The 115,343-nt window shown below is 54.6% G+C and carries 101 protein-coding genes (1 of these 101 cut by a window edge); 41 read left to right on the top strand and 60 right to left on the bottom strand.

Going from position 1 to position 115,343, the window contains the following annotated elements; genetic code table 11:
- From rnhB to rpsB, 15 genes are all read right to left on the bottom strand, one after another.
- Positions 1-262: the 5' end (the start) of a ribonuclease HII gene (gene rnhB / locus L2Y28_RS04065; RefSeq protein ID WP_022647112.1), read on the bottom strand. Its footprint begins 335 nt before the window's first position; the window shows 262 of its 597 coding nt (coding positions 1-262); it begins with the start codon at positions 260-262; its stop codon lies beyond the left edge, outside the window.
- Positions 259-1,407, bottom strand: coding sequence for a lipid-A-disaccharide synthase (lpxB, locus tag L2Y28_RS04060; protein WP_022647111.1), 1,149 nt, complete (start codon positions 1,405-1,407; stop codon positions 259-261). The genes rnhB and lpxB overlap by 4 nt, the downstream gene beginning before the upstream one ends.
- Positions 1,407-2,195, bottom strand: a complete 789-nt coding sequence (lpxA, locus tag L2Y28_RS04055) for an acyl-ACP--UDP-N-acetylglucosamine O-acyltransferase (protein ID WP_003856164.1) — start codon at positions 2,193-2,195, stop codon at positions 1,407-1,409. Before lpxA ends, lpxB begins: the two co-directional genes overlap by 1 nt.
- Before the next feature lie 3 nt (positions 2,196-2,198).
- Complete coding sequence (gene fabZ / locus L2Y28_RS04050; RefSeq protein ID WP_003856165.1) at positions 2,199-2,654, bottom strand: 3-hydroxyacyl-ACP dehydratase FabZ; 456 nt, start codon at positions 2,652-2,654, stop codon at positions 2,199-2,201.
- A 104-nt stretch (positions 2,655-2,758) separates the two neighbouring features.
- Complete coding sequence (gene lpxD, locus L2Y28_RS04045) at positions 2,759-3,784, bottom strand: UDP-3-O-(3-hydroxymyristoyl)glucosamine N-acyltransferase (protein WP_022647110.1); 1,026 nt, start codon at positions 3,782-3,784, stop codon at positions 2,759-2,761.
- Positions 3,785-3,787: 3 nt separating this feature from the next.
- On the bottom strand, positions 3,788-4,282 hold the full coding sequence (skp, locus tag L2Y28_RS04040) for a molecular chaperone Skp (protein WP_006810039.1): 495 nt from the start codon (positions 4,280-4,282) through the stop codon (positions 3,788-3,790).
- 123 nt (positions 4,283-4,405) lie between these two features.
- Positions 4,406-6,823 carry an outer membrane protein assembly factor BamA gene (gene bamA, locus L2Y28_RS04035; RefSeq protein ID WP_022647109.1) on the bottom strand — a complete coding sequence of 806 codons (2,418 nt, stop codon included), beginning with the start codon at positions 6,821-6,823 and terminating at the stop codon, positions 4,406-4,408.
- Between the two features lie 31 nt (positions 6,824-6,854).
- Positions 6,855-8,207, bottom strand: coding sequence for a sigma E protease regulator RseP (rseP, locus tag L2Y28_RS04030; protein WP_022647108.1), 1,353 nt, complete (start codon positions 8,205-8,207; stop codon positions 6,855-6,857).
- An 11-nt stretch (positions 8,208-8,218) separates the two neighbouring features.
- Positions 8,219-9,076 carry a phosphatidate cytidylyltransferase gene (cdsA, locus tag L2Y28_RS04025; RefSeq protein WP_003856175.1) on the bottom strand — a complete coding sequence of 286 codons (858 nt, stop codon included), beginning with the start codon at positions 9,074-9,076 and terminating at the stop codon, positions 8,219-8,221.
- Between the two features lie 12 nt (positions 9,077-9,088).
- Positions 9,089-9,847 carry a (2E,6E)-farnesyl-diphosphate-specific ditrans,polycis-undecaprenyl-diphosphate synthase gene (ispU, locus tag L2Y28_RS04020; protein WP_003856176.1) on the bottom strand — a complete coding sequence of 253 codons (759 nt, stop codon included), beginning with the start codon at positions 9,845-9,847 and terminating at the stop codon, positions 9,089-9,091.
- A 185-nt stretch (positions 9,848-10,032) separates the two neighbouring features.
- Positions 10,033-11,232, bottom strand: a complete 1,200-nt coding sequence (gene ispC, locus L2Y28_RS04015; protein ID WP_022647106.1) for a 1-deoxy-D-xylulose-5-phosphate reductoisomerase — start codon at positions 11,230-11,232, stop codon at positions 10,033-10,035.
- 92 nt (positions 11,233-11,324) lie between these two features.
- Entirely contained in the window at positions 11,325-11,882 is a 558-nt protein-coding gene (gene frr / locus L2Y28_RS04010; protein ID WP_003856180.1) for a ribosome recycling factor, read from the bottom strand.
- Between the two features lie 167 nt (positions 11,883-12,049).
- Positions 12,050-12,775: a UMP kinase gene (gene pyrH / locus L2Y28_RS04005; RefSeq protein WP_008501910.1), complete on the bottom strand. Its 726-nt coding sequence runs from the start codon at positions 12,773-12,775 to the stop codon at positions 12,050-12,052.
- A gap of 149 nt (positions 12,776-12,924) precedes the next feature.
- Positions 12,925-13,776 (bottom strand): translation elongation factor Ts, encoded by an 852-nt coding sequence (gene tsf, locus L2Y28_RS04000; protein ID WP_015572722.1) that lies wholly within the window; start codon positions 13,774-13,776, stop codon positions 12,925-12,927.
- Between the two features lie 117 nt (positions 13,777-13,893).
- A complete protein-coding gene (rpsB, locus tag L2Y28_RS03995) occupies positions 13,894-14,619 on the bottom strand; it encodes a 30S ribosomal protein S2 (RefSeq protein ID WP_022647105.1) in 726 nt (241 codons plus the stop codon).
- 321 nt (positions 14,620-14,940) lie between these two features.
- Between rpsB and map the strand changes: the two genes are divergently transcribed.
- From map to L2Y28_RS03975, 4 genes are all read left to right on the top strand, one after another.
- Positions 14,941-15,735 carry a type I methionyl aminopeptidase gene (gene map, locus L2Y28_RS03990; RefSeq protein ID WP_022647104.1) on the top strand — a complete coding sequence of 265 codons (795 nt, stop codon included), beginning with the start codon at positions 14,941-14,943 and terminating at the stop codon, positions 15,733-15,735.
- Positions 15,736-15,797: 62 nt separating this feature from the next.
- Complete coding sequence (glnD, locus tag L2Y28_RS03985; RefSeq protein WP_022647103.1) at positions 15,798-18,473, top strand: bifunctional uridylyltransferase/uridylyl-removing protein GlnD; 2,676 nt, start codon at positions 15,798-15,800, stop codon at positions 18,471-18,473.
- 32 nt (positions 18,474-18,505) lie between these two features.
- Positions 18,506-19,330 (top strand): 2,3,4,5-tetrahydropyridine-2,6-dicarboxylate N-succinyltransferase, encoded by an 825-nt coding sequence (gene dapD / locus L2Y28_RS03980; RefSeq protein WP_003856214.1) that lies wholly within the window; start codon positions 18,506-18,508, stop codon positions 19,328-19,330.
- Positions 19,331-19,441: 111 nt separating this feature from the next.
- Positions 19,442-19,831, top strand: coding sequence for a DUF3461 family protein (locus L2Y28_RS03975; protein ID WP_022647102.1), 390 nt, complete (start codon positions 19,442-19,444; stop codon positions 19,829-19,831).
- A gap of 89 nt (positions 19,832-19,920) precedes the next feature.
- Here the strand turns inward: L2Y28_RS03975 and L2Y28_RS03970 are convergent, their stop codons facing one another.
- The 3 genes from L2Y28_RS03970 to dgt all read right to left on the bottom strand — a co-directional run bounded on the left by L2Y28_RS03970 (position 19,921) and on the right by dgt (position 24,305).
- On the bottom strand, positions 19,921-21,078 hold the full coding sequence (locus L2Y28_RS03970) for a CdaR family transcriptional regulator (protein WP_003856217.1): 1,158 nt from the start codon (positions 21,076-21,078) through the stop codon (positions 19,921-19,923).
- Positions 21,079-21,224: 146 nt separating this feature from the next.
- Positions 21,225-22,658 (bottom strand): serine endoprotease DegP, encoded by a 1,434-nt coding sequence (degP, locus tag L2Y28_RS03965; RefSeq protein WP_022647101.1) that lies wholly within the window; start codon positions 22,656-22,658, stop codon positions 21,225-21,227.
- Positions 22,659-22,790: 132 nt separating this feature from the next.
- A complete protein-coding gene (dgt, locus tag L2Y28_RS03960) occupies positions 22,791-24,305 on the bottom strand; it encodes a dGTPase (RefSeq protein WP_022647100.1) in 1,515 nt (504 codons plus the stop codon).
- 82 nt (positions 24,306-24,387) lie between these two features.
- On the opposite strand from dgt, the gene mtnN reads away from it, so the two are divergent.
- From mtnN to L2Y28_RS03945, 3 genes are read left to right on the top strand one after another with little or no spacing between them, the layout of a single operon-like run.
- Positions 24,388-25,086, top strand: coding sequence for a 5'-methylthioadenosine/S-adenosylhomocysteine nucleosidase (mtnN, locus tag L2Y28_RS03955; protein WP_003856223.1), 699 nt, complete (start codon positions 24,388-24,390; stop codon positions 25,084-25,086).
- On the top strand, positions 25,079-25,888 hold the full coding sequence (gene btuF / locus L2Y28_RS03950; protein ID WP_022647099.1) for a vitamin B12 ABC transporter substrate-binding protein BtuF: 810 nt from the start codon (positions 25,079-25,081) through the stop codon (positions 25,886-25,888). Before mtnN ends, btuF begins: the two co-directional genes overlap by 8 nt.
- A gap of 23 nt (positions 25,889-25,911) precedes the next feature.
- Positions 25,912-26,535 carry a TRIC cation channel family protein gene (locus tag L2Y28_RS03945; protein WP_003856227.1) on the top strand — a complete coding sequence of 208 codons (624 nt, stop codon included), beginning with the start codon at positions 25,912-25,914 and terminating at the stop codon, positions 26,533-26,535.
- Between the two features lie 57 nt (positions 26,536-26,592).
- On the opposite strand, the gene erpA is transcribed toward L2Y28_RS03945, so the two are convergent.
- Both erpA and clcA read right to left on the bottom strand, forming a co-directional pair.
- Positions 26,593-26,937, bottom strand: a complete 345-nt coding sequence (erpA, locus tag L2Y28_RS03940) for an iron-sulfur cluster insertion protein ErpA (RefSeq protein WP_022647098.1) — start codon at positions 26,935-26,937, stop codon at positions 26,593-26,595.
- An 85-nt stretch (positions 26,938-27,022) separates the two neighbouring features.
- A complete protein-coding gene (gene clcA / locus L2Y28_RS03935) occupies positions 27,023-28,423 on the bottom strand; it encodes a H(+)/Cl(-) exchange transporter ClcA (protein ID WP_022647097.1) in 1,401 nt (466 codons plus the stop codon).
- A 177-nt stretch (positions 28,424-28,600) separates the two neighbouring features.
- On the opposite strand from clcA, the gene hemL reads away from it, so the two are divergent.
- Positions 28,601-29,881 (top strand): glutamate-1-semialdehyde 2,1-aminomutase, encoded by a 1,281-nt coding sequence (hemL, locus tag L2Y28_RS03930; protein WP_022647096.1) that lies wholly within the window; start codon positions 28,601-28,603, stop codon positions 29,879-29,881.
- A 93-nt stretch (positions 29,882-29,974) separates the two neighbouring features.
- On the opposite strand, the gene fhuB is transcribed toward hemL, so the two are convergent.
- The 6 genes from fhuB to hrpB all read right to left on the bottom strand — a co-directional run bounded on the left by fhuB (position 29,975) and on the right by hrpB (position 41,331).
- The gene (gene fhuB / locus L2Y28_RS03925; RefSeq protein ID WP_022647095.1) at positions 29,975-31,957 is read right to left on the bottom strand and encodes a Fe(3+)-hydroxamate ABC transporter permease FhuB; all 1,983 of its coding nucleotides are present in this window, start codon (positions 31,955-31,957) and stop codon (positions 29,975-29,977) included.
- Entirely contained in the window at positions 31,954-32,844 is an 891-nt protein-coding gene (gene fhuD / locus L2Y28_RS03920) for a Fe(3+)-hydroxamate ABC transporter substrate-binding protein FhuD (protein WP_022647094.1), read from the bottom strand. Before fhuD ends, fhuB begins: the two co-directional genes overlap by 4 nt.
- Complete coding sequence (gene fhuC, locus L2Y28_RS03915) at positions 32,844-33,641, bottom strand: Fe3+-hydroxamate ABC transporter ATP-binding protein FhuC (RefSeq protein WP_022647093.1); 798 nt, start codon at positions 33,639-33,641, stop codon at positions 32,844-32,846. The genes fhuD and fhuC overlap by 1 nt, the downstream gene beginning before the upstream one ends.
- Positions 33,642-33,691: 50 nt before the next feature.
- Complete coding sequence (fhuA, locus tag L2Y28_RS03910; RefSeq protein WP_022647092.1) at positions 33,692-35,941, bottom strand: ferrichrome porin FhuA; 2,250 nt, start codon at positions 35,939-35,941, stop codon at positions 33,692-33,694.
- Between the two features lie 237 nt (positions 35,942-36,178).
- A complete protein-coding gene (gene mrcB / locus L2Y28_RS03905; RefSeq protein WP_022647091.1) occupies positions 36,179-38,704 on the bottom strand; it encodes a bifunctional glycosyl transferase/transpeptidase in 2,526 nt (841 codons plus the stop codon).
- A gap of 197 nt (positions 38,705-38,901) precedes the next feature.
- Complete coding sequence (gene hrpB, locus L2Y28_RS03900) at positions 38,902-41,331, bottom strand: ATP-dependent helicase HrpB (RefSeq protein ID WP_022647090.1); 2,430 nt, start codon at positions 41,329-41,331, stop codon at positions 38,902-38,904.
- Between the two features lie 73 nt (positions 41,332-41,404).
- On the opposite strand from hrpB, the gene thpR reads away from it, so the two are divergent.
- From thpR to L2Y28_RS03820, 16 genes are all read left to right on the top strand, one after another.
- Positions 41,405-41,959: an RNA 2',3'-cyclic phosphodiesterase gene (gene thpR, locus L2Y28_RS03895; RefSeq protein WP_003856249.1), complete on the top strand. Its 555-nt coding sequence runs from the start codon at positions 41,405-41,407 to the stop codon at positions 41,957-41,959.
- Entirely contained in the window at positions 41,949-42,653 is a 705-nt protein-coding gene (gene sfsA, locus L2Y28_RS03890; protein WP_023330113.1) for a DNA/RNA nuclease SfsA, read from the top strand. The genes thpR and sfsA overlap by 11 nt, the downstream gene beginning before the upstream one ends.
- 176 nt (positions 42,654-42,829) lie before the next feature.
- Entirely contained in the window at positions 42,830-43,285 is a 456-nt protein-coding gene (gene dksA / locus L2Y28_RS03885) for an RNA polymerase-binding protein DksA (protein WP_001155232.1), read from the top strand.
- Positions 43,286-43,344: 59 nt separating this feature from the next.
- Complete coding sequence (gluQRS, locus tag L2Y28_RS03880; protein ID WP_022647088.1) at positions 43,345-44,235, top strand: tRNA glutamyl-Q(34) synthetase GluQRS; 891 nt, start codon at positions 43,345-43,347, stop codon at positions 44,233-44,235.
- A 42-nt stretch (positions 44,236-44,277) separates the two neighbouring features.
- Positions 44,278-45,675, top strand: coding sequence for a polynucleotide adenylyltransferase PcnB (pcnB, locus tag L2Y28_RS03875; RefSeq protein ID WP_071785222.1), 1,398 nt, complete (start codon positions 44,278-44,280; stop codon positions 45,673-45,675).
- Positions 45,672-46,151 (top strand): 2-amino-4-hydroxy-6-hydroxymethyldihydropteridine diphosphokinase, encoded by a 480-nt coding sequence (folK, locus tag L2Y28_RS03870; protein ID WP_022647087.1) that lies wholly within the window; start codon positions 45,672-45,674, stop codon positions 46,149-46,151. The genes pcnB and folK overlap by 4 nt, the downstream gene beginning before the upstream one ends.
- A 123-nt stretch (positions 46,152-46,274) precedes the next feature.
- Complete coding sequence (gene panB / locus L2Y28_RS03865; RefSeq protein WP_022647086.1) at positions 46,275-47,066, top strand: 3-methyl-2-oxobutanoate hydroxymethyltransferase; 792 nt, start codon at positions 46,275-46,277, stop codon at positions 47,064-47,066.
- An 11-nt stretch (positions 47,067-47,077) separates the two neighbouring features.
- Positions 47,078-47,929, top strand: a complete 852-nt coding sequence (panC, locus tag L2Y28_RS03860) for a pantoate--beta-alanine ligase (RefSeq protein ID WP_022647085.1) — start codon at positions 47,078-47,080, stop codon at positions 47,927-47,929.
- 31 nt (positions 47,930-47,960) lie between these two features.
- Complete coding sequence (gene panD, locus L2Y28_RS03855; protein WP_022647084.1) at positions 47,961-48,341, top strand: aspartate 1-decarboxylase; 381 nt, start codon at positions 47,961-47,963, stop codon at positions 48,339-48,341.
- A 324-nt stretch (positions 48,342-48,665) separates the two neighbouring features.
- Entirely contained in the window at positions 48,666-49,277 is a 612-nt protein-coding gene (locus L2Y28_RS03850) for a fimbrial protein (RefSeq protein WP_022647083.1), read from the top strand.
- A gap of 85 nt (positions 49,278-49,362) precedes the next feature.
- On the top strand, positions 49,363-50,106 hold the full coding sequence (locus L2Y28_RS03845; RefSeq protein ID WP_022647082.1) for a fimbrial chaperone: 744 nt from the start codon (positions 49,363-49,365) through the stop codon (positions 50,104-50,106).
- Between the two features lie 81 nt (positions 50,107-50,187).
- Positions 50,188-52,782, top strand: a complete 2,595-nt coding sequence (locus L2Y28_RS03840) for an outer membrane usher protein (RefSeq protein ID WP_022647081.1) — start codon at positions 50,188-50,190, stop codon at positions 52,780-52,782.
- 38 nt (positions 52,783-52,820) lie between these two features.
- Positions 52,821-53,390 carry a fimbrial protein gene (locus tag L2Y28_RS03835; RefSeq protein WP_032621761.1) on the top strand — a complete coding sequence of 190 codons (570 nt, stop codon included), beginning with the start codon at positions 52,821-52,823 and terminating at the stop codon, positions 53,388-53,390.
- 26 nt (positions 53,391-53,416) lie between these two features.
- The gene (locus L2Y28_RS03830; protein WP_022647079.1) at positions 53,417-53,980 is read left to right on the top strand and encodes a hypothetical protein; all 564 of its coding nucleotides are present in this window, start codon (positions 53,417-53,419) and stop codon (positions 53,978-53,980) included.
- A gap of 14 nt (positions 53,981-53,994) precedes the next feature.
- Positions 53,995-54,597 (top strand): fimbrial-like protein, encoded by a 603-nt coding sequence (locus L2Y28_RS03825; RefSeq protein ID WP_022647078.1) that lies wholly within the window; start codon positions 53,995-53,997, stop codon positions 54,595-54,597.
- Between the two features lie 20 nt (positions 54,598-54,617).
- The gene (locus tag L2Y28_RS03820; protein ID WP_050483641.1) at positions 54,618-55,703 is read left to right on the top strand and encodes a fimbrial protein; all 1,086 of its coding nucleotides are present in this window, start codon (positions 54,618-54,620) and stop codon (positions 55,701-55,703) included.
- A 3-nt stretch (positions 55,704-55,706) separates the two neighbouring features.
- Here L2Y28_RS03820 and L2Y28_RS03815 read toward each other — a convergent pair whose 3' ends face one another.
- The 4 genes from L2Y28_RS03815 to L2Y28_RS03800 form a co-directional block, all read right to left on the bottom strand.
- Complete coding sequence (locus tag L2Y28_RS03815; protein WP_032621335.1) at positions 55,707-56,954, bottom strand: polysaccharide deacetylase family protein; 1,248 nt, start codon at positions 56,952-56,954, stop codon at positions 55,707-55,709.
- A 63-nt stretch (positions 56,955-57,017) separates the two neighbouring features.
- On the bottom strand, positions 57,018-57,458 hold the full coding sequence (locus L2Y28_RS03810) for a PTS sugar transporter subunit IIA (RefSeq protein ID WP_022647075.1): 441 nt from the start codon (positions 57,456-57,458) through the stop codon (positions 57,018-57,020).
- A gap of 105 nt (positions 57,459-57,563) precedes the next feature.
- On the bottom strand, positions 57,564-58,334 hold the full coding sequence (locus tag L2Y28_RS03805) for an ABC transporter permease (protein ID WP_022647074.1): 771 nt from the start codon (positions 58,332-58,334) through the stop codon (positions 57,564-57,566).
- Positions 58,331-59,257, bottom strand: coding sequence for an ABC transporter ATP-binding protein (locus L2Y28_RS03800; protein WP_003856300.1), 927 nt, complete (start codon positions 59,255-59,257; stop codon positions 58,331-58,333). The genes L2Y28_RS03805 and L2Y28_RS03800 overlap by 4 nt, the downstream gene beginning before the upstream one ends.
- A 107-nt stretch (positions 59,258-59,364) precedes the next feature.
- Here L2Y28_RS03800 and can point away from each other — a divergent pair, with 107 nt between their 5' ends.
- Positions 59,365-60,027: a carbonate dehydratase gene (gene can, locus L2Y28_RS03795; RefSeq protein ID WP_003856301.1), complete on the top strand. Its 663-nt coding sequence runs from the start codon at positions 59,365-59,367 to the stop codon at positions 60,025-60,027.
- Positions 60,028-60,091: 64 nt separating this feature from the next.
- Here the strand turns inward: can and hpt are convergent, their stop codons facing one another.
- Complete coding sequence (gene hpt / locus L2Y28_RS03790; protein WP_003856303.1) at positions 60,092-60,628, bottom strand: hypoxanthine phosphoribosyltransferase; 537 nt, start codon at positions 60,626-60,628, stop codon at positions 60,092-60,094.
- 206 nt (positions 60,629-60,834) lie between these two features.
- On the opposite strand from hpt, the gene L2Y28_RS03785 reads away from it, so the two are divergent.
- Entirely contained in the window at positions 60,835-63,225 is a 2,391-nt protein-coding gene (locus L2Y28_RS03785; protein WP_022647073.1) for a glucose/quinate/shikimate family membrane-bound PQQ-dependent dehydrogenase, read from the top strand.
- A gap of 86 nt (positions 63,226-63,311) precedes the next feature.
- Here the strand turns inward: L2Y28_RS03785 and cueO are convergent, their stop codons facing one another.
- Positions 63,312-64,871, bottom strand: coding sequence for a multicopper oxidase CueO (cueO, locus tag L2Y28_RS03780; RefSeq protein WP_032623368.1), 1,560 nt, complete (start codon positions 64,869-64,871; stop codon positions 63,312-63,314).
- Positions 64,872-65,016: 145 nt separating this feature from the next.
- Here cueO and L2Y28_RS03775 point away from each other — a divergent pair, with 145 nt between their 5' ends.
- The 3 genes from L2Y28_RS03775 to speD all read left to right on the top strand — a co-directional run bounded on the left by L2Y28_RS03775 (position 65,017) and on the right by speD (position 67,130).
- Positions 65,017-65,364, top strand: a complete 348-nt coding sequence (locus tag L2Y28_RS03775; RefSeq protein WP_003856306.1) for a YacC family pilotin-like protein — start codon at positions 65,017-65,019, stop codon at positions 65,362-65,364.
- Positions 65,365-65,465: 101 nt separating this feature from the next.
- Positions 65,466-66,335, top strand: coding sequence for a polyamine aminopropyltransferase (gene speE / locus L2Y28_RS03770; protein ID WP_022647071.1), 870 nt, complete (start codon positions 65,466-65,468; stop codon positions 66,333-66,335).
- A complete protein-coding gene (gene speD / locus L2Y28_RS03765) occupies positions 66,336-67,130 on the top strand; it encodes an adenosylmethionine decarboxylase (protein ID WP_022647070.1) in 795 nt (264 codons plus the stop codon).
- Between the two features lie 31 nt (positions 67,131-67,161).
- Here speD and yacL read toward each other — a convergent pair whose 3' ends face one another.
- Positions 67,162-67,524, bottom strand: coding sequence for a protein YacL (gene yacL, locus L2Y28_RS03760; RefSeq protein ID WP_022647069.1), 363 nt, complete (start codon positions 67,522-67,524; stop codon positions 67,162-67,164).
- Positions 67,525-67,707: 183 nt separating this feature from the next.
- Complete coding sequence (gene acnB, locus L2Y28_RS03755) at positions 67,708-70,305, bottom strand: bifunctional aconitate hydratase 2/2-methylisocitrate dehydratase (protein ID WP_022647068.1); 2,598 nt, start codon at positions 70,303-70,305, stop codon at positions 67,708-67,710.
- Between the two features lie 387 nt (positions 70,306-70,692).
- Between acnB and L2Y28_RS03750 the strand changes: the two genes are divergently transcribed.
- Complete coding sequence (locus L2Y28_RS03750) at positions 70,693-72,210, top strand: DUF3300 domain-containing protein (RefSeq protein ID WP_022647067.1); 1,518 nt, start codon at positions 70,693-70,695, stop codon at positions 72,208-72,210.
- A 10-nt stretch (positions 72,211-72,220) separates the two neighbouring features.
- On the top strand, positions 72,221-73,012 hold the full coding sequence (locus L2Y28_RS03745; protein ID WP_022647066.1) for a DUF2950 family protein: 792 nt from the start codon (positions 72,221-72,223) through the stop codon (positions 73,010-73,012).
- Between the two features lie 52 nt (positions 73,013-73,064).
- On the opposite strand, the gene lpdA is transcribed toward L2Y28_RS03745, so the two are convergent.
- From lpdA to pdhR, 4 genes are all read right to left on the bottom strand, one after another.
- Positions 73,065-74,489 carry a dihydrolipoyl dehydrogenase gene (gene lpdA, locus L2Y28_RS03740; RefSeq protein ID WP_236919594.1) on the bottom strand — a complete coding sequence of 475 codons (1,425 nt, stop codon included), beginning with the start codon at positions 74,487-74,489 and terminating at the stop codon, positions 73,065-73,067.
- Positions 74,490-74,664: 175 nt separating this feature from the next.
- A complete protein-coding gene (gene aceF, locus L2Y28_RS03735) occupies positions 74,665-76,560 on the bottom strand; it encodes a pyruvate dehydrogenase complex dihydrolipoyllysine-residue acetyltransferase (protein WP_022647065.1) in 1,896 nt (631 codons plus the stop codon).
- Positions 76,561-76,574: 14 nt separating this feature from the next.
- The gene (gene aceE, locus L2Y28_RS03730; RefSeq protein WP_022647064.1) at positions 76,575-79,238 is read right to left on the bottom strand and encodes a pyruvate dehydrogenase (acetyl-transferring), homodimeric type; all 2,664 of its coding nucleotides are present in this window, start codon (positions 79,236-79,238) and stop codon (positions 76,575-76,577) included.
- A gap of 123 nt (positions 79,239-79,361) precedes the next feature.
- Positions 79,362-80,126, bottom strand: coding sequence for a pyruvate dehydrogenase complex transcriptional repressor PdhR (gene pdhR, locus L2Y28_RS03725; protein WP_006173806.1), 765 nt, complete (start codon positions 80,124-80,126; stop codon positions 79,362-79,364).
- Between the two features lie 537 nt (positions 80,127-80,663).
- On the opposite strand from pdhR, the gene aroP reads away from it, so the two are divergent.
- From aroP to L2Y28_RS03710, 3 genes are all read left to right on the top strand, one after another.
- Complete coding sequence (gene aroP / locus L2Y28_RS03720; RefSeq protein ID WP_022647063.1) at positions 80,664-82,034, top strand: aromatic amino acid transporter AroP; 1,371 nt, start codon at positions 80,664-80,666, stop codon at positions 82,032-82,034.
- A gap of 164 nt (positions 82,035-82,198) precedes the next feature.
- Entirely contained in the window at positions 82,199-83,596 is a 1,398-nt protein-coding gene (locus L2Y28_RS03715) for a glycoside-pentoside-hexuronide (GPH):cation symporter (protein ID WP_022647062.1), read from the top strand.
- 10 nt (positions 83,597-83,606) lie between these two features.
- Entirely contained in the window at positions 83,607-84,557 is a 951-nt protein-coding gene (locus L2Y28_RS03710; protein WP_022647061.1) for a family 43 glycosylhydrolase, read from the top strand.
- Positions 84,558-84,575: 18 nt separating this feature from the next.
- Here L2Y28_RS03710 and ampE read toward each other — a convergent pair whose 3' ends face one another.
- Complete coding sequence (gene ampE / locus L2Y28_RS03705) at positions 84,576-85,430, bottom strand: beta-lactamase regulator AmpE (protein WP_022647060.1); 855 nt, start codon at positions 85,428-85,430, stop codon at positions 84,576-84,578.
- Entirely contained in the window at positions 85,427-85,990 is a 564-nt protein-coding gene (gene ampD / locus L2Y28_RS03700) for a 1,6-anhydro-N-acetylmuramyl-L-alanine amidase AmpD (protein ID WP_022647059.1), read from the bottom strand. Before ampD ends, ampE begins: the two co-directional genes overlap by 4 nt.
- Positions 85,991-86,077: 87 nt before the next feature.
- On the opposite strand from ampD, the gene nadC reads away from it, so the two are divergent.
- The 4 genes from nadC to hofC all read left to right on the top strand — a co-directional run bounded on the left by nadC (position 86,078) and on the right by hofC (position 90,149).
- Positions 86,078-86,971: a carboxylating nicotinate-nucleotide diphosphorylase gene (gene nadC / locus L2Y28_RS03695; protein WP_022647058.1), complete on the top strand. Its 894-nt coding sequence runs from the start codon at positions 86,078-86,080 to the stop codon at positions 86,969-86,971.
- A 174-nt stretch (positions 86,972-87,145) separates the two neighbouring features.
- The gene (gene ppdD, locus L2Y28_RS03690) at positions 87,146-87,583 is read left to right on the top strand and encodes a prepilin peptidase-dependent pilin (RefSeq protein WP_022647057.1); all 438 of its coding nucleotides are present in this window, start codon (positions 87,146-87,148) and stop codon (positions 87,581-87,583) included.
- A gap of 12 nt (positions 87,584-87,595) precedes the next feature.
- Complete coding sequence (gene gspE / locus L2Y28_RS03685; RefSeq protein ID WP_022647056.1) at positions 87,596-88,975, top strand: type II secretion system protein GspE; 1,380 nt, start codon at positions 87,596-87,598, stop codon at positions 88,973-88,975.
- Entirely contained in the window at positions 88,965-90,149 is a 1,185-nt protein-coding gene (hofC, locus tag L2Y28_RS03680) for a protein transport protein HofC (protein ID WP_022647055.1), read from the top strand. Before gspE ends, hofC begins: the two co-directional genes overlap by 11 nt.
- Positions 90,150-90,182: 33 nt before the next feature.
- Here the strand turns inward: hofC and L2Y28_RS03675 are convergent, their stop codons facing one another.
- Positions 90,183-91,226 carry a GMP reductase gene (locus tag L2Y28_RS03675; protein ID WP_022647054.1) on the bottom strand — a complete coding sequence of 348 codons (1,044 nt, stop codon included), beginning with the start codon at positions 91,224-91,226 and terminating at the stop codon, positions 90,183-90,185.
- Positions 91,227-91,454: 228 nt separating this feature from the next.
- Between L2Y28_RS03675 and coaE the strand changes: the two genes are divergently transcribed.
- The 3 genes from coaE to yacG are packed head-to-tail and all read left to right on the top strand — an operon-like array spanning position 91,455 to position 93,022.
- Positions 91,455-92,075 (top strand): dephospho-CoA kinase, encoded by a 621-nt coding sequence (coaE, locus tag L2Y28_RS03670; RefSeq protein ID WP_022647053.1) that lies wholly within the window; start codon positions 91,455-91,457, stop codon positions 92,073-92,075.
- Positions 92,075-92,818, top strand: a complete 744-nt coding sequence (gene zapD, locus L2Y28_RS03665; protein WP_022647052.1) for a cell division protein ZapD — start codon at positions 92,075-92,077, stop codon at positions 92,816-92,818. The genes coaE and zapD overlap by 1 nt, the downstream gene beginning before the upstream one ends.
- A gap of 9 nt (positions 92,819-92,827) precedes the next feature.
- Positions 92,828-93,022 carry a DNA gyrase inhibitor YacG gene (gene yacG, locus L2Y28_RS03660; RefSeq protein ID WP_003856332.1) on the top strand — a complete coding sequence of 65 codons (195 nt, stop codon included), beginning with the start codon at positions 92,828-92,830 and terminating at the stop codon, positions 93,020-93,022.
- Positions 93,023-93,056: 34 nt separating this feature from the next.
- Here the strand turns inward: yacG and mutT are convergent, their stop codons facing one another.
- From mutT to mraZ, 19 genes are all read right to left on the bottom strand, one after another.
- Positions 93,057-93,449 carry an 8-oxo-dGTP diphosphatase MutT gene (mutT, locus tag L2Y28_RS03655; protein ID WP_032621758.1) on the bottom strand — a complete coding sequence of 131 codons (393 nt, stop codon included), beginning with the start codon at positions 93,447-93,449 and terminating at the stop codon, positions 93,057-93,059.
- Between the two features lie 57 nt (positions 93,450-93,506).
- Positions 93,507-96,212 (bottom strand): preprotein translocase subunit SecA, encoded by a 2,706-nt coding sequence (secA, locus tag L2Y28_RS03650; protein WP_022647050.1) that lies wholly within the window; start codon positions 96,210-96,212, stop codon positions 93,507-93,509.
- A 59-nt stretch (positions 96,213-96,271) separates the two neighbouring features.
- Positions 96,272-96,775: a secA translation cis-regulator SecM gene (gene secM, locus L2Y28_RS03645; protein ID WP_032621757.1), complete on the bottom strand. Its 504-nt coding sequence runs from the start codon at positions 96,773-96,775 to the stop codon at positions 96,272-96,274.
- A gap of 280 nt (positions 96,776-97,055) precedes the next feature.
- Positions 97,056-97,973, bottom strand: a complete 918-nt coding sequence (gene lpxC, locus L2Y28_RS03640; protein WP_003856337.1) for a UDP-3-O-acyl-N-acetylglucosamine deacetylase — start codon at positions 97,971-97,973, stop codon at positions 97,056-97,058.
- A 101-nt stretch (positions 97,974-98,074) separates the two neighbouring features.
- Positions 98,075-99,226 (bottom strand): cell division protein FtsZ, encoded by a 1,152-nt coding sequence (gene ftsZ, locus L2Y28_RS03635; RefSeq protein WP_022647048.1) that lies wholly within the window; start codon positions 99,224-99,226, stop codon positions 98,075-98,077.
- 62 nt (positions 99,227-99,288) lie between these two features.
- Positions 99,289-100,545 (bottom strand): cell division protein FtsA, encoded by a 1,257-nt coding sequence (ftsA, locus tag L2Y28_RS03630; RefSeq protein WP_003856340.1) that lies wholly within the window; start codon positions 100,543-100,545, stop codon positions 99,289-99,291.
- On the bottom strand, positions 100,542-101,384 hold the full coding sequence (ftsQ, locus tag L2Y28_RS03625) for a cell division protein FtsQ (protein ID WP_003856342.1): 843 nt from the start codon (positions 101,382-101,384) through the stop codon (positions 100,542-100,544). Before ftsQ ends, ftsA begins: the two co-directional genes overlap by 4 nt.
- A 1-nt stretch (position 101,385) precedes the next feature.
- Entirely contained in the window at positions 101,386-102,306 is a 921-nt protein-coding gene (locus L2Y28_RS03620) for a D-alanine--D-alanine ligase (RefSeq protein ID WP_023330111.1), read from the bottom strand.
- On the bottom strand, positions 102,299-103,774 hold the full coding sequence (gene murC / locus L2Y28_RS03615) for a UDP-N-acetylmuramate--L-alanine ligase (protein ID WP_022647046.1): 1,476 nt from the start codon (positions 103,772-103,774) through the stop codon (positions 102,299-102,301). The genes L2Y28_RS03620 and murC overlap by 8 nt, the downstream gene beginning before the upstream one ends.
- A 59-nt stretch (positions 103,775-103,833) precedes the next feature.
- The gene (murG, locus tag L2Y28_RS03610) at positions 103,834-104,898 is read right to left on the bottom strand and encodes an undecaprenyldiphospho-muramoylpentapeptide beta-N-acetylglucosaminyltransferase (protein WP_022647045.1); all 1,065 of its coding nucleotides are present in this window, start codon (positions 104,896-104,898) and stop codon (positions 103,834-103,836) included.
- The gene (gene ftsW, locus L2Y28_RS03605; RefSeq protein ID WP_022647044.1) at positions 104,895-106,139 is read right to left on the bottom strand and encodes a cell division protein FtsW; all 1,245 of its coding nucleotides are present in this window, start codon (positions 106,137-106,139) and stop codon (positions 104,895-104,897) included. The genes murG and ftsW overlap by 4 nt, the downstream gene beginning before the upstream one ends.
- Entirely contained in the window at positions 106,139-107,455 is a 1,317-nt protein-coding gene (murD, locus tag L2Y28_RS03600; RefSeq protein WP_022647043.1) for a UDP-N-acetylmuramoyl-L-alanine--D-glutamate ligase, read from the bottom strand. Before murD ends, ftsW begins: the two co-directional genes overlap by 1 nt.
- A 2-nt stretch (positions 107,456-107,457) precedes the next feature.
- Positions 107,458-108,540 (bottom strand): phospho-N-acetylmuramoyl-pentapeptide-transferase, encoded by a 1,083-nt coding sequence (gene mraY, locus L2Y28_RS03595; protein WP_003856353.1) that lies wholly within the window; start codon positions 108,538-108,540, stop codon positions 107,458-107,460.
- Positions 108,534-109,892: a UDP-N-acetylmuramoyl-tripeptide--D-alanyl-D-alanine ligase gene (murF, locus tag L2Y28_RS03590; protein WP_022647042.1), complete on the bottom strand. Its 1,359-nt coding sequence runs from the start codon at positions 109,890-109,892 to the stop codon at positions 108,534-108,536. Before murF ends, mraY begins: the two co-directional genes overlap by 7 nt.
- The gene (gene murE, locus L2Y28_RS03585; RefSeq protein WP_022647041.1) at positions 109,889-111,376 is read right to left on the bottom strand and encodes a UDP-N-acetylmuramoyl-L-alanyl-D-glutamate--2,6-diaminopimelate ligase; all 1,488 of its coding nucleotides are present in this window, start codon (positions 111,374-111,376) and stop codon (positions 109,889-109,891) included. Before murE ends, murF begins: the two co-directional genes overlap by 4 nt.
- On the bottom strand, positions 111,363-113,129 hold the full coding sequence (gene ftsI / locus L2Y28_RS03580) for a peptidoglycan glycosyltransferase FtsI (RefSeq protein ID WP_022647040.1): 1,767 nt from the start codon (positions 113,127-113,129) through the stop codon (positions 111,363-111,365). Before ftsI ends, murE begins: the two co-directional genes overlap by 14 nt.
- A 15-nt stretch (positions 113,130-113,144) precedes the next feature.
- Positions 113,145-113,510 (bottom strand): cell division protein FtsL, encoded by a 366-nt coding sequence (ftsL, locus tag L2Y28_RS03575; RefSeq protein WP_003856363.1) that lies wholly within the window; start codon positions 113,508-113,510, stop codon positions 113,145-113,147.
- Positions 113,507-114,448 carry a 16S rRNA (cytosine(1402)-N(4))-methyltransferase RsmH gene (gene rsmH, locus L2Y28_RS03570; RefSeq protein WP_003856366.1) on the bottom strand — a complete coding sequence of 314 codons (942 nt, stop codon included), beginning with the start codon at positions 114,446-114,448 and terminating at the stop codon, positions 113,507-113,509. The genes ftsL and rsmH overlap by 4 nt, the downstream gene beginning before the upstream one ends.
- 2 nt (positions 114,449-114,450) lie before the next feature.
- The gene (gene mraZ / locus L2Y28_RS03565) at positions 114,451-114,909 is read right to left on the bottom strand and encodes a division/cell wall cluster transcriptional repressor MraZ (RefSeq protein WP_014830641.1); all 459 of its coding nucleotides are present in this window, start codon (positions 114,907-114,909) and stop codon (positions 114,451-114,453) included.
- Positions 114,910-115,343: the final 434 nt, after the last annotated feature.

The following is a 115,343-nucleotide window of genomic DNA, read 5'->3' as shown; positions in this document are numbered from 1 at the left end:
TGGTGGCGTGCAGAATGTTCAGATCGTCGATCTCATCCGGCTCTGCGCGCCCGAGACTCCAGGCCAGCGCCTTCTCTTTAATTTCATCGAACAGCGCCAGGCGGCGCTTTTCGCTCAGTTTTTTCGAGTCGTTCAGGCCAGGGATCGGGCGGGCTGGATCGAGGATCACCGCCGCGGTCACAACGGCACCCACTAACGGACCACGACCGACTTCATCCACACCGGCAACGAGGTGGGTATGGGGATAAATAAATTCCATCATTGTGCTAACTCCAGCACCGCATCGGCCGCCTGCTCATCAGCATTACAGCGGATCAGTTGATGCAGTTCACGGAAAGTATCATGCATCTGGTGGCTGGTTTTACCGTTGGCCAGCAGCGGCAGTAATGCATCAGCCAGTGCCTGCGGCTGGCATTCATCCTGCAAGAGTTCTTTCACCAGCTCGCGACCTGCAAGCAGGTTTGGCAGGGATACGTAGTCTGTTTTTACCAGACGTTTTGCCAGCCAGAAGGTAAACGGTTTCATGCGATAACCGACCACCATTGGGCATTTTGCCAGCATACACTCCAGCGCAGCCGTGCCGGAAGCCAGCAGTGCGGCATCGCTCGCATACATGGCTTGCCGCCCTTTCCCGTCCAGCAGGCGGACGTGAAGATCCGGGGCAACCTCGGCTTTGATACGCTCAAACTGCTCGCGGCGTTTGGCATTCACCAGCGGCACGACCACTTCAAGGTCTGGGTACGTCTTGCGGAGAATTTGCGCCGTTTTCAGGAAATCGGCACTGAGCATTTCAACTTCCGCACCCCGGCTCCCTGGCAGCAGCGCCAGACAGTGCACATCATGCGGGATGCCCAGTTCGTCACGCGCCGCATTTTTATCAGGGTCCAGCGGCATGGCATCCGCCATGGTATGACCGATAAAACGGCACGGGACATTAAACCTGTCGTAAAACGCTTTTTCGAAAGGCAGAAAAGCCAGCACCAGATTGGTGGACCGTCCGATTTTGAAAACGCGTTTCTGTCGCCACGCCCACACGGACGGGCTGACGTAATGGATAGTTTTGATCCCCTGCTTTTTCAGGTTCCCTTCAAGGGTAATATTGAAATCAGGTGCATCAATGCCGACAAAGACATCGGGCTTGAGGTCGGTAAAGCGGCGGGTAAGATCGGCGCGAATATGCAGCAGGCGACGCAGGCGGCCCAGCACCTCGACGATGCCCATCACAGCCAGCTCTTCCATTTCATACCAGGCTTCACAGCCTTCGGCCTGCATCAGCGGCCCAGCCACGCCCACAAAGCGGGCATTGGGTACACGGGCTTTAAGCGCGCGGATAAGACCTGCACCAAGAATATCGCCGGAGGTTTCTCCGGCGACCAGGGCGATAGTAAGCGGACGACTGTCGACCATTAACGAATCAGACCACGGGTTGAACGTTCAAAGAATTCCATGAACGTTTTCACTTCAGGGTGCTTATTCGCCAGCTCGGCAATTTCCGGCTTCGCCTCTTCCAGCGTTTTACCGCTACGGTACAGCAATTTGTACGCGTTGCGGATCGCGGTAATCGCTTCGCGGCTAAAGCCACGACGCTTAAGGCCTTCAATGTTCACGCCAAACGGCGTGGCATGGTTGCCCTGCGCAATCACAAACGGTGGGACGTCCTGCGCCACACCGGAGCACCCGCCGACCATCACGTGTGCACCGATGATGCAGAACTGATGGACTGCGGTCATGCCGCCAATAATTGCGAAATCATCGACCGATACGTGCCCCGCCAGCGTTGCGTTGTTGGCGAGAATACAGCGGCTACCCACGGTACAGTCGTGCGCAATATGCGCATTAACCATAAACAGGTTGTCGCTGCCCACCTTCGTCAATCCACCGCCTTGCGTTGTACCACGATGAATGGTGACGCTTTCGCGAATGCGGTTACGATCGCCGATTTCCACGCGGGTCGGTTCGCCAGCATACTTAAGATCCTGGTTAACTTCGCCGATGGAGGCGAACTGATAGATCTCATTGTTGCAGCCAATGGTGGTATGACCATTCACGACAACGTGAGATTTCAGTACTGTACCCTCACCAATTTCGACATGGGGTCCAACAATACAAAACGGGCCAATGTGGACGTTTGCGCCAATGATGGCACCCGTTTCCACAATGGCGGTAGGATGAATAAAGGCGGATTTATCAATCACGTATCAGGCCTCCCGGCTACGCGCACACATCATTGTCGCTTCGCAAACAACTTTGCCGTCAACCATAGCTACGCCTTTGAAGCGAGTCAGGCCGCGACGCGTTTTTTCAAAAGTGACTTCCATGATCATTTGATCACCAGGCACGACCGGACGCTTGAAGCGCGCTTCATCGATACCCGCGAAGTAATAGAGTTCACCCGGCTCCAGTTTACCTACGCTTTTAAACGCCAGAATACCGGTAGCCTGTGCCATCGCTTCCAGGATCAACACACCCGGGAAGATAGGTTTACCAGGGAAGTGCCCCTGGAAGAATGGCTCGTTAACGGAGACATTTTTCACTGCGCGCAGAAAACGACCTTCTTCAAAATCCAGCACACGGTCTACCAGTAAAAACGGGTAGCGGTGCGGCAGAAGTTCTAAAATCTCTTCAATATGCAGAGTATGAGTGTCAGTAGTCAAAATACTCTTCCTGTCAAATGTACTAAGTAGCAATAATAACACGGCCTGCCGGTTTATAAACAAAGCCGACAGGCCGGGAAATTTAGCGTTAAACGGATGAACGCTTAGTCTTGTTGATCGATTTTGCGCTCAATCGCTTTGAGTCGCTTGCTCATATCATCAATATTCATCACCAGTGCAGCTGTTTTACGCCATACCTTGTTCGGTTGCAGCGGGATACCGGAGGAATAAACGCCGGGCTCAGTGATGGGACGCATCACCATACCCATCCCCGTCACCGTGACTTTGTCGCATATTTCCATATGGCCATTGATCACGCTGGCACCGCCTATCATGCAGTAACGGCCTATTTTCAGGCTGCCTGCCATGATAACACCACCCGCAACTGCGGTATTGTCGCCAATCACAACGTTATGTGCAATCTGGCACTGGTTGTCTATGATAACACCGTTACCAATAATGGTGTCGTCAAGTGCACCACGGTCAATGGTTGTGCAAGCGCCGATCTCAACGCGATCGCCGATAATCACGCGACCCAGCTGCGGGATCTTAACCCAGTTACCCCGATCGTTGGCGTAACCGAATCCGTCAGAACCAATCACCGTGCTGGACTGTACGAGGCAATTCTCGCCAATCTCAACCTCATGGTAGACAGAAACATTGGCCCACAGACGAGTCCCTGCGCCAATTTTCGTATTTTTTCCAACAAAGCAGCCTGGCCCAATCACCACGTTATCACCCAGCACAACGCCGGATTCGATAACGGCGTTTGCGCCGACTGCCACGTTGTTACCCAGCTGAGCCGTTGGATCAATCGCAGCGCTGGCTGCAATGTTCTGCGCCGGCTGCGGCGTGGTATCAAGAATTTGGGCCATGCGTGCATAGGTCAGGTAGGGATTTTTCACTACCAGTGCAGCGTTAGTGGCAAACGGAAGATCGTCCTGCGTCAGAACAACGGCAGACGCCTGGCACTGAGCCAGGTGTTCACGGTACTTAGGGCTTACCATGAAGGTAATAGTGCCTGCTTTAGCAGATTGCATGGACGCAACAGCGGTGATGACGATATCGCCATCACCGTGTAATTCTGCATCCAACTGCTGAGCTAAATCAGCCAGTCGAATTGAAGGCATTACTTATTTAACCTGTTTCAGAACATCAGCGGTGATGTCTTTAACATCGCTGCTGTTGAATGCAACGGCGTTCGCATCAACAACCAGATCGATGCTCTGATCGGCTGCTACTGCTTTAACGGCAGACTGAATACGCGTCACCAGCTTGCCACGCTCTTCGTTAGAACGACGCTGACGATCCTGCTCGAAAGCCTGCGCTTTCTGAGAGAAGGTCTGGCGCTGAGACATGACGTCTTTTTCCAGTTTGCTGCGCTCGCTCGCTTTCATGGTAGAACCATCACGCTGTAAACGCTGCATCTTGGACTGAAGATCACCTTCCATACGTTGCAGTTCGCTCGCACGGCCTTTGAATTCGTTTTCCAGCGTTGCAGAAACGCCCGTTTTCTGTGCAACCTGCTGGAACAAATTACCCATGTTGACGATTGCAATTTTGTCCGCTGCCTGAGCAGAAGTTGCCATCGCTAAACCGAGACCTGCAGCTAATAACCACTTTTTCACAATTAACTCCTTACCATCCCATTGGCACCCGAGGGGTGCCGTTCTTTGCGTGGCAAGGCGACCGTTTTACCGATCGCCGGTTGTCAGCGCTACACTGCCAACGCATTCCATTGCAGCGGATTATTACCAGGTTTTACCAATGTTAAACTGGAACTGCTCCGCTTTGTCTCCATCGTATTTCTTGAACGGCTGGGCGTAGGAGAAGACCAACGGCCCCAGCGGTGACATCCATTGTAATGCGATACCTGCGGACATGCGAATGTTGCCCGGATCGCTGTAGTCCGGAACGCCCGCTGCACGCATCTGGGCGGTATTCTCCCAGTTGGTATCCCACACCGTACCTGCATCCATAAAGAAGGAGGTACGGACAGAGTTCGCGTACTTATCACTGATAAACGGCGTCGGCGTGATGAACTCGAGGCTCGCCACAGCCATGGCGTTACCGCCTACCGCATCATCAGAGCTACAGACTTGTTTTGAATCGCGGCTTGCGCAGTTATCTTCGTCATTACCGCCGTAGTAAACCGCTTTCGGACCAATGTTATTGGACTGGAAGCCACGAACGGTGCTTGAACCACCGGCGTAGAAGTTCTCATAGAACGGCAGCTCTTTGCTTCCGATACCGTCACCATAGCCCCAGCGGGTACGACCCAGTACGACCCACTTGTGGTCGTCATCAATTGGGAAGTAGGACGCCGTATCCAGCGTGACCTTGTAGAACTCGTTATCCGAGCCCGGGATCGTCACCTTACCGTTCAGGTTAACGCGTGAACCTTCCGTCGGGAAGTAGCCACGGTCAAGACGGTTGTAGGTCCAACCGTAGTTGAAGGTGAAGTCATCCGCGGCGAAACCGTTGTCATCGCTGGACGTACTTGCAGACTGACCGATGGAGTCCAGGTAACGCCACATCGCCACCTGCGGTTGCATGTTAGACAGGTCGTTATGCACGTACCCTAAACCTGCACGCAGGGTGTTGTATTCGTTAACCGGGAAGCCGAGCGTACCATCCAGACCGTAACTCTTGTTGGTATACGAGGAGAGGTCCGCGTCGTCTGCTTTAAAGTCGTTATAGAAGATACGACCACCCAGGCTTACACCGTCCACGGTGAAGTATGGGTTGGTAACGGAGAACTCAGAGTAGGTCTGGTAGTCGTTTTTCGTCCCGTTGATACCGACAGAGTAACCCGTACCCAGCCAGTTATCCTGCTGAACGCCGACCTGGAAGCTCACGCCACTTTCAGTACCGTAACCAATACCGAAGTTGAAACTACCGGTATTACGTTCTTTAACTTTATAAACAACATCCACCTGATCCGGACGACCTGGTACACGCTGAGTATCGGTATCGACCGTTTCGAAGTAGCCCAGACGGTTCAGACGCTCTTTACCCTGGTCGACCAGATCGCTTCCCAGCCATGCCCCTTCCATCTGGCGCATTTCACGGCGCAGAACGGAGTCTTTAGAGGTATCGTTACCTTCGAAGCGGATTTTACGCACGTAGAAACGGTTGCCCGCATCAACGTTAACGTGAAGCTTAACAGTCTTATCCGCGTCGTTAATTTCCGGCTGCGTTTGCACACGCGGATACGCATAACCATAACGGCCGAGCAGCTTCTTAATGCTGTCTTCCATTTTGGTGACTTTAGATCCGCTATACAGATCGCCCGGCTGAATTTTGGTCAGAGATTCAATTTCAGCAGAATGTCCTGCCAGGTTGCCGCTGACTTCAACACCTGAAAGCGTGTATTTATCGCCTTCTGTGATGTTAACGGTAATGTAGATACCTTTCTTGTCCGGAGTCAGACTCACCTGAGTTGAATCGATGTTGAAACGGGCGTAACCGCGATCCAGATAGTAGCTGCGCAGGGTTTCAAGGTCACCCGCCAGTTTCTGTTTCTGGTATTTACGATCGCCTACCACGTTCCACCACGGCACTTCGTCACGCAGCTGGAAGTTGGAGATCAATTCGTCGGTGCTGAACGCGTGGTTACCCACGATGTTGATCTGCTGGATCTTCGCAGAAACACCTTCCTGGAAGACCAGTTTCAGGTCAACACGGTTACGTGGCAGCGGTGTAACAACCGCTTTAACGCTCGCGCTGTATTTACCGACGCTGTAATAGAAATCTTCCAGACCTTTTTCAATGTCTGCAAGGGTTGTGCGGTCCAGAGATTCCCCCACACGAACACCCGATGCCTCAAGGTTCTGCTTAAGCATGTCATCTTTCACCGACTTGTTGCCGGAGAAAGTGATGCTGGCAATCGTTGGACGTTCTTTTACCTGAACCACCAGCGTATCACCATCGCGCAGGACGCGGACGTCCTCAAAGTTGCCAGTGGCAAACAGAGCACGGATGGTGTTACTGATATCTTCATCATTAACCGTATCGCCGGGGCGCACAGGCATACTGAGGAGGGCCGCACCAACGGCGACACGCTGAAGGCCTTCGAAATGAATATCTTTCACTACGAACCCGTCAGCACCGTATACGGTCGCGCTGCTAAACAGCAGCGACGCTATGAGCAACTTTTTCATCGCCATCGTTATTATGCGTTCTTCCTAACTAACTCTCTTACAACCGAGAGAAATCATTGAAAAGTGCAAGCCCCATTAACAGCACCAGCAAAATCGAGCCAATGCGATAACTAAAGTCTTGAACTCGCTCGGATACCGGTCCGCCTTTTAGCTTTTCAATCGCTAAAAACAGCAGATGGCCCCCATCTAATACGGGAAGCGGGAACAGGTTGATTATCCCCAGGTTCACGCTAATCAGCGCAAGGAACATGAGATAGTAAATCACCCCGAACTCCGCTGACATCCCAGCCCCCTGAGCAATCGAAATTGGCCCACTGAGGTTGTTCAGTTTCACATCACCGGTTATCAATTTCCCCAACATGTTGACCGTAAGCTTCATCAGCTGCCATGTTTTATCCGTGGCCTCAACGATGGCGCTAAACGGCCCATACTGGCGTATTGTCTTGTACTCATCTGGCAGTGGGATCACTTTCGGCACAACGCCGGCAAACCCTTCCGCCTTACCGCCGCCCGATTTGGTATCCGGGGTGAGGGTCAGTGAGAGCGAACTCCCCTGCCTTTCCACTTCCAGCGCGAGCGGCTTGCCTGGATTATCGCGCACCAGAGTAACAAAGGTCATCCATTGTGTTAATGGCTGACCATCGACTTTAACGATCCTGTCACCCGCTTGTAAACCTGCTTTACTCGCTGCCGAATTAGACTGTACTTCGGCTAACACCGGCTCGATCTGCGCGCTGCGCGGGCGAATCCCCAGTGTAGCGACTGGATCCTCTTTGTCTGGCTCAAAGCGCCAGTGGCGTAAATCCAGCACTTTTTCCTGCCGCTGGTCGGAACCAAAAGGCGATACGCTGACGGTTGTCTGCTCATCACCGATTTTCGCAACCAGTTGTAACCTCACGGCATCCCAATCAGGGGTTTCGATACCATCAATCGCTTTAAGTTCCATTCCCGGTGTAATTTGCGCCGTTGCCGCAATGGAACCCGTGGTGATTTCACCCACAACCGGGCGTACGCCAGGCACGCCGATAATAAACACCAGCCAGTAGGCGAAGATAGCGAAGATGAAATTGGCTACCGGTCCGGCAGCGATGATGGCAGCACGTTGGCCAACAGTTTTATTGTTGAACGCGCTATGTCGAAGTTCCGGGGCGACAGGCTCAACGCGTTCGTCGAGCATTTTGACATAGCCGCCCAAGGGGATCAGAGCAATGACAAACTCGGTGCCATGCTTATCGGTGCGCTTCCAGAGCGATTTGCCAAAGCCAATCGAGAATCGCTCTACTCGCACACCACAGCGCCGGGCAACCCAGAAATGGCCAAATTCATGCACGGTAATCAGTACACCCAATGCAACAATGAACGCCGCCAGATTCCAGAGAATGCTCAGCATAAAACCTTCCGTTATATCGTCCCAAACACCAGTAAAAGCAGGCAAGCAAATACGGGAACAGCCGCGGTAAGGCTGTCAATGCGATCCAGTATTCCGCCATGTCCTGGAATCAGGTGACCACTGTCCTTAATCCCTGCTTCACGCTTAAACATGCTCTCGGTTAAATCACCCAGTACCGATGCCAGCGCCGCGAAAATCGAACATACCAGCAGCGTGGAGGGGGCAACCTCAAGATTCGCCCAGACGCCATAGCCCCAGGAGATAATCGCTGCCGTAAACAGGCCGCCGATGAAACCTTGCCAGGTTTTGCCCGGAGAAACCTTTGGCGCCAGTTTATGTTTGCCAAACAGTTTACCAAACATATAGGCTCCGGAGTCAGCCCCCCAGACGAGAATCATCACATAAAGCAGCCATATTGCCCCGCTGTAGTGGTTTTCGTCATAGTGCCAGGCGCGCAGCGCAACCATACCCCAGAAGAACGGAACAATCGTGAGCAGACCAAAAATAAGGCGCAACACTTTAGAGTTACGCCAGATCGCCGCAGAGCCCGGGTAGAAAAGCACTAAAACAAGCGCAGCAATCCACCAGGCCAGCGATATCCATAAGGATCCGGCAACCAGCGGCTGGTGAACATCGTGATGATATTCAGGCAAGGTATACAGCATCAGGGCCAGTAAAAAACCACAGAGTACCGCCAGCCATACCCGCTGAGTGCGCGAGGTAAAGCCGCTAAGCTGCCCCCATTCCCACGCGGCGAGCATACACACCACCAACGTAACAATAGCGAATCCCACCGGAGGCAGTAAAAACAGCGCTGCGATAACGACGGGTATTAATACAAAAGCGGAAATCAGGCGATACTTCAGCAAAAGCTACCCCCATCAGGCGTTATCGCCACCAGGCTCGGTGCCGCCGAAACGACGCTCTCGATTGGCAAAGGCATGCAGCGCACCTTCAAAGTCTTGTTCATCAAAATCTGGCCAAAGAACATCCGTAAAGTAAAGTTCAGCGTAGGCAATTTGCCACAGCAAAAAGTTACTTATGCGATGCTCCCCCCCTGTCCTTATAACCAAATCCACGGGAGCCAGTTCATTCATGCAGATTTGCTGACTCAGCGCCTCTTCATCAATCTGGTCGGGTCTTAACAGCCCTTCCTGAACCTGCTCAGCCAAATGCCGAACCCCCTGGATAATATCCCAGCGTCCGCCGTAATTCGCCGCGATATTGAGCGTCAGGCCGGTATTATTTTCCGTCAGCGCTTCAGCTTTGCGAATCCGTTCCTGCAAACGTGAGTTAAAACGACTGGTTTCGCCAATAATACGCAAGCGGACGTTGTGGCGGTGCAGGCTTTTTACTTCACTATCGAGCGCCCACACGAACAGTTCCATCAACGCAGTCACTTCTTGCGCAGGTCGATTCCAGTTTTCACTGCTAAAAGCATAGAGCGTTAACGCATCAATGCCGTTATTGGCGGCAAAAGAAACGGCGCGGCGAACAGATTTCGCCCCGGCTTTATGCCCAAAGGCTCGTATCTTCCCTTGTCTTTTCGCCCAGCGGCCATTGCCATCCATGATGATTGCAACATGGCGACAGCCATGTGCTGGCAAGTTTTCGCTTATTGGTTGATTCGCAGACAACATAACGCGTTTTTAGTCCCTGAAAGGATTTAACGGTACACAGGAATACTGAAGCCTATACATAAAAAAGCCGTGTCATACCACGGCTTACCTGACCACTTAAAGCCAAATACCTGCGATCAGGTGGCGCAGACTATATCACTGAAGCCCAACGCTAACAAATAGCACGACGACTAGTGCTTGCTTTATCACCAGCTTGCGAGACGTGTCACCTGTTTACGCGCAACAATACGTGCCTGTTCATCCACGGCCAGCACCTCTTCCACACTCTGCGGCTCACGCAAATCCATCATCTCCAGCACGGATAAATTCAACGCGGCGATATCAGTAAAGCGGATCTGCTGATTCAGGAATGCTTCAACGGTCACTTCATTGGCTGCATTAAGCGCCGTTGTCGCCGCCTGCCCCTGATCGAAGGCCGTCATCGCCAGTTTCAGGCAGGGATAACGGTCGTAATCAGGCTCGCTAAACGTCAGTGAACTCAGCTTGCAAAAATCGAGAGGCTTAACGCCCGATTTTACGCGGTTTGGCCACGCCATCGTATGAGCAATAGGCGTACGCATATCCGGCTCGCCCAACTGGGCCAGCACGCTGCCGTCCTGATAGCGCACCATCGAGTGAATCACCGACTGCGGGTGGATCAGCACTTCCATCTGTTTCGCCGACGCATTGAACAGCCAGCGAGCTTCAATGTATTCCAGACCTTTGTTCATCATGGTGGCCGAATCGACGGAGATCTTACGCCCCATTGACCAATTCGGATGACGACACGCCTGATCCGGCGTCATTGCGCTCAATTCAGACAGTGGCGTTTCACGGAACGGGCCACCAGACCCGGTAAGCAGAATCGACACAACGCCATTCTGCTCCAGGTCAGCGTACCCCAGGTTTTGTTGAAAAGGTTGGGGTAAACTCTGAAAAATCGCGTTGTGCTCGCTATCGACCGGCAAAAGACGCGCCCCACGCTGTTTTACCGCCTCCATAAAGAGGCGTCCGCAGGTGACCAGCGACTCTTTATTTGCAAGCAGAACATCTTTTCCCGAATCAATAGCGGCAAGCGTCGGCAGAAGACCCGCCGCCCCGACGATTGCCGCCATTACCTGATCAACTTCATCAAGCGAGGCCATATCGCAAGCCGCCTGTTGCCCGCTGAGCACTTCGGTACGACAGCCCTTCTCCTGCAACAGCGCTTTCACCTGGCGGGCGCTCTCTTCATCATCCATCACCGCAAAACGAGGGGTAAACTCCATGCACTGTTCGACCATTCGCTGCACGTTTTTTCCGGCCACAAGTGCGGTCACGGTGTAGCTGTCGGGATTATGACGTACGACGTCGAGAGTGCTGCAACCGATAGAGCCGGTCGAGCCGAGGAGAGTGAGATGCTTCATGAGATGCCCAAAAGTTAGACCAGATAAAAGCAAAACGCCGCCAGCAAGACTCAATGTCCTTCTGAACGGCGTTTATCAGTGTATAGCGAAAATCAGAACTGCATCAGTTCCGCTTCTTTTTCTGCCAGCGCCGCATCAATTTTCTTGATCGCCGCGTCGGTCATTTTCTGAATGTCGTCCTGAGAGCGACGATCGTCGTCTTCGCTGATCTCTTTTTCTTTCAGCAGGGCTTTCACTTTATCGTTCGCATCGCGACGCACGTTACGCACGGAAACGCGACCCTGCTCTGCTTCACCACGTACGACTTTGATCAGGTCTTTACGACGCTCTTCCGTCAGCGGAGGCAGTGGAACGCGAATATCCGCGCCCGCTGAGCTTGGGTTCAGGCCCAGGTCTGATGCCATGATCGCTTTTTCAACGGCCGGGCTCATTGAGCGATCGAACACGTTGATTTTCAGGGTACGGGTATCTTCTACCGTCACGCTCGCCAGCTGACGCAGTGGCGTAGGCGTACCGTAGTATTCTACGATGATGCCATCCAGCAGGCTTGGGGAAGCACGGCCAGTACGGATTTTGCTGATTTGGTTTTTGAACGCTTCTACGCATTTGTCCATGCGTACTTCAGCATCTTTTCTGATGTCGTTAATCACGATACGAATCCTTGAAAACTTGTCTCAGGCAGACTATCCGCCAGCACAGCGCTACAGGTGTGCTAAGTATAGTCGCGTTTAATTCATGACAGCGCCAAAGGCGCGTCCAGGTAAGATACCACTACAAAGTAAAGCGGAATCTTACCTGTATTTATCGCCGACGGAAATTATTCCGTGATCAAAGTGCCTTCTTTTTCGCCCATCACGACGCGACGCAGCGCGCCAGGCTTGTTCATGTTGAAAACACGGATCGGCAGTTTATGGTCGCGAGCCAGCGTGAAGGCGGCAAGATCCATCACTTTCAGCTCTTTATCCAGCACTTCGCTGTAGCTCAGCTGATCGTACATGGTCGCGGAAGGATCTTTTGCCGGGTCGGCAGTAAACACGCCATCTACTTTGGTCGCTTTCAGCACCACATCGGCTTCGATTTCGATACCGCGCAGGCAGGCTGCGGAATCGGTGGTAAAGAACGGGTTACCCGTACCGGCGGAGAGGATCACCACGCGGTTGTTGCGCAGCAGGCTGATAGCCTCTGCCCAGCTGTAGTTATCGCATACGCCATTCAAAGGAATAGCGGACATCAGGCGAGCGTTCACATAGGCGCGATGAAGCGCATCACGCATCGCCAGGCCATTCATCACGGTTGCCAGCATCCCCATGTGGTCGCCCACTACGCGGTTCATCCCCGCTTTCGCCAGACCAGCACCACGGAAAAGGTTGCCACCGCCAATGACCACGCCAACCTGAATACCCAGTTCGACCAGTTCTTTGATTTCCTGTGCCATGCGATCAAGGATGCTTGCGTCAATACCGAAGCCTTCCGATCCTTGCAGCGCTTCGCCACTCAGCTTAAGCAGAATGCGTTTGTACACGGGTTTTGCATTGGTAGCCATGTTTCTTTCCTGAGACTGTCAACGATTAAGATGGGGTTAATTCTGGCGACATGATATGTCGCAAATCAGCACAGCGATACTGGAGCCTGTCTGATTTCGTGAGACGGGTGACAAAAAGAAGCCGCCCTCAGGCGGCTCCTTTTCAATCATTAAGACTGCTTGGACATGGCAGCAACTTCTGCTGCGAAGTCAGTCTCAACTTTCTCGATGCCTTCGCCCACTTCGAAGCGGATGAAGCCAGTCACGTCAGCGTTGTGCTCTTTCAGCAGCTGAGCAACAGACTTGCTTGGATCCATTACGAAAGGCTGGCCAGTCAGAGAAACTTCGCCGGTGAATTTCTTCATGCGGCCTTCAACCATTTTCTCTGCGATTTCTTTTGGCTTACCAGACTGCATCGCGATGTCCAGCTGAACCTGGTACTCTTTCTCTACCACTTCAGCAGACACGTCTTCTGGCTTAACGAATTCTGGTTTGCTTGCAGCGATGTGCATTGCCAGCTGTTTAACCAGCTCTTCGTCAGCGCCTTTAGCCGCAACCAGAACACCGATACGCGCGCCGTGCTGGTAAGAGCCCAGAACATCGCCTTCCAGGGAAGATACGCGACGGATGTTGATGTTCTCACCGATTTTAGCAACCAGCGCAACACGCTCTTCTTCGAACTGTGCTTTCAGCACTTCAACGTCAGTGATTTTGCCTGCAACCGCTGCGTCCAGAACTTTGTTAGCAAATGCCTGGAAACCAGCATCTTTAGCAACGAAGTCAGTCTGGCAGTTAACTTCCAGAATGATGCCGTAGTTGCCGTCGATTTTGGTGATGATCACGCCGTCAGCAGCAACGTTGCCTGCTTTCTTAGCTGCTTTGATCGCACCGGATTTACGCATGTTTTCGATTGCCAGCTCGATGTCGCCGTTCGCTTCGGTCAGCGCTTTTTTGCAATCCATCATGCCTGCGCCAGTACGCTCACGCAGCTCTTTTACCAGGGATGCGGTAATTTCAGCCATTCTTAAATCCTCGGGAGATGTGAACTGCCCGGCCGGGAGCCAAACAGTATAAATTGAAAAAAGGGGCCGATAATGGGCCCCTATTCATACACGGTACTAATAAGGGGTAAAACCTTATTATTCAGCTTCTACGAAGCTTTCTTCCGCCTGAGAAGCCAGATCCTGGGAACGGCCTTCACGAACGGTAGCAGCTACAGCGCTCAGGTACAGGCTAACAGCACGGATTGCGTCGTCGTTACCCGGGATAACGAAGTCAACACCGTCCGGATCGGAGTTGGTATCAACGATAGCGAATACCGGGATACCCAGGTTGTTAGCTTCTTTGATTGCGATGTGCTCGTGGTCTGCATCGATTACGAACAGCGCGTCTGGCAGGCCGCCCATATCTTTGATACCGCCCAGGCTGTTTTCCAGCTTGTCCAGTTCACGAGTGCGCATCAGCGCTTCTTTTTTAGTCAGCTTATCGAAAGTACCGTCCTGAGACTGGGTTTCCAGATCTTTCAGGCGCTTGATGGACTGACGAACAGTTTTCCAGTTGGTCAGCATGCCGCCCAACCAGCGATGGTTCACGAAGAACTGGTCGCAGCTGTTAGCAGCATCTTTCACAGCTTCGCTTGCAGCGCGCTTAGTACCAACGAACAGAATCTTACCTTTACGGGAAGAGATCTTGCTCAGCTCAGCCAGGGCTTCGTTGAACATTGGTACAGTCTTCTCAAGGTTGATGATGTGAACTTTGTTACGTGCGCCGAAGATGAAAGGCTTCATTTTCGGGTTCCAGTAACGGGTCTGGTGACCGAAGTGAACACCAGCCTTGAGCATGTCGCGCATGGAAACAGTTGCCATGTTTAAAACCTCTATATTGAAAGTTGGGGTTATGCCTCCACGTATCCCATATTACCGACCCCGAAGGGCACCCCGGAATATGTGCCGATACGTGTGTGTTGTTACACAAAGTGAGATTTGTCGCTCCCGTCCAGCCTGTGTATCTGAGATGGATCGGAAGTCCGGCGCGCTTTATATCACAAAACACGGCCAGAAACCAATAATTGTTGGCGGAGTGTGCTGTTAATGATTCTCAATTTGGCACGGGGTGCGCCTGACTGATACCATTGACAACACTTACACTAGTATTGTCGAAAAAATCGACACCGATGGACAGATTACATGGCTATCTCTATTAAGACACCTGAAGAAATTGAAAAGATGCGCGTCGCCGGTCGTCTGGCCGCTGACGTGCTGGAAATGATCGAACCGTTTGTGAAACCGGGCGTCAGCACTGGCGAACTGGATCGCATCTGTAACGACTATATCGTCAACGAGCAGCACGCGGTCTCCGCCTGCCTTGGCTATCACGGTTTTCCAAAATCCGTCTGCATCTCTATTAATGAAGTGGTTTGCCACGGCATTCCGGATGATGAGAAGCTGCTGAAAGATGGCGATATCGTCAACATCGACGTGACCGTCATTAAAGACGACTACCACGGTGACACCTCTAAGATGTTCATCGTTGGCAAGCCAACGATTCTGGGCGAGCGCCTGTGTAAAGTCACCCAGGACAGCCTCTACCTGGCGCTGAAAATGGTGAAGCCAGGCATCCGCCTGCGCACCATCGGCGCCGCAATCCAGAAGTTTGTGGAAGCGGAAGGTTTCTCCGTGGTGCGTGAATATTGCGGTCACGGTATTGGTCGTGTGTTCCATGAAGAACCGCAAGTTCTGCACTATGATGCAGACGACGGTGGCGTAGTGCTGCAAAAGGGCATGACCTTCACTATTGAGCCAATGGTCAACGCGGGCGATTACCGCATCCGTACCATGAAAGATGGCTGGACGGTAAAAACCAAAGACAGAAGCTTGTCTGCCCAGTACGAGCATACTATTGTGGTTACAGACAACGGCTGCGAAATTATGACGTTGCGCAAGGATGACACCATCCCGGCGATACTGACGAACATTGAGTGATAAGAAGCCGGCGAATGCCGGCTTTTTTAATGGCGATAGCTTTTTCTTATGGGTGGCGCACGATGAGTAATCTCTTACCCGAACAGTATGCTAACACAGCACTTCCCACCCTCCACGACCAGCCTGATAACCCGGGCGTCTGGCCACCGCATGAGCTGACCTGCGCGCATATCAAATCCCATATGGCGGTTTTCCATCGCTGGCTGGGTAGCGCATTTGATGCAGGCGTCTCAGCCGAACAGCTCATTGAAGCGCGCACCGAATTTATCGATCAGCTCCTGCAACGTCTGTGGATCGACTACGGTTTCGGGCAGGTGAGCGACGTCGCGCTGGTTGCTGTCGGCGGATATGGCCGGGGTGAACTGCATCCGCTCTCTGATATCGACCTGCTAATCTTAAGCCGTAAAAAACTGCCGGACGATCGGGCGCAGAAAATCGGTGAGCTGTTGACCCTGCTCTGGGACGTGAAGCTGGAAGTGGGTCACAGCGTGCGCACGCTGGAAGAGTGTCTGCTGGAAGGGTTATCTGACCTGACCGTCGCCACCAATTTAATTGAAACCCGCCTGCTGATTGGCGACGTGGCGCTGTTCCTCGAACTGCAAAAGCACATCTTTAGCGACGGCTTCTGGCCTTCAGAAAAATTCTTCGCCGCGAAAGTCGAAGAACAAAACCAGCGCCACCAGCGCTATCACGGCACCAGCTATAATCTCGAACCAGATATTAAAAGCAGCCCCGGTGGCCTGCGCGATATCCACACGCTGCAATGGGTCGCCCGTCGCCATTTTGGGGCCACCTCGCTGGACGAAATGGTCGGTTTTGGTTTTCTGACCGAAGCCGAACGTAACGAACTCAACGAGTGCCTGCATCTGCTCTGGCGCATCCGTTTTGCGCTGCACCTGGAAGTCACCCGCTACGATAACCGCCTGCTGTTTGACCGACAGCTCAGCGTGGCGCAGCGCCTGAATTACCAGGGCGAGGGCAACGAGCCGGTCGAGCAAATGATGAAGGATTTCTTCCGCGTCACCCGCCGCGTCTCTGAGCTAAACCAGATGCTGTTACAGCTGTTCGATGAGGCGATCCTCGCGCTGACGGCAGACGAAAAACCGCGTCCGATTGATGACGAATTTCAGCTGCGCGGCACGCTTATCGATCTGCGCGACGAAACGTTGTTCATTCGCGAACCGGAAGCGATCCTGCGAATGTTCTACACCATGGTGCGCAACAGCACGATCACCGGGATCTACTCCACCACCCTGCGTCATCTGCGCCATGCACGACGCCATCTGAAGCAGCCGCTGTGTTACATCCCGGAGGCGCGCTCGCTGTTCCTGAGCATGCTTCGTCATCCGGGCGCCGTCAGCCGCGGTCTGCTGCCGATGCACCGTCACAGCGTATTGTGGGCCTATATGCCCCAGTGGTCGCATATTGTCGGGCAGATGCAGTTCGACCTGTTTCACGCCTATACGGTAGATGAGCACACAATCCGCGTCATGCTGAAGCTGGAAAGCTTCGCTAAAGAAGAGACGCGATCCCGCCATCCGCTGTGCGTTGATCTGTGGCCACGTCTGGCGCACCCGGAGCTGATCCTGATCGCCGCCCTGTTCCATGATATCGCCAAAGGTCGCGGCGGCGACCACTCCGTACTCGGTGCCCAGGACGTGCTGAAATTTGCCGAGCTGCACGGCCTGAACTCACGTGAGACGCAGCTTATTGCCTGGCTGGTTCGCCATCATCTGCTGATGTCGGTTACCGCTCAGCGTCGTGATATTCAGGATCCGGAAGTGATCAAACAGTTCGCCGAGGAAGTGCAAACGGAGAACCGCCTGCGCTACCTGGTCTGCCTGACGGTAGCCGATATCTGCGCTACCAACGAAACCCTGTGGAACAGCTGGAAGCAGAGCCTGCTGCGCGAACTGTACTTCGCCACCGAAAAACAGCTGCGTCGCGGGATGCAGAACACCCCGGATATGCGCGAGCGCGTGCGCCACCACCAGTTGCAGGCGCTTGCCCTGTTGCGCATGGATAACATTAACGAAGAGGCACTACATCAGATTTGGGCGCGCTGTCGCGCCAACTACTTTGTGCGCCACAGCCCAAACCAGCTTGCCTGGCACGCCCGGCATCTGCTGAAGCACGACCTGACGAAACCAATGATTCTGCTCAGCCCGCAGGCCACGCGTGGCGGAACGGAGATCTTTATCTGGAGCCCGGACCGGCCTTATTTGTTTGCGGCGGTCTGCGCCGAACTGGACAGGCGTAACCTGAGCGTTCACGACGCGCAGATTTTTACCACCCGCGACGGCATGGCGATGGACACCTTTATTGTACTGGAGCCGGATGGCAGCCCGCTGTCGTCGGACAGGCATGAGGGGATACGCTTTGGCCTCGAGCAGGCGATTACGCAGCGCAGCTGGCAACCTCCGCAGCCGCGACGTCAGCCAGCAAAACTGCGCCACTTTACCGTCGATACCGAGGTCAATTTCCTGCCGACCCATACCGACCGTAAATCGTTCCTTGAGCTGATTGCGCTCGACCAGCCAGGGCTGCTAGCCCGCGTCGGTCAGGTTTTTGCCGATCTGGGAATTTCGCTTCACGGCGCCCGAATTACAACCATTGGCGAACGAGTAGAAGATTTATTTATAATCGCGACGGCCGACCGGCGTGCCCTTAATAATGACCTGCAACTTGAAGTGCAACAACGGTTGACAGCAGCCCTCAATCCAAACGATAAAAGGTGACGTGTTTTTTAGTGAAAAGGAAAGAGTAAACAATGCAGCAGTTACAGAACGTTATTGAGTCCGCTTTTGAGCGTCGCGCCGACATCACTCCGGCAAATGTGGATACCGTGACCCGTGAAGCGGTAAACCAGGTTATTTCCCTGCTGGATTCCGGCGCGCTGCGCGTGGCAGAAAAAATCGACGGTCAGTGGGTTACTCATCAATGGCTGAAGAAAGCTGTGCTGCTCTCTTTCCGTATCAACGATAACCAGGTTATCGACGGAGCAGAAAGCCGCTACTTCGATAAAGTGCCAATGAAATTTGCGGATTACGACGAAGCGCGCTTCCAGAAAGAGGGCTTCCGCGTAGTACCACCCGCGGCCGTTCGTCAGGGTGCCTTCATCGCACGCAACACCGTGCTGATGCCATCCTACGTGAACATCGGCGCCTACGTTGACGAAGGCACCATGGTGGACACCTGGGCTACCGTCGGCTCCTGCGCGCAGATCGGTAAAAACGTTCACCTGTCCGGCGGTGTGGGCATCGGTGGCGTTCTGGAGCCACTTCAGGCTAACCCAACCATCATCGAAGACAACTGCTTCATCGGCGCACGTTCCGAAGTGGTTGAAGGCGTGATCGTCGAAGAAGGTTCTGTGATCTCCATGGGCGTTTATATTGGCCAGAGCACCCGTATTTACGATCGCGAAACCGGTGAAATTCACTACGGCCGCGTTCCAGCTGGTTCCGTTGTGGTTTCCGGCAACCTGCCGTCTAAAGATGGCAAATACAGCCTGTATTGCGCGGTCATCGTGAAAAAAGTGGACGCGAAAACGCGCGGTAAAGTGGGCATCAATGAACTGCTGCGCACCATCGATTAATCGGGTATAACAAAAAGCGGGGGCAACCCCGCTTTTTTTATATCCGAAGGTGGCGAAAATAGATTTTTTCGTTAATTATTCATAGGTTATGTTGAGATCAAGGGTACCGCTATGTACGATAATCTGAAAAGTCTGGGCATTACCAATCCTGATGAAATTGATCGTTATAGTCTCCGCCAGGAAGCCAATAACGATATTTTGAAAATCTATTTTCACAAGGACAAAGGAGAGTTCTTCGCCAAAAGCGTGAAGTTTAAATACCCTCGCCAGCGTAAGACCGTTGTCGCTGACGGTATCGGTCAGGGATATAAAGAAGTACAGGAAATCAGCCCTAACCTGCGCTACGTTATCGACGAACTCGATCAAATCTGCCAGCGCGATCGCAGCGAAGTCGATCTGAAACGTAAGATCCTTGACGACCTGCGTCACCTGGAAAGTGTTGTTACCCATAAGATCAGCGAAATTGAAGCTGATCTTGAGAAATTGACGCGTAACAAATGAGCCGTTTTATTGCCCGGTGGCGCTTCGCTTACCGGGCCTACGAACGCATGTAGGCCGGGTAAAGCGAAGCCGCCACCCGGCAAAAAGCATCATCTTTGTTCATCCAGCTGCAACGCCACATACAGCAGTAGCCGGTCGTCAAAATTCCCTAAATCCAGCCCCGTCAGTTCCGAGATCCGGTTTAGCCTATACTCCAGCGTATTACGGTGAATAAACAGCGCTTTTGACGTTGCCAGCGGCTGCACGTTATGCCGGAACCACGCCTGCAACGTGCGGCGCAGCAGCCCGTTGTTGTCCATCGCTTTCAGACGCACCAGCGGGCGCGCCAGCTCGTTGGCCTGCCAGCCACCGCGCAGGCTGTCGAGCAGAACCGGCAGCATCAGATCCTGATAGAAATAACTGCGGCTCTCCGGCATGCGCTGTTTACCCACCATCATGGTAGTGCGCGCCGTTCGCCATGAACGGGCGATACTTCCCGGCCCGGTAAAGTAATTTCCCAGCGCGACGCGAAAACGGAGCTGTCCGTTCTCCTTCATGCGCTCGATGAGCAGCTCAACGCGGCGACGATGATCTTCCGCGTCCCAGCGGCCAAACTGATTAAGCGCAGGCTTGAGCACCACCATTTCCGTCAAAGAGACGATTGCCACCAGGTTGTTACGCTCCGGCGTCGCCAGCATATTTTGCAGCTGCTGTAGCTCCACCATGGCGCTGTCCACACCAAGCTGGCCGCTATCCACCTCAATAACGGCGACCACGCGCGGCTGATTCAGGTCGATACCCAGACGCTGCGCCCACTCGCTCAGGGCAGGCGTGTGCTCCTCCGCCTGGATCAAATTCATCACCAGCTCTTCACGCAGGCGGCTGTCCTGGGCGAGCAGGTGCATCAGACGCGACTGCTCCAGCATCATCTCCGCCGTCATGCAGACCAGCTCGCCGTATTTACGCAGCGATTCAGGATCGCCGGTCAGACCGATAACGCCAACAATCTCTCCTTCCAGACGCAGCGGCAGGTTGATCCCCTGACGGACCCCGTGCAGATGTTTCGCCACGGCGTCATCAATGTCGACCACGCGCCCCTGAGAGAGCACCAGCAACGCCCCTTCGTGCAATTCACCAATACGCTCACGATCGCCGCTGCCGATAATGCGCCCTCGGGCGTCCATTACGTTGATATTGGTATCGATGATTCGCATGGTGCGCGCCACGATATCCTGCGCCATTTTGGTATCAAGATGCCAGCCAGCCATATAACCCTCCCGTGAGCAGAGCTCAAGCATAGGGAAGTTCAGCTAAGGCTGCATTGTGCAGATGCCCAAAGGCAGAGAGAGATGTATGGAGTTGTGGGAAAGGTCACAGAAAAGAGAAAGCCCCTGCGAACAGGGGCTTAAGAAGATTACTGCATCAGGAGATAAATAGAGGTATCACCACGCTGAATATTCAGTGCCAGCACGGACGGCTTGCTGTCGAGAATTTTGCGCAGTTCAGCGATGTTTTTCACCGGCTGCTGGTTAGCGCCCATGATCACATCACCTTTTTTCAGGCCGATACGGGCAGCAGGTGAGTTCGCTTTCACGTTGTTCACCACCACGCCTTTATCTGCCCCTTTGTTGCTCATCTCAGCACCTTCAATACCGCTGAAGATGGTGCTGGAATCCACCTGATTCTGACTGCTCTGTTGCAGTTCCAGGCTCACGTTAACTGGCTTACCTTCACGCAGCAGGCCGAGGGTCACTTTACTGCCGATTGGCATAGAACCCACTTCCGCACGCAGGGCGGCAAAGCTGCTGATCGGTTTACCGTTCAGAGAGGTGATCACGTCACCCGCTTTAATGCCGGCTTTCGCCGCTGAAGAGTTCGGCATGACCTGGCTCACGAATGCGCCGCGCTGAGCGTCCACTTTCATCGCTTTCGCCAGCTCGGAGTTCAGCTCGGTCCCCATGATACCCAGCTCACCGCGTTTCACCTGTCCATATTGCACCATCTGCGCAGTCAGGTTTTTCACCATGTTGCTCGGGATAGCAAAGCCGATACCGATGTTGCCACCGTCCGGTGCCAGGATAGCGGTGTTGATACCGATCAGTTCACCGTTCAGGTTAACCAGCGCACCGCCGGAGTTACCGCGGTTAATGGCCGCATCCGTCTGGATGAAGTTTTCATAGTTTTCCGCATTCAGGCCGCTACGTCCCAGCGCGGAGACGATACCCGAGGTCACGGTTTCGCCCAGACCAAACGGGTTACCGATGGCGACAGTGTAGTCACCCACGCGCAGCGCGTCAGAGTCGGCAAGCTTAATCGCCGTCAGGTTCTTCGGATCCTGAATTTGAATCAGTGCGATATCGGAGCGCGGGTCTTTACCGACCACTTTGGCATCGAATTTACGGCCATCGCTCATCTGAACCTTAATGGTGTTAGCATTATCTACCACGTGGTTATTGGTCACCACGTAGCCTTTCGCTGCATCAATAATAACGCCCGAGCCGAGTGCCATGAATTTCTGCTGCTGGCCGCCGCCCTGACCGTCATCCCCTGCGCCGCCGCCCTGACAGAACGGGGAGCTCTGGAATGGCGAACCGTCCTGGCAGAATGGCGAATTGTCGCCGAAGAACTGCTGGAAATTACGCGGCATACGCGGCGTATTGACGGTTGTGCTGCCCTCAACGTTAATACTCACCACCGATGGCATCACTTTTTCGAGCATCGGGGCCAGGCTTGGCATCTGCTGCGCAGTCGCTGCCGAGGAAGCTGTCTCGGCCGCCGTCGCCAGAGGGGACAACGCTAAACCTAAACTCAGAGCCAGTGCACTCATTGCTAATGTGGTTTTTTTCATGTTTCTCAATCTCGATTTACCAGATAACGCAAAATTGCTGTGTAACTCAGATTCGTTTTATACCGCTTAGTTCCGGGATTAAGTTTATGGAAAAAGTAAAAATTTATTGGTCGTCTTTACAAAACTCATGGCTTATTCAACGGCCATAAGCTTGCGGTATTCATCCCAGGCATACAAATCTGTCATCCCGCTGATATAGTCCTGGATAAGACGACAGCGATAATAATATTCCATGACTGGCCATTGGGAAGAATGACGATCTATTTTACTGACGGCCTCAATGTATGCCAGCCGGTGACGGGTTGAAAGCTTCTGATAGAGACGAGATTCAATCGGCAGGCGGCGAACACGTTCATTTTCGACCAGCTCGCAAAACTCATCGACCGTCAGCTGGAGCAGCGGGCCATAAATTTCCAGCAAACCGCTGATAACCCGGTATCCTTGCAGCTCCAGCTGTTCGACATCCGGGTGGCTGAAAACATGGCGAACAGCCACGTTTTTATATAATTCAAGCAGCTGACTAAAACTGCTCTCATCTTCCAGCAGGGCGTGATTAAATTCCCCGCTAAATATCATCGGCAAATTATCAATGAAACGGGCGGCCGCATACGGCACCAGTTTATTCAGCGTATTGACCCGCAAATACATAAAGAACTGATCTTCGGTACTGCGGCTCAGCGAATTTGAACGCGATTTATCCCAGGCATTCTCGACGACCTGTGCAAACAGAGAACCTTTTTCATGCTCTCCCCAGGCATCGTGAAGATGCTGATACAGCTCCTCGACGCTGAATATTCTTTTTTCCACTGCGTCTTCCAGATCGGCCACGCAATAAGAAATGTCATCAGCCGCTTCCATAATCCACGTCAATGGAAAACGGCCATTCGGCTTTAGCGAAAGTTCTTTACGCAACCGTTCAATGTACGCTTCTTCCGACAGGTAATAGCCCGGTTTTTTCATCAGGTAGCTATGGGTGGCAGGCGTTTCCCCCATCCACCACGCGGGACGCGTGTATTTAAGAATACAGCCCACCTGCGCCCAGGTCAGATTCATGCGCATCAGGGAGTGCACCAGACGGATCCCCTGCGCGTTACCTTCGAAATGACACAGATCCTGACGCACCTTGCGGCGCAGATCGTTCAGGCTATCTTCGCCCTCACGCAGGCGTAAATCGCGTACCACACAGCGGTCATCGCTGAGCGGCTGGCTTATGGCGTCAGAGGGAAAAAGCCGCTGTTTAAACCAGTCATTGATGGCGGCCTCGCCGAAATGACCAAAGGGAGGATTGCCGATATCGTGCATCAGGCAGGCCATCTCAACGATGCTTTCGAACGGCCCGGTCAGTTCATCCAGCCCGTAGGTTTCCAGCAGACGTTGCTCTTTAAGACGGCTGAGGATCTCTTTTGCAATGTAGCGCCCCACCTGCTGCACTTCCATGGAGTGCGTTAACCGCGTACGCACCGCGGCGTTACGCTCCAGCGGGAACACCTGGGTTTTTTGCTGTAACCGGCGGATGGCGGGCGAATTGATGATGCGTCCGCGATCGCTTTCAAAAATGCGCAGGATCTCATGTTCGCTCTTATCGCCCTGTGGCGAACGGAAACGTCGGTGCCAGTTAATTTTGGTGCGAAAATCGATTGGTGCCATGTGCTCCCCCGCGTGAGAATGCGTTTCCCCTTAACCGCATGATAGACTATGCATCTTAACAAGGCACATCGCGAGTAAATCTATGAAAATCGGCATTATTGGTGCAATGGAAGAAGAAGTTACGCTACTGCGTGACAAAATTGAGAACCGTCAGACCCTCTCCCTTGGTGGCTGTGAGATCTACACCGGCCAGCTGAACGGCGTTGACGTGGCTCTGCTGAAATCAGGCATCGGTAAAGTTGCAGCGGCACTGGGCGCGACCCTGCTGCTTGAGCGCTGCAAGCCTGACGTTATCATTAATACAGGTTCGGCGGGCGGTCTGGCGCCGACGCTGAAAGTGGGCGATATCGTGGTTTCCGACGAAGCGCGTTACCACGATGCAGATGTCACCGCATTCGGCTACGAATATGGTCAGCTTCCGGGCTGCCCGGCCGGGTTTAAAGCGGATGATAAGCTGATTGCCGCCGCTGAAAGCTGCATTAACGAGCTGAACCTCAATGCGGTGCGTGGCCTGATCGTCAGCGGCGATGCCTTTATCAACGGCTCTGTTGGTCTGGCGAAAATCCGTCATAACTTCCCGCAGGCTGTGGCCGTTGAGATGGAAGCCACGGCCATTGCGCACGTGTGCCATAACTTCAGCGTGCCGTTCGTGGTTGTTCGCGCGATCTCTGACGTGGCGGACCAGCAGTCCCACATCAGCTTCGACGAGTTCCTGGCCGTTGCGGCCAAACAGTCCACCGTGATGGTGGAAACCCTGGTGCAGAAACTGGCGCGTGGGTAAGGTGTCATTCAGGGCGCTGGTCGCCCTGCTTCTGCTCGCCCCGGCCTGGCTCATCGCCGCGCCGCGGGTGATCACACTCTCCCCTGCCAATACGGAACTGGCGTTTGCCGCCGGGATTACGCCCGTTGCGGTGAGCAGCTTTTCCGATTATCCACCGCAGGCCGCCCAAATCGAACAGGTTGCCACCTGGCAGGGAATGAACCTGGAACGCATCGTGGCGCTGAAGCCCGATCTGGTTCTTGCCTGGCGCGGTGGTAATGCCGAACGACAGGTGAACCAGCTCTCTTCGCTGGGAATAACGGTAAAATGGGTAGATGCGGTGAGCATCGAACAGGTGGCGCAAACCCTCCGGGACCTCGCGCCCTTCAGCCCTACCCCCCAACGCGCCGAGCACGCTGCACAGCAGATGCTCAACGACTATGCTGCGCTAAAAACCCGATACGGCACGCAACCGAAACAACGCGTTTTTCTGCAATTTGGCAGCCAGCCGCTGTTCACTACCGGGAAAGGTTCGATCCAGAACCAGGTGCTTGAGATCTGTGGAGGTGAAAATATCTTTGCCGAAAGCCGGGTCCCCTGGCCGCAGGTCAGTCGTGAGCAGGTTCTGGCGCGACAACCGCAGGCCATTGTGGTGGTCGGAAATGCGAGCGAGATTCCTAAAATAGAACAATTCTGGCATCGGCAGCTTAAAATTCCGGTCATCGCACTCAACAGCGACTGGTTTGAACGCGCCAGCCCGCGTATTATCCTCGCCGCAAAACAACTCTGCGCCGAACTGGCAGAGAGTCACTCAAACAGATAAATACCCTATTCGAGGATTTAACGATGCTCGTGTATTGGCTGGATATTCTTGGCACAGCCGTTTTTGCTATCTCCGGCGTTTTGCTTGCCGGAAAACTACGCATGGATCCTTTTGGCGTACTGGTGCTCGGCGTCGTTACGGCGGTAGGCGGCGGAACGATTCGCGATATGGCGCTGGCAAACGGCCCGGTATTCTGGGTAAAAGATCCAACGGATCTGGTGGTGGCGATGGTCACCTGCCTGTTAACCATCGTGCTGGTTCGTCAGCCTCGCAGACTACCAAAATGGATATTGCCAGTGCTGGATGCCGTCGGTCTGGCGGTCTTTGTGGGAATAGGCGTGAATAAAGCCTTTATTGCCGGGACTGGCCCGCTGGTGGCGATCTGTATGGGCGTGTTGACCGGCGTGGGCGGAGGGATTATTCGCGACATTCTGGCGCGAGAAGTCCCGATGATCCTGCGAACGGAAATCTACGCGACGGCCTGTATCATCGGGGGGATTGTTCACGCCACGGCGTATTATACCTTTGCTGTCCCGCTGGAAAACGCGGCGATGCTGGGGATGGTGGTAACGCTGGTGATCCGTTTAGCGGCGATACGCTGGCACCTGAAGCTGCCGACGTTTGCACTGGATGAAAATTCAAGATAGGTGTCGTTTATAAGCCCGGTGGCGCTTCGCTTACCGGGCCTACAATTTGCATTCAGGTTAAATACTGAATGAAGAACCACACCCGCAGGTGCTGGTCGCATTCGGGTTAGTCACCACAAAGCGCGAACCTTCCAGACCTTCAGTGTAGTCCACTGAACCGCCCACCAGATATTGCAGGCTCATCGGATCAACCACCAGCGCGACGCCCTGTTTCTCGATAGTCATATCACCATCGTTAACCTGGTCGTCAAAGGTAAAACCATACTGGAAGCCACTACAGCCGCCGCCGGTAATATAAACACGCAGTTTCAGATCCGGATTGTCCTCGTCGGCAATCAGGGTTTTCACTTTTTTCGCTGCTGCTTCGGTAAATTCCAGCGGCAACGCTACGTCATCAATCATCTTATGCTCCCATGAATACTGCGACTGCTATTGGGTAAAAATCACCCAATTCTTTTTGTCATTATCTAATACCCTGGTAATTCATTCAAGTATTCTGCTTCAGGGCCTGTTCAGCTTCCTGTTTCGCCAGGGTACGGGCAAGAATGGTGGAGTATAGCGGTTTTCCACCCAGGAATTGGGCTAATAGTGTCGCGCCGAGGCAGGTAATGATCATTGGCAAAATGAGCTGGTAATTGTCGGTCATTTCCAGCACCAGCACGATCCCGGTCAGCGGCGCACGCAGGGAGGCCGCCAGCAGCGCCCCCATTCCCGCAACCGCAAACGTTCCCGCATCCAGATGGTAGGCCGGGAAGCCTGCCGCCGCCGCCATCCCGAACGCCGTACCCAGCAGCGTTCCCAGCGCCAGCATCGGGGCGAAAATGCCGCCCGGGGCACCAGAGGAGAAGCACAATACCGTGGTGATGACGCGTGAAATAAACATAAACAGCAGCAGGCCTACGCTGAAATTCCCCGCCGCGGCAATGGGAATCAGACCGAAACCGCCGCCCGCCGCATTCGGTTCGATAAAACCGAGGATCCCGCACACGCCACCAAGCAGGCCCCCCACCAGCACCCATTTCGTGGTATTTCCGCCATGGATGCGCTGAAACATATCCTGCGCCCGTAAAATCAGGGTGTTAAAAAGCGGGCCAACGACGCCAAAAATCATCCCAAGAATCAGATACAGCCACAAAGTATTGACCGGCGCATTAGTTAGCTTGCCAACTTCAATCACCGCCCCTTCGCCGTTAAAGACGCGAAAGACAATGCTCGACATAATCACGCCGGTAAACACCGCTTTAATGGAGATCAGGTTGTAGCGGAACTGGGCGCGCATCTCTTCAATGATAAACAGGATACCTGCCAGCGGCGCGTTAAACGCGGCAGACAGCCCGGCCGCCGCCCCCGTTGCCAGCAGCGTATGGCGCGCTTCGGCGCTGCGCATACGGAACAGATCGCCGACCATGCGCCCGACGTTACCGCCCAGCTGTACCGTTGGTCCTTCCCGACCGAGCACCATGCCCGCTCCGAGCGTTCCCATCCCGCCGATAAATTTCACAGGAAGTACCCGCCACCAGCGAACCGGGCGTAGCTCTTCCAGCGCCCCCTCAATTTCAGGGATCCCCGAGCCGCCTGCTTCAGGTGCGAATTTACGCACCAGAAAATAGCCCACCATGGCAAACAGGGCCGAAAGGCCAAAGGCCCACACCCAGACCAGCCATTCACGATCCGCGAAGCTGGCGACGGTACCTATGCGCCAGTTGAGCACCGCATTGACGGCTTTCTCAAACGCGACGCCTACCAGCCCGGCCAGCGTGCCCACAACGGCGGCTGCCACCAGAATGGCTAACGGGGTTTTGTCACGGTTGAGCAGCCGCCGGATACTGACCCGGTGCTTCGCGCGCGTAAACTGTTGTTGTTCAAAAGAAGGCGTGTTCTCGTTCATTACCTGTTCTGTTTCGTCATACAAAAGGCCGCAGGGATTCTACCAGAGACAATCCCCTCGTCCCCTGAAAAATACTTAACAATTGTTAAGCCTTCTATGGGGCAAAAATTTTATAACCTCTTCCGAATCACTTAGAATAGTTGCCTTAACTCATTTCTACGAACCAGGAACGACGCCATGAGCAAGTCTGAAAACCTCTACAGCGCAGCCCGCGAGCTAATCCCAGGCGGCGTGAACTCACCCGTGCGCGCCTTTACCGGCGTGGGTGGCACCCCGCTGTTTATCGAACGTGCGGATGGTGCATATCTGTATGATGTGGATGGTAAAGCCTATGTCGATTACGTCGGCTCCTGGGGCCCGATGGTACTGGGGCATAACCACCCGGCGATCCGCAACGCGGTGATTGAAGCCGCTCAGCGCGGCCTGAGCTTCGGTGCGCCAACCGAGATGGAAGTCAAAATGGCGGAGCTGGTCACCGAACTGGTGCCAACGATGGACATGGTGCGTATGGTGAACTCCGGTACCGAAGCGACCATGAGCGCTATCCGTCTGGCGCGCGGTTTTACCGGCCGTGACAAGATCATCAAGTTCGAAGGTTGTTATCACGGCCATGCCGACTGTCTGCTGGTGAAAGCCGGTTCCGGCGCGCTGACCCTCGGCCAGCCGAACTCCCCGGGGGTGCCGGCTGATTTCGCGAAACACACGTTGACCTGCACCTATAACGACCTGAGCACCGTTCGCGCCGCTTTCGAGCAGTATCCGCAGGAGATCGCCTGCATCATCGTTGAGCCAGTTGCGGGCAACATGAACTGTATCCCACCGCAGCCTGACTTCCTGCCGGGCCTGCGCGCCCTGTGTGATGAGTTCGGCGCGCTGCTGATCATCGACGAAGTGATGACCGGCTTCCGCGTGGCGCTGGCGGGTGCCCAGTCTTATTATGGCGTGGAGCCGGATCTGACCTGCCTCGGCAAAATCATTGGCGGCGGCATGCCTGTCGGCGCGTTCGGTGGACGTAAGGACGTCATGGACGCGCTGGCGCCAACCGGTCCGGTTTACCAGGCGGGTACGCTCTCCGGTAACCCGATTGCGATGGCGGCGGGCTTTGCCTGTCTGACCGAAGTGGCGCAGCCGGGTATCCACGAAACCTTGACGGACCGGACGACGCAACTGGCAAACGGTTTGCTGGAAGCCGCAGAAGATGCGGGTATTCCACTGGTGGTGAACCACGTGGGCGGGATGTTCGGGATTTTCTTCACCGATGCGAAAACCGTGACCTGCTATCAGGACGTGGTGAAATGCGACGTGGAACGCTTCAAACGCTTCTTCCACCTGATGCTGGAAGAAGGCGTGTATCTTGCCCCGTCAGCGTTTGAAGCGGGCTTTATGTCCGTGGCGCACAGCGAAGAAGATATCAATAACACCATCGACGCAGCGCGTAAGGTATTTGCGAAGCTGTAAAATGTGCGGCTTGATGCCCTCACCCCAACCCTCTCCCACAGGGAGAGGGAGCAAACACTAAAACGGCAATCTAAGGATTGCCGTTTACTTTTATTACCGACTCTGCTTTCTCAACAGATAAATAAAGTAAGGCGCGCCGATAAAGGTCGACAGGAGGCCCGCCGGGATCTGATACGGGAACAGCACCATCCTTCCGCACCAGTCAGCAAAGACCAGGATCGCCCCGCCCGTCAGCGCAGAGATCACGATATGCGGCAAAGTCCTGCGGAAACCCATCATACGGGCGATATGCGGCGCCATTAATCCGACAAAACTGAGCGGGCCGATAGTCATGGTGGCCGTCGCCGTCAGGCACGCGGCCAGCAGCAACAGCGCAATGCGCGTTGGCGTCAGCGCCACCCCGACCGCGCGGGCGGTATCCCCACCCAGCGGCAGAATGGTCATCCAGCGGCGGCACAGCGGCACAATCGCCAGCAGCACGATCATCACAATCCCGGTATGCACCACCTGACTGCCGGTGGCGTTGTATGTTGAACCGGAAATCCATGTCAGGATCTGCGCCATGCGCGGATCGCCGCTCGCCTGCAACATCATCAGCAGCATAGTAAACGCGGTGCTGAGCGCCATCCCGGCCAGCAGCATGCGGTGAGGTGAGAAACCACCTCGCCCGGAGGCGATCAGGATAATCATCAGCGTGACTGCCGCACCGATACTCCCGGCAGGCATCAGCCAGCCGAACGCATTTCCCGGTACGAGGAACAACATCAACACTACGCCAAACGCGGCCCCGGAGCTGATCCCTAATACTTCCGGGCTTGCCATCGGGTTGCCGGTGAGACGCTGGATAATACAGCCCGCCACCGCCAGCATGACGCCCGCAATCAGCGCGGAGAAAATCCGCGGCCAGCGCCACTGCATGAGTTCATGCAGCAAATCCCCCGTTGCCCAGTGCCAGCCCGTGGCGTCGCGTCCCAGCGAGAGTGCGGCAAACGAGGCGATAACCAGCACTGCCAGCCCGGCAAGGCTGAACCACACCACCGACTGACGCTCGGCATGCACTTTATCGCCGGCATCCATCGCCGGAGCGCTAATGCTGCGCAGGCGCGGCAGCAGCCACAGCAGCAGCGGCGCGCCGATCAGGGCCGTCACCGAGCCCGTGGAAACTTCCATCCAGACGCGCGCCAGCCAGAGAATGAGCTGATCGGAAAGCCAGAGTATCAGCGCACCAATCAGCGGCGCCAACATCAGACGCGCCAGCAGACGGCGCGCGCCGAGCATTTTTGCCAGCAATGGCGCAAACAGGCCGATAAACCCGATGATGCCGACGGCGTTAACCAGTAACGCGCTCAGCACAATCGCCAGGGTCAGGGCCGCCAGACGGGCCAGCGACAGCGCCAGCCCGAGATTGCGCGCCACGCCGTCATCGAGGCCCATCAGCGTGAGCGGACGCAGCAGCAGCAGCGTCAGCACCACGCCGCCAAACAGCTGCGGCCACATGCGCTGGACGATACTCCAGTCGGTCTGGGTGAGCGTGCCGGTACTCCACATAAACATGCTTTGCAGCTGATCGTGGTGAAACAGCACCAGCAGCTGGTTGATCGCCCCACAGTAGAGGCTGACGACCAGCCCCGCGAGGATCAGCGTGACCGGCGAGAGACGTTTTCCCCAGGCTACGCCAAAGACCAGCGCACCGACCACGCATGCGCCTGCCAGCGCGGCAAACTGCGAGGTTAACGCTCCCGGCAGGGTCCAGAGCGTGGTGATGGTGATCCCCAGCTGAGCCCCCGTCGCCACGCCCAGCGTGGTTGGCTCCGCCAGCGGGTTACGTAGCACCTGCTGAAACAGTACGCCCACCAGTCCCAGTCCCGCCCCGACCAGCAGGGAGATAGCCAGACGCGGCAGCAGGCTGTAGTGGAACAGCATTTGCTGAATATTGTCGATATCCGGTGCGGCAAACGCGGCTGCCCACTGATCGCGCGGTAACGCCGTGGTCAGGTTAAAGTCGGTTAATGCCAGGGCAGCCAGAAAAATGAGCGCTAACAGTAACATCGGGAAACGGACCATACGCGTGCTCATGCCTTGCCTCCCAGTGCATTGTCCAGCACGCGGGCAAAATGCATGGCCGACAGCGTCGCGCCGTAGAACCATACCGCTGGCGCGCGCAGGAAGCGCTGCTCGCGGACGAACGGCATTGCCTGCCAGAGCGGAGTCGCCATCAGGGTTTGCATTTCGCGCTCATTGCCGTGGTCAAAGCACAGCACGTCCACATCACGAAACGCCGCCAGACGGTCAATCCCCACGGCGGTACTGCCCCAGAACGTCATCTCGCCTTCCCAGGCATTGCGAATGCCAAAGCTGTCGAGCACTTCCTGGAACAGACAGTTATTTCCAAAGACCAGCATATGGCGGGCATCCAGCAGGGTCACCATCAGCAAAGGCCGATCGCCACGGTGGGCAAAGCGCGGCTTAAGGGAATCAATCAGCGCATCAAATTCATCGAGATGTTTTTTCGCCTCAGCCTCACGGTTGAGGAACTGCGCCATCTCGTGGATGGAATTTTTTGCCATGGTCAGCGGCTTTTTACCGTCGCTAAAGGAAAAGCCCCGTCCGGGCGCAATCTTCGCCATGGTCTCTTCCGACGGGCCATACCCCGCAGACCAGAATAAATAAGACGGTTTCATCTGGGTGAGAAGCTCGAGGTTCGGCTCCGTACGCAGACCGATGTCGATGACGGAGTCCGGCAGTTTTGGCTCATTCACCCACAGGGTGTAGTTAGGAATATCGGCCACGCCGTAAGGCGTCACGCCCAGCGCCATCATCAGTTCGACGGGCAACCACTCCAGCGCTACGATGCGGTGCGGATCGACTGCGGCAGCGCGGGCCGGGCCCATCTTTAACAGCAGCGGTGAGAGTGCCATGGCCGTTAGCAGGCGACGGCGGCTAATTAATGTTGGATCCAGCATCAGTAGACAAAGCTCACGGGTGCAGCCCCGGCCGGGTGAGGCAGAATGCCCATAGGAATACCGTAGATATGTTCCAGCGTTTCGCTGCGCATCAGTTCGGCAGGCGTACCCTGAGCGATCATTTCACCGCCGCGCAGCGCTACCAGATAGTCGCAGTAGCGTGCCGCCATGTTGATATCATGCAGAACGGCAATCACCGTCAGGCCGCGCTGCTGGCTTAAGCGATGCACCAGCGCCAGGACGTCAACCTGATGAGCAATATCCAGCGCTGAAGTGGGTTCGTCGAGCAGCAGGCAGCGGCTGTCCTGCGCTACCAGCATCGCGATCCATGCGCGCTGACGCTCGCCACCGGACAGGCTATCCACCAGACGGTGCGCCAGCGGTTTTAACCCAACCAGCGCGATAGCCTCTTCCACTTTTTCTCTGTCAGCAACGCCAAAACGCCCGAGCGCACCGTGCCACGGATAACGTCCAATCGCCACCAGCTCGCGCACCGTCATCCCCTCCGCCTGCGGCAACTGCTGCGGCAGATAGGCCACCTTGCGGGCAAAGGCCTTACTGCTCCAGCTCGCCAGCGGCTGGTCATCCAGCAGAATGTCGCCCTCGGACGGCGGCTGATGACGGCCCAGCATCTTCAGCAGCGTCGATTTACCGGAACCATTGTGCCCGATTAAACCGGTCACTTTACCTGCGGGAAACGTCAAAGAGAGCGGATGTAGCAAGGTGCGCCCGGGTACGCGAAAGGAGAGATTGTTGAGCGTGAAGGTGGAGTCGGATTGCGTTTTAGTATCCTGCATGTCAGCCAACTTAAATAAAAAGGGCACGGCGAACCGTGCCCATAAAGAGGTTAGAAGCGGAAGGTCGCCGTGGCAACAACCTGGCGTTCAGCACCCCAGAAGCAACCGTAGGTGTTGAAGCAGCTTGCAACGTACTCACGATCGAACAGGTTGTTCACGTGAAGCGCGACGTTTGAGCCGGCCATGCCTACACGCGCCAGATCGTATCTGACCAGTGCATCAACCAGCGTATAGCTTCCAACAGTGAAGCTATTCGCCGGGTCACCTTTGCTGGAGCTGGTGTAACGCACACCAGTACCCAGCGTCAGGCCAGACAGCGGGCCATCAAACATCGTGTAATCCCCCCACACGGATGCCATATGTTTTGGCACCTGCGCCGGTGTGTTGCCTTTGTAGTTAGTGTCGGTGGTGTATTCAGCATCGGTATAGGTATAAGAACCTACAACGTTAACGCTTGCAGAGAGCGCCGCTTTCGCTTCCAGCTCTACGCCACGGGCGCGGATCTCACCGCCTTCAACGGAGAAGAATGAGCCCGCCGGGTCAGCCATCAGGTTGTTGGTTTTGGTCAGCTGATACACTGCACCGGTGATCACGATCGGACGATCGTTCGGCACGTATTTCACGCCCGCTTCGTACTGCTTGCCTTTAGACGGTGAGAACAGTTTACCCTGAGCATCGGTCTGTGAAGCCGGTTCAAAGGATTCGCTGTAGCTGAAGTAAGGGGTTACGCCGTTATCGAACAGATAGTTAACGCCGCCACGCCAGGTAAACTGGGTATCATCACGTTTGGAGGTGGTATTCAATACACGGTTGTAGGACTCCTGATCGGCCCAGTCGTAACGGCCGCCTAGAGTAACCAGTACTTTATCCCACTGCGCCTGATCCTGAACATACAAACCGGTCTGTTTCTGACGGTTGAGGATCTGATATGCACCGGAGGTTGCAGGATCTTTTGAGCCAAAATCGAAATCGCTGCTTACCGGATTGTAGAGATCCAGCAACGGTACCGAGTCGTCATAGCCAAACCAGGAGTTGATATCATTGCGCATACGCATAAAGTCAACACCAGTCAGCAGGATATGGTCTACCTGCCCGGTCGCAAATTTGCTCTGCAACTGAGTATCAACGGTGAAGTTTTGCAGTTTTTCATTATCAACAACATATTTACGTGCCAGATAATGACCTTTATCGGCAGGAGCTAACGCAGCACACTGTTTGCTGCCGCTATTTGCCGGATCGGTACATACACCGTAGCCGTAAACGCTGTTTTGCGAGGTTTTATTCTCGGCAAAACGCAGGTTCTGACGCACGGTATAGGTGTCGTTAAATTCGTGGTCGAAGCTATACCCAACCATTTTCTGGTTACGGGAATAGGTATTGTTCTTCGCGCCTTCGTTGAAGTCCGTCGACAGACGATCACCGTTTGGCAGCGGATCGACCGTTCCCTCTTTTGGCAGCCAGCCGTAATAGCCTGTTTCAGGCTCGTTCTGGAAGTAGGAAAGGAAAGTGAAAGTCGTTTTATCATCCGGACGCCAGGAGAAAGATGGCGCGATGGCATAACGCTGCTCGCCTTTATTTTCCTGCTGTGCGTTGTTAGAACGCGCAACCCCCGTCAGGCGGTAGGAGTAAACGCCGTCATCGTCGATGGCATCGCTGAAGTCAAAGCCGGTCTGGAACAGGCTGTCAGTACCAGCTTTAAACTGGATCTCTTTCAGCGGCTCTGTTGTTGGACGCTTACTCACCATGTTCAGCAGGCCACCAGGGCTGCTTTTTCCGTACAGAACGGAAACCGGACCGCGCATGATTTCAGCGCGCTCCAGCATATAAGGATCAATCACCGCGTCGTTATAGAAGTTGCCCTGCATCTTCATACCGTCGAGGTAGTTGTTCTGGCTCTGACCATCGGCCGCGAAACCGCGAATAACCAGGTAGTCGTAAGTATTAGAAGCACCACGGGTGCCTACCGCAACGCCCGGGGTATAGCTCAGAGCTTCTTTAACGGAACGTGGCTGATGCAACGCCATCTCTTCGGAAGTTACCACAGAAATAGACTGTGGAACCTTTTGAATTGGCGTGTCTGTTTTGGTTCCAGTCGCAGAATGGCGAGCAGCGATAGTCGCAGCAGGACCCCAGGCACTTTCCTGTGCAGCCGGTGCGGCAGTCACGGTGATGGTTTCTTCTTTCTTGGGGGTTTCAGCGGCCTGTGCATAAGCAGACATGCCGGCAACCGCTGTGGCTACGACGGCTGCGATTTTACGCAGCGACGTGTTAATTGGCTGAGCAGTATTGGAAAGCGCCATGATGGATCTCTGATGAAAAAGGTGAATGATAACGTAAACGAGAATTATTATTATGACCGCAGAATAATATGCGAAACGCTGACGGCATAGCAAGCGATATGCGGCCCTACAAGAATTGAGGGTTTAAGAAATAATCAACGGAAAACGGGTCGTTAATAAGGATTGAAAATAGGGTTAAGGAAATGAGTTGCTGAGGTGAAAAAATACCCCCTTCCAGGGAAGGGGGTGTCATAAGGGCTAGTTGCCGCCGAACATATCCTTGATCCAGCCGGCGACGCCGTCGCTGTCTTTCTTCTCGTTCTGCTGCTGCGGCTGTTGCTGCTGCGGCTGCTGAGGTTGAGAAGACTGATCGAACGGGTTACCTGTCGGTTCTTCTGGCTGGCTTTGCTGGCACAGCGCATCCGGGTTGGTCGTCCAGACCGGCAGCGAACGCACGCCGCCGCCACAGATGAAGTTACCCGAGCTGTCCACGCCCATATCGACGATATCTTCCGGGGCAACGAGGTTCAGCGGCACCGGAGACTGATTGGCCAGATAACGCTGGTAAATCGACATCGCGCCGCTCGCACCATACAGTTTGGTCGGCTGGTTGTTATCGCGGCCCACCCAGGTGATCACCACTTCACGGCCATCAATACCGGCGAACCAGGTATCGACGTTGTTGTTGGTAGTCCCGGTTTTACCCGCCAGATGCAGACCAGGATACTTCGCCCCCAGCTGACGCCCGGTACCGCGCTGGACCACCTGCTGCATGGTCCACAGCGTCATATAGGCCGCCTGCGCCGGAACAGCGCGCTCCGCCTGCGGGAAGCTCTGATACAGCACGGAGCCATCTTCGGCAATCACCGAACGCAGGGCGGAAAGCGGCGCTCGGTTACCGCCGCTGGCGATGGTCTGGAACGCCTGGGCCACTTCGATTGGCGTCAGGTTAAGCGCCCCCAGGATCATCGCTGGCACAGGGTGCAGCTGATCTTTCGGTACGCCCAGCTTCTGCCAGGTGTCGGTGATGGCGGGGAGGCCCAGCGCCATGCCGAGGTTAACAGTCGGCACGTTCATCGAGCGGGTTAACGCATCCACCAGCATCACCTGGCCGCTGAACTGCTTATCATCGTTCTGCGGAGACCACACCTGGCCGTTAGGCTGGCGCAGGGAGATTGGCGCATCGGCAATCCAGGTGTTCAGTCGATAGAGATTCGGCTGGCTCAGCGCGGTCAGATAGGTCGCCGGTTTTGCCAGTGAACCAATCGAACGACGCGCCTGCATCGCGCGGTTATAGCCCGCATACTGCGGCTCGGCGCCGCCCACCATGGCGCGAACTTCGCCGGTGTTGCGATCAACTACCACCATCGCGGTTTCCAGATCGCTCAGCTTACGCTGCTTCTTCAGAACCGGAATACCTTCAACCGCCGCTTTTTCTGCCGCATCCTGCGCCACGGAGTCAAAGGTGGTGAAGATCTTCACCCCGGAGAGATCTTTCACTTTATCTCCGAGCTTAGACTGCAACTCCTGACGTACCATCTGCATAAAGGCAGGCTGCGGAGAGATCACCCCACCGCGCGGCTGAACGCCCAGCGGACGCGCGCTCAGCATGTCGTACAGCTCCTGGTCAATCACCTGCTGTTGTTGCAGCAGACGCAGAACCAGGTTACGACGCTCCAGCGCCAGTTTCGGGTTACGCCACGGGTTGTAGATCGACGCGCCTTTTACCATGCCCACCAGCAGCGCCTGCTGGTCAAGGCTCAGCTCTTCTACCGGACGGCCAAAGTAGTACAGGCTCGCCAGCGGGAAGCCGCGGATCTCGTTATCGCCGCTCTGACCGAGGTACACCTCGTTCATGTACAGCTCAAGAATACGATCCTTGCTGTAGCGCGCATCCATCAGCACGGCCATGTACGCTTCGTTGGCTTTACGCCAGTAAGAGCGCTCGCTGGAGAGGAACAGGTTTTTCACCAGCTGCTGGGTCAGGGTACTCGCCCCCTGCACCGTACGCCCCGCGGTCAGGTTCGCCAGTACCGCACGACCAATGGAGTAAAGGCTAATCCCGTCGTGCTCGTAGAAGTGGCGGTCTTCGGTTGCCAGCAGGGTATCCACCAGCAGATCCGGGAAGCCGTTACGCGCCACGAACAGGCGCTGTTCGCCGTTTGCGGACGACAGCATGGTGATGAGACGCGGATCGAGACGGAAGAAACCGAACTGGCGATCGTTATCCATGTTCTCAATGGTTTCCAGGCGATCGCCGTCAAAGGTCAGACGCGCGCGCACCTGCCCCTCTTTACTGTCCGGGAAGTCGAACGGACGGCGGATCATCTCAATGCTTTTCGCCTGGACGGTAAATTCACCCGGACGGGTCATTTTCGTGACCTGACGATACTGCGTGGCTTGCAGCAGCTTCACCATCTCATTCTTGCTGATGGACATGTCCGGCTCAAGGTTCACCATGCGGCCGTACACTGCCGCAGGCAATTGCCAGACTTTCCCGTCGATACGGCTGCGGATCTTCTGATCCAGATAAACGCCGTAAATCGCGATCAGGACAACAAAAACAATAAACAGCTTCAGCAGCAGCCAGAACCAGCCGCGCTTACCACGAGGCTTACGCCCTTTGCCTTTCCCTTTACGCGGCATCGGTTCTTCATCCTCATAATCGTCTTCATAGTCATCGTCATACTCCTCATCTCTGAGGCGACGACGGCTTACCTTTTCTTTCGCCGGACGCGTCGGCTTTCCCTTACGTCCTATTGGCTCGCGGTCATTCCCCGCCATGCTTTTTCTCCGCAACATTCAGGCGCAAAGGCCAGATTTTCTTATCTTGCACAGGTCAGTGAAAGAAGAAATCTCTCAAAATAAACAGCAAGACTTTCCTGACAGGAAAGTCTTTAGTGTTTTCTCCCTCTCCCTGTGGGAGAGGGCCGGGGTGAGGGCATCAGGCCGCACTTTACCTTTCAGGCCGCACTCCCCCATTACGAATATTTCTTCGTGCGCCGTGTCGGCGCGGTATTCGCCGGATCGTCCGGCCAGACGTGTTTGGGATATCGCCCCTTCATCTCTTTCTGCACTTCACGATAGCTCCCCGCCCAGAACGCACCCAGATCGCGGGTGATCTGCAAGGGACGATGCGCAGGCGAAAGCAGCTCAAGCACTAACGGCACGCGCCCTTCAGCGATGGACGGCGTGGTGGCCTCACCAAACATCTCCTGCATCCGAACCGCCAGCGCTGGCGGATTATCCTCATGATAACGAATGGCAATCCGACTCCCGGTTGGCACAGTGTAATGCCCAGGCAGTTCACTATCCAGACGTTGACGTAACGACCAGTCCAGTAAATTCTGTAACGCTGCCTTAACATCAAGCGCCTTAAGGGCGCGCAGGGAGTGTACGCCGCTCATCTGCGGCAACAACCACTGTTCAAGCGTCGCGAGCAGCGTCTCATCATCCACCGCTGGCCACCCCTGTTCCGGCAGCCACTTCGCGGCGCAGTGCAGACGTATACGATATTGTTCAGCCTCAGGCGTCCAGTTCAATACGCTCAGCCCTTTTTCCCGAATGCCGTTCAGCATCGCCTGGTGTAACTCTTCCTCCGACGGCTTCGCCAGCGGTTTTGTCCCGAGCGTCAGTTTGCCAATCTGGCTACGACGGAACGCCTTCAGCGTGCCCTGGGCATCATGCCATTCGACAATGTCAGATTGTTGAAGCAGCTGCGGGCAGGCACGCGTCAGGGCGTCAATATCTACGGCAACCGCCTGCAAGATGCGCGCATCCGGGGAGTGACTGCCCTGGAGTAAGAGCGGCGCGATCAGCCATTCATGACGCGTCAGAGCATCATCGCTGTCCAGCATCGCGCCCATCCCATTTGCCAGTTGATAACGACCATCCAGCCCGCGACGGCGCGCGATTCTGTCCGGGAAGGCCTGGGCCAGCAGAGGGATAACTTTATCGCTGTCAGGCGATCCTCCCCGGCTCTTCAGGCGGTGACACAACTGCTGCGCGCGCTGTTGCCAGTTTCCCTGCTGGCGTGAAAAGGCCTGTCCCAGATCGCTGCTGCCACCGCGCGGCGGCTCCTCAAGAATAGCCGCCAGTTTTGCCGCCGTGGCAATTTCATCGTCGCCCTGTGCTGCCACCAGCATCGCTGCCAGACGCGGATCGTTGCCCAGCGCCGCCATTTTCTGGCCGCGCGCCGTCAGTCGCTCGCCTTCCAGCGCGCCAAGCTGGGTCAGCAGGCTGCGCGCGGCGGAAAGGTTCACAACAGGCGGAGGATTAAGCCAGGTGAGCTGGTCAGGGTCCGGGCAGCCCCACTGCATCAGATCCATTACCAGCCCGGAGAGATCGCTTTGTAAAATCTCAGGCGTACTCTGCAATGCCGCACGCTCCGCCTGCTCGGCGCTGGTTAAATGCAGGCAAATACCCGGCTCAAGACGCCCTGCTCGGCCTGCGCGCTGCACCATTGAGGCCTGGCTGATGCGCTGCGTCAGTAGCCTGGTCAGCCCGGTACGCGGATCAAAACTGGCCACCCTCTCCTGCGTACTGTCCACCACCAGGCGAATGCCTTCGATGGTCAAACTGGTTTCGGCGATATTGGTCGCCATTACCACTTTGCGCTGCCCCGCCGGTGCGGGAAGGATCGCCTTGCGCTGGTCAGCCAAATGCAGCGCGCCGTAGAGCGGGCACAGCATAACGTCACTGCTCACCCGGGATGCCAGCTGCTCCTGTACGCGCTGGATTTCGCCTACGCCGGGTAAAAACAGCAGCAGCGAGCCGGGTTCCTGACGGAGCAATTCGGCGGTGGCGATGGCAACGGCTTCGTCAAAACGCTGATGGGCAGGCAGCGGCTGAAAGCGGCGCTCGACCGGGAACGCACGCCCTTCAGAGGAGATCATCGGCGCGTCAGGGAGCGTCTGCCGGAGCCGCTCGTTATCCAGCGTCGCCGACATAATCAGCAGCCGAAGGTCGTCGCGCAGCCCCTGCTGAACGTCGAGCAGCAGCGCAAGGGCCAGATCGGCCTGGAGGCTGCGCTCGTGAAATTCATCAAGGATCACCAGCCCGACGCCGCTCAGCTCCGGATCGTTTTGCAGCATACGGGTAAGAATGCCTTCAGTGACCACCTCCAGCCGCGTAGACGGGCCAATGCAGGTTTCGGCGCGCATCCGGTACCCTACCGTCTCGCCCGGTTTTTCATTCAGCAGTTCCGCCAGGCGCTGCGCCACATTGCGCGCCGCCAGCCTGCGCGGTTCCAGCAGGATAATTTTCCCGCTGATGCTCCCCTCGCGCAGAATTTGCAGGGGCAGCCAGGTGGATTTACCCGCTCCGGTAGGCGCGCTGAGCAAAACCTGTGGCGCATGTTCTAAGGCTGCGAGAAGCTCAGGAAGGACGACGGCGACGGGCAAAGAGGACACTTACGGCTCCAGAGGGTTAACATTAATCGGCGTACATTGTAGCATCGGCGCATATCATTACCGAGTCTTGCGCATGTCTGAGTCAAAACGGCTATTCTTCGCCATTGAATTACCCACCACGCTTCAACGGCAAATTGTTCGCTGGCGCGCCAGCCACTTCCCCGCGGAAGCGGGCCGCCCTGTCGTCGCCGCCAATATGCACCTGACGTTAGCTTTTCTTGGCGAGGTGAGCGCAGAAAAGCAGCGCGCGTTAAGCGCAATGGCCGGACGCATTTCTCAGCCGGGTTTTACGCTGCATCTTGACGATGCCGGGCAATGGCTGCGCTCTCGGGTGGTCTGGCTGGGGACGCGGCAGCCCCCTCGCGGACTGCTCCAGCTCGCAAATATGCTGCGGGCACAGGCCGCGCGCAGCGGCTGTTATCAGAGCCCGCAGCCGTTTCATCCCCACATTACCCTGCTGCGCGATGCGGGTCAGGCTGTTGCCATCCCGCCACCGGGCTTTCACTGGTCCTTTCAGGTGAATGAATTTGCGCTGTACGAATCTGCCTTTGTACAAGGACGCACCCGCTATACTCCGCTCCAGCGCTGGACGCTGGGCGATACGTTAAGGAATCCTGATGAAGTTTAGCCCTGCACTCCAGCCCGCCACGCTGATCCAGCGTTACAAACGCTTTCTCGCTGACGTGATCACGCCTGAGGGCGAAACGCTCACGCTGCATTGTCCTAACACCGGCGCCATGACCGGTTGCGCCACACCGGGTGACACGGTCTGGTATTCCACATCAGAAAATACTAAACGCAAATATCCTCATACCTGGGAAATGACCGAGACGCAAAGCGGGGCATTTATTTGCGTTAATACCCTGCGCGCAAATCAGCTGGTTAAGGAAGCCCTGACAAATGGAATCCTTCCTGAACTGGTGGGTTACGGCACGCAAAAAAGCGAAGTGAAATATGGCGATGAAAGCAGCAGAATTGATTTTATGTTACAGGCGGAAGACCGCCCTGAGTGCTATATTGAAGTGAAATCAGTGACGTTAGCGGAAGAGGAAAACGGCTTCTTTCCGGATGCGGTAACGCTACGTGGCCAGAAGCATCTGCGGGAGCTAATGAGTGTAGCGGCGGCGGGCAAGCGCGCCGTGTTGCTGTTTGCGGTTCTGCATTCAGCCATTGAACGGTTTTCCCCGGCCCGTCATATTGATCCTAAATACGCGCAATTGTTGAATGAGGCACAAAAGCAGGGGGTAGAGATTTTCGCTTATAAAGCGGAACTTTCTGCCGATAATATGACTCTGAGATCCTCTCTTCCCACTGTCCTATAAGGGATTAGACGATTGACTAATAAGTGTTCTGGCCGCGTGCGCAAATACGCTTTTCCTCACAGGGTTGTCAAGTGTTACGTTTAGATAATTGCCATACGGAAAAGCATCTGCTATTTATAGCGACCTGATTTTTCCCCCAACACGGGGATCGATAGTGCGTGTTAAGGAGAAGCAACATGCAAGAAGGGCAAAACCGTAAAACATCGTCCCTGAGTATTCTCGCCATCGCTGGGGTGGAGCCGTATCAAGAGAAGCCGGGCGAAGAGTATATGAACGAAGCCCAGCTGTCGCACTTCAAGCGTATTCTTGAAGCATGGCGTAATCAACTCAGGGATGAAGTCGATCGCACCGTTACACATATGCAGGATGAAGCTGCTAACTTCCCGGATCCGGTCGACCGTGCCGCTCAGGAAGAAGAGTTCAGCCTCGAACTGCGTAACCGTGACCGCGAGCGCAAACTGATCAAAAAGATCGAGAAAACGCTGAAAAAGGTCGAGGACGAAGATTTTGGCTACTGCGAATCCTGCGGTGTTGAAATCGGTATTCGTCGTCTGGAAGCGCGTCCAACAGCCGATCTGTGCATCGACTGTAAAACGCTGGCAGAAATCCGCGAAAAACAGATGGCTGGCTAACGCCTTCCCTCTCACTACTCTGCTAAGGCGGGAGTTTCTCCCGCCTTGTTACCGTTGATATGTCTGAATCTCACTATATCGGGCGCTTTGCGCCATCTCCCTCCGGTGAATTACACTTCGGCTCATTAATTGCCGCGCTCGGCAGCTACCTACAGGCTCGCGCCCGTCAGGGTAAATGGCTGGTTCGCATTGAAGATATCGATCCTCCGCGTGAAGTTCCCGGTGCGGCAGAAACTATTCTGCGTCAGCTGGAACATTACGGTCTTCACTGGGACGGCGACGTACTCTGGCAGTCTCAACGCCATGATGCCTACCGTGAACGTCTGGCGTGGCTTGCTGAACAGGGCCTTTCCTATAACTGCACCTGCACGCGTGCGCGAATTCAGAGCGTGGGTGGCGTTTACGACGGCCACTGCCGTACGCGGCACAACGGCCCTGAGAATGCCGCCGTACGGCTGATACAGCGCGCTCCGGTGACGCAGTTTACCGATGTCCTCTCAGGAACCATTCAGGCGGATGATCGTCTGGCGCGTGAAGATTTTATTATTCACCGTCGCGATGGCTTGTTTGCCTATAACCTGGCGGTGGTTGTCGATGACCATTTCCAGGGCGTCACGGAAATCGTGCGTGGGGCGGATTTGGTTGAGCCTACCGTGCGGCAAATATCGCTTTACCAGCAGTTTGGCTGGACGGTGCCGGATTACATCCATCTGCCGCTGGCGGTCAATGAACAGGGGAGTAAGCTGTCAAAACAGAATCATGCCCCGGCGCTGCCTGACGGCGATCCGCGCCCGGTATTGATCGACGCGCTGCGATTTCTCAACCAGAATGTAACGCAGGAATGGCAGGATCTGAGTCTGGATGAATTGCTGAAAACGGCCATTGCTGACTGGACGCTTATGGCCGTGCCAAAAATCCAGCATTCTCAAATGCGTTGCGCTGAGCTATGATTAGCCGCTTTTTTGATAACAAAACACACTACGAGGTGTACTATTTTTACCCGAGTCGCTAATTTTTGCCGTAAAGTGCTGAGCCGCGAAGAGAGCATGGCGAATGATGCTATTGCACAGCCACACATGTCGGTCATTCCGCGTGAGCAGCACAATATTTCCCGCAAAGATATCAGTGAAAATGCCCTCAAGGTGCTCTATCGTCTGAATAAAGCAGGCTACGAGGCCTATCTCGTCGGCGGCGGGGTGCGCGATTTACTGCTGGGCAAAAAACCAAAAGATTTCGACGTGACGACCAGCGCCACGCCTGAACAGGTGCGTAAATTATTCCGCAACTGCCGTCTGGTTGGTCGCCGTTTCCGTCTGGCGCACGTGATGTTTGGACCGGAAATTATTGAAGTGGCGACCTTCCGCGGTCACCACGAAGCGGGCGTCAACGATCGCACAACTTCCCAGCGCGGCCAAAACGGCATGCTGCTGCGCGACAACATCTTCGGCTCTATTGAAGAAGATGCTCAGCGTCGCGATTTCACCATCAACAGCCTTTACTACAGCGTGGCGGATTTTACCGTGCGCGATTACGTCGGCGGTATGCAGGATCTGAAAGACGGCCTGATTCGCCTGATCGGCACGCCGGAAACGCGCTATCGCGAAGATCCGGTCCGAATGCTGCGCGCCGTGCGTTTCGCCGCCAAGCTAAACATGCGTATCAGCCCGGAAACCGCAGAGCCGATCCCGCGCCTGGCGACGCTGATTAACGACGTCCCCCCTGCCCGTCTGTTTGAGGAGTCGTTAAAGCTGCTCCAGGCAGGCTACGGGTTTGAAACCTACAATTTGCTGCGTGAATACAACCTGTTCCAGCCGCTGTTCCCGACCATTACCCGCTACTTCACCGAAAACGGTGACAGCGCAATGGAGCGGATGATTGCACAGGTGCTGAAGAACACGGATACCCGTATTCATAACGATATGCGCGTGAATCCGGCGTTCCTGTTCGCGGCCATGTTCTGGTATCCGCTGCTGGAAACGGCGCAGCGCATTACCCAGGAGAGCGGCCTCGCCTATTATGATGCGTTCGCGCTGGCGGCAAACGACGTGCTGGACGAAGGCTGTCGCACGCTGGCGATCCCGAAACGTATTACCACGCTGGTGCGTGATATCTGGCAGCTTCAGCTGCGTATGTCCCGCCGTCAGGGTAAACGTGCCTGGAAACTGATGGAGCATCCTAAGTTCCGCGCCGCGTTCGATTTGCTCTCTCTGCGTGCTGAAGTCGAAAGAAACCAGGAGCTACAGCGCCTGGCGCAGTGGTGGGGAGAATTTCAGGTCTCTGCACCACCGGAGCAAAAAGATATGCTCACGGATCTCGATGACGAGCCGGCACCCCGCCGTCGTCACCGTCGCCCGCGCAAGCGCGCGCCGCGTCGTGAAGGCACAGCATGACCCTTGCGTATATTGCCATCGGCAGCAATCTGGCCTCTCCGCTTGAGCAGGTTAACGCTGCCGTTCAGGCGCTGGGGGAGATCCCGCAAAGCCATATCGTGGCAGTCTCCTCCTTTTACCGTACGCCCCCGCTCGGCCCGCAGGATCAGCCTGATTATCTGAACGCCGCCGTGGTGCTGGAAACAGGCCTTGACGCAGAAACGCTGCTGGATAATACCCAGCGTATTGAGCTACAGCAGGGTCGCGTACGTAAAGCCGAACGCTGGGGACCGCGCACGCTCGACCTCGATATTATGCTTTTCGGCCACAAGGTGATTAACACCGAGCGCCTCACCGTTCCGCACTATGACATGAAAAACCGTGGGTTTATGCTCTGGCCGCTGTTTGAAGTCGCCCCCGATCTCACCTTCCCTGACGGCACCTCGCTGAACGCCGTTCTGCTAAGCCTCAACGCGGAAAAACCGGTCCGCTGGTAATCCCGTGTCACCCCCGATTAGCCATGTGTTAAATATGGTTAATCGATTGCCTAAAATCATTGTTCCCTCGAATGTTACTGTTAGAATGCGCAAAGATCCGCTTTTGGGCCATCAGGAAACAGTATGAAACCAACTACCATCTCCTTATTGCAGAAATGCAAACAGGAAAAGAAACGCTTCGCCACTATCACCGCGTATGACTACAGCTTCGCAAAACTGTTTGCCGAAGAAGGGATCAACGTCATGCTGGTCGGAGACTCGTTAGGGATGACGGTACAAGGACATGATTCTACTCTGCCGGTCACGGTCGAGGATATTGCTTACCATACCCGCGCCGTGCGCCGGGGTGCGCCCGCCTGCCTGCTACTTTCCGATCTGCCGTTTATGGCGTATGCCACCCCGGAACAGGCCTTTGAAAATGCGGCAACTGTGATGCGCGCCGGCGCCAATATGGTCAAAATCGAAGGCGGCGACTGGCTGGTCGATACGGTGAAAATGCTCACCGAACGGGCCGTGCCAGTTTGCGGGCACTTAGGGCTGACGCCGCAATCCGTGAATATCTTTGGCGGTTATAAAGTTCAGGGGCGTGGCGATGCGGCGCAGACGCTGTTTGATGATGCCCTGGCGCTGGAAGCCGCTGGTGCACAGCTGCTGGTGCTGGAGTGTGTGCCGGTTGAGCTGGCTAAGCGTATCACTGAGGCGCTGTCGATTCCGGTGATCGGCATCGGCGCGGGCAACGTCACCGATGGCCAGATTCTGGTCATGCACGACGCCTTCGGGATCACCGGCGGTCACATTCCAAAATTTGCTAAAAATTTCCTGACAGAAGCAGGCGACATGCGTGCTGCTGTGCGGCAGTATATTGCCGAGGTTGAGTCCGGCGTTTATCCGGGCGAAGAACACAGTTTCCATTAAGGAGTCCAGGTGTGCTAATCATAGAAACTCTGCCGCTGCTGCGCCAGCATATCCGCCGTGCACGTCAGGAAGGTAAACGTATCGCCCTCGTCCCGACCATGGGCAATCTGCACGACGGCCATATGAAGCTGGTCGATGAAGCGAGAGCCCGTGCAGATATCGTGGTAGTCAGTATCTTCGTTAACCCGATGCAGTTCGATCGCGAAGACGATCTGGCGCGCTATCCACGTACCTTGCAGGAAGATTGCGAGAAGCTCAAAAAACGTCATGCGGATATCGTCTTCGCACCGGCCCCCGCAGATGTTTATCCTCAGGGTACCACTGAAGCGACCTACGTCGACGTACCGGGTATTTCGACCATGCTGGAGGGTGCCAGCCGTCCGGGCCATTTCCGCGGCGTTTCCACCATCGTCAGCAAGCTGTTTAACCTGGTGCAGCCGGACATCGCCTGCTTTGGCGAGAAAGATTTCCAGCAGCTGGCGCTGATCCGCAAAATGGTTGCCGATATGGGCTACGACATAGAGATTGTCGGCGTGCCGATTGTACGTGCGAAAGATGGCCTGGCGCTTAGCTCCCGTAACGGCTATCTGACTGCGGAACAGCGTAAAATTGCGCCAGGCTTAAGCAAAGTCATGAATACCATGGCAGAGCAACTGCTGGCAAAAGAATTAACCGCAGAAGAAATCATCGCTCTGGCTGAACAGGCGCTGAACGAGAAAGGTCTTCGTGCTGACGACGTTCAAATTCGGGATGCCGATACGCTTCTGGAACTATCAGATACCAGCAAACGTGCGGTAATTCTGGTGGCGGCTTGGCTCGGCCAGGCCCGCCTTATCGACAACAAAGTGGTTGAACTGGCGTAGTTTTACTACCCGGAAGTGAAAGGTAAACGTAATGATTCGCAAAATGCTACAAGGTAAGCTTCACCGTGTGAAAGTCACCCAGGCCGACCTGCACTATGAAGGCTCCTGCGCGATCGACCAGGATTTTCTCGACGCGGCGGGTATTCTCGAAAACGAAGCTATTGATATCTGGAACGTTAATAACGGCAAACGCTTTTCAACGTACGCGATTGCCGCTGAACGCGGGTCTAAAATCATCTCCGTTAATGGGGCAGCGGCGCACTGCGCGGACGTGGGTGATATCGTCATTATTGCCAGCTTTGTGATGATGTCTGACGAAGAGGCACGTCGCTGGCAGCCAAAAGTGGCATACTTTGAAGGCGATAATGAGATGAAACGCATTGCGAAAGCAATTCCGGTTCAGGTTGCCTAAGCCAATAGTACTGTTATAAATTACCCGACAAATAGGTTGGGTAATTTATACATAATTAAAATGAATAGCGTTCTTTTTATATATTTTTATTAATATATTCAAGTCACCCTGCCGAACACCTGCTCATCAAAATGATGAACAATTATTATCATTCACTATTAAATAATCATATTGACTTAAAGATCGTTTAAGTATTTCTAACGCCTAACGGCTTCTCACAACCATTACTCATCACTTAGAATCCTTTTCCCGAAGCATCTGTTCGGAACGAACATAAGCCTTGCTTATGTTCACTTTTCTAGCATTTAAATATGGATATAAAAAATGTCTTTTAATAAATTAGGTCTGGCAACTGTAGTAGCAATGGTTCTGAGTGCGGGTTCTGCAATGGCAGCTGATATTCCTTCAGATACAGGCACTATTACTTTCCACGGTATGGTTTCTAATAACACCTGTAAAGTATCCCTGGATCAGAAGATTGACCAGGAGGGTAATGATTTTGACGTTAACCTGGATACCGTGTTTGTAAAAGACTTCGCTAATGCGCTGGGTACCACCAGCACCCTGGGAGAAAAGAAATTCTCCCTCACCCTGACAGGTTGTGATTCTGCTACCGTCAACCAGGCATCTGCTCAGTTTGATTCCTGGGCGGGTTCTTCTTCAACTTCCGGCGGTCTGCTGGTTCCACCATCAAATACTCAAGGCGCCGCTAAAAACGTCAATCTGGTACTGTCAAACGATGGCAACTCCGCTACCGATCAGATCAAACTGGATCAGACCAACAATACCCAGAAAGCAACGATTGATACCACAGGCGCAGGCGCACTTTACTACCGTGTAGCGTATACCCAGGGTCAGAACTGGGATGCGGCCAACAACCCAGTGTCAGCTGGTGTGGTTCAGGCACAAGCTGCATTCACCATGATCTACGAGTAATTTTAAGCGCATAAATAAAATGCTCATATTATCCCCTGACGTACGTCAGGGGACTATTGATATCATTCCAACAGGAAGTGGAAAAATGTTAAGCACATCATTTTATAAAGGATTTAAAGCTGCCTGCTTTACAGCTGCTGCTGTCGCGTCATTCCAGGCAAGCGCAGATATCGTTATTTCGGGAACACGTATTGTTTATCAGCAGTCGCAAAAAGATGTCATCGTTTCTTTAGACAACCGTGGCAAAAAGCCACTATTAGTTCAATCATGGCTCGATGACGGTCGCGATGACACCAACCCACAGGAATTAAAACTACCGTTTATTATTACTCCACCAGTATCCCGAATTGATCCGCAAAAAGGTCAATCCGTTCGGATCTCATACCTGGGTGGTTCATTGCCGCAAGATCGCGAATCCCTATTCTGGTTCAATGTGCTCGAGATTCCACCGAAGTCAAAAGTGAAAGACGGTGAAAATCCTAACCAGCTCCAGCTGGCATTCCGCACACGTATTAAACTCTTTTTCCGACCTGACGGCCTGAAAGGTACGCCAGGAGATGCAGCAGCCAAAGTAACGTGGTCACAACAAAAACAAGGTAATACGCTAAACCTGATCGCACACAATGATTCCCCTTACAACGTTTCTATTTCAAATGTAAAGCTGAAATCAGCAAATAAAGAGTACCAGGTTGAGCATAAATCTATTTTACCGTTTAGTACTCAAATTATGCAGGTAAAAGGTTTAGGTAGTACTGCCACCGGCACTGTTGCTTACGAAACCATTAATGACAATGGCGGCTCTGATACTTTTGAAAGCAAAGTAAATTAATAACCGCACCACCGCCACATTATAAATATAACACGTATGAATGATTCATAGCATTCATACGACGACTTGTCTGGATGAAGCATGCTATTTCAACGATCAATTTTATGTCTCGCAATCTGTGCAGCATTTCCTCTGCATGCGAGCGAGACTGAAAAAAAAGCTGTAGACACCTCATCCGAAACAGAATCGGCCATTGAATTTAATGACCAGTTCCTTATCGATAATGGTGGAGGTATCAATGTCGATCGTTATGCTTATGGCAACCCAGTTCTGCCAGGTACTTACCGTGTAAAAGTGAATTTGAATGGCAATTCAAAATCCACGGTCGAGATGACATTCATTGATAACAAAACGCCACGTGCCTCAGCATGTCTGACTAAACTCACGCTGACACAGGCAGGCGTTGATACCAGCATATTAGGCGATGATGTCAAAAACGACGAAACGTCTTGCGTAGATATCAAAAAATATTATCCCGGTGCTTCTGAAAATTTTGATAGTAGCAAGCAGGAAATGGATCTTAATTTCCCGCAAATCTACGTGCTTAAGCTTCCAGCAGGGTATGTCGATCCTTCATTATGGGATAATGGTGTTCCGGCCGGATTACTCTCATACGATCTTAATACCTGGCACAGCGAGTCAAACGGCACCAATTCAGATACCGCTTATGCGGGCTTGCATTATGGCCTGAACGTGGGGCCGTGGCGTTTACGTTCTCGCGGCAGTCTGAACTGGGACAGCGATAATGGCACACATTATTCCAGCCAGGATATCTACCTCCAGCGAGACATCACACCACTTAACGCACAGATGGTAATGGGTGATTCCTACACACGCGGTGATGTCTTTGACTCGGTGAGCCTGCGTGGTGCGCGTATGTATAACGATGACCGCATGCTCCCGGAAGGCACCTCTGGCTACGCGCCAGTAATTCGTGGTGTGGCAAACAGTAACGCCAAAGTTAGCGTAACGCAAAGCGGCAATAAAATTTATGAAACCACCGTTCCACCCGGTGCTTTCGAGATCAATGACCTCAGTACAACAGGCTATGGCAATGATTTGATTGTCACTGTAGAGGAAGCCGATGGAAGTAAACGGACGTTTACCGTTCCGTTCTCCTCAGTTACACAAATGCTCCGCCCAGGCTCCAGCCGCTGGGATGTGGGTTTAGGTGAGCTGAATGATGATTCATTGCACGATAAGCCAAACGTTGGCTACGCAACTTACGCGTATGGTCTGAATAATACCTTTACCGGTTACGTGGGTGCGCAATATACGGATATGGATTTCTACGCCGGCCTGCTTGGTCTGGCTATGAATACCCGTATTGGTGCATTCGCATTAGATGTTACCGGGTCCTATGCCGATATCGACGGGCTGGACACGCTTAAAGGGCAAAGTTATCGGCTGACCTACAGCAAAATGCTTGAAGCTACTAACACATCTCTTAACGTGGCAGCTTATCGCTTCTCTACAGAAGATTATCTCAGCCTTAACGATGCCGCCTCATTGCAGGACAGTATTCATCACGAGGAATATGGCAATCGATCTTATGACAGCAATGCCGAGCTTTATGCTGATTATCAGCGTACCAAAAACCAGATACAGGTCAGCCTGAATCAGCCATTGAATGTTAACGGTGATGAATACGGCTCACTCTATATTAGCGGCACCTGGCAGGATTACTGGAATGACTCTAGCTCCACTTCCGACTACAGCGTGGGTTACAACAATAGTTTTGCTTACGGTAGCTATAGCGTTTCTGTGCAACGCACGTACAACGAAACAGGGGAAAAGGATGACAGCGTTTATTTAAACGTCAGTATTCCATTCAGCATATTCAATAAAGATAGCGCGCAGTCAGGCGGATTTAATAACGTCAACATGAGCCTGCGCACTGATTTAAAAGGCGGTACCAGTTTTAACTCTACGGCAAGCGGCAACTCCAAAAACAGTGAAGTGAGCTATTCCGTTAGCGCCTCATCAAGCGGGGGCAACTACGGCAACCTGAACCAGGTCAGTGGCTATAGCTCATGGAACAGTCCTTACGGGCCGCTCGGTGTCTCAGCGTCCTTTGGCGATGACAATAGTAAACAGTATTCCGCGAGTTATAACGGCGGAATGGTTGTTCACTCGGGTGGCGTTGTATTTACATCCGGCAGTATCGGCGAAACGGATTCACTTGCGCTGGTAAAAGCAAGTGGCGCAACGGGTGCTCGGCTGGGTTACGGCCAAAGCCGCATTAACAGCTCCGGGTACGGGATTATGCCGTATATGTCAGCCTACAGAGAAAACCGAGTATCGCTCGATATCAGCACTCTCGAAGCAGACGTTGAAATCAAAAATACCAGCGCTGTTGCCGTACCTCGCAATGGCTCCGTTGTATTAGTGAATTTTGAAACGGATGAAGGTCGTTCGCTTGTTCTGGAATTACAACGTTCTGATAACGGCTTTATTCCGTTAGGTGCAGACGTTCTGAATGAGAAAAACGAATCTATCGGAACGGTAGGCCAGGCAGGACAAGCTTATGTACGCGGTGTGGAAGACAAAGGCGCTCTCCGGGTGGTATGGGGAAGCGATGGATCCAGCTCTTGCACGGTGCATTATCAGATTCCTGAAAATGCGAAGAAAGCAGGCTTAACCACGATTCTGAGTAATCAACAGTGCCAAATGTAATGATGTTAAAACAGGGAATCACACCCATGGGAAATAATATGAAGAAAAATCATTGCGGTTATTCATTAATCGCATTAGCAATGTTAGCGATGTCAGGTTCTGCTGCGGCAGCCGATCTCAATGTTAACTTCACTGCCAATATCCGCGAAACCACCTGCGATATGAAACTGGTCGGCGGTACGGGTTCAGATACGCAGCAAACGCTGACTATCGGTAATAACGGTCAGGTACGTTTAGATGATGTCAAAGCCGGAACGGCAAATGCCAATTTCAAAATTGTGCTCGTTGAATGCCCGGCGTCGCTGACCTCGTTAAAAACAACCGTAAAAGGAACCAAATCAGGTTATTTAGCTAGCGGCCTTGTTAACCAGATTGCAAAAGCTAACGGTGGCGCTGATTACTCTGCGGCTGAAATCGCCAGAGCCGATGCACCAAATACTCCTTTTATCATTAACTCAACCCTGGATTCAGAGCGCCTGGTCTGGAGTCCGACAGAAATCCAGAATAAGGAAGTTGCTCTGGTGGCCACCTTACGTGAAACAAAAGAAAACAGCATGACCATTGGTGATTTTCAGGCCGTGGCGACCTTTGAATTTAGCTACGAGTGATTAGTGCAGGAAAACGGAGCAACATTATGAAATTCAATTCTACTTTTATCGCCCTGTCCGTTTCTGCTCTTCTGTTCTCGGGAATGGCAAGCGCAGCTATTACAGGCACCCCTAGTGTCGAATTAACGATTAAATCAAAAATTGTATCAGGCACATGTACCGCAAAAGTACTTAACGATGCAGGAACAGCCTCCACTGAAATTGCGTTCGGCGACGTATACAAATCCGATCTGGTGAACAAAACCCGTGTCGAGCCGCTCAAGATTAGTTTCACCAACTGTTCTGGAGTAACCAAGGCAACGGTGTCCACTGCGAAAGGCGCTGGTGGTGAATGCAGTGGCGTCAACAAGACGGGTGATTCTTACTCTGGCGGCTTAGCAACGGGCTTTGAGATCTGGTCGGGTGTTGTCGATACTGGCGAGCTTATGAGCTGTAACACGCCTCCGGCTGCTAAGGATGTCACCATTACTGATGGTACCGGTGAATTCCCGATGAATTCCCGTATCGTTATCGGGCAAGGCCAAACCATTGCTGATGTAGGCGCGGGGGCGGTTACTGCGCCAGTCACGTTTACTATCGCTTATCCATAATACCAGGAACCAGTATGCAACAATCACCGTTTATTTTATACCAGCCCGGTCTTGTGTTGCTTATGGGCTTGGCTGGTGGCATCTTGCCTGGCGTAAGCCAGGCAAGCTCAGGATTAGACGTAAATATTACCGCTAACATTGTTAATAGCACCTGTAAGATGACCGTGGAAAATGACGGCGAAATTTATCTCCCCAATGCGATGCGCAGTTGGTTTTATAACCCGGATGGTAGCGATCGTTTTACTGCAACCGATGATGCAGGCGGTACGCCTTTTAAGATCCATGTAGATGATTGCTATGGAGACAGCGGTACGGCTAAAAAGCTGAGTTTTAGCTTTTCGCCGCAGTCGGGTTTCTGGCCAGGACAAAATCAGGTTTTCAAAAGTGATGATACCGCCGCAGGCGCGGCAAAAAATGTCGGCGTCGTCGTTTTCTCTGAAAAATATAAAAAGAATGTTTTAAACAACGACGGCACGTCAAAAATCACTTATGACGTAAGCGGTCAGGATACTGCATTTTTAACGGATTATCAGTTCTATGCCCGATATCAAAATATTGGCGTAGTGGCTGGTGGTGTCGTTACCAGTAAAGTATTGGTTGACGTCACTTACGAATAATAATCAGAACAGGAAAAAGGATGAGAATGTTCAACTTTATAAGACAGGGTTTCAACGTGAAAGGCACAATGGCGTTTGCCATGGCGAGCGCGTTATTAACCCTCAGCCACTCCTGCTGGGCAGATGAGTGCCGCATGAATAATGGAAAAGGCGGCACAACCACGCTGATCAATTCTGACTACTCAGGTGGCACCGTACGTCTTCCCCCTCCGGGTAATTATGCCAGTACTCTTTTTAACGTTAACCTGACACCAGGCATTCAGGCCGAATGTGGTATGGGGGACGATGGTTTTAACCTCGTGTCACAAACAAACCCGACCTTGCTGATGGGGAGCAGTTATGGCAGGGCTATGTTTGAAACAAATATTCCGGGGATTTATTATTCCGTAAGGGTGCACACCGCAGAAAGCGATGGAGGCATGGGTGGTTACTTCGCTATGAATACTACTGGCTGGACTACCGTTGCATCCTCAGGTAAGTCTGACCCCTGGGATAGAAAATGGATAAACACCTCAGTTCAAATTTATATTGATGAAGGTTACAGAGGCAACCCGAACAAAGAAACCGCAATCAGACCCAAACCCGGCACTCTGGGTAAAATGGCTATTGGTAATCCAGATGATACTAACAACCGACCATGGACATTTGTGGTCAACGAGGACTCATTCCAGATCCCGATCGTTCTTCCAACCTGCGACATGGCCATGCTATCGGATGGTACTAATAATGTTAACCTGGGAGAATATTATGTTTCAGACATTAAAAACAATCGGGTTAAGGATATCCCTTTTTCCATTAGCTTAAGCAATTGTACCGGTGTGGCAAATATCACAACCAAACTCACCACCTCAAAGCTAACCGGAAAAAATAATGATCTTCTTGGTAATACGCTTTCGTCCGGAGCTGAAGGCGCAGGCGTGAAAATCATGTATAACGGAACCTCTCAACTTCTGCCGAATAATCCTGACTCATCCTATGTCATAACGGATTACCAAACCCCTGAATCCAAGCAAATTAATTATGTTGCTCAACTGGTAGCAAACGGAAACACAGTGAAACCGGGGTCGTTTAAAGCCACCGGCGTATTCACCCTTTCATACGATTAACCGCTATCCCTGCGGCTGATTACTGATCAGCCGCGACATCGTCTCCAGTGAGTCCGTTCTTAAGATATACAAACGCTTCAACAGGAACGGATTATCCCCCGGCTTCACCTTCCCCTTCATCGTCGTCACTGCCATATGAAAACCAGCCTCATTCGCTGCCTTTATCGCTTTATTGTCATAGCCGCCAAATGGATACGACACATACAATACGCGCGGGTTGAACTGAGCCAGTGCACGACGTGAGCGTTCAAAATCAAACAGGATCACGTGATAGCTACGGCTCAACAGGATGGGGTGTTTATAGCCATCCACGCGATGCAGGAAATGAGTGTGAGACTGAATGTCGAACACATCCTGGATGCCCTTAATTTCCTGAACGCTCATAAACTGCAGCGATTTTGGATCCCACTTCTGCGGGTGGCCTTTGATTCGGGATGAAATTATAAACGCCGTCGCGTTGAAGCCATACTCTTTTAGCACCGGATACGCATAGCGGCTCACCGATTTCAGGCCATCATCAAAAGTGATCACCACCGCTTTCGCGGGCAGGTTCATCTTGTTACGTACGTACCCTTCAAGCTGGTACATCGTCAGCGTGGTATAGCCCTGATCGCGTAACCAGGCCATCTGATTATTAAACGCACGTACGCTGGTCGTCGTGGAGGTATGTCGAAAACGGGTGTTCTCTTCATCACGCAAAATATGATGGTAGGTCAGAACCGGTAGCCCGTTATCTTCCTGCGCATCCAGGCTGCTTACCCATGCCAGACGATTACCGATACGGATCTGGAACCAGGTCTGGTTCAGGCGGTCTTTCAGCTTATTCAGAATCGGATAGCGAAGATTAGCGCTTAAGGTGCCAAAGGGCGCGCTTCCGCTGCTGGGGGCGTTATACACCGGCGTGTCTTTCCAGGTAATGAGGTTTTGATTACTGAGCGGCTTGTTCAAGTCACCCAAACTATCCTCAACGCGTTGTTTGCCCTGAACTTTTTCAAGGTGGTCTTTATCAATAAACCCCGTACCGAATCCGAAACGAAATTCATAGTAATCCGCCGCGGCCGGAAAGACAGCGAGGATCTGCCCGGCGCGGACATTCCCCACATTCACAACGGCATTTCCCACCTGCGCCCAGATGGCCGCATCTTCGGTGGTTTGCATATACTGAGCAGGAAGGCCTTGCTGGCTGGTCAGGCTGGCAGACGCACCACCGGAAACCACGAGCAGAAGGACAAAGATAACGCGCTTGAGCATGGAATATAAATCGACACAGAAAATCAGCCGCCATTGTAACAAAAGCGGCATCAATACCAATGTTTAATGCTTATACAGATCGTGAAGCAGAACAAAAGGCGGGTTCTTCTGCTGCTGGTGCCACAAGCTGCTCACGCCCGGCGAGCCCTGCGCCACAATGGCGTGACGAAACTCAGCGCTGCTCAACGTTGCGCGCAGCGGATACATCGCTTCGAGTAAAGGCAGGCTGATACCGGAGATTACTTCACAGTTATCGTGCTTATGGCTCATTAGGGCAGCCGCACGGTATGGCGCCGCGCCGGATCTGTCAGTGAGAAAAATCACGCCATCGCCGGTGTCGGTTTCATGCAGCGCGTCACACATCATCCGGCTGAGCATATTGGTGCTCAGCCCTCGCCAGTAATTTACCGCACGACATTGCGCCAGGGGGCCAAATCGGGCCTCCAGCTTAAGCAGCATTTCCTGTGCCTCTTCATCGTGGCAGGTGATCACCCATCCCAGCATAACGTCTCTCCTTAGCAGGCGAGTAGTTTATCCAGGTGAAGGTTAGTTTACGGTGATAACTGTCAAAGAAAGTGCCCGGCAAACAGAACGTCGCCGGGCAGAAGGTTAGCTACGCAGCCCGCGTCCGCGCTGGATCAGATACCAGCACAGCAGATAGAATGCCACGATAAACACCACCAGCACCACAACGGTGGTGAACAGCGGGACATCGGCAATGCCGAGGAAGCCAAAGCGGAAGCCGCTGATCATGTAGACAATCGGGTTCAGGTGCGACAGCGCCTGCCAGAACGGCGGCAACAGCGTCAGGGAGTAAAACACCCCGCCCAGATAGGTCAGCGGCGTCAGCACGAAGGTCGGGATCAGGCTGATGTCATCAAACGTTTTAGCAAACACCGCGTTCAGCAGCCCGGCGAGGGAGAACAGGATCGCCGTCAGCAATAATGTGAGCGCCACGAAAAGCCACGAATGCACCTGGAACGGGACGAAGAACAACGAAATCGCCGTCACCAGAATCCCCACGCACAGCCCGCGCGCTACGCCGCCGCCCACGTAACCGGCGATGATCACATGCGTTGGCACCGGGGCCACCAGCAGCTCTTCAATGTTGCGCTGGAACTTGGCGCTAAAGAACGACGACGCTACGTTCGCGTAAGCGTTGGTGATCACCGCCATCATGATCAGGCCCGGCACGATAAACTGCATATAGGTAAAACCGTGCATCTCACCAATGCGGGAGCCAATCAGGTTACCGAAAATGATGAAGTAGAGCGTCATGGTGATCACCGGCGGCACCAAGGTTTGCACCCAGATACGCATAAAGCGGTTAATCTCTTTTGCCCAGATGCTTTTCAGCGCGACCCAGTAAAGATGCGTCATGCCTTGTCTCCTTGTTTGTCGTGCACCAGAGAGACAAACAGCTCTTCCAGTCGGTTTGCTTTGTTACGCATGCTTAATACCTGAATGCCCTGCGCACTCAACTGTGAGAACACGCTGTTGATACCCTGCTCGCGCAGCACTTCTACCTCCAGCGTCGAGGTATCGACCAGGCGATAGTTGTAACCCTCCAGTTTCGGCAGCGCGCTTTTCGCCGCCAGATCGAGGATAAAGGTCTCTGATTTGAGCTTGGAGAGTAGATTCTTCATCGAGGTGTTTTCCACCAGCTCACCGTGCTGAATGATGCCGATATTGCGGCACAGCATTTCCGCCTCTTCCAGATAGTGCGTGGTCAGAATGATGGTGGTGCCTTTATCGTTCAGATCTTTCAGGAAACCCCACATGGAGCGACGCAGTTCAATATCCACGCCAGCAGTAGGCTCATCAAGGATAAGCAGCTTTGGCTCGTGCATCAGCGCGCGGGCAATCATCAGGCGGCGCTTCATCCCCCCGGACAACATCCGCGCGCGTTCGTTACGCTTCTCCCACAGGTCGAGCTGTTTCAGATACTTTTCGCTGCGCTCAAGCGCCTCTTTGCGCTCAACGCCATAATAACCCGCCTGGTTAACCACAATCTGCTGTACCGTCTCAAACGGGTTGAAGTTGAACTCCTGCGGCACCAGCCCCAGCTGACGCTTGGCGTTGACCACATCTTTTTGCAGATCGTAGCCAAACACGCTGACGCGGCCGGAGGTTTTGTTGACCAGCGAGCTGATGATCCCGATGGTGGTGGATTTCCCCGCCCCGTTCGGCCCCAGAAGCGCGTAGAAATCTCCCGCTTCGACTTTAAGATCTATCCCGCGCAGCGCCTGAACGCCCCCCGGGTAGGTTTTTTTGAGCTGTTCAAGCTCCAGTGCAATCGCCATGAATTCAACTTACCTTAAGTTCTGACACACGTTGTGTGGTTTCATTAAAAGTCGGGTTACCCTATAGTAGCGCAACGCAATCACTTGGTTACAGGTCGCTAACCTCCATGAACGACATAGATACACTCATCAGCAACAATGCACTATGGTCAAAAATGCTGGTGGAGGAAGACCCCGGATTTTTTGGAAAACTCGCGCAAGCGCAGAACCCGCGCTTTCTCTGGATTGGATGTTCTGACAGCCGTGTCCCCGCCGAACGTCTGACGGGTCTTGAACCTGGCGAACTGTTTGTTCACCGCAATGTGGCTAACCTGGTTATTCATACCGATCTCAACTGCCTTTCGGTTGTGCAGTACGCCGTTGACGTTCTTGAGGTTGAGCACATCATTATTTGTGGCCACTACGGCTGCGGCGGCGTGCAGGCGGCGGTCGAAAACACAGAGCTGGGGTTAATCGATAACTGGCTGCTGCACATTCGTGATATCTGGTTCAAACATAGCTCACTGCTGGGCGAAATGCCGCAGGAGCGCCGTCTCGACACCCTGTGTGAGCTGAACGTAATGGAGCAGGTCTATAACCTGGGCCACTCGACGATTATGCAGTCTGCCTGGAAACGCGGGCAGAAGGTCTCCATCCACGGCTGGGCGTACGGTATTCACGACGGTCTGCTGCGCAATCTGGAAGTGACCGCCACCAACCGCGAAACGCTGGAACAGCGTTACCGCTCGGGAATTGCCAACCTCAAGCTTAAGCATGTGAACCATAAATAACAAAGCCGGGGGTTTTCACCCTCTCCCTGTGGGAGAGGGCTGGGGTGAGGGCAACAGCCCGCAATTATTCGTCCAGAATCACTACTTTCCCAACATAGGGCAGATGGCGATAACGCTGCGCGTAATCAATGCCGTAACCCACCACGAATTCGTCCGGGATGGAGAAACCAACGAACTCCACCGGCACCTGCACTTCACGGCGCTCAGGCTTATCCAGCAGGGTACAAATCGCCAGTGATTTTGGTTCACGCAGGCTCAGGATCTCACGCACTTTAGAGAGCGTGTTGCCGGAGTCGATGATGTCCTCAACAATCAACACATCTTTGCCACGAATATCTTCATCCAGATCTTTCAGGATTTTCACATCACGGGTTGTGGACATGCCGCTGCCGTAACTGGAGGCGGTCATAAAATCGACCTCGTGCGGCACCTGCACTTCACGGCACAGGTCTGCCATGAACATGAAAGAACCACGCAACAGACCGACCAGCACCATTTCGCTGCCGCTGTCCTTGTAATGTTCGGTGATTTGACGACCCAGTTCGGCGATACGCGCTTTGATCTCGGCTTCCGGGATCATCACTTCAACAGTATGTTTCATATTACTAACCAAATGATTTTAGTGAAAATCTCTCAATGCGGATGACTCTCGTTCCGGCATCGATACGCAAGCCAGCCATTATACCAGTAAATGGATAAGCCTGGCGCATGAGTTATAAAAAGCAATATTTGTGATTCCGATCACAGTTGTTAATACCTATAATTAATTGCTAGCAAATAATTAACAAAACTGACGAGTACTTTTCTATGGCTGAAACAAAAACTAAACAGCCGCGTCTACTGGTGACATTAACAGCCGCGTTTGCCGCATTCTGCGCGCTGTATTTGTTAATCGGTGGCGTATGGCTGGTCGCGATTGGCGGCTCCTGGTACTACCCGATTGCGGGTCTGGTTATGGTTGGCGTAACCGTCCTGCTTTTACGCAGAAAACAATCTGCTCTGTGGCTGTACGCAGCGTTACTGCTCGCAACCATGATCTGGGGCGTCTGGGAAGTCGGGTTCGACTTCTGGGCGTTGACGCCGCGCAGCGACATTCTGGTCTTCTTCGGTATCTGGCTGATCCTGCCGTTTGTCTGGCGTCGTCTGATCGTCCCTTCCAGTGGTGCTGTAGCCGGTCTGGTCGTTGCCCTGCTGATTAGTGGCGGCATCCTGACCTGGGCCGGATTCAACGACCCGCAGGAGATCCACGGTACGCTGAACACTGAATCCACACCGGCTGCGGCTATTTCGCAGGTGGCTGACGTCGACTGGCCAGCCTATGGTCGAAATCAGGAAGGTCAACGTTACTCCCCGCTGAAGCAAATCAACGCGGACAACGTGAAAAACCTGAAGGAAGCCTGGGTATTCCGTACCGGCGACCTGAAAATGCCAAACGATCCGGGTGAGCTGACCAACGAAGTGACCCCGATTAAAGTGGGCAACATGCTCTACCTGTGTACGGCGCACCAGCGTCTGTTCGCGCTCGACGCGGCCACCGGTAAAGAGAAATGGCACTTTGATCCACAGCTGAACTCCAACCCGTCGTTCCAGCACATCACCTGCCGCGGCGTCTCTTACCACGAAGCGCGCGCTGATAATGCCAGCCCGGAAGTCATTGCCGACTGTCCTCGCCGCATTATGCTGCCGGTGAACGATGGCCGCCTGTTTGCCATCAACGCTGAGACCGGTAAGCTGTGCGAAACCTTCGCTAACAAAGGCATTCTGAATCTTCAGACCAACATGCCGGACACTACGCCGGGTCTGTATGAGCCGACCTCCCCGCCAATCATTACCGATAAAACCATCGTGATTGCCGGTTCGGTAACGGATAACTTCTCTACCCGCGAAACCTCCGGCGTTATCCGTGGTTTCGACGTGAACACCGGTAAACTGCTGTGGGCCTTCGACCCGGGCGCGAAAGATCCCAACGCGATCCCATCGGATGAACACACCTTTACCTTTAACTCACCGAACTCCTGGGCACCGGCAGCGTATGACGCGAAGCTGGACCTGGTTTACCTGCCGATGGGCGTGACCACGCCGGATATCTGGGGTGGTAACCGTACGCCGGAGCAGGAACGTTACGCCAGCTCCATCGTGGCGCTGAACGCAACGACCGGTAAACTGGCATGGAGCTACCAGACCGTTCACCACGATCTGTGGGATATGGATATGCCGTCCCAGCCGACGCTGGCGGACATTACCGTTAACGGTAAAACCGTTCCGGTGATTTACGCCCCGGCCAAAACCGGCAACATCTTCGTGCTGGATCGCAGCAACGGTAAGCTGGTTGTTCCTGCGCCGGAAAAACCGGTTCCGCAGGGTGCGGCCAAAGGCGACTACGTCACCAAAACGCAGCCGTTCTCTGATCTGAGTTTCCGTCCGGAGAAAGACCTCAGCGGTGCAGACATGTGGGGTGCCACGATGTTTGACCAGCTGGTATGCCGCGTGATGTTCCACCAGCTGCGCTATGAAGGCATCTTCACGCCGCCGTCAGAGCAGGGCACGCTGGTCTTCCCGGGTAACCTGGGGATGTTCGAGTGGGGTGGGATCTCCGTTGACCCTAACCGTCAGGTCGCCATCGCTAACCCAATGGCGCTGCCGTTCGTTTCCCGTCTGATCCCACGCGGTCCGGGTAACCCAATGGAGCAGCCTAAAGATGCGAAAGGCAGCGGTACCGAAGCCGGTATCCAGCCGCAGTATGGCGTTCCTTATGGTGTGACCCTGAATCCGTTCCTTTCTCCGTTCGGTCTGCCGTGTAAACAGCCTGCCTGGGGTTACATCTCCGGTCTGGATCTGAAGACCAACAAGATCGTCTGGAAGAAACGTATTGGTACGCCACAGGACAGCATGCCGTTCCCGATGCCTGTTCCAGTGCCGTTCAATATGGGTATGCCAATGCTGGGTGGCCCAATCTCCACCGCCGGTAACGTGCTGTTCATCGCGGCAACCGCAGATAACTACCTGCGCGCGTACAACATGACCAACGGTGAAAAACTGTGGCAAGGCCGTCTGCCAGCCGGTGGACAGGCAACGCCGATGACCTATGAAGTGAATGGCAAACAGTACGTTGTCATCTCCGCAGGTGGTCACGGTTCGTTTGGCACGAAGATGGGCGACTATATTGTCGCGTATGCACTGCCTGACGACGCTAAGTAATGAAAAAGCCCGGTGGCGCTAACGCATACCGGGCTTTCGGGTGTCCTATGTAGGCCGGGTAAGGCGAAGCCGCCACCCGGCTTTTTTTATACGGTAAAGCCCAGCATCATCCCCGTATCTTCATGCTCCAGCAGATGGCAGTGGGCCATATAGGCAAACTCTTTCGGCGCTTCGTGGTCGAACTTCACCAGCACCTCGCTGACACCGCCTTCCACCCTCACCGTATCTTTCCAGCCCCGGCGATGCGCGTCCGGCGCTTTACCGTTCTCAGAGAGAATACGGAACTGCGTGCCGTGGATATGGAACGGGTGCAGCATCATGTCGCCTTCGCCTGAAATCACCCAGCGTTCAAACTGCCCTTTCGTGGCGGCGAACATGGGCGTGTTCATATCGAACGCTTTGCCGTTGATGCGGTTGGCGTTGTGGAAATCGAAACCATGGCCGCCGTGATCCATGCCGCCCATTTTACCGTGGTCCATATTCATATGGCCCATCATCTGGCCGTGGTGCATTCCCGCCATGGCCTGATTGCCGTACTTCTTCATCAGCGCCTGCATGCCCATCATGTCGAGCATCGGGTCCATGGAGAGCTGAAGTTTACGCTGCGTAAGCCCGTCCAGCGACGGGAGTGCGGATAGCGTGGTGAGGGCGTCCGGCAGCGTACCGGAAGCGGCGATCTGTAGCGGCTGAATGCGCAGGACCGGATGGGGTTTATCAAACGGCGCAACGGCCATCCCCATCTGGCTGACCGGCAGGGTCACCAGGTCAAACGCTTTGCCATCGCTGATATCCACCAGCACCTCGAAGCGCTCGCCCATCAGCATCGGCAGCTCGCTCACCTTCACCGGTTCCGGCAGCAGGCCGCCGTCGCTTGCCACCACATACAGCGGGCGTTTATCGCTGGTGGCGAAGTTCAGCGAGCGGGCGTTACAGCCATTTAGCAGGCGTAAACGCAGCCAGCCTTTTGGCGCGGCATGCTGCGGGTAGATTGCGCCGTTGGTCAGCAGCGTATCGCCAAACCAGCCTACCGCCGCGCTCATTACGTCCAGCTGATAGTCAATTTGCCCGTCAGCGCTGAATTTTTTGTCCTGCACAATCACCGGGACATCGTCGATCCCCCACTGTTTTGGCAGGCGCAGCAGGCGGCTTTCATCGTCTTCAATCAGCACCAGACCGGCCAGCCCCATCGCCACCTGATGGCCCGTTTTGCCATGCTGATGCGGGTGGAACCAGCAGGTCGCCGCACGCTGGTCAGGAGTAAAGGTGACGCTGCGTTTACCACCAGGCCTGATGACGCCCTGAGGCCCCCCATCCACTTCGCCCGGGACTTCCAGCCCATGCCAGTGCAGCGTGGTCTCTTGCGCTAACGTGTTATGAATGTCTACCGTCACCGCCTTCCCTTTGCGTAACTGCAACGCAGGGCCGAGCAAATTGCCGTTATAACCCCACGTCGTGGCGGCGTGCTGACCGAACGTGGTTTTACCGGCCTGCACCACAAGCTGAATGCGGCTGCGGGCATCTGCGGCGAGTAATTCAGGTATGGGTAAAGCAGGTCTGTCGGCGGCAAAAACGGCGCGGCTCCAGAGAGGTAACGCGCTGGCAACCCCCAGCGCGGCAGAAAATTTTAAAAAATCACGACGTTGCATGTGCATTTCCTTATTTCCAGCAGGCGATCTTTTGAGCATAAACCCTCCCCTTACCGGAAGGTCAAGCACGGCGGCAATAATAAAGATCGTCGGCCTGGCATCAAGTATGCTAACGTTAATTTTCCGTGATGCAGTGGTAAAGGCAATGAAGACGTTTTTCAGAACAATTTTGTTCGCCAGCCTGATGGCGATGTGTGCGAACAGTTACGCGCTAAGTGAAAACGAAGCGGAAGATATGGCCGATCTGACGGCAGTTTTTGTTTTTCTGAAAAACGATTGTGGTTACCAGAATTTACCCAATGGGCAAATTCGTCGCGCACTGGTCTTTTTTGCCCAGCAGAACCAATGGGACCTCAGCAACTACGACAGCTTCGACATGAAGGCGCTCGGTGAAGACAGCTACCGTGATTTAAGCGGTATTGGCATTCCCACTGCTAAAAAATGCAAAGCGCTGGCTCGCGATTCACTCAGCCTGCTCGCCTACGTGAAGTAACCTTCCCGACGCCCCTTGTTGACCCGCTAACCGCTTCACGGCGGTGTTGTGTTGCGCCCATCTGCCGGATGTAATGGATGCTAACGAAGGAGGTGCTCCCCATGACCGAAAAAACGGTATGGCAAGAAACGCTGCATGACCAGTTTGGTCAGTATTTTGCCGTGGATAACGTGCTCTATCATGAGAAAACCGATCATCAGGATCTGATAATCTTCGAAAACGCCGCCTTTGGCCGCGTGATGGCGCTGGACGGCGTGGTGCAAACCACCGAGCGCGACGAGTTTATCTATCACGAAATGATGACCCACGTCCCGCTGCTGGCCCACGGCCACGCGAAGGACGTGCTGATTATCGGCGGCGGCGACGGCGCGATGCTGCGTGAAGTCTCTCGCCATCAGAATGTCGAAACCATCACCATGGTGGAAATCGACGCCGGTGTGGTGTCGTTCTGCCGCCAGTATCTGCCCAACCACAATGCTGGCAGCTATGACGATCCGCGGTTTAATCTGGTTATCGACGATGGCGTCAATTTTGTTAACCAGACCACGCAAACGTTTGATGTCATTATCTCTGACTGTACCGACCCTATCGGCCCCGGCGCGTCGCTGTTTACCTCGTCGTTTTACGAAGGCTGCAAGCGCTGCCTGAAGCCTGGCGGGATTTTTGTGGCGCAAAACGGCGTTTGCTTCCTGCAACAGGATGAAGCGCTTGATAGCCACCGTAAGCTGAGCACCTATTTTGCTGACGTCAGCTTCTACCAGGCGGCGATCCCCACTTACTACGGCGGGATCATGACCTTTGCCTGGGCGACGGATAACGACGTCCTGCGCCATCTCTCCACCGAAATTATCCAGGCCCGCTTCCACCAGGCCGGACTTAAATGCCGATACTACAACCCGGCGATCCACACCGCAGCCTTTGCGTTGCCTCAATATCTGCAAGACGCGCTGTCCTCAAAGGAGGTGAACTAATTGAAAAAACTTAAACTGCATGGCTTTAACAATCTGACCAAAAGCCTGAGTTTTTGTATTTACGATATCTGCTACGCCAAAACAGCAGAAGAGCGCGATGGTTATATCGCCTATATCGATGAACTCTACAACGCCAACCGTCTGACCGAGATCCTGACAGAGACCTGCTCGATTATCGGCGCCAACATCCTGAATATCGCGCGCCAGGATTACGAGCCGCAGGGAGCAAGCGTCACCATTCTGGTCAGTGAAGAGCCGGTTGACCCGCAGCTTATCGACAAAACCGAGCACCCCGGCCCACTGCCAGAAGTGGTTGTCGCCCACCTGGATAAAAGCCATATCTGCGTGCACACCTACCCGGAAAGCCACCCGGAAGGCGGACTGTGTACCTTCCGCGCGGATATCGAGGTGTCGACCTGCGGCGTGATTTCACCGCTGAATGCGTTGAATTATTTAATCCACCAGCTGGAATCCGATATCGTCACTATTGATTATCGCGTACGCGGTTTTACCCGTGATATCAACGGCATGAAGCACTTCATCGATCATGAGATCAACTCCATTCAGAACTTCATGTCCGACGACATGAAGTCGCTATACGACATGATGGATGTGAACGTCTATCAGGAGAATATCTTCCACACCAAAATGTTACTTAAGGAATTCGACCTTAAGCACTACATGTTCCACACGAAGCCGGAAGATTTAAGCGAAGAAGAGCGTAAGGTCATTACTGACCTGCTCTGGAAAGAGATGCGCGAAATTTACTACGGCCGTAACATTCCGACCGTGTAATCGTGGCCCGAAGCAGGGACGCTTCGGGGAGTTACTTCTGTTTCATAAAGTCGCGGTAGGCGTTCACCACTTTCAGGAAATCTTCCACACCGCACAGCGACAGGCTTTCTTCGTCGTAGTAGCTCATCCCCTCTTCCATCTCATCACCCGAGAACTCAAGCTGGTTGGCACGCACCATCACCTCTTCGCCATCCATCCACAGGGTGTATTCGTGCCCGGCGCGTTGCCAGGAGCGTTCACTGCCTTTCACCGTTTCCGCTGCCTGTTCGACTTCATCCAGCAGCGCGAGGTTCTCTTTCACCTCTTCGTTAAACCAGTGTCCAACGGCTTCGTGCCCCATCGACATTCGCACTTTCACCACGCCGGTGATGTCGCGCAAAAATTCGTAATCCATAGCGTTTTCCTCTGCAAAGCCATTAGGGTAATTATCGCAGCAGAGAGGAAGAAAAAAAGCGGGAGAGGTGGGAGGAATGAAAATAAAAAAAATACCCCTCACCCTGGCCCTCTCCCAAAGGGAGAGGGAATAAAATCCCCCTCGCCCCTTTGGGGAGGGGGGTTAGGGGTGAGGGGTTGGTGTTTATACTGCCGTCTGGAAGATCACCCCGTCAGCCTTCTCGGTGTACTGAGAGAGCTGGTCGAAGTTCAGATAGCGATAGGTATCCACCGCCGTCTTATCTACCTGAGCCACAAAGGTCTGGTACTCTTCCGGCGTTGGCAGTTTGCCAATCAGCGCCGCAACCGCTGCCAGCTCCGCAGAAGCCAGGTAGACGTTCGCCCCGGTACCCAAACGGTTCGGGAAGTTACGGGTGGAGGTGGAAACCACTGTCGCACCGTCGGCCACGCGCGCCTGGTTGCCCATGCACAGGGAGCAGCCCGGAATTTCAATACGCGCCCCGCTCTTACCGAACACGCTGTAGTAGCCCTCTTCGGTCAGCTGCGCCGCATCCATACGGGTTGGCGGCGCCACCCACAGACGGGTCGGCAGCTGGCCTTTGTGAGTATCCAGCAGCTTACCGGCAGCACGGAAGTGGCCGATGTTGGTCATACAAGAGCCGATGAACACTTCGTCGATCTTATCGCCCTGTACGTCAGAGAGCAGACGCGCATCGTCCGGATCGTTTGGCGCACACAGGATTGGCTCTTTGATATCCGCCAGATCGATGTCGATCACCGCCGCGTACTCTGCGTCAGCGTCAGCTTCCAGCAGCTGCGGATCCGCCAGCCATTTTTCCATGCCCTGAATACGACGCTCCAGCGTACGGCGGTCGCCGTAGCCTTCCGCAATCATCCACTTGAGCAGCACGATGTTGGAGGTCAGATACTCAATAATCGGCTCTTTGTTCAGCTTGATGGTACAGCCCGCCGCAGAACGCTCGGCAGAGGCATCGGTCAGCTCGAACGCCTGCTCAACTTTCAGATCCGGCAGACCTTCAATTTCCAGAATGCGGCCAGAGAAGATGTTTTTCTTGCCCTTCTTCTCAACGGTCAGCAGACCCTGTTTGATGGCATACAGCGGGATTGCGTGCACCAGATCGCGCAGAGTGATGCCCGGCTGCATTTTGCCTTTGAAGCGCACCAGCACGGATTCAGGCATGTCGAGAGGCATCACGCCGGTCGCTGCGGCAAACGCCACCAGACCGGAGCCCGCAGGGAAGGAGATACCAATCGGGAAACGGGTATGGGAGTCACCGCCGGTACCCACGGTATCCGGCAGCAGCATGCGGTTCAGCCAGGAGTGGATAACGCCGTCGCCCGGACGCAGGGAGACACCGCCACGGTTCATAATGAAGTCAGGCAGCGTGTGGTGCGTAGTGACGTCAACCGGCTTCGGATATGCCGCAGTGTGGCAGAAGGACTGCATCACCAGGTCAGACGAGAAGCCCAGGCACGCCAGGTCTTTCAGTTCATCACGGGTCATTGGACCGGTGGTGTCCTGAGAGCCCACGGAGGTCATTTTTGGCTCGCAGTACGCGCCAGGACGGATACCAGCGACGCCGCAGGCGCGACCGACCATTTTCTGTGCCAGTGAGAAGCCGCGATTGCTTTCCGCCACGTCTTTCGCCTGACGGAACACGTCACTGTGCGGCAGACCCAGCGCTTCACGCGCTTTGGTGGTCAGGCCACGGCCAATGATCAGCGGAATACGGCCACCGGCACGCACTTCGTCGATCAGCACGTCGGTTTTCAGCTCGAAGCTTGCCAACAGTTCGTTGGTTTCGTGGTTGCGCACTTCGCCTTTATACGGGTAAACGTCAATCACGTCGCCCATGTTCAGGTTGCTCACGTCCACTTCAATTGGCAGAGCGCCCGCATCTTCCATGGTGTTGAAGAAGATTGGCGCAATTTTGCCGCCGAGGCACAGGCCGCCGCCGCGCTTGTTCGGCACGTGCGGAATGTCGTCGCCCATGAACCACAGCACGGAGTTGGTGGCGGATTTACGGGAAGAACCGGTACCAACCACATCACCGACGTAGGCCAGCGGGAAACCTTTCTCCTGAAGCGCTTCGATCTGTTTAATCGGGCCAACGCTACCCGGCTGATCCGGCTCGATGCCTTCACGGGCGTTTTTCAGCATCGCCAGGGCGTGCAGGGGGATATCAGGACGAGACCACGCGTCCGGAGCCGGAGAGAGGTCATCGGTGTTGGTTTCACCGGTAACCTTAAAGACGGTCACGGTAATTTTTTCAGCAAGCGCAGGACGGTTCAGGAACCATTCGGCATCGGCCCAGGACTGCATCACCTGCTTCGCGTAAACGTTGCCTGCTTTGGCTTTTTCTTCTACATCGTAGAAGTTATCGAACATCAGCAGCGTTGAAGAGAGCGCTTTGGCAGCAATCGGTGCCAGCTTTTCGTTGTCCAGCGCGTCAATCAGCGGATGAATGTTATAGCCGCCCTGCATGGTGCCGAGCAGTTCAATGGCTTTTTCAGGAGTAACCAGTGGGGAGGTGGCTTCGCCTTTGGCGATAGCAGCAAGGAATCCGGCTTTTACGTAGGCAGCTTCATCTACGCCAGGCGGTACGCGGTTGATCAGCAGATCTAACAGGAATTCTTCTTCGCCCTCAGGCGGGTTCTTCAGCAGCTCGACGAGCGCGGCCATTTGGGTTGCATCTAAAGGTTTGGGTACAATTCCCTCGGCGGCACGTTCTGCTACGTGCTTACGGTATTCTTCTAGCACGACGGTTCTCCTCGCTCTCATTGTCATATGCGGCGGGCGTTCTCTTCACGCTCCTGTGAGACAGCAGTTTGTAGGGTAAATGCCCGATACCGCGTCGGGCAGCATAGCAGGATTTCTGCACAGTGTTAATCTGTTTACAAAAAAGCAACATTAAATTATTTGCTGAATCGTTAAGCATGGTGTAGCGGGGAGACGAGGCGAATCTTGTCCTCTTTCCCGTCGCCTTTTCAGCTATCCGATATAATTGTGTAATAAATACTCACACTCTTTATCCGGACGCTCCGGTAGGTTTCCCAACAATAGTCAAAACTGTAAAACACGAGTGAATGATACTCGCGGCAACAGCAACGCCTCACGGCACTGCACTCGTCTCGTTGGAGTCAATCTATGAAGTTGCCTTTTAAACCACATCTTCTTGTTCTGCTTTGCAGTGCGGGGCTGTTTGCCGCCTCGGGTGTCATGTACGTTAAAAGCCGCGCAACGGAACCTGCTACGCCTGCTCCGGTTACACAACAACCTGGCGCACCGGTAGCCCAGCCTGCGCCCGTCGCTGCCCCGGTCTACACTGCGGCGCAAATCGACCAATGGGTTGCCCCTGTCGCGCTTTACCCGGATGCCCTGCTGTCGCAAATCTTGATGGCGTCGACCTATCCGTCAAATGTTATTCAGGCCGCGCAGTGGTCGAAAGACAATCCTAAAATGCAGGGTGATGCCGCCCTGCAGGCGGTAGCCACCCAGCCGTGGGATCCCAGCGTAAAATCCCTGGTTGCGTTTCCTCAGCTGATGTCGTTGATGGGCGAAAATCCGCCATGGGTACAAAATCTGGGAGACGCCTTCCTTGCACAGCCGAAAGATGTGATGGATTCCGTACAGCGGCTGCGCCTGCTGGCCCAACAAACGGGTGCGCTACAATCCACACCGCAGCAGACGGTCACCACCGTCACGAAACCTGCATCGACAAAAACCACGACAACCGCAACGCCTACCAGCCCAACGGTGATCAAGATTGAATCCGCCGATCCGCAGGTGGTGTATGTTCCCACGTATAACCCGAATACGGTTTATGGTACCTGGCCTAACACCGCTTACCCGCCGGTCTATCTTCCGCCCTCACCCGGCGAGCAATTCACTGACAGTCTGGTTAAAGGATTAGGTTTTAGCCTCGGGGTCGCTACAACCTACGCCATTTTCAGCAATATTGACTGGGATGACGACGACTGGGATCACCATCATCACGATGATGACTGGGACAATCACGGCGGTTATAACCGCAACGGTGATAACAACATCAATATCAACGTGGATAATTTCAACAGAATCAGCGGGCAGCACCTGAACGGTAATAACCACACCTGGCAGCACAATCCTGCCTATCGTGAAGGCGTGCCTTACCCGAATAACCAGCTGGCTAACCGCTTCCACTCTACACATACAGCCACCGGGCTAAGCGCGACGCAGCAAAATCCAGTCAATCGCGACAGCCAGCGCCAGGCCGCTCTCAGCCAGATGGAAAAATCAACGGGTAAAACCCTCCCACACTCAGTACATACAGCCACGCGGGACGCTCAACGTCTGGCCTCAACGCAACAGTTGAAGCAGATCTCGCAGCGAAATAACTATCGTGGATATGACACCAGGCCGCAGGCCGTAAAACGGACGAGCACGCCGCAGCGTGAACATCATCAGACTGACATGCACAGACAGGAGAAGCGGGTTTCACAGACGGTACAGCAGCCAGCCAGGCTGCATCGGGCCAATGCCCTGAGCGGCAACGACAGCCGCTCCGCGAACTGGCAAGCCCAGCAGCAGCGCGGGGCGCAAAGCCGGCAGCTCGCTACTCGTCAACATCAGCCGCGCCAGCTCACTGGTGAACGCGCTGAACGCCATGAATTCCGTCATCGTTAAGGGAGCCGACATGAAACGTCAATTACTCAGTGGAATGGTGTTGTTCATGGTCTCGGCGGCCGTCATGGCACAGCAATCGTTCAGTTCGCCAGAACAGGCGACCAGTGCGCTGGCAAGCGCCATCAGCGAGCAAAATGAAAGTGCGATGAACAATTTGCTCGGTGAAAACTGGCGCGATTTCCTGCCGCCCGAAGGCGTTGATCCCGAAGCGGTCGATCGCTTCCTGCGCGACTGGAACGTTCATCATAAAACCGTCATCAGTGGCAACGTGGCGCACCTGGTGGTGGGCGATAACGGCTGGCAGCTACCGATCCCGGTAGTCAAAACGGCATCTGGCTGGCAGTTTGATATGCAGGAAGCCGCAGAAGAGATCCTGACCCGCGAAATCGGGCGCAACGAACTCGCAGCCATCGAAGCGCTTCACGCCTATGTTGATGCCCAGCAGAGCTATTTTGCGATGAACCAAAAGTACGCGCAGAAGATAGTCAGTTCTGAAGGTAAAAAGGATGGACTGTACTGGCCCGTCGCTCCCGGTGAAACGCCCAGCCCACTGGGTCCGGCGTTCAGTCCTCCACAGTCGGGGGCGGGTTACCATGGTTACCGATTCCGCATCCTGCCGGATAAAAATGGCTTTGCCATGGTCGCCTGGCCGGTGAACTACGGTCAGACGGGGGTAATGAGCTTTGTAATTAACCAGGATGACGCGGTTTATCAGGCAGATCTCGGCAACGATTCGGCGCAGAAAGCGCAGGCTCTTAGTGAATACCAGCCGGATAAGACCTGGCAGCCTGTCACACCCTGAACGCAGCGCATAAAAAAAGCGGCCTGAGGCCGCTTTTTTCATCTGAAGAAACTTATTTCTTCTTCGCTTTCGCGTTTGGCAGGTCAGTAATGCTACCTTCAAACACTTCTGCCGCCAGACCCACGGACTCATGCAGAGTCGGGTGTGCGTGGATGGTCAGCGCGATGTCTTCTGCGTCGCAGCCCATTTCGATAGCCAGACCGATTTCACCCAGCAGCTCGCCGCCATTGGTACCGACAATCGCACCACCGATGACGCGGTGAGTCTCTTTGTCGAAGATCAGTTTGGTCATACCGTCTGCGCAGTCGGACGCGATAGCACGGCCAGAAGCAGCCCACGGGAAGGTGGCAGTTTCGTAGCTGATGCCTTTCTCTTTCGCTTCTTTCTCAGTCAGACCAACCCATGCAACTTCTGGCTCGGTATACGCGATAGATGGGATCACTTTCGGATCGAAGTAATGCTTCATGCCGGCGATAACTTCAGCGGCAACATGACCTTCGTGAACACCTTTGTGCGCCAGCATTGGCTGACCGACGATATCGCCAATAGCAAAGATGTGCGGCACGTTGGTACGCAGCTGTTTGTCAACGCGGATGAAGCCACGGTCGTCCACTTCCACGCCAGCTTTGCCCGCGTCGAGATTTTTACCGTTCGGCACACGGCCGATAGCCACCAGCACGGCGTCGTAACGCTGTGGTTCGGATGGGGCTTTTTTGCCTTCCATGGAAACGTAAATACCGTCTTCTTTCGCTTCAACGGCAGTCACTTTGGTTTCCAGCATCAGGTTGAATTTCTTGCTGATGCGTTTGGTGAAGACTTTAACGATATCTTTGTCGGCTGCCGGGATAACCTGGTCGAACATTTCAACCACGTCGATCTCTGAACCCAGCGCATGGTACACAGTACCCATTTCCAGACCGATGATACCGCCGCCCATAACCAGCAGACGCTTAGGAACGGTTTTCAGCTCCAGCGCATCGGTGGAATCCCACACGCGTGGATCTTCATGTGGAATGAATGGCAGTTCGATTGGGCGAGAGCCTGCCGCGATGATCGCGTTGTCGAAGTTGATCACGGTTTTGCCGTCTTCGCCTTCCACTTCCAGGGTGTTCGCACCGGTGAATTTACCCAGACCGTTTACCACTTTCACTTTACGGCCTTTGGCCATACCCGCCAGACCGCCGGTCAGCTGAGTGATAACTTTCTCTTTCCAGGTACGAATTTTGTCGATATCGGTTTTCGGCTCGCCGAAGACGATACCGTGTTCAGCCAGCGCTTTGGCTTCTTCGATAACTTTCGCTACGTGCAGCAGCGCTTTAGAAGGGATACAGCCGACGTTCAGACAAACACCGCCGAGGGTGCTGTAACGTTCTACGATGACGGTTTCCAGACCTAAATCCGCGGCGCGAAATGCTGCGGAGTAACCTGCCGGGCCTGCCCCAAGTACTACGACCTGAGTTTTGATTTCTGTGCTCATCATGACCTCTTAATGTATACCCGTCGTCCACCGGGTCGTTCTATCCGCCCGTATTTTACAAAATTGTTAACAATTTTGAAACAACAAACGGCTCACGAATTATCGCTTTCACCAATAACCTCAAAAACCCCATGAGATTATCAGAAAAAAGCCGGCCGACTGGCCGGCTTTTCGATTACATCACCAGGCGGCGAATGTCGCTCAGGGTGTTGTTGATGATGGTGATGAAACGCGCACCATCAGCCCCGTCGATTACGCGGTGGTCGAAGGAGAGAGAGATTGGCATCATCAGACGCGGCACGAACTCTTTGCCATTCCACACCGGCTCCATCGCGGACTTGGACACACCGAGGATAGCCACTTCCGGCGCGTTTACAATCGGCGCGAAGTGGGTGGTACCCAGGCCGCCGATGCTGGAGATAGTGAAGCAGCCGCCCTGCATTTCGCCGGCAGTCAGCTTACCATCACGCGCTTTTTTGGAGATGGTGGTCAGTTCACGGGACAGCTCGGTAATGCTCTTCTTGTTCACGTCTTTGAAGACCGGAACCACCAGACCATTTGGCGTATCAACCGCAACACCGATGTTGATGTATTTCTTCAGCGTCAGCTTCTGGCCGTCTTCGGACAGGGAGCTGTTGAAGCGTGGCATCTGCTCAAGGGCAGCGGCAACGGCCTTCATGATAAAGACCACTGGGGTGAACTTCACGTCCAGCTTACGCTTCTCAGCTTCGGCGTTCTGCTGTTTACGGAACGCTTCCAGATCGGTGATATCGGTCTTATCGAAGTGCGTAACGTGCGGGATCATCACCCAGTTACGGCTCAGGTTAGCACCAGAGATTTTCTGGATACGGCCCAGCTCCACTTCTTCGATTTCACCGAACTTGCTGAAGTCCACTTTCGGCCATGGCAGCATGCCCGGGATACCGCCGCCAGCTGCTGCTGCAGGTGCAGCTTCGGCGCGTTTCACCGCGTCTTTCACGTAAGCCTGAACGTCTTCGCGCAGGATACGACCTTTACGGCCGGTGCCCTTCACTTTCGCCAGGTTCACACCGAATTCGCGCGCCAGGCGACGAATCAGCGGAGTCGCGTGGACGTAAGCGTCGTTTTCAGCGAACTCAGATTTTTCTGCTTTAGCAGCAGGGGCAGCAGCAGGTTTAGCAGCCTGAGCCGGTGCAGCAGCAGGTGCCGGAGCAGCCGCGGCAGCCGGAGCGGCGGCAGGCGCTGCGCCTTCCACTTCGAAGACCATGATCAGAGAGCCGGTAGACACTTTGTCGCCGGTGCTGATTTTGATCTCTTTAACGGTACCGGCGAACGGCGCAGGCACTTCCATAGAAGCTTTGTCGCCTTCAACGGTGATCAGTGACTGTTCAGCGGCAACTTTGTCGCCCACTTTCACCATCACTTCGGTCACTTCAACTTCGTCACCGCCGATATCCGGTACGTTAACGTCTTTCGCGCCGCCAGCAGCCGCTGGTGCAGCGGCCGGAGCCGGAGCAGCAGCCTGAGCAGGCGCAGCGGCAGGTGCTGCACCCGCCACTTCAAAGACCATGATCAGCGAGCCGGTAGACACTTTGTCGCCGGTGTTGATCTTGATCTCTTTAACGGTACCGGCGAACGGTGCTGGCACTTCCATAGAGGCTTTGTCGCCTTCTACGGTGATCAGTGACTGCTCAGCCGCAACGGTGTCGCCCACTTTCACCAGGATTTCGGTAACTTCAACTTCGTCACCGCCGATGTCAGGCACATTTACTTCTTTCGCTGCCGCGGCCGCTGCTGGAGCAGCAGCAGGAGCGGCTTCTTTCTTCTCTTCCTGCGCAGGTGCAGCAGCTGCTGCACCGTCGGCGGAATCGAAAATCATGATCAGTTTGCCAGTCTCGGTTTTATCGCCAACAGAGACTTTGATCTCTTTAACGATGCCAGCCTGAGGAGACGGGACTTCCATAGAGGCTTTGTCGCCTTCTACGGTGATCAGCGACTGTTCAGCTTCAACTTTGTCGCCTACTTTGACCAGGATCTCGGTGATTTCAACTTCATCAGCCCCGATGTCCGGTACATTGATTTCGATAGCCATTATTCTTTTACCTCTTACGCCAGACGCGGGTTAACTTTATCTGCATCGATGTTGAATTTGGTGATTGCGTCCGCAACCACTTTCTTATCGATTTCGCCACGTTTAGCCAGTTCGCCCAGTGCTGCTACAACCACGTAGGAAGCATCAACTTCGAAGTGGTGACGCAGGTTTTCGCGGCTGTCAGAACGACCGAAGCCGTCAGTACCCAGTACGCGATAATCATCAGCTGGAACGTAAGTACGAACCTGCTCAGCGAACAGTTTCATATAGTCAGTAGACGCCACCGCTGGCGCGTCGTTCATCACCTGAGCGATGTACGGAACGCGTGGGGTTTCCATTGGGTGCAGCATGTTCCAGCGCTCACAATCCTGGCCATCACGCGCCAGTTCAGTGAAGGAGGTCACAGAGTACACATCGGAACCCACACCGTAGTCTTTCGCCAGGATCTGCGCTGCTTCACGAACGTGACGGAGGATAGAACCGGAGCCCAGCAGCTGAACTTTACCTTTGCTACCTTCGATGGTTTCGAGTTTGTAGATACCTTTACGGATACCTTCCTCGGCACCTGCTGGCATTGCCGGCATGTGGTAGTTTTCGTTCAGGGTGGTGATGTAGTAGTAAACGTTCTCTTGCGCTTCACCGTACATGCGCTGCAGACCGTCATGCATGATGACTGCCACTTCGTACGCGTAAGACGGGTCGTAAGAGATACAGTTAGGGATAGTCAGAGACTGAATGTGGCTGTGACCATCTTCGTGCTGCAGACCTTCACCATTCAGGGTCGTACGACCAGAAGTACCACCGATCAGGAAGCCGCGAGCCTGCTGGTCGCCTGCCTGCCAGCACAGATCACCGATACGCTGGAACCCGAACATGGAGTAGTAGATGTAGAACGGGATCATCGGCAGGTTGTTGGTGCTGTAAGAGGTCGCAGCAGCCAGCCAGGATGCGCCTGCGCCCAGCTCGTTGATACCTTCCTGCAGGATCTGACCTTTCTCGTCTTCTTTGTAGTATGCAACCTGCTCACGGTCCTGCGGGGTGTACTGCTGGCCGTTCGGGCTGTAGATACCGATCTGACGGAACAGACCTTCCATACCGAAAGTACGCGCTTCGTCGGCGATGATTGGAACCAGACGATCTTTGATTGACTTGTTCTTCAGCATCACGTTCAGGGCACGAACGAAAGCGATAGTGGTAGAGATCTCTTTGTTCTGCTCTTCCAGCAGTTGAGAGAAGTCTTCCAGGGCTGGCAGTTCCAGCTTCTCGGTGAAGTTAGGCTGACGAGCAGGCAGGTAGCCTTTCAGTGCCTGACGACGTTCGTGCAGGTATTTGTGCTCTTCAGACCCTTCCGGGAAGGTGATGTAAGACAGGTTTTCTACCTGCTCATCGGTCACTGGAACGTTGAAACGGTCGCGGATATAACGCACGCCGTCCATGTTCATTTTCTTAACCTGGTGAGCGATGTTTTTACCTTCTGCGGTATCACCCATGCCGTAACCTTTGATGGTGTGGGCCAGGATCACAGTCGCTTTACCTTTGGTTTCCTGCGCTTTTTTCAGTGCAGCGTAAACTTTCTTCGGATCGTGACCACCGCGGTTCAGCGCCCAGATCTGCTCGTCAGTCCAGTCTGCAACCAGGGCTGCGGTTTCAGGATATTTGCCGAAGAAGTGCTCACGAACGTAGGCACCGTCTTTGGATTTGAAGGTCTGGTAGTCGCCGTCAACGGTTTCGTTCATCAGCTGGATCAGTTTACCGCTGGTGTCTTTACGCAGCAGCTCATCCCAACGACCGCCCCACATGACTTTGATCACGTTCCAGCCTGCACCCGCGAAGATGCCTTCCAGTTCGTTAATGATCTTGCCGTTACCGGTTACCGGACCATCCAGACGTTGCAGGTTACAGTTGATGATGAAGCACAGGTTGTCCAGCTTCTCACGGGTCGCGATGGTGATCGCGCCTTTAGATTCTGGCTCATCCATTTCACCGTCGCCCAGGAAGGCGTAAACGGTCTGCTCAGAGGTGTCTTTCAGACCACGGTGTTCCAGGTACTTCAGGAATTTAGCCTGATAGATTGCACCAATTGGACCCAGACCCATAGATACGGTCGGGAACTGCCAGAACTCAGGCATCAGTTTAGGGTGCGGATAAGAAGACAGACCCTTACCGTGAACTTCCTGACGGAAGTTGTTCATCTGCTCTTCAGTCAGACGACCTTCCAGGAAGGCACGTGCATAGATGCCCGGAGAGATGTGGCCCTGGAAGTACACCAGATCGCCGCCGTCTTTCTCGTTGGCTGCACGGAAGAAGTGGTTGAAGCACACTTCGTAAACGGTCGCAGAGGACTGGAAGGACGCCATGTGGCCACCCAGTTCCAGATCTTTCTTGGATGCGCGCAGAACGGTCATGATAGCGTTCCAGCGGATAGCAGAACGGATACGGCGTTCCAGATCCAGATTGCCCGGGTATTCCGGTTCGTCTTCGACGGCAATCGTGTTTACGTAGTTGCTAGCCCCTGCACCTGAAGCCACTTTCACGCCGCCTTTGCGCGCTTCTGAAAGCAGCTGATCAATCAGATACTGAGCACGCTCAACACCTTCTTCACGGATGACCGATTCGATCGCCTGTAGCCAGTCGCGAGTTTCGATCGGATCCACGTCATTTTGGAGACGTTCTGACATGGGGGTATTCCTTATCTATCTAATACGTTGATTTGTCTGGAACCTGTCCCATTGTGCTCTCGGTTAAGAACACAATAAGACAGGTTCTGCGTTTAGTTGCCGCGCTCTAAAAGTACCTGGCGCTTAATCCTTTCGTTGCTGTATGCGGCGCAATGAACGCTCGCGACGCGATTGTTCACGGCTGCGGTCCAGCAAGATTTCCTCAATGAAAGCCAGATGGCGGTGCGACGCTTCACGCGCCTGCTCCGGTTCCCCGGCCATTATCGCCTCGAATACTCGGGTGCGATGGTTGCTTACCAGCGGGAGCATCTCCCGACGGGCATACAACAATTCAAAATTCTGACGAACGTTCTGGGCCAGCATGGGCTCCATGCAGCGTAGCAGATGGAGGAGCACCACGTTGTGCGCTGCTTCGGTGACGGCAATTTGATACTGGACAACGGCGCTGGATTCGGCGTCTAAGTCGCCGGACTGCTGTGCCCGTTCAATGGCCTGATGCAGCTCGCGAATACGTACGCGGTCTTCATCAGTGCTGCGAAGGGCGGCGTAATAGGCCGCGATACCTTCCAGCGCGTGACGGGTCTCAAGCAGATCAAACTGGGATTCTGGGTGGTCAGAGAGAAGTTCTACCAGCGGGTCGCTGAAGCTCTGCCACAGGCTGTTTTGCACAAAGGTTCCGCCACCCTGACGACGGAGCAACAGGCCCTTTGCTTCGAGACGTTGAATCGCCTCACGCAGAGAGGGGCGTGAAACGTCGAACTGTTTTGCCAGCTCGCGTTCTGGCGGGAGTTTCTCGCCCGGGCGCAGTGTCCCTTCGAGAATCAAAAACTCCAGCTGCTGCTCAATCACATCGGAAAGTTTTGGTTGGCGAATTTTGCTGTAGGCCATATTCCCTGTCTTACGCCTTTTTGCCCGGAGTCAATTGGTCTTACCAATTTCATGTTCGTATCGCTAAAGTAACAAAGTATTCACCTTCTGTCCATATTGGTTTTGATTGAAATCAGGAAACCCGGCACATTTTAACAACCTTACAGAACTAACGTTTCAGGAATGTAACTTTGCACAAATGAAATGGTTACTCCCAAAGGGGCAGTTTTAACCATATTTAAACGAGGGCTTTTGCAATCTGAAGCGATTCAACAAGGCAAAATATGAAAATTCGTCCACTTATGACGCATTTCTATTCTATAGGTTGGGGTATGAGGGGTTAACGTACCGATTTACAATTGGTTTCTTTTTATTCAAGTCGTCATCATCCCTTCATAAAGCAGGTGCATTCGCTGGCACTTACCACTATTCTGGCGCTAACGGAAGCCATCTCCGCTTTTTTCGGTATCGTTAACCGTAAAGAAATAAATACAGAATATGGACTTTCATAATTACACACGCACAGCGTGAACATAACAACCACACACGAGGTTTCAAATGGAAGCTCAACAGCATGGCGATCAGCTAAAGCGCGGCCTTAAAAACCGCCATATTCAGCTCATCGCCCTGGGCGGTGCTATTGGTACTGGCCTGTTTCTGGGCAGTGCGTCCGTTATCCAGTCGGCCGGTCCGGGCATTATTCTGGGTTACGCGATTGCAGGTTTCATTGCGTTTTTGATTATGCGCCAGTTAGGGGAAATGGTCGTTGAGGAGCCGGTTGCAGGCTCTTTTAGCCACTTTGCCTATAAATACTGGGGCAGCTTTGCGGGCTTCGCCTCTGGATGGAACTACTGGGTTCTTTACGTGCTGGTTGCTATGGCGGAACTCACCGCCGTCGGTAAATACATTCAATTCTGGTACCCGGAGATCCCCACCTGGGCGTCTGCGGCAGTCTTCTTCGTGCTGATCAACGCCATTAACCTGACCAACGTGAAAGTGTTTGGAGAAATGGAGTTCTGGTTCGCCATTATCAAAGTAATTGCCGTTGTAGCGATGATCATTTTTGGCGGCTGGCTGCTCTTCAGCGGCAACGGTGGCCCGCAGGCAACCGTGCGCAACCTCTGGGAACAGGGCGGGTTCCTGCCGCACGGCATGACCGGCCTGGTAATGATGATGGCGATCATTATGTTCTCCTTCGGCGGTCTGGAGCTGGTGGGCATCACCGCCGCGGAAGCCGACAACCCGGAGCAGAGCATCCCGAAAGCCACAAATCAGGTTATCTACCGTATTCTGATCTTCTACGTGGGCTCCCTGGCGGTCCTGCTCTCCCTGCTGCCATGGACACGCGTCACGGCGGATACCAGCCCGTTTGTGCTGATCTTCCACGAGCTGGGCGACACCTTCGTGGCGAACGCGCTTAACGTCGTAGTGCTGACCGCCGCGCTCTCTGTTTATAACAGCTGCGTTTACTGCAACAGCCGTATGCTGTTCGGCCTGGCGCAACAGGGCAACGCACCGAAAGCGCTGCTTACCGTTGATAAACGTGGCGTACCGGTTAACACCATTATCGTGTCGGCGGTCGTGACGGCGCTTTGCGTTCTGATTAACTACCTGGCACCGGAATCGGCCTTCGGCCTGCTGATGGCGTTGGTGGTTTCCGCGCTGGTGATCAACTGGGCGATGATTAGCCTCGCGCACATCAAGTTCCGCCGCGCCAAGCAGCAGCAGGGCGTAACCACGCGCTTCCCTGCCCTGCTCTATCCGCTGGGGAACTGGGTTTGCCTGCTGTTCATGGCGGCCGTGCTGATCATCATGCTCATCACGCCAGGCATGGCGATTTCCGTCTACCTCATCCCGGTGTGGATTGCGATCCTCGGCGTGGGCTATATGGTGAAACAGAAAAACGCCAAAACGGTGAAAGCGCACTAAGTGTTTTCTCGCTGTACCCGCGGTTGCGGGTACAGCGTCTTGTTACCTTCCTCACAAATTCACGCCAACAGCAAAATCCTCCATATCACCGCCCTTATATTGCAACGCATATATCCGTTTGCCAGCGAATAATTCTCTCCATACCGAAACCCGGAGATCTGTCGATGGATAACAACAAACTGTCAGTAAAAGAAAAGATCGGCTATGGCATGGGTGACGCCGGATGCAACATTATCTTTGGCGCCATCATGTTATTTGTTAACTATTTTTATACGGATATTTTTGGTCTGGCGCCTGCGCTGGTTGGGGTACTGCTGCTGTCCGTTCGCGTGATTGACGCCGTAACGGACCCAATCATGGGCGCGATTGCCGACCGTACCCGCAGCAAATATGGCCGATTTCGTCCATGGCTACTGTGGATTGCCTTCCCCTATGCGCTGTTCAGCATCCTGATGTTCACCACCCCAGAGTGGAGCTATAACAGCAAAGTTATCTATGCATTTGTCACCTACTTCCTGCTGTCGCTGACCTATACCGCCATCAACATTCCGTACTGCTCGCTCGGTGGCGTGATCACCAACGACCCAAAAGAGCGCGTAGCCTGCCAGTCCTATCGTTTTGTTATGGTCGGTATCGCCACGCTGCTGCTGTCGCTTACGCTCCTGCCAATGGCTGACTGGTTCGGTGGGGATAACAAAGCCAAAGGCTACCAGATGGCGATGACCGTGCTGGCGCTGATTGGTACCTGCATGTTCCTGTTCTGCTTCGCCACGGTGCGCGAGCGCGTTCGCCCGGCTGTACAAACCCACGACGAACTGAAAAACGACCTGAAGGATGTGTGGAAGAATGACCAGTGGGTGCGCATTCTGCTTCTGACGCTCTGCAACGTCTGCCCGGGCTTTATCCGCATGGCGGCCACCATGTATTACGTCACCTGGGTAATGGGGCAAAGCACCCATTTCGCCACGCTGTTTATCAGCCTGGGCGTTGTCGGCATGATGTTCGGCAGTATGCTGGCAAAAGTGCTGACCGACCGCTGGTGCAAGCTGAAGGTCTTCTTCTGGACCAACATCGCGCTGGCGATTTTCTCCTGCGCCTTCTACTTCTTCGACCCGAAAGCGACGACAACCATTGTTGTGCTTTACGTCCTGCTGAATATCCTGCACCAGATCCCATCCCCTCTGCACTGGTCACTGATGGCCGACGTGGACGACTACGGTGAATGGAAAACCGGGAAACGTATCACCGGGATCAGCTTCTCCGGCAACATCTTCTTCCTGAAGCTGGGTCTGGCGATTGCCGGGGCGATGGTTGGCTTCCTGCTCTCCTGGTACGGTTATGACGCGGGCGCAAAAGCGCAGAGCGCGGATGCCATCAACGGCATTGTGCTGCTCTTTACCGTCATTCCTGGCATTGGATATTTAATTACCGCGGGCGTTGTACGTCTGCTGAAAGTGGACCGTGAGACCATGAAGCAAATCCAGTCCGATCTGGAGAAGCGTCGCACCAACTATCGTGAACTGAGCGACTATCAGGAATTTAAAGCCGCTGAGACTAAATAAGGAAAGCCGAATGCAAACCTGGCCAAACCCGTTTATTGAACAACGCGCCGACCCGTATATCCTGCGCCACGAAGGACAATATTACTTTATCGCCTCCGTGCCGGAGTATGACCGGCTGGCGATCCGCCGCGCGGACTCGCTGGAAGATTTAGGCAATGCCGAAGAGGTAGTTGTCTGGCGCAAGCCCGACACCGGCCCGATGAGCCAGCTGATCTGGGCACCGGAACTGCATCATATCGACGGCAAGTGGTACATCTACTTTGCCGCCACACATACCCAGGCGCTCGACGAACTCGGGATGTTCCAGCATCGCATGTTCGCCATTGAATGCGCAGATCGCGATCCGCTCACCGGTACATGGGTGGAAAAAGGGCAAATCAAAACCCCGTTTGACACCTTCGCGCTGGATGCCACTACCTTTGTGCATCAGGGCAAACGCTGGTATCTGTGGGCGCAAAAAGCCCCGGACATTTCCGGTAACTCCAATCTTTACCTGTGTGAAATGGAAAATCCGTGGACGCTGAAAGGCAAGCCGGTGATGCTCAGTAAACCGGAATATGACTGGGAGTGCCGCGGATTCTGGGTCAACGAAGGCCCGGCGGTGCTGTTCCATGGCGATAAGCTATTTATCAGCTATTCCGCCAGCGCCACCGACGAGAATTACTGCATGGGATTACTGTGGATAGACGTAGATGCCGCTCCGCAAAACCCGGCTAACTGGCATAAATCCACGCGCCCGGTGTTCGTCACCAGCTACGAAAACCGTCAGTATGGACCAGGCCATAACAGCTTTACGCAGACGCCGGAAGGCGACGATGTGCTGGTCTACCACGCGCGAAACTACACTGAAATTGAAGGCGATCCGCTTTACGATCCGAATCGCCACACTCGCCTGAAGCTCGTCCGCTGGGACGACAACGGGATGCCTGATTTCGGCATCCCGCCTGCGGATACGCTGTAACGGCTTCGGCGCGCTGGGTCAGACCAGCGTGCCGTAAATCGTCAGCAACGCCACAATCACCACCACCACAAACGACGTTTTTTTCGCCATCGAGACGGCAGCTTTAGGCGTTTCGACTTTATTCGTGTGCGGCTCGCGAGCCAGCGAGAATTGAGCCAGTCGGGTTAAGACCTGATACTGCGCGGTATGGCGGTCTGCAAGGGAGGCAAACCACGCTGGCAACGCCTTTTCACCGTGACCGATGAGGGCATAGACCACGCCGACCAGTCGCACCGGAAGCCAGTCGAGCACGTGCAGAATGGCATCAATGCCGGACTGGAGACGTTCATGCGGCGTAAGGTAGCGGGCAAGCCAGGTCTGCCAGGCGCGCAGAAAAGCATAGCCCATCAGCAGTACTGGTCCCCATGGACCGCCCACCACAAACCAGAACAGCGGCGCCAGGTAGTAACGGAAGTTAATCCACAGCAGCGCGTTTTGTAGCTCGCGCAGAAATTCGCGTTCATCGCAGTCCGGCGGTACGCCGTGGATCATCGTCAGCTCGCTCGCCATCGCGCCGCGCGCGTGGACATCATCCCGGGAAGCAGCTTTCAGATACGCGTGATAGTGCAAACGCACCTTGCCCGCGCCAATACACAACACGCCCAGCAGTATCCATACCACCAGCAGCGGCACGTTGAAAAAGAGGCCGTAAAGTGAGCGTAGCAACAGGAACGTAATCACCATCACACCTGCCGTCATAAGCAGCGTGCGTAGCATAGAAAAATGCTTGATCCGGCGGAATAATACTTCCAGCCGATGATCCAGATGCCAGTGCTCGCCGAGCTTAAACAGGCGTTCGGCGATCATAACCAGCAGCATGGTAAACAACGTCATGTTATCTCCTTATCTGACGACGTGGTAAGCATGGCGTGAAACCGGGACCAGTCAAACGCCGGGCCGGGGTCGGTTTTTCTTTCGGGGGCGATGTCGCTGTGCCCCGTAATATTGTCTGCAATGGCGGGATAAAGCCCCACTAAAGTTTGCGTCACAGCAACCAGTTTCTGATATTGCGCATCGGTGTAAGGCGTGGTGTCCGTTCCTTCCAGTTCAATTCCAATGGAGAAATCATTGCACCGCTCGCGCCCCTGATACATCGACACGCCGGCATGCCAGGCTCGCTTATCAAAAGGAACATACTGAACCACTTCGCCATCACGGCGGATCAGGCAGTGCGCCGATACGCGCAAATGCGCAATCTCAGCAAAGTAAGGATGAGCATCGGGATCTATCGTTCCTGTGAATAACGCGTCGATCCACGGACCGCCAAACTCACCTGGCGGGAGACTTATGTTGTGAACCACCAGCAGTGTGGGCTTTTCATCCTCCGGGCGGCAATCGTGGTGCGGCGACGGTACATGTCGCGCGTCCACCAGCCATCCGTTTTCTAACAACATGCTGGAACTCCTTATCTATGGTGCTGTTACTCGGTTCAGAGTAGCATGTTTCAATATTATGATTCGTTACCAATTTGGAGTTTTATCATGCCGCCTCGCCGCTATAACCCCGACCACCGACGTGACGCGCTTCTGGAACGTATTAATAGTGATATCCCGGCAAGCGTTGCCCATGCCCTGAGAGAAGACCTCGGCGGTGACGTCAGCGCCGATAACGATATTACCGCCCAATTGTTGCCAAAAGAGACACGGTCGCACGCGGTAGTCATCACCCGCGAAGCGGGGGTTTTCTGCGGCAAACGCTGGGTTGAGGAGGTCTTTACCCAGCTGGCGGGCGACGAGGTGCAGGTAACATGGCACGTTGAGGACGGTGATGCGGTCACGGCAAATCAGCCACTGTTCGAGCTGGACGGCCCGTCCCGCGTCTTGCTGACCGGTGAACGCACCGCGCTCAATTTTGTGCAAACGCTCTCTGGCGTTGCCAGTGAAGTACGCCGCTACGTTGACCTGCTGGCAGGCACCCGCACGCAGCTGCTGGATACCCGTAAAACCCTGCCGGGCCTGCGCACCGCGCTGAAATACGCCGTGCTCTGCGGCGGTGGCGCCAACCATCGTCTGGGGCTATCCGATGCCTTCCTGATCAAAGAGAACCACATTATTGCCTCTGGCTCGGTACGTCAGGCCGTGGAAAAAGCCTTCTGGCTGCATCCGGATGTGCCGGTCGAAGTGGAAGTGGAAACGCTGGATGAGCTGGACGAGGCCATTAAAGCGGGGGCTGACATCATCATGCTCGATAACTTCGACACGGAGCAGATGCGTGAAGCGGTCAAACGCACAAACGGCCAGGCGCAGCTTGAGGTGTCCGGCAACGTGACGTTCGACACCCTCCGCGAATTTGCTGAAACCGGCGTCGATTATATCTCCGTGGGAGCCCTGACCAAGCACGTACGTGCCCTGGACCTCTCGATGCGCTTCAAATAACTGATCTTCCCCTCTCCGCCCGGAGAGGGGAAATACGAAACCGCTCGCAATTACGCTGTCCTTCTCTGCAACACTGAATCATTTCCCTGAAAGCCCTTTCACGTTCGCGCTTTTGCCCCTCGTTTCTGCGCGCCGATACTGCCACAGTAGCGCCACTTAACGTAAGGAGCAGATATGAACAGACAACAAGGATTTACCCTGATTGAGCTAATGGTGGTCATTGGCATTATTGCCATCCTGAGCGCGATTAGCATCCCGGCCTATCAGAACTACCTGCGAAAAGCAGCGCTCACCGATATGCTTCAAACGTTCATTCCCTACCGCACCGCTATTGAGCTTTGCGCCCTGGATCGTGGTGGTGTGGATCGCTGCGACGCAGGAACCAATGGCATCCCCTCCCCGACTACCACGCGTTACGTTTCAGCGATGAGCGTGGCGAAGGGGGTCGTATCGTTAACAGGGCAGGAAAGCCTTAACGGACTTGAAGTGCTCATGACACCGATCTGGAGCGATGGTAACGGTATGACGGGCTGGACGCGTGCCTGCAACATTGCGTCCGACACGGCGCTCAGACAAGCCTGTGAAGATGTTTTCCGCTTCGACAACAACTGACAGGAGTGGACAATGAACACCGAACAGCTTATGACGCTTTGTCAGCGCCATCACGCACTGCTACTCGCAAGCGACACCGAGATGATCAGCATTGCGGTGGTGGGTAATCCTGCCTCTGAGCTGATGGAAGCGTTACGCTTCGCCACGCAGAAACGTATTGATATTGAGTGCTGGACGGCTGAACGGATGGAGAAACGGCTTCAGTCCCTCTCATCATCACACCTACCGGGAATAGTGCCAAACTCAGCCGCTGACGTGCTCAGTACAACGTTGCAGCAGGCAGTGAACCAGCGGGCTTCTGACATCCATATTGAACCGACGGAGCACGGCTACCAGATCCGTTTGCGAATCGACGGTGTTCTCTACCCGCAACCGCCGGTTTCCGCCGCCCTCGGTACGACGCTTGCCGCACGCCTGAAGGTGCTGGGCCAACTGGATATTGCGGAGCGCCGCCTGCCGCAGGACGGTCAGTTTACGGTGGAGCTGGCAAGCGTCCCCGTCTCTTTTCGTATCGCAACCCTTCCCTGTAGCGGTGGAGAAAAAATCGTGCTTCGTCTGCTTCACCAGGTACAGCAGGCTCTGGAGCTTGAACTGCTGGGGATGAGTGCAGACCAGCAGGCCCGTTTTGCCGGGGCGCTTAACAGCCCTCAGGGGTTGATTCTGGTCACCGGCCCGACCGGTAGCGGGAAAACGGTGACGCTGTACAGTGCGTTACAGGCGCGAAATACCCCTGACGTTAATATTTGCAGCGTGGAAGATCCCGTTGAAATCCCGCTTGCAGGCTTAAACCAGACGCAGATTAATCCGCGCGCGGGGCTGACCTTCCAGAGCGTGCTGCGTGCCCTGCTCAGGCAGGATCCTGACATCATTATGGTGGGTGAAATTCGTGACGGCGAAACGGCAGAAATTGCCATTAAGGCGGCGCAAACCGGGCATCTGGTGCTGTCCACCCTCCATACTAATTCGACGACTGAAACGCTGGTACGGCTGCAACAGATGGGCGTCGCGCGCTGGATGATCTCTTCGGCGCTCTCGATGGTGATTGCCCAGCGGCTGGTGCGTCGTTTATGCCCGTACTGCCGACAGGAAGCCAGCCGCCACACCGAATTACCTCGCACGCTGTGGCCCCGGCCGCTTCCTCGCTGGCAACCCACCGGTTGCGAGCGCTGCTACCACGGTTTTTATGGTCGCGTAGCCATTTTTGAAGTGCTCGTCATCGACGACACGCTGCGGCAGGCCATCGCCAGCGGAGCAAGCACGGAGGTGATTGGATCCAGCGCACGTCAGGCGGGAATGACCTCTTTGTTTGAGCACGGCTGCATGGCCGTAGAGCAAGGGCTGACCACGCTCGAAGAGCTGTTGCGCGTCCTGGGAATGCCCGATGGCTGCTAATTCGCTGTGGCGCTGGCGTGCCCTGACCACCGAGGGGGAGGTGCAAACCGGCACCCTCTGGGCCATCGACCGTAACGCAGCTTACACGGCTCTGGTGCTTAAACAGCTGCACCCGCTGGCGCTAAAACGCTGCCAGCAGCGACACCGATGGCAGGTGCAACACTGCTACGATATTTTTCGCCAGCTCGCCACGCTGCTACAGGCCGGACTCACGCTGTCCCAAAGCCTGCACATGCTGGCGGAACAGCATCCTTTGAAGCACTGGCAGGCGCTGCTGCACAGTCTTGCTGATGACCTGAGCGAAGGTTGCGCCCTGTCAGAGGCCATGAAGAAATGGCCAGAGGTGTTTAGCCCCCTTTATGTCTCGATGGTGAAGACGGGTGAGCTGACGGGTAAGCTCGAAGCCTGCTGCCGTCAGCTTGCGCTGCAGCAAAAATCCCAGCAGCAGCTCAGTGCAAAGGTGAAGAAAGCGCTGCGCTATCCGCTGATCATCCTGACGCTGGCCGTTTTCGTGGTGCTGGCGATGGTCACGCTGGTGTTGCCTGAGTTTGCTGCAATCTACAAAACGTTCAACACCCCGCTCCCTTTGCTCACGCAGGCAGTCATGGGGCTGGCGGCCCTGGTTCAGGCGCATATGCTCACCCTTTTGGCCCTGATCGTGGCAATGGTTGTCATCGCCTGTAAGCTGCGGCGGCATCCGCGCTGGCAGTACGTCCTGTTACATGTACCGGTGATGGGCACGCTGATGCGTGGGCAAAAACTGGGGCAAATTTTTACCGTGCTGTCATTAACCCAGCAGGCTGGAATTGCTTTTTTACAAGGAGTGGAGAGTGTGGAGGAGACCGTTGAGAGTGGCTATTGGCAGGAGAAACTCCGTGAGATACGCAGCGATATCGAACAGGGGATGCCCGTGTGGTCCTCCTTCCAGAAGGCCTCTGTTTTTACACCACTGTGTATTCAGCTCATTCGCACCGGAGAAGTGTCGGGTTCACTGGATGTGATGCTGATGAATCTGGCCCGCCATCATACGGAACAGACATTCCAGCAGGCAGACAATCTGGCGGCGCTTCTTGAGCCTTTGCTACTGGTCGTGACAGGTCTGATTATTGGCACGCTGGTGGTGGCGATGTATCTGCCAATTTTCCATCTGGGGGATGCAATGAGCGCGGGGTAATGCTGGCGCACGGGCGCGCGCCAGCCGTAGCCGTCAGAGGCTATTGAATACGCGGTTTTCCTGCTCCTGAACGCGGATAAACGTCGTGCGTTTCGTCAGCTCTTTCAGGCGGGATGCCCCCACGTAGGTGCAGGCAGAACGCAGACCGCCGAGGATATCGCGCGCCGTGTTTTCGACCGGACCACGCAGTGGTAGCTTAACGGTTTTGCCTTCCGCCGCACGGTATTTCGCGACACCACCCACGTGACGGGTCATCGCGGATTCAGAGCTCATTCCGTAGAATAGCATGAATTTCTCGCCGTTCTCTTCCACCACGGTACCGCCGCTCTCTTCGTGGCCTGCCAGCATGCCGCCGAGCATCACGAAATCCGCGCCGCCGCCGAAGGCTTTCGCCACATCGCCTGGCATGGTGCAGCCACCGTCGCTGATGATCTGGCCGCCCAGACCGTGCGCAGCGTCAGCGCATTCAATTACCGCAGACAGCTGCGGATAACCCACACCGGTTTTCACGCGCGTGGTGCAAACGGAGCCCGGGCCAATGCCCACTTTCACAATGTCGGCCCCGGAGAGGATCAGCTCTTCACACATTTCACCGGTCACCACGTTGCCCGCGATGATGGTTTTGGTTGGCCATGCTTCACGCGCCTTGCTGACGAACTGGACGAAATGCTCGGAATAACCATTTGCCACGTCAATGCAGACAAAATTCAGCGCCGGATTGGCGTTCAGGATCTGTTTGGTTTTCTCGAAATCTGCATCAGACGTACCGGTCGAGACCATCACATGCTTCACCACGTCAGCCGAGGCGGAGGCGACAAACGCATTCCACTCCTCAGGGCTGTAGTGTTTATGTACCGCAGTAAGGATGTCGAATTGCGCCAGCGCGGTCGCCATCTCGAAGGTCCCGACGGTGTCCATGTTGGCCGCGATAATCGGCACGCCAGACCACGTCTGACCGGAATGCTTAAAGGTGAATTGACGTTCGAGTTCAACGTCTGAGCGACTTTTCAGTGTAGAGCGTTTAGGGCGGATAAGAACGTCTTTGAAACCTAACTTAAGATCTTCTTCGATACGCATGTGCGGATTCCTGGGGTTAGAGGCAAATATATTAAAAGCACAACTCCAGTGACGCTATCATACGCACTAATACCTGCTCCGCAAGACTGCGAAATTCTCTTTTTTTACGCTACAATCCTATAAATTTACCTGGTAAAAAGCGGGTAAAGAGAGCTAAACATTGGCTGTTGTAAGTTTGAATTTTAAGCAACTGATTTTAAAACTGAATAATTCCCAGGATCTGATTTAATGGGGTATATCGTCGCATTAACCGGCGGCATCGGTAGTGGTAAAAGCACCGTTGCGCACGCGTTTGCTCGTCTCGGCATCACGATTATCGACGCCGATATCATTGCCCGTCAGGTGGTAGAACCCAATACACCCGCCTTAAACGCCATCGAAGCGCATTTTGGTCGCCGAGTGATACAGGCTGACGGCACCCTGAATCGTCGGCAGCTGCGTGAGTGCATATTTTCCGATCCGGCGGAAAAAGCCTGGCTTAATGCCCTGCTCCACCCCATTATCCACCAGGAAACTCAGCGTCAGATTGCCGCAGCCAGTTCGCCCTATGTGTTGTGGGTGATCCCGTTACTGGTGGAAAATCAGCTTCAAAATAAAGCAGACAGAACGCTGGTGATTGACGTTTCCCGCGAAACGCAAATCCAGAGAACCATGGCGCGTGACCATGTTTCACGCGAGCATGCTGAACAAATTCTTGCCGCACAGGCCACGCGCGAAGCGCGCCTCGCCGTTGCGGATGATGTTATTGATAATAACGGCGCACCAGATGCCATTGCATCGGATGTTGCTCGTCTGCACGCGCAGTATCTGACCTTCGCCGCGCAGGCCGTTGCACAGGAAAAACCATAATGTCGACTCATATCCTTTTTGAGCATCCGCTTAACGAAAAAATGCGTACCTGGCTACGCATAGAATTTCTTATTCAACAACTTTCACAACATCTGCCCGTCAACGATCACGCCACCGCGCTGCATTTTTTCCGCAACGTGGGCGATCTGCTGGATGTGATTGAACGCGGCGATGTCCGCACTGAGCTGTTGAAAGAGCTGGAGCGCCAGCAGCGTAAATTACAGGCCTGGGCCGAAGTACCGGGCGTAGATAAAAGTCGAATTGACGCTTTACGCCAGCAGCTAAAAAACAGCAGCGCGACGCTGATGGCCGCGCCGCGCGTTGGACAATTTTTACGCGAGGACCGTCTGATTGCGCTGGTGCGTCAGCGTCTGAGCATACCGGGCGGTTGCTGTAGCTTTGACCTTCCAACGCTGCATATGTGGCTGCACATGCCGCAGGAACAGCGCGATCGCCAGGTAAACAGCTGGATGGGCAGTCTGGAGCCGATGAATCAAACGTTATCCCTGATCCTCGATCTTGTGCGTAACTCTGCCCCGTTCCGCAAGCAGACCAGTCTCAACGGTTTTTATCAGGATAACGGCGACGACGCCGATCTTCTGCGTTTGAATCTCTCTCTTGGCGAGCAGCTTTACCCGCAAATTTCCGGACATAAAAGCCGTTTCGCGATCCGCTTTATGCCGCTGGACAGTGAGCATGGCACCGTGCCGGAACGCCTCGATTTTGAACTGGCCTGTTGTTAAGGAGTGCCGATGTCTGACGTAACCACCGTAAACTGCCCAACCTGTGGGAAAACTGTCGTCTGGGGAGAAGTGAGTCCATTTCGCCCATTCTGCTGCAAACGCTGTCAACTTATAGACCTGGGCGAATGGGCGGCGGAAGAGAAACGCATTCCGAGCGAAGGCGATCTCTCGGATAGCGATGACTGGAGCGAAAACCAGCAGTAACATTTAAAGCCTGCTGGCGCTTCGCTTAGCAGGCCTACGGTTGTGCGACCAGCCGGAGGATCACAGGCTCATTGGCAGGCGGGAATTTTTCCGCATCGCTGGCCTGAAGCTCAATCCAGTTACCCGGCTGCCCCTCTTTTCCCCATGGCTCACCTTCCCAGTTTTCCACCAGCCAGAACCACAGCGTGATGTGCCTGTCCGGAAACTGGTACTCCAGCTTATCGAACAGCGTTGCGTCAAGCGGGGTGATCCCCACCTCTTCCTGAAGCTCACGCACCAGCGCCTGCTCCGGCGTTTCACCTGATTCGATTTTTCCGCCGGGGAATTCCCATTTGTTGGCCATATGCGCATCGGCGGCACGTTGGGTAATGAAGATCTGGTTTTGCGGGTTGCGAATGATCCCGACAGCAATTTGCAGTGTTTTCATCATGTCACTTCCATAAAAAAGGCGCAGATATCTGCGCCTTTTCGGTTTGTTATGTTCTTAGCTCAGACGGCCATGGCACGCCTTGTATTTTTTGCCGGAACCACATGGGCACGGATCGTTACGACCGACTTTACGATCGCCCGTCTGCGCTGCGATTGCCGCTGCGGCTTCGCTCTCATCGGTCTGATGGCTCAGCTGCTGCATCTGTGCCAGACGCTCAGCTTCTTCACGACGCTGCTGCTCCATCGCTTCCACTTCTTCCGGCATACGCACCTGAACTTTGCTCAGAGTGCTGATGACTTCATACTTCAGCGACTCCAGCATGGCAGCAAACATGGAGAAGGATTCACGCTTGTACTCCTGCTTCGGATCTTTCTGCGCATAACCACGCAGGTGGATACCCTGACGCAGGTAGTCCATCGCCGCCAGGTGCTCTTTCCACAGGGAGTCCAGGGTCTGCAACATTACGCCTTTCTCGAAGTGACGCATCATCTCAGCGCCAACCACTTCTTCCTTACGCTTGTAGACGTCCAGCGCGGTTTCGTAGATACGCTCGCGCAGGGTCTCTTCGTGCAGCTCAGGCTCTTTGTCCAGCCACTCTTTGATTGGCAATTCGAGGTCGAAGTCGTTTTTCAGACGTTCCTGCAGGCCTTCGATATCCCACATCTCTTCCAGAGACTGCGGTGGAATGTGCGCGTCGATAGTGGCTTTGAACACATCTTCGCGAATGCTGTTGATGGTTTCGCTCACGTCGGACACGTCCAGCAGTTCGTTACGCTGGGTATAGATCGCACGACGCTGGTCGTTGGCAACGTCATCATATTCCAGCAGCTGCTTACGAATATCGAAGTTGCGGCTTTCTACTTTACGCTGGGCGTTGGCAATCGCTTTGGTAACCCACGGGTGCTCGATCGCTTCGCCTGGTTTCATGCCCAGTTTACGCATCATGCCGGACACACGGTCAGAGGCGAAAATACGCATCAGCGCATCTTCCATGGACAGATAGAAGCGGGAAGAACCGGCATCACCCTGACGGCCCGCACGACCGCGCAGCTGGTTATCGATACGACGAGATTCATGACGCTCGGTACCAATGATGTGCAGACCACCGGATGCCAGCACCGCGTCGTGACGCACCTGCCAGTCGGCTTTGATCTGCGCGATTTGCTCCGGGGTTGGGTTTTCCAGCTCGGCCACTTCGGCCTGCCAGCTACCGCCGAGCATAATATCGGTACCACGACCCGCCATGTTGGTAGCGATGGTTACGGCAGCCGGGTAACCCGCCTGCGCAACGATATCTGCTTCTTTAGCGTGGAACTTGGCGTTCAGCACGTTGTGCTTGATGCCCGCCTTGGTCAGCTCGTTAGACACCACTTCAGATTTCTCGATGGAGATGGTCCCCACCAGAACCGGCTGGCCCTTCGCGGTACGATCGCGAATATCTTCGATGATCGCCTGGATTTTTTCCGCTTCGGTCATGTATACCAGGTCCGGCATATCCTTACGGATCATTGGACGGTTGGTTGGTACTACCACGGTATCCAGCTTATAGATGGAGCTAAACTCAAACGCTTCGGTATCTGCGGTACCGGTCATCCCCGCCAGCTTCTCGTACAGACGGAAGTAGTTCTGGAAGGTGATGGAGGCCAGCGTCTGGTTTTCGTTCTGAATATCCACGCCTTCTTTCGCTTCCACGGCCTGGTGCAGACCATCGGACCAGCGACGTCCCTGCATGGTACGACCGGTGTGTTCATCGACGATGATGACTTCACCGTCTTTAACGATGTAGTCAACGTCGCGGGTGAACAGGGCGTGCGCGCGCAGTGCAGCCGTTACGTGGTGCATCAGCATAATGTTGCTCGGGGAGTACAGAGACTCGCCCTCTTCCATAATGCCTTCAGCCACCAGCAGCTCTTCGATTTTCACCAGGCCGCGTTCGGTCAGGTTGACCTGACGCGCTTTTTCATCCACGGAGAAGTGACCTTCACCCTGGAAAGTATCGGAGTCTTCTTTCTCCTGACGCAGCAGGTGTGGAATGATTTTGTCGACTTTACGGTACATCTCGGAGCTGTCTTCGGCCGGGCCGGAGATGATCAGCGGGGTACGCGCTTCATCGATCAGAATGGAGTCAACCTCATCCACCAGCGCATAGTGCAGTTTACGCTGGACGCGCTCTTCAGGGCTGAACGCCATGTTGTCACGCAGGTAGTCGAAGCCGTATTCGTTGTTGGTGCCGTAGGTGATATCCGCGTTATACGCTTCACGCTTGGCAGGTGCCGGCAGGCCGGACATGTTAATGCCCACGGTCATGCCGAGGAATTCGAACAGTGGACGGTTATTTTCGGCGTCGCGTTGCGCCAGATAGTCGTTGACGGTAACAACGTGAACGCCCTTACCCGTCAGCGCATTCAGGTAAGCCGGCAGCGTTGCAGTCAGGGTTTTACCTTCACCGGTACGCATTTCCGCGATGCAGCGCTCGTTGAGCACCATCCCGCCCAGCAGCTGCACGTCGAAGTGACGCATGCCGAACACGCGTTTACTGGCCTCACGTACTACGGCAAAGGCTTCCGGAATCAGGCTTTCTAAGGTTTCGCCTTTCTCCAGACGCGCACGGAACTCCGCGGTTTTTGCTTTCAGTTCATCATCAGAGAGCTTCTCCATCGCCGGTTCCATACCGTTGATGACGTTCACAGCTTTGCGCATGCGGCGCAGGGTACGATCGTTACGACTACCAAAAACTTTGGTTAACAATTTGATTAGCATAATAAATTCTCAAACGCCCCAGTCGGGCAGATAAATTAAGGTATTGAAAAAGGGTTAATTTAGCTGAGGCGTTGAGGCCCGGCACGGATGCCGTGAACCTGGCTAATCCAGGTCGAAACAGAGAAGGATGCGGGGGAAACAAAAGCAGTTTGCGCCGTCTGACTCACGGTCACAGGCGGCTGGTTGTCCTGCGTCAGAAGCGCATTGAGCGTATCGAGCAGAGCAAGGTGCTGAGCCTGGACCGGCAGCGTTTCTTCAGCAACAGGCATCGTCTGCGGCGCCATCGCGAACGACAGATGGCGAATAACCGTGCGAATCGCGTGTTGCTGCCAGTAATCAACGGAGAAATTGGGACGACGGTTGGCTTCAAGCCATGCGAGATTAGTGAAGTTAACCCGCGTGGTGAGATCATGCTTGGTCGTCGTGGAACGTGCTGGCGTTGCCGCGTCTGCGCTGTTGCTGAGCACAGGCAAGCCGAGACTCGCCGCGACCATCCCCAATAAGAGATGCGGCCAGAAGTAACGTCTGCCAAATTGTCGCCAGCGCGTCAGTATTCCGCTCACTTGCTCCACCACGTTCGCCCGCCAGTGCAGGCTGAGTTCAGTTATTCTTTTTTAGCGCCCAGATATTACCACTAAAGCCAATACACGACAGCAGGAATGACACCTTGCAGCAGGTAAAAACGGTCATTAATGCAGCGAACACACCGTTATTTGGCACCCAACATAGGCCAGGGGTGAGAGAGACAAATCCAGAAAGGGCAGAAATAAAAACGACTGGCTTCCCTGGTCGGAGAGAGTACCAGGTGAACCAGTCGCTTTTCTTACGAAACGGCTTTAACCGTTACGCCAGGACCATAGTCGGGGCTTTGAACGCCAGCGGCAGTTCAGCTTCGTCTTCGAAGGTCACATATTCCCAGGCTTCCTGTTTTGCCAGGACGGCCTGCAACAGTTTGTTGTTCAGTGCATGACCGGATTTAAACGCCGTAAAGGCACCAATGATGTTGTGACCACACATGAAGAGGTCGCCGATCGCGTCCAGCATTTTGTGACGGACAAATTCATCTTCAAAACGCAGGCCATCTTCGTTCAGTACGCGATAATCGTCAACAACGATGGCACAATCGAAGCTGCCGCCCAGGCACAGGCCGCGGGATTGCAGATATTCGATATCACGCATAAAGCCGAAGGTACGTGCTCGGCTGATCTGACGCATGAACGCATCCGCAGAGAAGTTCATCGCATAGCGCTGGGTGCTGGAGTCAATCGCCGGATGGTTAAAATCGATGGTGAAGTCCAACGAGAAACCATTGTACGGTTTGAATTCAGCCCATTTGTCGCCATCTTCGACGCGAACGGTCTCTTTAATGCGAACAAATTTCTTCGCGCAGTTCAGTTCTTCGATGCCGGCATCCAGCAACAAATAAACGAACGGAGCAGCACTCCCGTCCATGATCGGGATTTCTGGCGCATCGACTTCAACCATAATGTTGTCGATACCCAGACCCGCCAGGGCGGCGTTCAGGTGCTCTACGGTAGAAATCCGCACGTCATGCTCGTTCACCAGACAAGTACAGAGCATAGTATCACGCACAGATTTGGCATCGGCCGGAAAATCTACCGGTGGATTCAAGTCGGTGCGACGATAGATGACCCCGGTATTGGCCGGCGCAGGGCGTAACGTCAGTGTGACTTTCTTGCCGGTATGTAAACCGACACCCGTCGCCTGAACGATACGTTTAAGTGTCCTTTGTTTGATCATCGTATAATCTCGCCAAATTAACTATCCAACCGAGAGTGTATATCACTAACGGTGGGCCAGTTTAGCACAAAGAGCGCAAATCCCCAAATTCCAGCCAATTCTTAGTCAGCTTGCTTACGCAGGAACGCCGGGATATCCAGATAATCTGGCTCTTTTGCCGTTTGTGGAGTCGGGTCGTTCACCACTTTCGCAGCCGGTTTTTGCTCCTGAGTCAGAGGCGACATACCGTGCTGCTGGTAACGATCCATCACCGGCTGCTGAGTCTGTTTGTTGGTCACGAGGGTGATCTCAGGACGCTTGTCCATACCGATACCGGTGGCCACAACAGTCACACGCAGTTCGTCGTTCATTTCCGGGTCAAGGGACGTACCGATAACAACGGTCGCGTTGTCAGAGGCGAATGCACGGATGGTGTTACCCACGGTTTCGAACTCATCCAGACGCAGGTCAAAGCCAGCGGTAATGTTGACCAGCACGCCGCGCGCGCCAGACAGATCGATATCTTCCAGCAGTGGAGAAGAGATCGCCATTTCAGCGGCTTCTTCCGCACGGTCTTCACCGCTCGCCACGCCAGAGCCCATCATCGCGTAGCCCATCTCGGACATCACGGTGCGAACGTCTGCAAAGTCAACGTTCATCAGGCCAGGACGGGTAATCAGTTCAGCGATACCCTGAACCGCGCCTTTCAGCACGTCGTTTGCCGCGCCAAAGGCGTCCAGCAGAGAGATACCGCGACCCAGCACTTTCAGCAGCTTGTCGTTCGGGATGGTAATCAGAGAGTCCACGTGCTTGGACAGCTCGGTGATACCCTGCTCCGCGAAAGCCATACGCTTCTTACCTTCAAAGTTGAAAGGCTTGGTCACGACAGCAACGGTCAGAATACCTAAATCTTTAGCGACTTCCGCCACAACGGGTGCTGCACCGGTACCTGTACCGCCGCCCATACCCGCTGCGATGAAGACCATGTCTGCACCGTCCAGTGCAGCGCGCAGCGCTTCACGATCTTCTTCAGCCGCGTTGCGGCCCACTTCCGGGTTAGCCCCTGCTCCCAGACCTTTGGTGATGCCACCACCGATCTGAATCGTCTGGCCAACAGCCGTTTTACGCAGCGCCTGCGCATCGGTGTTCACCGCGAAGAATTCAACACCTTCGATGCGCTCGCGCACCATGTGCTCTACGGCGTTACCGCCGCCGCCACCGACGCCGATGACTTTAATCACCGCGTCGTTGGTTAATTCCATAGGTTCAAACATAATCTCTCTCTCCGTTGTGCCTGTCGCCCGAGACCGCTAATTCTCTCCGGTCTCTTAAAAAATTAAAATTCTTTTCGCAACCAGGTGTTAAGTCGTTTGACCCACGACCCCACCGAGACGCGTTTTTCCACCTCTGCCTCACCACTTAAATGGGATTCTTTCCCGTAGTGCAGCAGGCCCACCGCCGTTGAATAGTACGGCTCCTGAGCATAATCCGTTAAACCGGTGATATTCAGCGGCGCACCAATACGCACCTGCGTATGGAACACGCGCTGAGCGCAGGCCGCAAGACCTTCAATTTGCGCTGCCCCGCCGGTTAATACAATCCCCGCTGCGAGATGATGTTTCACACCCTGCTGGCGAAGCTGTTCCTGTAACTGCAAAATCTCTTCGTTGACCAGGTTGAGCAGCTCGGTATAACGCGGCTCAATTACCTCTGCCAGCGTCTGGCGTTGCAGGCTGCGCGGCGGTCGACCACCTACGCTCGGCACTTCAACGCTCTCGTCTTTGCCGACGATAGAGCCCAGCGCGCAACCGTGGCGCACTTTAATCGCCTCTGCATCGCTCGGTGGCGTACCAAAGGCGTAAGCGATATCGCTGGTCACCACATTCCCGGCGTACGGGATCACTTTGGTGTGGCGCAACGCACCGCCGGTATAGACAGCCATGTCCATTGTACCACCACCAATATCGACCACACAGACGCCCAGTTCACGTTCGTCTTCGGTCAGCACGGAATAGCTCGCGGCAAGTCCGGCGAAAATTAGTTGGTCAACTTTCAGGCCACAACGTTCAACGGCTTTTACAATGTTCTTCGCCATATCGTTGTGACATGTGATCAGGTGCACTTTTGCCTGCATACGTACGCCCGACAGACCGACCGGATTCTTGATACCTTCCTGGTAGTCGATCGCGTATTCTTGCGGGATCACATGCAGCACACGGTGCTCGTCGCGAACACGCACAGATTTCGCCGTGTGGACAACGTTCTCAACGTCTTCCTGCGTCACTTCTTCTTCAGAAATCGGCACCATACCGATTTCATTCTGGCAGCTGATGTGCTTACCAGAAAGAGCCAGATAGACAGAGGAAATCTGGCAATCTGCCATCAATTCAGCCTGGTCGATGGCGCGCTGAACGCATTTCACCACCGACTCAAGGTCGTTTACCCCACCTTTATCCATACCACGGGAAGGGCAGCTGCCCACGCCAATGATATTGACCATACCGTCGGGCAGAACTTCCCCTACCAAAGCGGCAACCTTCGCGGTGCCAATCTCCAGTCCTACTACCAATTTTCTGTCCGTCGACTTGATCATTGTTGTTCTGCCTGTACCTGTGCCTGATTTTGTTGCTGATTAGGTTCCTCGACCGGAGCCGGCTCCCAACCGACTGCTGCGCCTGAGTCATAGCGCAAATCAACGTAGCTTATCCGTTTGCCATCCGTCTGCGCCTGCTGCTGTAAAACCGGGTAAAGTTCTACAAAACGCGCCAGACGTTTCATTGTGTCGCCGCGGCCAAGATTGAGCTTAATGCCATTCGTTAAGGTCAGCTGCCAGGAACGGCGCGCCGTCATCGCAGCATCTTTTAACGTAAAGCGATCCTTAGCCAGCACCTGCCCCATCTCACGAAAACCCTGCAATACTTCGTTTTCGCTGCCTTCCGGGCCATACAACATCGGTAAATTCTGCTTGTTGACACGATCGCTCGGGACGCTGAACGAATTTCCGTCTACGTCAACCATATGCTGATCATTCCAACGCGCAATCGGCACATATTCAACCAGATGAATCTTCAATTCATCAGGCCATTGCTTTCTGACACTCGCCTGTTTTATCCACGGCAGACGTTCAATCTGGCTCTGGATAATGTTGACGTCCTGCGTCATAAAGGTGCCAGGCGACCCCAGCGCCAGAATTGACTGGCGAATGTCATCGTTACGCGTGTAGTGACGCTCTCCGGTCACTACCAGCTTCGACAGCGGCAACCGCTGTGCGTCTTCCATCCAGCCCAGCACCATCCAGCCGCTGATAAACACGGTGCACAGCACCCCGAGCAGGAAGATAATCCCTGCAAGACGCGTTCCATTACTCCGGCGCGAAGAAGAATATTCTTCTTCGTCATCGCGGTTGCGCGTGTTCAACGCAGCCTGAGACATATCAGCCCGCCTGGTCCAGAATACGTACGACTAATTGCGAGAAGCTCATTCCCGCCTGACGCGCCGCCATCGGCACAAGGCTATGGCTGGTCATACCCGGAGACGTGTTTGCTTCCAGCAGATAAAATTGCCCGTCACCGTCAAGCATCACATCAATTCGTCCCCAGCCTCGGCATCCCAAAACATTCCAGGCTTTAAGCACCAGAGACTGTAATTCCGCTTCACGTTGTGCTTCAAGACCAGCTGGGCAGAAATATTGCGTCTCATCAGAGAGATACTTCGCCTCATAATCATAGAAGACTCCGGCGGGTTGGATGCGAATTGACGGTAAAATTTCTTCACCAAGCATCGCGACGGTAAATTCCGGCCCGCTAAGCCATTTTTCAATCAGAACTTCTTCATCATGTTGAAATGCCAGAGCTAAAGCGTCAGCCAAATCTACAGCTTTATCAACTTTGGACATTCCCACGCTCGACCCTTCACGGCTAGGCTTCACAATAACCGGTAAGCCCAGTGCCGCAATGCGTGTATTAACGCTGTCCGACAAGCCCAATTCAAATTCACGGCGCGTCAGTGCAACCCATGGCGCAACGGGCAGACCCGCCCCCTGCCACAGCAGTTTGCTGCGCAGTTTATCCATGGAGATAGCGGATGCCATCACGCCACTGCCGGTGTACGGCATACCGATCAGCTCCAGCAGCCCCTGCAACGTGCCGTCTTCACCGCCGCGGCCATGCAACGCGATAAAGGCTTTATCGAAGCCCATCGCTTTCAGCTGCGTAACGTCCACCTCTTTCGGATCAACCGGATGCGCGTCCACGCCACCTTCACGCAGGCCCGCCAGCACGGCAGCGCCCGAATTCAGAGAAACCTCGCGTTCGGCGGAAGTGCCGCCAAACAGGACAGCAATCTTATCAGCCATGACGCTCGTCCTCCTGAGTTTGCGGCTTCAGTTTGATTTCAGCTAAGGTACGGGCGATTTTGCCGATATTTCCCGCACCCTGAATCAGGATCAGATCGTTACCCGTCAGGACCGGGGCAAGCATTTCAGCTACCTGCACCGGGTCGGGGACCAGGATAGGGTCCACTTTACCGCGTCCGCGGATGGTACGACATAAAGACCGACTGTCCGCGCCCGGAATCGGCGCTTCACCCGCGGCATAAACATCCAGCATCAGCAGGGTATCGACCTGCGAAAGGACGTTGGCAAAATCGTCATACAGATCGCGGGTACGTGTGTAACGGTGCGGCTGGAAGATCATGACCAGATTCTTTTCCGGCCAACCCGCGCGTGCCGCTTTGATGGTAGCGTCCACCTCCGTCGGATGGTGACCGTAGTCATCGACCAGCATCGCAGAACCTGGCTTACCGTTTACTGGCTCCAGTGGGAACTCACCCAGGAAGTCGAAGCGACGGCCCGTTCCCTGGAAGCTTTCCAGCGCGCGCAGGATCGCCTCATCATCAATGCCTTCTTCCGTTGCAACAGCCACCGCCGCCGCAGCATTCAGGGCATTGTGACGTCCCGGCGCGTTCAGGGTGACATGCAGGAGCTCTTTATCCTGGCGTGCCAGGGTGAAATGCCCCTGCGCACCAATCTGCTTATAATCTTCCACGCGTACATCAGCGTCTTCGCTGAAGCCGTAGGTGGTAATTTGACGCCCGACGCGCGGCAGCAGCTCGCGGATCACCGGGTCGTCCACGCACATCACCGCACGGCCATAGAACGGCAGGTTGTGCAGGAAGTTAATAAAGGTCTGCTTTAAGTTCTCGAAGTCGCCCTGGTAGGTATCCATATGGTCAGCTTCGATATTGGTGACGATAGCCACCATCGGCTGCAAATGCAGGAACGACGCGTCGCTTTCATCCGCTTCCGCAATCAGATAACGGCTGTGGCCCAGACGCGCATGCACGCCAGCGGCTTTCACCAGACCACCGTTAACGAACGTTGGGTCGAGACCCGCTTCCGCATAAATGCTGGAGACCATCGCTGTTGTTGTGGTTTTACCGTGCGTACCGGCCACCGCAATGCCGTGACGGAAACGCATCAGTTCAGCCAGCATTTCCGCGCGACGGATCACCGGAATGCGCGCCTCATGCGCCGCAACGATTTCCGGGTTATCCGCGGAGATCGCGCTGGACACTACAACCACGCTCGCATCGCTCACGTTTTCCGGGCGATGATTGAAATAGATAGTCGCCCCCAGCGACGCCAACTGCTGCGTAACAGGGTTTGGCGCCAGGTCAGACCCGCTGATCTGATAGCCTTCGTTAGCTAACACTTCGGCAATACCGCCCATGCCAGCACCACCGATGCCGACAAAGTGAATGTGCCGGACGCGACGCATCTCGGGCACGATAGAACGCAGTTTTGCCAGTTGTTGTGTATTCATTCTCTAAACGCCATCGACTACTTCAAAAAAATCGTGCAGCGCAACACGCGCTGCGAGAATTATGCCTGGGCTGCCAGGCTCACTTCTTTTGCCACCCGTTCCGTTGCATCCGGGATAGCGGTCGCGCGTGCGCGTTGCGCCATCTCCAGTAATACATCCCGGTTCCAGCCCGCCAGGGTAGTGGCGACCGCATCAGCGGTAAATTGTGGCTGCTCAAAAATTTTTGCGGCACCCGCTTTCTCAAGCGGCAGCGCATTCCAGTACTGCTGTCGGTCTTTGTGCTGGAACGGCACAAACAGCGCTGGCAAACCGGCGGCGGCGATTTCGCTCACCGTCAGCGCACCCGAACGACAGACCACGACATCGGCCCAGGCATAGGCTGCGGCCATATCATCAATAAATTCAGTCACTTTATGCTGCGGCTGACCTTCCTGCGCGTAGGCCTGCTCAACGCTCTGCTGAGCGCCCTTCCCGCTCTGGTGCCAGATGGTCACCGCATCACCCAGTTTTGTCGCAACCTGTGGCATCGTCTGGTTTAAAATACGTGCGCCCTGTGAACCGCCGACAACCAGCACGCGCACCGGCCCTTCGCGACCCGCCAGACGCGTATCTGGCAGCGGCAGCGCCAGCACGTCCACACGCACCGGATTCCCTACGACATCCGCTTTCGGGAATGCCCCAGGGAAGGCCTGCATAACTTTGGTGGCGATTTTTGCCAGCCATTTGTTGGTCAACCCGGCAATACCGTTCTGCTCATGCAGAACAACAGGGATGCCCAGTGACCACGCCGCCAGTCCTCCCGGACCGGAAACGTAGCCGCCCATGCCCAGAACGACGTCAGGCTTAAAGCGCTTCATAATGTCGCGCGCCTGACGCCAGGCATTGAAAATGCGCACCGGCGCCAGCAGCAGCGCCTTGATCCCTTTGCCACGAAGGCCAGAAATACGAATAAAGTCGATCTCGATACCGTGTTTAGGTACAAGGTCGGCTTCCATGCGGTCTGCGGTTCCCAGCCAGCGTACCTGCCAGCCCTGTTCCATTAAATGGTGCGCAACCGCCAGTCCCGGGAACACGTGTCCGCCGGTCCCGCCTGCCATCACCATTAACCGCTTCGGTTGATTCATCGTGAACCTCGTGTAAACGCCTGAGCTTTCTCCAGACGCGTTTCATAATCTATGCGTAACAAAAACATGATGGCCGTCGACATGATCAACAGACTCGAACCACCATAACTGATCAACGGCAACGTCAGACCTTTGGTCGGCAGCATACCCGCTGCGGCCCCAACGTTTACCAGTGCCTGGAAGCTAAACCAGATACCAATTGAGCAGGCCAGGAAACCGGAGAAGCGGTGATCGATCTCCAGCGCTTTACGGCCAATCGACATGGCGCGGAAAGCGACGAAGAATACCATTAATAGCGCCAATACCACACCGATATAACCCAGTTCTTCCCCAATAATGGAGAAGATGAAGTCGGTATGCGCCTCCGGTAAATACTCCAGTTTTTGCACCGAGTTGCCCAGGCCTTGGCCCCAGACTTCGCCGCGGCCAAACGCCATCAGCGACTGTGTCAGCTGATAACCGCTGCCGAACGGATCTTCCCATGGGTTCCAGAACGAGGTCACACGGCGGATACGGTATGGTTCGGCGAGGATCAGCAGCACCACTGCCGAAATCCCCATCCCGATGATGGCAATGAACTGCCACAGTTTTGCGCCCGCCAGGAACAGCATCGCCAGCGTAGTGACAAACAGTACGACTACCGTACCGAGGTCGGGCTGCGCCAGCAGCAGGATCGCAAGCACCAGAATCACGCCCATCGGTTTTAAGAAGCCGCGCAGGTTGTTACGAACTTCGTCGACTTTACGCACCAGGTAGTTTGCCAGGTAGCAGAACAACGAAAGCTTGGTGAACTCTGCAGGCTGAATACGCAGCGGACCAAAGGCGATCCAGCGTGATGCCCCGTTAACGGAGCTCCCGACGACCAGAACGATCAACAGCATGATGATTGAGGCGATAAGCATGGCCGTACTGTGCCGCTGCCAGAACGACATCGGCAGGCGTAAGGTGATCATCGCCAGGCAGAACGCGAGAATGATGTACAGCCCGTCACGCTTGGCAAACAGGAACGGATCGTTTGCCAGACGCTGTCCGACAGGCATCGACGCCGAGGTGACCATAATAAAGCCGGTCGCTGCCAGCCCCAGCGTGAGCCAGAACAGCGTGCGGTCGTACATAATCAGGCTGTCGGAATCTTTATCCCGTGAAGCCATCACCCAGCCTTTCAGCGCCGTAAACAGCCATACCAGGATACCAAACCCTGGCAGACGCGGCATTTTCAGGCGAGGGAGAGATAAACGCATCAGCCTAACTCCTTCGCCAGGCGGGTAAAGACATCGCCCCGCTGTTCGAAATTCTTAAATTGATCGAGGCTGGCACAGGCTGGCGAGAGCAGCACCATATCGCCGGGCTTCACGCGTGGGGCGATAAGGCGCATCGCCTGTTCCATGGTCTCGGTTTGTTCGGCGACCTCAGGACGCAACGCCGCAAGCTCGCTGCCATCGCGGCCAAAGCAATAAAGGCGCACGTTATCACCGTTGAGGTACTGCTTCAGCGAGGAGAAATCGGCTGATTTACCGTCGCCGCCCAGCAGCAGATGCAGTGTGCCTTCAACTTGCAGACCGTTCAATGCCGCCTCGGTGCTACCCACATTGGTCGCTTTGGAATCGTTAATCCAGCGTACGCCTTTGTGTTCCAGCGCCAGCTGAAAACGGTGAGCCAGGCCGGTAAAGGTGGTCAGCGCCTTCAGGCTTGAAGATCGCGGCAGGCCAACGGCATCCGCCAGCGCCAGCGCCGCCAGGGCGTTGGTGTAGTTATGCTGGCCGGAGAGCATCATCTCTTTCACGTTCAGCACCTTCTCACCTTTCACCCGCAGCCAGGTTTCGCCCTGCTGGCGGTTAAGGTGATAGTCACCCATGTTAATACCGAAGCTAATGCAGCGATCGTCTGCGCCACGCACCGGCATGGTGAGTGCATCATCGGCATTCACCACGCAGACTTTGGCATTTTCATAGACACGCAGCTTGGCCGCGCGGTACTGCTGCAAGCCGAACGGGTATCTGTCCATATGATCTTCGGTGACATTAAGGATCGTCGCTGCCGCCGCATGCAGGCTTGAAGTGGTTTCCAGCTGGAAGCTGGAAAGCTCAAGTACAAACAGCTCACACCCTTTATCGAGCAGCATCAACGCGGGCAGGCCAATATTACCGCCCACGCCGACATTTTTGCCCGCCGCTTTCGCCATCTCACCCACCAGGGTGGTGACGGTGCTTTTACCGTTTGAACCGGTAATGGCAACGATCGGGGCCTGCGCCTCCCGGCAGAACAGTTCGATATCGCCAACAATCTCAACGCCTGCATCCGCCGCGGCACTCAGCGAAGGATGCGCCAGCGCCATGCCCGGGCTGGCAACAATCAGATCGGCGACCAGCAGCCACTCATCATTCAGACCACCCAGGTGGCGTTCAACCTGCTCCGGCAGCTTGTCCAGACCCGGCGGAGAGACGCGCGTATCCATCACGCGCGGCGTCACGCCACGCGCAAGGAAAAAGTCCACGCAGGAGAGGCCGGTAAGGCCCAACCCGATGATAACGACTTTTTTGCCCTGGTAATCTGCCATGATTAACGTACCTTCAGCGTTGCCAGGCCAATCAGCACCAGCATCAGCGAAATAATCCAGAAGCGCACAATGACGCGCGGCTCCGGCCAGCCTTTCAGTTCATAGTGGTGGTGAATCGGTGCCATACGGAAGATGCGCTGGCCGCGCAGCTTGAAGGAACCGACCTGCAAAATCACCGACAGGGTCTCAACGACAAACACACCGCCCATAATCACCAGCAGGAACTCCTGACGCAGCAGCACGGCGATAATGCCCAGCGCGCCGCCCAGCGCCAGTGAACCGACGTCGCCCATAAAGACCTGCGCCGGATAGGTGTTGAACCACAGGAAGCCCAGCCCCGCGCCGACAATCGCCGTACAGACGATCACCAGCTCACCAGCGTGTCGCAGGTACGGGATGTGCAGGTAGTTTGCAAAGTTCATGTTACCGGTCGCCCACGCCACCAGCGCGAAACCGCCCGCGACAAACACGGTTGGCATGATGGCCAGGCCGTCCAGACCATCGGTCAGGTTGACGGCGTTGCCGGTGCCGACGATCACAAAGTAAGCCAGCAGAATGTAGAACAGCCCCAGCTGCGGCATCACGTCTTTGAAGAACGGCACCACCAGCTCGGTGGCCGGGGTGTCTTTTCCTGCCAGGTAAAGCGCGAAGGCCACACCCAGCGCAATTACCGACATCCAGAAATACTTCCAGCGGGCGATCAAACCTTTGGTGTCTTTGCGCACGACTTTGCGGTAGTCATCAACAAAACCGATGATCCCGTAGCCAACCAGAACGGTCAGCACGCACCAGACGTAAGGGTTAGACGGATAAGCCCACAGCAGAACGGACACCACAATCGCGGTCAGGATCATGATCCCGCCCATGGTCGGCGTACCGCGCTTGCTGAAGTGTGATTCCGGACCATCGTTGCGTACAACCTGGCCGAAAGAGAGTTTTTGCAAACGGGCAATCATGCGCGGGCCCATCCACAACGAGATGAACAGCGCAGTCAGCAGGCTGACGATGGCGCGAAACGTCAGATAGGAAAAGACGTTAAAGCCTGAATAATATTTGACCAAATGTTCGGCCAGCCAAACTAACATGTCCCGTTCTCCTGTAATGCGTGCACAACCTCTTCCATGGCGGCACTACGTGAACCTTTAACTAAAACAGTCACAATCTGTTTTTCTGTAATCAATGCCTTCAGGCGTTCGATCAGTGCAGATTTATCGGCAAAATGTTCGCCAACTTCACTGGCATCGGAAATGGCCTTGCTCAGCGTGCCTGCGCTCAGTACGCGGTCAAGCCCGGCGGCTTTCGCCGCTTCGCCAACCTGTACGTGGCAGGCTTCGCTTTCATCACCCAGCTCGGCCATATCGCCAACAACCATCACGCGATAGCCCGGCATCTCAGACAAGACCTGCACGGCCGCCGTCATGGAGCCGACGTTAGCGTTGTAGGAGTCATCCAGCAGGAGTTTGTTTTCAGCCAGCTGGATTGGGAACAGACGCCCCGGCACGGCTTTTAAATTCGCCAGACCAGTTTTTATCGCAGCGTGTGAGGCCCCTACCGCCATTGAGAGCGCTGCCGCAGCAAGCGCATTGGCGATGTTATGACGACCCGGCAGAGGCAGCAGCACGTCGATGTCGCCCGTTGGGGTCGTGAGGGTGAACTCGGTGCCGTGTGACGTCACATGAATGTTGGTCGCCGAAAAATCACTGTTTGCCGCATTCGGGGAGAAGCGCCAGGTTTTGCGTGAACCAATGATGCTCTGCCAGTTCAGCCAGTCATTGTTATCGGCATTCATAATGGCGATGCCGTCATCCGGCAGGCCGGTATAAATTTCACCTTTCGCTTTCGCCACACCGGCCAGCGAACCAAAACCTTCAAGATGTGCCGCCGCCAGGTTATTCACCAGCGCCGCTTCCGGACGCGTCAGGCTCACGGTCCAGGCGATTTCGCCTTGATGGTTAGCCCCTAACTCAATCACCGCATATTCATGCTCGTGGGTCAGGCGCAGCAGCGTCATCGGTACACCGACGTCATTATTAAGGTTGCCCGCCGTATAAAGCGTGTTTCCGCACTGGCTAAGGATCGCCGCCGTAATCTCTTTAACGGAGGTTTTGCCCGACGAGCCCGTCAGCGCCACGACGCGTGTTGGCACCTGCTGGCGAACCCATGCCGCCAGCTCACCAAAGGCCAGGCGCGTATCTTTCACCACAATCTGCGGCAAATCGATATCGAGCTTACGGTTGACCAGCAGCGCACCCGCGCCGTTATCTTTAGCCTGTTGCGCAAAATCGTGGGCGTCAAAACGTTCACCCTTCAGCGCCACAAACAGGCAGCCCGCCGTCACCTTACGGGTGTCGGTGGTCACAGCCTCAATGGTCAGATCCTGACCATGCAGCATCCCCTGCAATACCGCAGCGGCCTGGCTTAACGTAATGCTAATCATGCCACCACTCCCAGCAGACGCGCTGCCGTCACGCGGTCTGAGTAATCCAGACGACGATTGCCGACGATCTGATAATCTTCATGACCTTTACCGGCCAGCAGAACCACATCGTTCTCCTGCGCCTGCATAATGGCGTTAGTCACGGCCTCCGCACGGCCTTCGACCACGCGCGCACGACCCACATCCAGCATGCCCGCCAGAATGTCGTTGATAATGGCCCTCGGCTCTTCGGTACGCGGGTTGTCATCGGTCACCACGGGAATATCCGCGAACTGCTCAGCGATGGCGCCCATCAGCGGACGTTTGCCCTTGTCGCGATCGCCACCGCAGCCAAACACGCACCAGAGCTTGCCTGCGCAGTGCAGACGCGCCGCTTCCAGCGCTTTTTCCAGCGCATCCGGCGTATGGGCGTAATCCACGACCACCGTCGGCTTGCCCGGTGCGCTGAACACTTCCATGCGGCCACAGACCGGTTGCAAACGCTCAGCCGTTTTCAGCAGATCCGCCATCGGGTAATCCAGCGCCAGCAGCGTCGCCAGCGCCAGCAGCAGGTTACTGACGTTGAAAGCCCCCATCAGGCGGCTTTCAATTTCACCTTCGCCCCAGGTGGAAGCAAAGCGGATCGTCGCCCCGCTATCGTGGTAGTTCACTTCGACTGCCTTCAGCCAGCGGCCACGACAGTTCGGATTAATGCGATCTTCCATCGACACCGCCACCGCATCTGGCAGTTTTTCCAGCCAGCGGCGACCGACTTCGTCGTCGGCGTTAATGATTGCCTGCCCGTGGTGGTGAGTGGAATAAAGCAGCCATTTCGCCGCTTCGTAGTGCTCCATATCACCATGATAATCAAGGTGATCGCGGCTCAGGTTTGTAAAGACAGAGGCGGCAAATTTCAGTGCCGCCACGCGATGTTGTACCAGACCATGGGAGGAGACCTCCATCGCCGCGAAGGTCGCCCCCTGCTCTGCAAGGCCTGCCAGCACACGCTGCACGTCAACCGCCGAGCCTGTAGTGTTTTCCGTCGGGCTTACTTTGCCCAGAATACCGTTCCCCACCGTGCCCATGACGGCACCGGTTTCACCCAGCAGCTGAGCCCATTGCGCCATCAGCTGAGTGGTGGTGGTTTTTCCGTTGGTTCCTGTCACGCCAACCAGCTTTAACTGGTCGGAAGGTTCGTTGTAAAAACGTCCTGCCAGCGCGGAGAGACGCTCATTCAGCTGGCTGAGATAGATGACCGGCACGCCGTGCATTTCACGGATCTCACCGTCTGTTGCCTCATCTTTGGCCTCAGCAATAATGGCAGCAACACCTTGCGCAATCGCCTGCGGGATATAACGACGCCCGTCCGCCTGATGACCTACCACTGCCACAAAAAGATCGCCAGAAGCCGCTACGCGGCTGTCCAGTACCATCTCTCGCAGTGCTCGCGCAGGTAGCATAGGCACCCACGGAGCAAGAAGGTCGCGCAAATTACGATCTGCCACCTGTTCCCTCGCCTTGATTAATTACAAATTCACTTTTTTCGCCCGTCGCCAGCGCATCCGGTTCAATGTTCATGGTGCGCAACACGCCGCCCATAATAGCCCCGAACACAGGCGCGGAGACGGCGCCGCCGTAGTATTTACCCGCCTGCGGATCGTTGATGACGACCACCAGCGCAAAACGCGGATTGCTTGCAGGCGCTACGCCTGCGGTATAGGCAATGTATTTGTTGATATAGCGGCCGTCCGGCCCCACTTTTTTCGCTGTACCGGTTTTGATGGCGATACGATAGCCCTTAATCGCGGCCTTCACGCCACCACCACCGGGCAGCGCGACGCTTTCCATCATATGTACGACGGTACGAACGATAGATTCCGGGAAAACACGTTCCCCCGGTACCGGTGGATCAACTTTGGTGATCGACAGCGGGCGATAAATGCCATAGCTGCCAATCGTTGCGTAGACTCGCGCTAACTGTAAGGGAGTTACCATTAGCCCGTAGCCGAAAGAGAAGGTGGCCCTCTCTATGTCAGACCACCGTTGTTTTTGAGGATATAAGCCACTGCGTTCTCCGACCAACCCCAAATTGGTCGCCTTTCCCAGCCCAAAACGTGAGTAAGTATCTACTAACGCTGAGGACGGCATCGCTAACGCCAGTTTTGACACACCGACGTTACTCGACTTCTGTAAGACCCCGGTCAGGGTCAGTTCGCTGTAACGTGCCACGTCTTTTATTTCGTGGCCGTTAATTCGATAAGGGATCGTATTCAGAACGGTATTTTCGTTGACGATGCCTCGCTGTAGAGCCGTCATCACCACCATAGGTTTTACGGTTGAACCGGGTTCAAACACATCGGTGATGGAGCGGTTACGCATCGCATCTTTTGCTGTACCGGCAAAATTATTCGGGTTATATGAGGGACTACTGGCCATCGCCAGCACTTCACCTGTCGCCACATCCACCAGCACGGCACTGCCCGATTCCGCCTTGTTAAACGCGACGGCGTTGTTCAGCTCACGATAGACCAGCGCCTGCAAGCGCTCATCAATACTCAGGGCCAGGTTGTGCGCGGCCTGGCTGTCTGTCGAGGAAATATCTTCAATGACGCGACCATAGCGGTCTTTGCGCACGATTCGCTCGCCAGGCTGGCCGGTAAGCCACTTGTCGAAGCTTTTTTCAACGCCTTCAATCCCCTGGCTATCCACGTTGGTGAAGCCAATCAGGTGCGCGGTGACTTCGCCGGAAGGATAATAACGGCGGGATTCTTCCCGCAGATGAATGCCGGGCAGCTTAAGTTTTTTAATGTAATCAGCCATGTCAGGGTTCACCTGACGGGCAAGATAGATGAAGCGCCCTTTCGGGTTGGCGTTAACGCGTGACGCCAGCTGATCCAGCGGCATTTTCAACGCGTCTGAGAGCGCCTTCCAGCGGTTATCAAGGGTGATCCCGCCTGCGTCATGCAGCTCTTTAGGATCGGCCCAGATCGCCTTCACCGGTACGCTCACCGCCAGCGGGCGGCCGGAGCGGTCGGTGATCATCCCACGAGAGGTAGAAACTTCCTGCACGCGCAGAGAACGCATATCCCCCTGACGCACCAGCATGTCAGGCGCGATGATTTGTAGCCACGCCACGCGTCCCAGCAGGAAACCCAGCGCCAGTAAAATGCAGCCGCAAAGCAACGCAAAACGCCAACTGATAAAGTTGGCCTGTTCTTCCTGGCGTTTTGGTTTTAGCGTTTTTGCCGCTGCTTTCATGCGTCGCGTTTTCCCTTATTTTTGTACTACGATATTTTCCTGCGAAGGATCAACATGCTGTAATTGCAGTTTTTCCGTTGCGATCCGTTCAACCCGGCTGTGATCGCCGAGCGCGTTTTCTTCAAGGATCAGATTTCGCCATTCAATATCCAGCGCATCGCGTTCCAGTACCATCTGTTCACGCTGCGCAGTTAATAAACGGGTATGGTGAGCGGTGGTTACCACCATGACTGCCGTCACAATGATGCAAATGAACAAGCAGAGTGGCAGCTTCCCAAACCGCAAAAGATCGTCGCCGATCACGCCAGGCAAGGCATGGCGCTCGTTGCTTCCTAACGATCCCTTAACTTTGCTTAGGGTCTCTGTCACTCTGCTGATCATGCGTTCGTCCTCTCTGCAATACGCAGCACTGAACTACGGGCACGTGGATTCTCTGCCACCTCTTCTTCGCCCGGCATCAACTTGCCTAATGCTCGCAACTGACGGCCTCCCAGCTTTCTGAGTTGTTCTTCCGTCATCGGCAGCCCAGCTGGAACCTGCGGACCGCGGCTCTGTTCACGCATAAAGCGCTTAACGATGCGATCTTCCAGCGAATGGAAGCTGATGATGGATAACCGCCCACCCGGGGCCAGCACGTCGAGCGAGCTTTTTAGCGCCAGCTCTATTTCCTCCAGTTCACTGTTTACCCAGATACGAACCGCCTGGAAGGTACGGGTCGCAGGATGTTTGTGCTTGTCCTTCACTGGCGTTGCCGCCGCGATGACTTCTGCCAGCTCTTTGGTACGGGTCATTGGCTCAACGCGGTTGCGCTCCACGATGGCGCGCGCAATACGTTTGCCAAAGCGTTCTTCGCCGAAGGTTTTGATCACCCAGGCAATATCCGCTTCGTCAGCAGTTTGTAACCACTCGGCGGCAGACTGGCCGCGGGTGGGGTCCATACGCATATCCAGCGGACCGTCGCGCATAAAGGAGAAGCCGCGTTCTGCATCATCAAGCTGTGGTGAAGAGACACCAAGATCGAGGAGGATCCCGTCGATTTTGCCGGTCAGGCCGCGCTCGGCGACATAATCCGCAAGCGCAGAGAAAGGTCCATGCACGATGGAAAAGCGAGGGTCATCGATGGTTTGCGCAACGGCAATCGCCTGCGGATCGCGGTCAATTGCCAGCAGGCGCCCTTCCGCTCCAAGCTGAGAGAGGATCAAACGCGAGTGGCCACCGCGACCAAAAGTGCCATCAATATAGATGCCATCTGGACGAATATTCAGGCCGTTAACGGCCTCATCCAGCAGCACCGTTGTATGTTTATAATTTTCCATCATATTTATAGAGACAAGTCCTGCAGCCGTTCCGATAATGTTGCGGAATCAGACTGCTCAGCGTCGATATCTTCCTTGACCTGTTGATACCAGGTCGTTTCGTCCCACAGTTCAAACTTGTTGAACTGCCCGACCAGCATCACTTCTTTAGTCAGACCGGCATGTTGCCGCAACACAGGCGCAATCAATAATCGCCCGGCGCTATCCATCTGACATTCACTGGCATGTCCCAATAACAACCGCTGTACGCGGCGTTCCTGCGGGTTCATGCTCGACAGTCGCGACAGCTTTTGCTCAATGATTTCCCATTCAGGCAAAGGATAAAGCAGCAGGCAGGGGGAGTTGATGTCAATGGTGCAAACCAGTTGACCCGAAGCGTTCTCAATCAGCTGGTCACGGTATCGGGTTGGTACCGATAAACGCCCTTTGCTGTCGAGATTGACTAACGTTGCTCCACGGAACATGCCAGCCTCACCCCTCCTCACCACTTTAACCCACAAATTCCCACCTGAAGGAGTTTACGGAGCGAGGGAAAAGCTTGTCAAGCCAGGACTCTCTCTGTACGGACCCGAAAGCATCCTATTTACAGAGCAAGAGTGACCTGGCTAATAACTAAACAACTGGCGAGGCAAAATTAACGTTATGAATATTTGTAAGAAAAAAACCGAATATGCACACGAGCGTTAAGACTCACTCAATATCATCGCAGGGAAATATAAAGTGTCAGTTTGCGACGCGGGCAGCATTTTAAGGCATATCGCCGGGGGATAACAGCACCAGTTTAATCCCGAGGCAATATGGATTCGTTCGTGTGCATTGAGGCCTGGAGGGAGAGTGAAAAATGGCTGAATATTCATCGGCTGGCGCCTGTTTGTAACAAAACAATACAAAGAAATGT

It is taken from the genome of Enterobacter sp. JH25 (genome assembly GCF_021725435.1).
Taxonomy (GTDB): Bacteria; Pseudomonadota; Gammaproteobacteria; order Enterobacterales; family Enterobacteriaceae; genus Enterobacter; species Enterobacter intestinihominis.
The sequence above is the reverse complement of the archived record's forward strand: the minus strand, read 5'-3'. Positions and strand labels throughout refer to the sequence as shown.

What these genes read in the sequence shown, in the direction of transcription:
- mrcB (WP_022647091.1), bottom strand. Translation starts at nt 38,704, where the DNA reads ATGGCGGGGAATGACCGCGAGCCAATAGGACGTAAGGGAAAGCCGACG.
- cueO (WP_032623368.1), bottom strand. Translation starts at nt 64,871, where the DNA reads ATGCAACGTCGTGATTTTTTAAAATTTTCTGCCGCGCTGGGGGTTGCC.
- L2Y28_RS03830 (WP_022647079.1), top strand. Translation starts at nt 53,417, where the DNA reads ATGAAATTCAATTCTACTTTTATCGCCCTGTCCGTTTCTGCTCTTCTG.
- erpA (WP_022647098.1), bottom strand. Translation starts at nt 26,937, where the DNA reads ATGATTGATGACGTAGCGTTGCCGCTGGAATTTACCGAAGCAGCAGCG.
- dgt (WP_022647100.1), bottom strand. Translation starts at nt 24,305, where the DNA reads ATGGCACCAATCGATTTTCGCACCAAAATTAACTGGCACCGACGTTTC.
- yacL (WP_022647069.1), bottom strand. Translation starts at nt 67,524, where the DNA reads ATGGATTACGAATTTTTGCGCGACATCACCGGCGTGGTGAAAGTGCGA.
- fhuA (WP_022647092.1), bottom strand. Translation starts at nt 35,941, where the DNA reads ATGGCGCTTTCCAATACTGCTCAGCCAATTAACACGTCGCTGCGTAAA.
- rpsB (WP_022647105.1), bottom strand. Translation starts at nt 14,619, where the DNA reads ATGGCAACTGTTTCCATGCGCGACATGCTCAAGGCTGGTGTTCACTTC.
- ispU (WP_003856176.1), bottom strand. Translation starts at nt 9,847, where the DNA reads ATGTTGTCTGCGAATCAACCAATAAGCGAAAACTTGCCAGCACATGGC.
- panB (WP_022647086.1), top strand. Translation starts at nt 46,275, where the DNA reads ATGAAACCAACTACCATCTCCTTATTGCAGAAATGCAAACAGGAAAAG.
- L2Y28_RS03805 (WP_022647074.1), bottom strand. Translation starts at nt 58,334, where the DNA reads ATGACGCATCTTTACTGGGTCGCGCTGAAAAGCATCTGGGCAAAAGAG.
- ftsQ (WP_003856342.1), bottom strand. Translation starts at nt 101,384, where the DNA reads ATGTCTCAGGCTGCGTTGAACACGCGCAACCGCGATGACGAAGAAGAA.
- L2Y28_RS03845 (WP_022647082.1), top strand. Translation starts at nt 49,363, where the DNA reads ATGTTAAGCACATCATTTTATAAAGGATTTAAAGCTGCCTGCTTTACA.
- L2Y28_RS03850 (WP_022647083.1), top strand. Translation starts at nt 48,666, where the DNA reads ATGTCTTTTAATAAATTAGGTCTGGCAACTGTAGTAGCAATGGTTCTG.
- L2Y28_RS03620 (WP_023330111.1), bottom strand. Translation starts at nt 102,306, where the DNA reads ATGGCTGATAAGATTGCTGTCCTGTTTGGCGGCACTTCCGCCGAACGC.
- fhuC (WP_022647093.1), bottom strand. Translation starts at nt 33,641, where the DNA reads ATGCAGGATACTAAAACGCAATCCGACTCCACCTTCACGCTCAACAAT.
- map (WP_022647104.1), top strand. Translation starts at nt 14,941, where the DNA reads ATGGCTATCTCTATTAAGACACCTGAAGAAATTGAAAAGATGCGCGTC.
- can (WP_003856301.1), top strand. Translation starts at nt 59,365, where the DNA reads ATGAACGACATAGATACACTCATCAGCAACAATGCACTATGGTCAAAA.
- aceE (WP_022647064.1), bottom strand. Translation starts at nt 79,238, where the DNA reads ATGTCAGAACGTCTCCAAAATGACGTGGATCCGATCGAAACTCGCGAC.
- L2Y28_RS03945 (WP_003856227.1), top strand. Translation starts at nt 25,912, where the DNA reads ATGCTCGTGTATTGGCTGGATATTCTTGGCACAGCCGTTTTTGCTATC.
- L2Y28_RS03715 (WP_022647062.1), top strand. Translation starts at nt 82,199, where the DNA reads ATGGATAACAACAAACTGTCAGTAAAAGAAAAGATCGGCTATGGCATG.
- fhuB (WP_022647095.1), bottom strand. Translation starts at nt 31,957, where the DNA reads ATGAGCACGCGTATGGTCCGTTTCCCGATGTTACTGTTAGCGCTCATT.
- hemL (WP_022647096.1), top strand. Translation starts at nt 28,601, where the DNA reads ATGAGCAAGTCTGAAAACCTCTACAGCGCAGCCCGCGAGCTAATCCCA.
- hofC (WP_022647055.1), top strand. Translation starts at nt 88,965, where the DNA reads ATGGCTGCTAATTCGCTGTGGCGCTGGCGTGCCCTGACCACCGAGGGG.
- L2Y28_RS03825 (WP_022647078.1), top strand. Translation starts at nt 53,995, where the DNA reads ATGCAACAATCACCGTTTATTTTATACCAGCCCGGTCTTGTGTTGCTT.
- murC (WP_022647046.1), bottom strand. Translation starts at nt 103,774, where the DNA reads ATGAATACACAACAACTGGCAAAACTGCGTTCTATCGTGCCCGAGATG.
- ispC (WP_022647106.1), bottom strand. Translation starts at nt 11,232, where the DNA reads ATGAAGCATCTCACTCTCCTCGGCTCGACCGGCTCTATCGGTTGCAGC.
- mraY (WP_003856353.1), bottom strand. Translation starts at nt 108,540, where the DNA reads ATGTTAGTTTGGCTGGCCGAACATTTGGTCAAATATTATTCAGGCTTT.
- ftsI (WP_022647040.1), bottom strand. Translation starts at nt 113,129, where the DNA reads ATGAAAGCAGCGGCAAAAACGCTAAAACCAAAACGCCAGGAAGAACAG.
- L2Y28_RS03815 (WP_032621335.1), bottom strand. Translation starts at nt 56,954, where the DNA reads ATGCTCAAGCGCGTTATCTTTGTCCTTCTGCTCGTGGTTTCCGGTGGT.
- lpxD (WP_022647110.1), bottom strand. Translation starts at nt 3,784, where the DNA reads ATGCCTTCAATTCGACTGGCTGATTTAGCTCAGCAGTTGGATGCAGAA.
- ftsW (WP_022647044.1), bottom strand. Translation starts at nt 106,139, where the DNA reads ATGCGTTTATCTCTCCCTCGCCTGAAAATGCCGCGTCTGCCAGGGTTT.
- dapD (WP_003856214.1), top strand. Translation starts at nt 18,506, where the DNA reads ATGCAGCAGTTACAGAACGTTATTGAGTCCGCTTTTGAGCGTCGCGCC.
- mraZ (WP_014830641.1), bottom strand. Translation starts at nt 114,909, where the DNA reads ATGTTCCGTGGAGCAACGTTAGTCAATCTCGACAGCAAAGGGCGTTTA.
- aroP (WP_022647063.1), top strand. Translation starts at nt 80,664, where the DNA reads ATGGAAGCTCAACAGCATGGCGATCAGCTAAAGCGCGGCCTTAAAAAC.
- L2Y28_RS03840 (WP_022647081.1), top strand. Translation starts at nt 50,188, where the DNA reads ATGCTATTTCAACGATCAATTTTATGTCTCGCAATCTGTGCAGCATTT.
- lpdA (WP_236919594.1), bottom strand. Translation starts at nt 74,489, where the DNA reads ATGAGCACAGAAATCAAAACTCAGGTCGTAGTACTTGGGGCAGGCCCG.
- L2Y28_RS03750 (WP_022647067.1), top strand. Translation starts at nt 70,693, where the DNA reads ATGAAGTTGCCTTTTAAACCACATCTTCTTGTTCTGCTTTGCAGTGCG.
- ftsZ (WP_022647048.1), bottom strand. Translation starts at nt 99,226, where the DNA reads ATGTTTGAACCTATGGAATTAACCAACGACGCGGTGATTAAAGTCATC.
- yacG (WP_003856332.1), top strand. Translation starts at nt 92,828, where the DNA reads ATGTCTGACGTAACCACCGTAAACTGCCCAACCTGTGGGAAAACTGTC.
- rsmH (WP_003856366.1), bottom strand. Translation starts at nt 114,448, where the DNA reads ATGATGGAAAATTATAAACATACAACGGTGCTGCTGGATGAGGCCGTT.
- L2Y28_RS03675 (WP_022647054.1), bottom strand. Translation starts at nt 91,226, where the DNA reads ATGCGTATCGAAGAAGATCTTAAGTTAGGTTTCAAAGACGTTCTTATC.
- thpR (WP_003856249.1), top strand. Translation starts at nt 41,405, where the DNA reads ATGTCTGAGTCAAAACGGCTATTCTTCGCCATTGAATTACCCACCACG.
- L2Y28_RS03710 (WP_022647061.1), top strand. Translation starts at nt 83,607, where the DNA reads ATGCAAACCTGGCCAAACCCGTTTATTGAACAACGCGCCGACCCGTAT.
- hpt (WP_003856303.1), bottom strand. Translation starts at nt 60,628, where the DNA reads ATGAAACATACTGTTGAAGTGATGATCCCGGAAGCCGAGATCAAAGCG.
- pyrH (WP_008501910.1), bottom strand. Translation starts at nt 12,775, where the DNA reads ATGGCTACCAATGCAAAACCCGTGTACAAACGCATTCTGCTTAAGCTG.
- gspE (WP_022647056.1), top strand. Translation starts at nt 87,596, where the DNA reads ATGAACACCGAACAGCTTATGACGCTTTGTCAGCGCCATCACGCACTG.
- lpxC (WP_003856337.1), bottom strand. Translation starts at nt 97,973, where the DNA reads ATGATCAAACAAAGGACACTTAAACGTATCGTTCAGGCGACGGGTGTC.
- dksA (WP_001155232.1), top strand. Translation starts at nt 42,830, where the DNA reads ATGCAAGAAGGGCAAAACCGTAAAACATCGTCCCTGAGTATTCTCGCC.
- L2Y28_RS03970 (WP_003856217.1), bottom strand. Translation starts at nt 21,078, where the DNA reads ATGGCTGGCTGGCATCTTGATACCAAAATGGCGCAGGATATCGTGGCG.
- ftsA (WP_003856340.1), bottom strand. Translation starts at nt 100,545, where the DNA reads ATGATCAAGTCGACGGACAGAAAATTGGTAGTAGGACTGGAGATTGGC.
- L2Y28_RS03775 (WP_003856306.1), top strand. Translation starts at nt 65,017, where the DNA reads ATGAAGACGTTTTTCAGAACAATTTTGTTCGCCAGCCTGATGGCGATG.
- mutT (WP_032621758.1), bottom strand. Translation starts at nt 93,449, where the DNA reads ATGAAAACACTGCAAATTGCTGTCGGGATCATTCGCAACCCGCAAAAC.
- mtnN (WP_003856223.1), top strand. Translation starts at nt 24,388, where the DNA reads ATGAAAATCGGCATTATTGGTGCAATGGAAGAAGAAGTTACGCTACTG.
- tsf (WP_015572722.1), bottom strand. Translation starts at nt 13,776, where the DNA reads ATGGCTGAAATTACCGCATCCCTGGTAAAAGAGCTGCGTGAGCGTACT.
- L2Y28_RS03800 (WP_003856300.1), bottom strand. Translation starts at nt 59,257, where the DNA reads ATGGCGATTGCACTGGAGCTTGAACAGCTCAAAAAAACCTACCCGGGG.
- gluQRS (WP_022647088.1), top strand. Translation starts at nt 43,345, where the DNA reads ATGTCTGAATCTCACTATATCGGGCGCTTTGCGCCATCTCCCTCCGGT.
- coaE (WP_022647053.1), top strand. Translation starts at nt 91,455, where the DNA reads ATGGGGTATATCGTCGCATTAACCGGCGGCATCGGTAGTGGTAAAAGC.
- ampE (WP_022647060.1), bottom strand. Translation starts at nt 85,430, where the DNA reads ATGACGTTGTTTACCATGCTGCTGGTTATGATCGCCGAACGCCTGTTT.
- panD (WP_022647084.1), top strand. Translation starts at nt 47,961, where the DNA reads ATGATTCGCAAAATGCTACAAGGTAAGCTTCACCGTGTGAAAGTCACC.
- clcA (WP_022647097.1), bottom strand. Translation starts at nt 28,423, where the DNA reads ATGAACGAGAACACGCCTTCTTTTGAACAACAACAGTTTACGCGCGCG.
- sfsA (WP_023330113.1), top strand. Translation starts at nt 41,949, where the DNA reads ATGAAGTTTAGCCCTGCACTCCAGCCCGCCACGCTGATCCAGCGTTAC.
- secA (WP_022647050.1), bottom strand. Translation starts at nt 96,212, where the DNA reads ATGCTAATCAAATTGTTAACCAAAGTTTTTGGTAGTCGTAACGATCGT.
- murG (WP_022647045.1), bottom strand. Translation starts at nt 104,898, where the DNA reads ATGAATCAACCGAAGCGGTTAATGGTGATGGCAGGCGGGACCGGCGGA.
- nadC (WP_022647058.1), top strand. Translation starts at nt 86,078, where the DNA reads ATGCCGCCTCGCCGCTATAACCCCGACCACCGACGTGACGCGCTTCTG.
- degP (WP_022647101.1), bottom strand. Translation starts at nt 22,658, where the DNA reads ATGAAAAAAACCACATTAGCAATGAGTGCACTGGCTCTGAGTTTAGGT.
- zapD (WP_022647052.1), top strand. Translation starts at nt 92,075, where the DNA reads ATGTCGACTCATATCCTTTTTGAGCATCCGCTTAACGAAAAAATGCGT.
- L2Y28_RS03810 (WP_022647075.1), bottom strand. Translation starts at nt 57,458, where the DNA reads ATGCTGGGATGGGTGATCACCTGCCACGATGAAGAGGCACAGGAAATG.
- L2Y28_RS03975 (WP_022647102.1), top strand. Translation starts at nt 19,442, where the DNA reads ATGTACGATAATCTGAAAAGTCTGGGCATTACCAATCCTGATGAAATT.
- lpxB (WP_022647111.1), bottom strand. Translation starts at nt 1,407, where the DNA reads ATGGTCGACAGTCGTCCGCTTACTATCGCCCTGGTCGCCGGAGAAACC.
- bamA (WP_022647109.1), bottom strand. Translation starts at nt 6,823, where the DNA reads ATGGCGATGAAAAAGTTGCTCATAGCGTCGCTGCTGTTTAGCAGCGCG.
- ampD (WP_022647059.1), bottom strand. Translation starts at nt 85,990, where the DNA reads ATGTTGTTAGAAAACGGATGGCTGGTGGACGCGCGACATGTACCGTCG.
- L2Y28_RS03835 (WP_032621761.1), top strand. Translation starts at nt 52,821, where the DNA reads ATGAAGAAAAATCATTGCGGTTATTCATTAATCGCATTAGCAATGTTA.
- ftsL (WP_003856363.1), bottom strand. Translation starts at nt 113,510, where the DNA reads ATGATCAGCAGAGTGACAGAGACCCTAAGCAAAGTTAAGGGATCGTTA.
- murF (WP_022647042.1), bottom strand. Translation starts at nt 109,892, where the DNA reads ATGATTAGCATTACGTTAAGCCAGGCCGCTGCGGTATTGCAGGGGATG.
- aceF (WP_022647065.1), bottom strand. Translation starts at nt 76,560, where the DNA reads ATGGCTATCGAAATCAATGTACCGGACATCGGGGCTGATGAAGTTGAA.
- folK (WP_022647087.1), top strand. Translation starts at nt 45,672, where the DNA reads ATGACCCTTGCGTATATTGCCATCGGCAGCAATCTGGCCTCTCCGCTT.
- pdhR (WP_006173806.1), bottom strand. Translation starts at nt 80,126, where the DNA reads ATGGCCTACAGCAAAATTCGCCAACCAAAACTTTCCGATGTGATTGAG.
- fhuD (WP_022647094.1), bottom strand. Translation starts at nt 32,844, where the DNA reads ATGCTGGATCCAACATTAATTAGCCGCCGTCGCCTGCTAACGGCCATG.
- L2Y28_RS03785 (WP_022647073.1), top strand. Translation starts at nt 60,835, where the DNA reads ATGGCTGAAACAAAAACTAAACAGCCGCGTCTACTGGTGACATTAACA.
- ppdD (WP_022647057.1), top strand. Translation starts at nt 87,146, where the DNA reads ATGAACAGACAACAAGGATTTACCCTGATTGAGCTAATGGTGGTCATT.
- glnD (WP_022647103.1), top strand. Translation starts at nt 15,798, where the DNA reads ATGAGTAATCTCTTACCCGAACAGTATGCTAACACAGCACTTCCCACC.
- speE (WP_022647071.1), top strand. Translation starts at nt 65,466, where the DNA reads ATGACCGAAAAAACGGTATGGCAAGAAACGCTGCATGACCAGTTTGGT.
- murD (WP_022647043.1), bottom strand. Translation starts at nt 107,455, where the DNA reads ATGGCAGATTACCAGGGCAAAAAAGTCGTTATCATCGGGTTGGGCCTT.
- rseP (WP_022647108.1), bottom strand. Translation starts at nt 8,207, where the DNA reads ATGCTGAGCATTCTCTGGAATCTGGCGGCGTTCATTGTTGCATTGGGT.
- L2Y28_RS03820 (WP_050483641.1), top strand. Translation starts at nt 54,618, where the DNA reads ATGAGAATGTTCAACTTTATAAGACAGGGTTTCAACGTGAAAGGCACA.
- L2Y28_RS03745 (WP_022647066.1), top strand. Translation starts at nt 72,221, where the DNA reads ATGAAACGTCAATTACTCAGTGGAATGGTGTTGTTCATGGTCTCGGCG.